The organism is Streptomyces sp. NPDC018031 (assembly GCF_044327625.1).
Lineage (GTDB): Bacteria > Actinomycetota > Actinomycetes > Streptomycetales > Streptomycetaceae > Streptomyces.
In genome coordinates, this window is sequence record NZ_JBIRFT010000009.1 from 181,853 (window position 1) to 264,087 (window position 82,235).

At 73.9% G+C, this 82,235-nt stretch carries 77 protein-coding genes and 2 pseudogenes; 37 read left to right on the forward strand and 42 right to left on the reverse strand.

The genetic code is table 11. From position 1 onward, the window contains the following. The first annotated feature begins 350 nt into the window (after nucleotides 1-350). Nucleotides 351-863: a GNAT family N-acetyltransferase gene (locus ACH4B3_RS21415; protein WP_398464879.1), complete on the forward strand. Its 513-nt coding sequence runs from the start codon at nucleotides 351-353 to the stop codon at nucleotides 861-863. Between the two features lie 33 nt (nucleotides 864-896). Here ACH4B3_RS21415 and ACH4B3_RS21420 read toward each other — a convergent pair whose 3' ends face one another. Beyond that, nucleotides 897-2,066 (reverse strand): CapA family protein, encoded by a 1,170-nt coding sequence (locus ACH4B3_RS21420; RefSeq protein ID WP_398464881.1) that lies wholly within the window; start codon nucleotides 2,064-2,066, stop codon nucleotides 897-899. Between the two features lie 239 nt (nucleotides 2,067-2,305). Here ACH4B3_RS21420 and ACH4B3_RS21425 point away from each other — a divergent pair, with 239 nt between their 5' ends. From ACH4B3_RS21425 to ACH4B3_RS21445, 5 genes are all read left to right on the forward strand, one after another. Beyond that, entirely contained in the window at nucleotides 2,306-2,596 is a 291-nt protein-coding gene (locus ACH4B3_RS21425) for a hypothetical protein (RefSeq protein ID WP_398464883.1), read from the forward strand. 139 nt (nucleotides 2,597-2,735) lie between these two features. Then, on the forward strand, nucleotides 2,736-4,757 hold the full coding sequence (locus ACH4B3_RS21430) for an FAD-dependent oxidoreductase (protein ID WP_398464885.1): 2,022 nt from the start codon (nucleotides 2,736-2,738) through the stop codon (nucleotides 4,755-4,757). A 46-nt stretch (nucleotides 4,758-4,803) separates the two neighbouring features. Beyond that, complete coding sequence (locus tag ACH4B3_RS21435) at nucleotides 4,804-5,364, forward strand: PadR family transcriptional regulator (RefSeq protein WP_398464887.1); 561 nt, start codon at nucleotides 4,804-4,806, stop codon at nucleotides 5,362-5,364. Nucleotides 5,365-5,573: 209 nt separating this feature from the next. Then, on the forward strand, nucleotides 5,574-6,287 hold the full coding sequence (locus tag ACH4B3_RS21440; protein ID WP_398464889.1) for a polysaccharide deacetylase family protein: 714 nt from the start codon (nucleotides 5,574-5,576) through the stop codon (nucleotides 6,285-6,287). 136 nt (nucleotides 6,288-6,423) lie between these two features. Next, nucleotides 6,424-6,699, forward strand: coding sequence for a hypothetical protein (locus ACH4B3_RS21445; protein WP_398464891.1), 276 nt, complete (start codon nucleotides 6,424-6,426; stop codon nucleotides 6,697-6,699). A gap of 90 nt (nucleotides 6,700-6,789) precedes the next feature. On the opposite strand, the gene ACH4B3_RS21450 is transcribed toward ACH4B3_RS21445, so the two are convergent. Next, on the reverse strand, nucleotides 6,790-7,509 hold the full coding sequence (locus ACH4B3_RS21450; RefSeq protein ID WP_398464893.1) for a polysaccharide deacetylase family protein: 720 nt from the start codon (nucleotides 7,507-7,509) through the stop codon (nucleotides 6,790-6,792). Between the two features lie 285 nt (nucleotides 7,510-7,794). On the opposite strand from ACH4B3_RS21450, the gene ACH4B3_RS21455 reads away from it, so the two are divergent. Together ACH4B3_RS21455 and ACH4B3_RS21460 are read left to right on the forward strand one after the other, a co-directional pair. Continuing rightward, nucleotides 7,795-8,019: a hypothetical protein gene (locus ACH4B3_RS21455; RefSeq protein ID WP_398464895.1), complete on the forward strand. Its 225-nt coding sequence runs from the start codon at nucleotides 7,795-7,797 to the stop codon at nucleotides 8,017-8,019. Between the two features lie 167 nt (nucleotides 8,020-8,186). Then, nucleotides 8,187-8,357, forward strand: a complete 171-nt coding sequence (locus tag ACH4B3_RS21460; protein WP_398464896.1) for a hypothetical protein — start codon at nucleotides 8,187-8,189, stop codon at nucleotides 8,355-8,357. Here the strand turns inward: ACH4B3_RS21460 and ACH4B3_RS21465 are convergent. Further along, the gene (locus ACH4B3_RS21465; RefSeq protein WP_398464897.1) at nucleotides 8,354-8,752 is read right to left on the reverse strand and encodes a hypothetical protein; all 399 of its coding nucleotides are present in this window, start codon (nucleotides 8,750-8,752) and stop codon (nucleotides 8,354-8,356) included. The genes ACH4B3_RS21460 and ACH4B3_RS21465 overlap by 4 nt on opposite strands. Nucleotides 8,753-9,109: 357 nt before the next feature. Continuing rightward, nucleotides 9,110-9,649, reverse strand: coding sequence for a hypothetical protein (locus ACH4B3_RS21470; RefSeq protein WP_398464899.1), 540 nt, complete (start codon nucleotides 9,647-9,649; stop codon nucleotides 9,110-9,112). Nucleotides 9,650-9,794: 145 nt separating this feature from the next. Between ACH4B3_RS21470 and ACH4B3_RS21475 the strand changes: the two are divergent. The 6 genes and pseudogenes from ACH4B3_RS21475 to ACH4B3_RS21500 all read left to right on the forward strand — a co-directional run. Further along, nucleotides 9,795-9,987, forward strand: a pseudogene (locus ACH4B3_RS21475) (IS5/IS1182 family transposase); the annotation flags it as partial. A gap of 608 nt (nucleotides 9,988-10,595) precedes the next feature. Further along, nucleotides 10,596-12,080, forward strand: coding sequence for an ATP-binding protein (locus tag ACH4B3_RS21480; protein ID WP_398464901.1), 1,485 nt, complete (start codon nucleotides 10,596-10,598; stop codon nucleotides 12,078-12,080). A gap of 40 nt (nucleotides 12,081-12,120) precedes the next feature. Then, nucleotides 12,121-12,507: a roadblock/LC7 domain-containing protein gene (locus ACH4B3_RS21485; protein WP_398465029.1), complete on the forward strand. Its 387-nt coding sequence runs from the start codon at nucleotides 12,121-12,123 to the stop codon at nucleotides 12,505-12,507. Then, nucleotides 12,504-12,884, forward strand: coding sequence for a DUF742 domain-containing protein (locus ACH4B3_RS21490; RefSeq protein ID WP_398464903.1), 381 nt, complete (start codon nucleotides 12,504-12,506; stop codon nucleotides 12,882-12,884). The genes ACH4B3_RS21485 and ACH4B3_RS21490 overlap by 4 nt, the downstream gene beginning before the upstream one ends. After that, entirely contained in the window at nucleotides 12,865-13,488 is a 624-nt protein-coding gene (locus tag ACH4B3_RS21495) for a GTP-binding protein (protein ID WP_398464905.1), read from the forward strand. Before ACH4B3_RS21490 ends, ACH4B3_RS21495 begins: the two co-directional genes overlap by 20 nt. Then, complete coding sequence (locus tag ACH4B3_RS21500; protein WP_398464907.1) at nucleotides 13,485-14,930, forward strand: cytochrome P450; 1,446 nt, start codon at nucleotides 13,485-13,487, stop codon at nucleotides 14,928-14,930. Before ACH4B3_RS21495 ends, ACH4B3_RS21500 begins: the two co-directional genes overlap by 4 nt. A 160-nt stretch (nucleotides 14,931-15,090) precedes the next feature. On the opposite strand, the gene ACH4B3_RS21505 is transcribed toward ACH4B3_RS21500, so the two are convergent. The 3 genes from ACH4B3_RS21505 to ACH4B3_RS21515 form a co-directional block, all read right to left on the reverse strand. Beyond that, complete coding sequence (locus ACH4B3_RS21505) at nucleotides 15,091-15,438, reverse strand: hypothetical protein (RefSeq protein WP_398464909.1); 348 nt, start codon at nucleotides 15,436-15,438, stop codon at nucleotides 15,091-15,093. A gap of 304 nt (nucleotides 15,439-15,742) precedes the next feature. Continuing rightward, nucleotides 15,743-16,060 carry a UBP-type zinc finger domain-containing protein gene (locus tag ACH4B3_RS21510; RefSeq protein WP_398464911.1) on the reverse strand — a complete coding sequence of 106 codons (318 nt, stop codon included), beginning with the start codon at nucleotides 16,058-16,060 and terminating at the stop codon, nucleotides 15,743-15,745. Between the two features lie 33 nt (nucleotides 16,061-16,093). Beyond that, nucleotides 16,094-17,539, reverse strand: coding sequence for a hypothetical protein (locus tag ACH4B3_RS21515; protein WP_398464913.1), 1,446 nt, complete (start codon nucleotides 17,537-17,539; stop codon nucleotides 16,094-16,096). Nucleotides 17,540-17,671: 132 nt separating this feature from the next. Between ACH4B3_RS21515 and ACH4B3_RS21520 the strand changes: the two genes are divergently transcribed. Both ACH4B3_RS21520 and ACH4B3_RS21525 read left to right on the forward strand, forming a co-directional pair. Continuing rightward, the gene (locus ACH4B3_RS21520) at nucleotides 17,672-18,268 is read left to right on the forward strand and encodes a TetR/AcrR family transcriptional regulator (protein WP_398464915.1); all 597 of its coding nucleotides are present in this window, start codon (nucleotides 17,672-17,674) and stop codon (nucleotides 18,266-18,268) included. A gap of 145 nt (nucleotides 18,269-18,413) precedes the next feature. Beyond that, on the forward strand, nucleotides 18,414-19,691 hold the full coding sequence (locus ACH4B3_RS21525; RefSeq protein WP_398464917.1) for an MFS transporter: 1,278 nt from the start codon (nucleotides 18,414-18,416) through the stop codon (nucleotides 19,689-19,691). Here ACH4B3_RS21525 and ACH4B3_RS21530 read toward each other — a convergent pair. Beyond that, nucleotides 19,666-20,829 carry a methyltransferase gene (locus tag ACH4B3_RS21530; RefSeq protein WP_398464919.1) on the reverse strand — a complete coding sequence of 388 codons (1,164 nt, stop codon included), beginning with the start codon at nucleotides 20,827-20,829 and terminating at the stop codon, nucleotides 19,666-19,668. The genes ACH4B3_RS21525 and ACH4B3_RS21530 overlap by 26 nt on opposite strands. A gap of 194 nt (nucleotides 20,830-21,023) precedes the next feature. Between ACH4B3_RS21530 and ACH4B3_RS21535 the strand changes: the two genes are divergently transcribed. Next, the gene (locus ACH4B3_RS21535; RefSeq protein ID WP_398464921.1) at nucleotides 21,024-21,791 is read left to right on the forward strand and encodes a polysaccharide deacetylase family protein; all 768 of its coding nucleotides are present in this window, start codon (nucleotides 21,024-21,026) and stop codon (nucleotides 21,789-21,791) included. A gap of 224 nt (nucleotides 21,792-22,015) precedes the next feature. Here the strand turns inward: ACH4B3_RS21535 and ACH4B3_RS21540 are convergent, their stop codons facing one another. The 7 genes from ACH4B3_RS21540 to ACH4B3_RS21570 all read right to left on the reverse strand — a co-directional run bounded on the left by ACH4B3_RS21540 (nucleotide 22,016) and on the right by ACH4B3_RS21570 (nucleotide 27,969). Next, entirely contained in the window at nucleotides 22,016-22,873 is an 858-nt protein-coding gene (locus ACH4B3_RS21540) for a GNAT family N-acetyltransferase (protein WP_398464923.1), read from the reverse strand. 154 nt (nucleotides 22,874-23,027) lie between these two features. Next, entirely contained in the window at nucleotides 23,028-23,558 is a 531-nt protein-coding gene (locus tag ACH4B3_RS21545; protein WP_398464925.1) for a TerD family protein, read from the reverse strand. Nucleotides 23,559-23,697: 139 nt separating this feature from the next. Further along, nucleotides 23,698-24,543, reverse strand: coding sequence for a TIGR03943 family putative permease subunit (locus ACH4B3_RS21550; protein WP_398464926.1), 846 nt, complete (start codon nucleotides 24,541-24,543; stop codon nucleotides 23,698-23,700). Continuing rightward, nucleotides 24,540-25,574, reverse strand: coding sequence for a permease (locus ACH4B3_RS21555; RefSeq protein ID WP_398465031.1), 1,035 nt, complete (start codon nucleotides 25,572-25,574; stop codon nucleotides 24,540-24,542). The genes ACH4B3_RS21550 and ACH4B3_RS21555 overlap by 4 nt, the downstream gene beginning before the upstream one ends. A 201-nt stretch (nucleotides 25,575-25,775) precedes the next feature. Next, nucleotides 25,776-26,399 (reverse strand): FMN reductase, encoded by a 624-nt coding sequence (locus ACH4B3_RS21560; protein ID WP_398464928.1) that lies wholly within the window; start codon nucleotides 26,397-26,399, stop codon nucleotides 25,776-25,778. 40 nt (nucleotides 26,400-26,439) lie between these two features. Then, complete coding sequence (locus tag ACH4B3_RS21565; RefSeq protein WP_398465033.1) at nucleotides 26,440-27,552, reverse strand: LLM class flavin-dependent oxidoreductase; 1,113 nt, start codon at nucleotides 27,550-27,552, stop codon at nucleotides 26,440-26,442. A gap of 171 nt (nucleotides 27,553-27,723) precedes the next feature. Further along, nucleotides 27,724-27,969, reverse strand: a complete 246-nt coding sequence (locus ACH4B3_RS21570; RefSeq protein WP_398464930.1) for a DUF6296 family protein — start codon at nucleotides 27,967-27,969, stop codon at nucleotides 27,724-27,726. 184 nt (nucleotides 27,970-28,153) lie between these two features. Between ACH4B3_RS21570 and polX the strand changes: the two genes are divergently transcribed. Both polX and ACH4B3_RS21580 read left to right on the forward strand, forming a co-directional pair. Continuing rightward, nucleotides 28,154-29,893, forward strand: coding sequence for a DNA polymerase/3'-5' exonuclease PolX (polX, locus tag ACH4B3_RS21575; protein WP_398464932.1), 1,740 nt, complete (start codon nucleotides 28,154-28,156; stop codon nucleotides 29,891-29,893). A 288-nt stretch (nucleotides 29,894-30,181) separates the two neighbouring features. Next, nucleotides 30,182-31,123, forward strand: coding sequence for an MBL fold metallo-hydrolase (locus tag ACH4B3_RS21580; protein ID WP_398464934.1), 942 nt, complete (start codon nucleotides 30,182-30,184; stop codon nucleotides 31,121-31,123). Between the two features lie 70 nt (nucleotides 31,124-31,193). Here the strand turns inward: ACH4B3_RS21580 and ACH4B3_RS21585 are convergent, their stop codons facing one another. The 3 genes from ACH4B3_RS21585 to ACH4B3_RS21595 all read right to left on the reverse strand — a co-directional run bounded on the left by ACH4B3_RS21585 (nucleotide 31,194) and on the right by ACH4B3_RS21595 (nucleotide 35,323). Then, nucleotides 31,194-33,536, reverse strand: coding sequence for a glycoside hydrolase family 65 protein (locus ACH4B3_RS21585; RefSeq protein WP_398464936.1), 2,343 nt, complete (start codon nucleotides 33,534-33,536; stop codon nucleotides 31,194-31,196). A 9-nt stretch (nucleotides 33,537-33,545) separates the two neighbouring features. Beyond that, nucleotides 33,546-34,283, reverse strand: a complete 738-nt coding sequence (locus tag ACH4B3_RS21590; RefSeq protein WP_398464938.1) for a beta-phosphoglucomutase family hydrolase — start codon at nucleotides 34,281-34,283, stop codon at nucleotides 33,546-33,548. Between the two features lie 80 nt (nucleotides 34,284-34,363). Then, complete coding sequence (locus ACH4B3_RS21595) at nucleotides 34,364-35,323, reverse strand: pseudouridine synthase (RefSeq protein ID WP_398464940.1); 960 nt, start codon at nucleotides 35,321-35,323, stop codon at nucleotides 34,364-34,366. Nucleotides 35,324-35,750: 427 nt separating this feature from the next. Here ACH4B3_RS21595 and ACH4B3_RS21600 point away from each other — a divergent pair, with 427 nt between their 5' ends. Continuing rightward, nucleotides 35,751-37,787: an ATP-binding protein gene (locus tag ACH4B3_RS21600; protein ID WP_398464942.1), complete on the forward strand. Its 2,037-nt coding sequence runs from the start codon at nucleotides 35,751-35,753 to the stop codon at nucleotides 37,785-37,787. A gap of 108 nt (nucleotides 37,788-37,895) precedes the next feature. Here ACH4B3_RS21600 and ACH4B3_RS21605 read toward each other — a convergent pair whose 3' ends face one another. Next, nucleotides 37,896-38,441 (reverse strand): carboxymuconolactone decarboxylase family protein, encoded by a 546-nt coding sequence (locus tag ACH4B3_RS21605; RefSeq protein ID WP_398464944.1) that lies wholly within the window; start codon nucleotides 38,439-38,441, stop codon nucleotides 37,896-37,898. Nucleotides 38,442-38,574: 133 nt separating this feature from the next. Between ACH4B3_RS21605 and ACH4B3_RS21610 the strand changes: the two genes are divergently transcribed. After that, nucleotides 38,575-39,111: a MarR family winged helix-turn-helix transcriptional regulator gene (locus ACH4B3_RS21610; RefSeq protein WP_398464946.1), complete on the forward strand. Its 537-nt coding sequence runs from the start codon at nucleotides 38,575-38,577 to the stop codon at nucleotides 39,109-39,111. A gap of 91 nt (nucleotides 39,112-39,202) precedes the next feature. On the opposite strand, the gene ACH4B3_RS21615 is transcribed toward ACH4B3_RS21610, so the two are convergent. From ACH4B3_RS21615 to ACH4B3_RS21630, 4 genes are all read right to left on the reverse strand, one after another. Next, entirely contained in the window at nucleotides 39,203-39,424 is a 222-nt protein-coding gene (locus ACH4B3_RS21615) for a hypothetical protein (protein ID WP_398464948.1), read from the reverse strand. A 289-nt stretch (nucleotides 39,425-39,713) separates the two neighbouring features. Further along, the gene (locus ACH4B3_RS21620) at nucleotides 39,714-40,277 is read right to left on the reverse strand and encodes a hypothetical protein (RefSeq protein ID WP_398464950.1); all 564 of its coding nucleotides are present in this window, start codon (nucleotides 40,275-40,277) and stop codon (nucleotides 39,714-39,716) included. A 159-nt stretch (nucleotides 40,278-40,436) separates the two neighbouring features. After that, complete coding sequence (locus ACH4B3_RS21625) at nucleotides 40,437-41,069, reverse strand: response regulator (protein WP_398465035.1); 633 nt, start codon at nucleotides 41,067-41,069, stop codon at nucleotides 40,437-40,439. Nucleotides 41,070-41,074: 5 nt separating this feature from the next. Beyond that, nucleotides 41,075-42,256 carry a sensor histidine kinase gene (locus ACH4B3_RS21630; RefSeq protein ID WP_398464952.1) on the reverse strand — a complete coding sequence of 394 codons (1,182 nt, stop codon included), beginning with the start codon at nucleotides 42,254-42,256 and terminating at the stop codon, nucleotides 41,075-41,077. Between the two features lie 109 nt (nucleotides 42,257-42,365). Here ACH4B3_RS21630 and ACH4B3_RS21635 point away from each other — a divergent pair, with 109 nt between their 5' ends. From ACH4B3_RS21635 to ACH4B3_RS21650, 4 genes are all read left to right on the forward strand, one after another. Further along, nucleotides 42,366-43,133, forward strand: coding sequence for an ABC transporter ATP-binding protein (locus tag ACH4B3_RS21635; RefSeq protein ID WP_398464954.1), 768 nt, complete (start codon nucleotides 42,366-42,368; stop codon nucleotides 43,131-43,133). Continuing rightward, nucleotides 43,130-45,556 carry an FtsX-like permease family protein gene (locus ACH4B3_RS21640; protein WP_398464956.1) on the forward strand — a complete coding sequence of 809 codons (2,427 nt, stop codon included), beginning with the start codon at nucleotides 43,130-43,132 and terminating at the stop codon, nucleotides 45,554-45,556. The genes ACH4B3_RS21635 and ACH4B3_RS21640 overlap by 4 nt, the downstream gene beginning before the upstream one ends. Before the next feature lie 130 nt (nucleotides 45,557-45,686). Next, nucleotides 45,687-46,391 carry an ABC transporter ATP-binding protein gene (locus tag ACH4B3_RS21645; protein ID WP_398464958.1) on the forward strand — a complete coding sequence of 235 codons (705 nt, stop codon included), beginning with the start codon at nucleotides 45,687-45,689 and terminating at the stop codon, nucleotides 46,389-46,391. Continuing rightward, nucleotides 46,388-48,175, forward strand: a complete 1,788-nt coding sequence (locus tag ACH4B3_RS21650) for a DUF6297 family protein (RefSeq protein ID WP_398464960.1) — start codon at nucleotides 46,388-46,390, stop codon at nucleotides 48,173-48,175. The genes ACH4B3_RS21645 and ACH4B3_RS21650 overlap by 4 nt, the downstream gene beginning before the upstream one ends. 97 nt (nucleotides 48,176-48,272) lie before the next feature. Here the strand turns inward: ACH4B3_RS21650 and ACH4B3_RS21655 are convergent, their stop codons facing one another. The 5 genes from ACH4B3_RS21655 to ACH4B3_RS21675 all read right to left on the reverse strand — a co-directional run bounded on the left by ACH4B3_RS21655 (nucleotide 48,273) and on the right by ACH4B3_RS21675 (nucleotide 54,501). Continuing rightward, the gene (locus ACH4B3_RS21655; RefSeq protein ID WP_398464962.1) at nucleotides 48,273-49,610 is read right to left on the reverse strand and encodes a radical SAM protein; all 1,338 of its coding nucleotides are present in this window, start codon (nucleotides 49,608-49,610) and stop codon (nucleotides 48,273-48,275) included. Nucleotides 49,611-49,737: 127 nt separating this feature from the next. After that, nucleotides 49,738-50,730, reverse strand: a complete 993-nt coding sequence (ligD, locus tag ACH4B3_RS21660) for a non-homologous end-joining DNA ligase (RefSeq protein WP_398464964.1) — start codon at nucleotides 50,728-50,730, stop codon at nucleotides 49,738-49,740. 77 nt (nucleotides 50,731-50,807) lie between these two features. After that, nucleotides 50,808-52,925, reverse strand: coding sequence for a xanthine dehydrogenase family protein molybdopterin-binding subunit (locus ACH4B3_RS21665; protein WP_398464966.1), 2,118 nt, complete (start codon nucleotides 52,923-52,925; stop codon nucleotides 50,808-50,810). Next, on the reverse strand, nucleotides 52,922-53,932 hold the full coding sequence (locus ACH4B3_RS21670) for an FAD binding domain-containing protein (protein ID WP_398464968.1): 1,011 nt from the start codon (nucleotides 53,930-53,932) through the stop codon (nucleotides 52,922-52,924). Before ACH4B3_RS21670 ends, ACH4B3_RS21665 begins: the two co-directional genes overlap by 4 nt. Continuing rightward, nucleotides 53,929-54,501: a (2Fe-2S)-binding protein gene (locus tag ACH4B3_RS21675; RefSeq protein ID WP_398464970.1), complete on the reverse strand. Its 573-nt coding sequence runs from the start codon at nucleotides 54,499-54,501 to the stop codon at nucleotides 53,929-53,931. Before ACH4B3_RS21675 ends, ACH4B3_RS21670 begins: the two co-directional genes overlap by 4 nt. Before the next feature lie 271 nt (nucleotides 54,502-54,772). Here ACH4B3_RS21675 and ACH4B3_RS21680 point away from each other — a divergent pair, with 271 nt between their 5' ends. After that, a complete protein-coding gene (locus ACH4B3_RS21680) occupies nucleotides 54,773-55,216 on the forward strand; it encodes a DUF2267 domain-containing protein (RefSeq protein ID WP_398464971.1) in 444 nt (147 codons plus the stop codon). 149 nt (nucleotides 55,217-55,365) lie between these two features. On the opposite strand, the gene ACH4B3_RS21685 is transcribed toward ACH4B3_RS21680, so the two are convergent. Beyond that, nucleotides 55,366-55,635, reverse strand: coding sequence for a DUF4235 domain-containing protein (locus ACH4B3_RS21685; RefSeq protein WP_398464973.1), 270 nt, complete (start codon nucleotides 55,633-55,635; stop codon nucleotides 55,366-55,368). A gap of 218 nt (nucleotides 55,636-55,853) precedes the next feature. Between ACH4B3_RS21685 and ACH4B3_RS21690 the strand changes: the two genes are divergently transcribed. Beyond that, entirely contained in the window at nucleotides 55,854-56,336 is a 483-nt protein-coding gene (locus ACH4B3_RS21690; RefSeq protein WP_398464975.1) for a YidB family protein, read from the forward strand. Nucleotides 56,337-56,391: 55 nt separating this feature from the next. Here ACH4B3_RS21690 and ACH4B3_RS21695 read toward each other — a convergent pair whose 3' ends face one another. Continuing rightward, nucleotides 56,392-57,573 carry a trans-sulfuration enzyme family protein gene (locus ACH4B3_RS21695; protein ID WP_398464977.1) on the reverse strand — a complete coding sequence of 394 codons (1,182 nt, stop codon included), beginning with the start codon at nucleotides 57,571-57,573 and terminating at the stop codon, nucleotides 56,392-56,394. Between the two features lie 59 nt (nucleotides 57,574-57,632). Between ACH4B3_RS21695 and ACH4B3_RS21700 the strand changes: the two genes are divergently transcribed. After that, nucleotides 57,633-58,106: an Lrp/AsnC family transcriptional regulator gene (locus tag ACH4B3_RS21700; RefSeq protein WP_398464979.1), complete on the forward strand. Its 474-nt coding sequence runs from the start codon at nucleotides 57,633-57,635 to the stop codon at nucleotides 58,104-58,106. Nucleotides 58,107-58,352: 246 nt separating this feature from the next. Here ACH4B3_RS21700 and ACH4B3_RS21705 read toward each other — a convergent pair whose 3' ends face one another. The 3 genes from ACH4B3_RS21705 to ACH4B3_RS21715 form a co-directional block, all read right to left on the reverse strand. Then, on the reverse strand, nucleotides 58,353-59,072 hold the full coding sequence (locus ACH4B3_RS21705) for a VOC family protein (protein WP_398464981.1): 720 nt from the start codon (nucleotides 59,070-59,072) through the stop codon (nucleotides 58,353-58,355). 621 nt (nucleotides 59,073-59,693) lie between these two features. Further along, a complete protein-coding gene (locus ACH4B3_RS21710; protein ID WP_398464983.1) occupies nucleotides 59,694-60,503 on the reverse strand; it encodes a SigB/SigF/SigG family RNA polymerase sigma factor in 810 nt (269 codons plus the stop codon). 309 nt (nucleotides 60,504-60,812) lie between these two features. Beyond that, nucleotides 60,813-61,373, reverse strand: coding sequence for a hemerythrin domain-containing protein (locus ACH4B3_RS21715; protein ID WP_398464985.1), 561 nt, complete (start codon nucleotides 61,371-61,373; stop codon nucleotides 60,813-60,815). A 133-nt stretch (nucleotides 61,374-61,506) separates the two neighbouring features. On the opposite strand from ACH4B3_RS21715, the gene ACH4B3_RS21720 reads away from it, so the two are divergent. Then, entirely contained in the window at nucleotides 61,507-61,881 is a 375-nt protein-coding gene (locus ACH4B3_RS21720) for a hypothetical protein (RefSeq protein WP_398464987.1), read from the forward strand. Between the two features lie 307 nt (nucleotides 61,882-62,188). On the opposite strand, the gene ACH4B3_RS21725 is transcribed toward ACH4B3_RS21720, so the two are convergent. The 5 genes from ACH4B3_RS21725 to ACH4B3_RS21745 form a co-directional block, all read right to left on the reverse strand. Next, a complete protein-coding gene (locus ACH4B3_RS21725; RefSeq protein WP_398464989.1) occupies nucleotides 62,189-63,169 on the reverse strand; it encodes an NAD-dependent epimerase/dehydratase family protein in 981 nt (326 codons plus the stop codon). 237 nt (nucleotides 63,170-63,406) lie between these two features. After that, nucleotides 63,407-63,838, reverse strand: coding sequence for a YchJ family protein (locus ACH4B3_RS21730; RefSeq protein ID WP_398464991.1), 432 nt, complete (start codon nucleotides 63,836-63,838; stop codon nucleotides 63,407-63,409). Nucleotides 63,839-63,969: 131 nt separating this feature from the next. Continuing rightward, a complete protein-coding gene (locus ACH4B3_RS21735) occupies nucleotides 63,970-64,446 on the reverse strand; it encodes an RNA-binding S4 domain-containing protein (protein WP_398464993.1) in 477 nt (158 codons plus the stop codon). Between the two features lie 42 nt (nucleotides 64,447-64,488). Continuing rightward, a complete protein-coding gene (locus tag ACH4B3_RS21740) occupies nucleotides 64,489-65,139 on the reverse strand; it encodes a response regulator (protein WP_398464995.1) in 651 nt (216 codons plus the stop codon). Continuing rightward, nucleotides 65,136-66,491 (reverse strand): sensor histidine kinase, encoded by a 1,356-nt coding sequence (locus ACH4B3_RS21745; protein WP_398465037.1) that lies wholly within the window; start codon nucleotides 66,489-66,491, stop codon nucleotides 65,136-65,138. The genes ACH4B3_RS21740 and ACH4B3_RS21745 overlap by 4 nt, the downstream gene beginning before the upstream one ends. Nucleotides 66,492-66,758: 267 nt before the next feature. Between ACH4B3_RS21745 and ACH4B3_RS21750 the strand changes: the two genes are divergently transcribed. The 4 genes from ACH4B3_RS21750 to ACH4B3_RS21765 all read left to right on the forward strand — a co-directional run bounded on the left by ACH4B3_RS21750 (nucleotide 66,759) and on the right by ACH4B3_RS21765 (nucleotide 70,991). Further along, on the forward strand, nucleotides 66,759-67,313 hold the full coding sequence (locus ACH4B3_RS21750; RefSeq protein WP_398464997.1) for a heme-binding protein: 555 nt from the start codon (nucleotides 66,759-66,761) through the stop codon (nucleotides 67,311-67,313). Between the two features lie 84 nt (nucleotides 67,314-67,397). Further along, nucleotides 67,398-68,132, forward strand: a complete 735-nt coding sequence (locus tag ACH4B3_RS21755) for a Mut7-C RNAse domain-containing protein (protein WP_398464999.1) — start codon at nucleotides 67,398-67,400, stop codon at nucleotides 68,130-68,132. Between the two features lie 205 nt (nucleotides 68,133-68,337). Next, nucleotides 68,338-69,783 carry an NADP-dependent phosphogluconate dehydrogenase gene (gene gndA / locus ACH4B3_RS21760; RefSeq protein WP_398465001.1) on the forward strand — a complete coding sequence of 482 codons (1,446 nt, stop codon included), beginning with the start codon at nucleotides 68,338-68,340 and terminating at the stop codon, nucleotides 69,781-69,783. A gap of 404 nt (nucleotides 69,784-70,187) precedes the next feature. Then, entirely contained in the window at nucleotides 70,188-70,991 is an 804-nt protein-coding gene (locus tag ACH4B3_RS21765) for a DUF4157 domain-containing protein (protein ID WP_398465003.1), read from the forward strand. Nucleotides 70,992-71,102: 111 nt separating this feature from the next. On the opposite strand, the gene ACH4B3_RS21770 is transcribed toward ACH4B3_RS21765, so the two are convergent. Beyond that, entirely contained in the window at nucleotides 71,103-72,515 is a 1,413-nt protein-coding gene (locus ACH4B3_RS21770; protein ID WP_398465005.1) for a hypothetical protein, read from the reverse strand. A 209-nt stretch (nucleotides 72,516-72,724) separates the two neighbouring features. Here ACH4B3_RS21770 and ACH4B3_RS21775 point away from each other — a divergent pair, with 209 nt between their 5' ends. The 4 genes from ACH4B3_RS21775 (at nucleotide 72,725) to ACH4B3_RS21790 (ending at nucleotide 79,287) form a co-directional block, all read left to right on the forward strand. After that, nucleotides 72,725-73,363 (forward strand): LuxR C-terminal-related transcriptional regulator, encoded by a 639-nt coding sequence (locus ACH4B3_RS21775; protein WP_398465007.1) that lies wholly within the window; start codon nucleotides 72,725-72,727, stop codon nucleotides 73,361-73,363. A gap of 458 nt (nucleotides 73,364-73,821) precedes the next feature. Then, the gene (locus ACH4B3_RS21780; RefSeq protein ID WP_398465009.1) at nucleotides 73,822-76,269 is read left to right on the forward strand and encodes a VWA domain-containing protein; all 2,448 of its coding nucleotides are present in this window, start codon (nucleotides 73,822-73,824) and stop codon (nucleotides 76,267-76,269) included. A 100-nt stretch (nucleotides 76,270-76,369) separates the two neighbouring features. Beyond that, on the forward strand, nucleotides 76,370-77,161 hold the full coding sequence (locus tag ACH4B3_RS21785; protein ID WP_398465011.1) for a DUF4255 domain-containing protein: 792 nt from the start codon (nucleotides 76,370-76,372) through the stop codon (nucleotides 77,159-77,161). Then, entirely contained in the window at nucleotides 77,158-79,287 is a 2,130-nt protein-coding gene (locus tag ACH4B3_RS21790; protein ID WP_398465013.1) for an ATP-binding protein, read from the forward strand. Before ACH4B3_RS21785 ends, ACH4B3_RS21790 begins: the two co-directional genes overlap by 4 nt. 260 nt (nucleotides 79,288-79,547) lie before the next feature. Here the strand turns inward: ACH4B3_RS21790 and ACH4B3_RS21795 are convergent, their stop codons facing one another. The 3 genes and pseudogenes from ACH4B3_RS21795 to ACH4B3_RS21805 form a co-directional block, all read right to left on the reverse strand. Beyond that, nucleotides 79,548-80,516, reverse strand: a complete 969-nt coding sequence (locus ACH4B3_RS21795) for a TY-Chap domain-containing protein (RefSeq protein ID WP_398465015.1) — start codon at nucleotides 80,514-80,516, stop codon at nucleotides 79,548-79,550. Nucleotides 80,517-80,519: 3 nt separating this feature from the next. Next, on the reverse strand, nucleotides 80,520-80,981 hold the full coding sequence (locus ACH4B3_RS21800; protein WP_398465017.1) for a DUF6301 family protein: 462 nt from the start codon (nucleotides 80,979-80,981) through the stop codon (nucleotides 80,520-80,522). 15 nt (nucleotides 80,982-80,996) lie between these two features. Next, a pseudogene (locus ACH4B3_RS21805) lies at nucleotides 80,997-82,235 on the reverse strand (HPC2 multi-domain protein); the annotation flags it as partial.

Genomic DNA, 82,235 nt, shown 5'->3' on the forward strand with positions numbered 1-82,235 from the left:
CCGCGTGGGTGGGGGGGGTGTGCACGGACTGGGGCCCGGCCGCCGGGGGTGGGGTGTGTCATCCGGCGGGGTCTTGGGGGGGGGGGGGGGTGCCCGGCCGCCGGAACCCCGGCGTCCGGACACCGCCGCCCACCCGCCCCGCCCGGTTTCCGCCGGCTCCCGTGCCCGTCCGTACCCGTGCCCGTCTGTTCCTGTTCCCGCCTGTCCCCGTGCCGCCCGTGCCCGTCCGTCCCCCGCCTCCGGGCCCGCCCCCGCTTGTTCCGCCCGAGCACTCCCCATCGCAGCGTTGCGCCGCGCCCCACCGCGACTCAGCCGTCCCGATCCGCACCGCGAGACCACGAGGAGCCGCCATGGTGCCCACCCTGCGCACCGACCGACTGGAGTTCGTCCCCTACCGGGCCGAGGACGAGGACGCCTTCGTCGCGCTGCTCCGGGACGAGGAGGTCTGCCGCTGGATGGGGCAGGACCAGGTCCCCGAGCCCGACCTGCGCGAACTCTTCCGGGCCATCCTCACCGACGTGTACCCCAAGCGGCTGTTCGACGTGTGGGGCGTGTGGTGCGACGGGACGTACGTCGGCCACGCGGAGGTGAAGAAGACCGGCAACGTCGACGGCCATGAGCTGGTCACCGCGCTCGCCCCGGCGTACTGGGGCCGGGGGCTGGGCACCGAAGTGGCCCACGGCCTGCTGCGGTACGCCTCGGACACCCTGGGGCTGACCGAGGTCTACGGCATGGTCGGCGCGGGGAACACCGCCAGCCTGGCCCTGTGCCGCCGGCTGGGCTTCCGGCACCTGCGCGACGTGGTCGGCGACGACGGCGCGGTGACGCGGATGATGGTGCTGCCCATCGCCGGCGACGTCTGAGCCGCGCCCCGCGCCGGCGGCCGCCGCGGTCCGTCACCGTCCCATGGTGAGCCCGTCCCGGCCGGCGCCCCGCTCCAGGACCGTCTCCCGGATGGCGGCCAGTGCCCTGGTGTAGCGGGGGTTCGCGGGCTCCTTCCGCAGCGCCCGGGGCAGGTTCACCACCCGGATCGGGTCGTTGTCGACCAGGTGCGGTATGAACTCCGCCTTCGACACCGTCCAGGACCCGCCCGGCCGGCCGGGCGGGGCGAAGGTGAAGCGGGCGGCCGAGCTGAGCTGGCCGCGCGGATCGGTCATCACTCCGGCCAGCTGGTCTCCCATGCCGTAGACCACCCAGACGCCGTTGACCTTCTCGTACGCCTGCGGGACGTGTGCGTGGGTGCCGATGACGAGGTCGATGTCGCGCCGTCCGCCGGTGGTGGAAGCGGTGATCTCCCGGGCGACCGTGCGCTGCAGCTCGTCCGGGGCCTCCTGCCATTCGGTGCCCCAGTGCAGGCTCACCACGACCACGTCGGCCCCGGCGCGGCGGGCGGCCCGGGCGTCCGCGACGATCCGCTCCGGGTCGATGAGGTTGACCATCCAGGGCTTCCCCTCGGGTACCGGTATGCCGTTGGTCCCGTAGGTGTAGGCGAGCTGCGCGACCTTGGCGCCGCCGGCGGTGAGGAGCGTGCGCTCACGGCTCTCGGCGGCGGAGCGCGCGGACCCGGTGTGCCGCAGCCCGGCGCGGTCCATGGCGCCGAGGGTGCGGTCCACCCCTTCGGTCCCGGCGTCCAGGGTGTGGTTGGAGGCGGTGGAGCACGAGTCGTAGCCGATGTCCCGCGCCGCCCGGGCGATCTGCGGGGGGCTCTTGAAGGTGGGGTATCCGGTGAACGGACCTCCGTCGGGCCCGTAGACCGTCTCCATGTGGCATATCGCCACGTCGGCGGACGAGACCAGGTCCCGGTCCGCGTCCAGCATGGGGCCGAAGTCGTAGCCGTCGCCGCCGGCGTCGGCACGCGCCTGGCGTATCACCGAGGCGTGGATCAGCAGGTCCCCGGTGGCCAGCAGGGTGAACGGGGCGCGCGCGGGGGCCGACGCCCGGGCGGCGGGGGTGGTGGATCCGTCCCGGTCCCGGGGCTTGTCGGATATGCCGCTGCCGCAGCCGGTGACCAGGGCGAGCAGCGCGGCGGCGGTGAACGCCGCCCGCCGGTGTGCGTGAGGAGACATGAGTTTTCGCCATATCCGTAGGTGAAATGAGTGGATAGTCGTATTTATGTGCGTGCGGCGGGGTGTCTCCGCGGGGCGGGCCCGACCTTCACCGGATCGGCGCAGCCCGGCCGGGGCCGGGGGAGGGGGTGCCCGGGCGGCGTCCGGCCGGGCGCGAGCGGGCGCCGCGGGCCGCGCGGCGGGCGAGTCCCGGCGGTCCGGCCTACCCTGGGCGTAGAGCGGTGCCGAGGAGGTGCGCCATGGGCCCCAGCCGCCACTTCCACGCCGATCAGCACGGTCACTCGATCACCGTCACGGTCCGCGGCGGTGGCCGGACCGCCGAGATCGAGGTGCTGGTGGACGGCAAGGAGGTCTGCCTGGAGCGCACCCGCGGCCGGGGGACCGTCGCGCTGGAGGCGGAGCTGCCCGAGGACCCGCCCCGCTCGTTCCGGGTGTTCGTGCACCGGCCCCGGCTGGGTTCCGGGGTCCTCCGGTGTGCGCTGGAGCTGGACTCCACCGAGATCCCGATGGCGGAACGCGCCGCGGTGTGAGGCGCGCCCCGGGGGTTCCGCGCTCCGCCGGTCCGGTCGCGCCGCGCCGCTCGCCGCCCTCGGTTTTGCAACTTGTTGCATAAGGGGCTGGGTGTGGGATACAACCGTGCGCAGTGACAGCGCACGAGGAGGCGTGACCATGAGTCCGTACCCGCACCTGATGAGCCCGCTCGACCTGGGATTCACCACGCTCCCCAACCGGGTCCTCATGGGGTCGATGCACATCGGGCTGGAGGAGGCCGAGCGCGGGTTCGAGCGGATGGCCGAGTTCTACGCCGCCCGCGCCCGCGGCGGTGTGGGCCTCATCGTCACCGGCGGCATCGCCCCCAACGAGGCCGGACGGCCCTGGGAACTCGGCGCCAAACTGACCACCGAGGCCGAGGCCGCGCAGCATGCCGAGGTCACCGAGGCGGTCCACCGGGAGGGCGGCCGGATCGCCATGCAGATCCTCCACTTCGGCCGCTACGCCTACCACCGGGACCTGGTGGCGCCCAGCGCCCTCCAGGCACCCATCAGCCCCCACCTGCCGCACGCCCTCACCGACGACGAGGTGGAGGCGACCATCGAGGACTTCGTCCGCGCGGCCGAGCTGGCCAGGTCGGCCGGTTACGACGGGGTCGAGATCATGGGCTCCGAGGGCTACCTGATCAACGAGTTCATCGCGACCCAGACCAACCGGCGCACCGACCGCTGGGGCGGCTCGTACGAGAACCGCATCCGCTTCCCGGTGGAGATCGTGCGGCGCACCCGGGAACGGGTCGGACCCGACTTCATCCTGATCTACCGGCTCTCCATGCTCGACCTGGTCCCCGGCGGGTCCTCGCTGGCGGAGGTGATCACCCTGGCCAAGGAGATCGAGGCGGCCGGTGCCACCATCATCAACACCGGGATCGGCTGGCACGAGGCCCGCATCCCCACCATCGCCACCTCGGTGCCGCGCGGCGCCTACACCTGGGTGACCAGGAAGGTGATGGGAGCGGTCACCATCCCGCTGGTCACCAGCAACCGCATCAACACCCCCGAGCTCGCCGAGCAGCTGCTCGCCTCGGGACACGCGGACATGGTCTCCATGGCGCGGCCGATGCTGGCCGACGCCGACTTCGTCGCCAAGGCCCGGGCGGGCCGCGCCGACGCCATCAACACCTGCATCGGCTGCAACCAGGCGTGCCTGGACCACACCTTCAGCGGACAGATCACCTCCTGCCTGGTCAACCCGCGGGCCTGCCACGAGACCGAACTCGTCCTCGGCCCCACCCGCGCCGCCAAGCGCGTCGCCGTCGTCGGAGCCGGACCGGCCGGGCTCGCCTGCGCCGTCTCGGCGGCCGAGCGCGGGCACACGGTGACCCTCTTCGACGCCGCGGACCGGATCGGCGGACAGCTCGACATCGCCCGCCGGATACCCGGCAAGGAGGAGTTCGCCGAAACCCTGCGGTACTTCCGCAGCCGGCTCGACGAGCACGGCGTCGACGTCCGGCTGAACACCCCGGTCACCGCGGCCGGGCTCGCCGACGGGCGCTACGACGAGATCGTGCTGGCCACCGGGGTCACCCCCAGGACCCCGCCGATCCCCGGCGTCGACCACCCCAGCGTGCTCAGCTACCTCGACGTGCTGCGGGACGGCGCGCCGGTGGGCGACCGGGTCGCGGTCGTCGGCGCCGGCGGCATCGGCTTCGACGTCGCCGAGTACCTGACCGACAGCGGCAGCGGCGCCGGCCAGGACGCCGAGGTGTTCCTCGGCCAGTGGGGCGTGGACACCGCCTACCGCGCCCCCGGCGGCCTCGGCGAACCCCGCCGCCCGCGATCGCCCCGCACCGTGCACCTGCTCCAGCGCAAGACCAGCAAGGTCGGCGCCGGACTCGGCCGGACCACCGGCTGGATCCACCGCACCGAGCTGCGGCACCGCGGCGTCACCATGGTGGCCGGCGTGCGCTACGACCGGATCGACGACGCCGGGCTCCACCTCACCGTCGACGGCGTCTCCTCGGTCCTGCCGGTGGACACCGTGGTGCTGTGCACCGGGCAGGAACCCCGCCGCGACCTGTACGAGGAGCTGCGCGCGGCGGGCCGCGACGCACACCTCATCGGCGGCGCCGACGTGGCGGCGGAACTCGACGCGAAGCGGGCCATCCGGCAGGGCACCGAACTGGCCGCCGCCCTGTGACCGCACCGCCCGCGACCGCCCCGCCGCGGCTCCCTAGGATGCGGGCATGTCCCTCCCGCACGCCATCCTCACCGCACTGCTCGAAAAACCGTCGTCAGGGCTGGAGCTGACCCGCAGGTTCGACAAGTCGATCGGCTACTTCTGGCCCGCGACGCACCAGCAGATCTACCGGGAGCTGGCCAAGCTGGAGGAGTCCGGCCTGATCCGGGCACTGCCCACCGCGCAGCCGGCCCGCGGGCAGAAGAAGGAGTACGAGGTGCTGCCCGCGGGCCGCCGGGAACTGGCCGCCTGGACGGCGGGCAGCCAGGACCCCCGGCCGATCCGGGACCCGCTGCTGCTCCGCACCCGGGCGGCGGCCGTGGTGGGCACCGCGGGCCTGGCCGCCGAGATGCGCCGCCACCTGGCGCTGCACCAGCGGCAGCTGGAGCTGTACCAGGACATCGAACGGCGCGGCTTCGGCCCGGAGCGCGACACCGACGAGGACCGGCTGCGCCACCTGGTGCTGCGGGCCGGCATCGGCATCGAGGCGCTCACCGTCCAGTGGCTCACCGAGGCGCTCGACGAGGTCGGCGAGATCGCCGCCCGGCAGGACCGCACCGAGGACTGACCACCGCGGACCGCCCGCCGAAGGCGGGCTCCCGGCCCCGGCCCGGGCCCGCCCCGGGGCCGGCCTCCCGCCGTGCAGCCGTCGCGCCGCCGCCCGACCGGTGACGACCGGGCACCCCGCCGGCCACGTGTCGCTACGGGCGGACGCGCGGCGCCGGGCGATGATGTCGGGTACCACGCGCCGTCGGGCCTGCCGGGAGAGGAGAGCCGGTGAAGTACCCCCTGCTGGTGACCGGTGCCGTGGCGGTGCTGGTGCTCGCCCGCACCGTGCCGCCGGCCGCGGCCTACCCCTCGAGCTCGTCCCGGCAGCGCTGCGGCAACACCACCAGCACGCGTGTGCTGCTCACCTTCGACGACTGGAACCCGGCCGACCCCGGCCTCGCCACCAGGACCGGCGACTACCTGAAGTCCCGCAACATCAGGGCCGCCTTCTTCCTCAACGGCGCCGACGTCCGCGGGCACCCGGACGTCCCCGCGAAGCTGCGCGCCCAGGGGCACTACGTGGGCAACCACGGCAGCACCCACAAGGACCTGACGAAGCTGACGGACGCCCAGGTGCGCGCCGAGATCTCCGGGGGCGTCAGGTCCAACGTGCTGCGTCCGCCGCACGGCGCGTGGGACGACCGGGTCCGGTCCCTCGCCGCCGGCATGGGGTACCGCCTGTGCACCTGGTCGGTGAGCACCCGGGACTGGGACAAGGGCAGCGGCCCGGACGGCCGGCGGTCGGCGGCGTCGATCCGCGCGATGTGGAAGAGCGCACCCGCCGCGTCCAAGAAGGCCGGCAACATCCTGGGCCACCTGTGGACCAACTACCCGTCCGCGGTGACCGGCCTGATCGCGGACGTACACGCCGAGGGCCGGCTGTTCTGCCGCAACCGCGGCGCGGTGCCGGCGAACTGGCCCGCCGGGCCCGCCTGCACCTGACCGCCCGGCGTTCGGCCACCCGGTGCGCTCCCGGGACACCCGGGCGCGGCGTGCGCCCCGAAGCGGCGACGGTCTGCGGTAATAGGACCGGGAGACCGGAGGCGTCTCCGTTCCCGGGCGACCCTGGAGGCGTGCGATGCGTCGTGTCCGAGCGTTTGTGGTGCCGGTGTTCGCCGCCGCGACGGTGGCTCTGGCATCGCCCCTCACGGCGGTGGCCGCCACCGGAACCCTGGTGCTGTCACACCAGAACCCCAGCGGCTGCTTCGACGGCGCGGTGTCGAGGGTCCAGAACAACACCGACCAACTCGCCTTCGTCTACGACTCGCAGGGCTGTGTGGGCGAACTGCTGGGCGTGCTCACCCCGGGGGAAAGCCGTGACTTCGACTTCGCCACGAGCGTCTTCGTCAGCTGACACGGGGCCCCGGTACGACCGAACGGCTCCGGTCCCGCGGACGAGGCGCTGCCGGAGCCGTCGGGGGAGTCCGCGGTCCGCAACCCCGGGCTAGGTGCAGTCGAGGACAGCAGGCCAGGCAGCGGGCACCGGGCCGCGGTTGCGGCAGAACCGCCTGCCTTCCGCATGCACGTCCCGTATCAGCCCGGGTACCGCCGCCGGGTAGTTCGTCCACAGGTGCCCGAGGATGTTGCCCGCCGCCTTGGCAGCGGGGGGTGCCGACTTCCAGTACCCCCGAATGGAAGCGGTGGACCTGAGGCTTCCGTCCACCTCGTCCCAGTCATGGGTGGACACGGTCCAGGTGCAGATGCGGTAGCCCATGGCGTCGGCGATGGCGCGGACCCGGTCGTCCCAGGAGCCGTACGGCGGCCGCAGCACGTTGGTCTCGAGACCGTCGGCCAGCTCGGCGCGCACCTGGGCGTCGGACAGCTTCGTCAGGTCCCGGTGGCCGGTGGCGTGGCTGCCGACGTAGTGGCCCTGGGCGCGCAGGGTGCGCACGATGTCGGGGTAGCGGGCCGCGTCCTTCCCGTTCAGGAAGTAGGCGGCGCGGATGTTCCGGGCCTCCAGGTAGGCCCCGGTGCGGGTGGCGATGTACGGGTCGGCGTCGTTCCAGTCGTCGAAGGTGAGCAGCACGCGCTGGTCGGTGGTGTTGCCGCAGCGTTGCCGGGAGTGGGTCGAGGGGTACGAGGATGCCGCCGGGGCCAGTACCACGCTGGTACCGACCAGGAGCGCGACGGCTCCGGCACCGGCGGCGATGGCGGGTCGCCTCATGGGTCACCTGTGTTCGGGCATGAAAAGTCCCCGCCCACGAGGGGCGGGGCGAGTGTCGGGATTCAGGGCAGGTTGCGCCCGCCGAAGAGATGATAAACGGACATATTGGATCATGAGGCGGGGGGTGTCACGGGGTTGCCGGCCCGTACCTCGGTACCGACCAGGATCACCACCCCGCCTCCCCCGGGCGGAGCAGTCCGAGGGGTCACCGGTCCCGGCCGGCGGCAAGAGTGGTGGCAGGACGGCCACCGGTCCGGTGGCCCGGAAGCAAGAGAGGGGACCACCGTGGCTGAGAATCTCGACGCCTTCCTCTACGCCGAGCACCAGGCGAGCGCTCAACCTGGTGAGGTGTACAACACGGAAGCCGCGCAGGGCCGGATGCGGAACGACACCGGGTATGACGCCGAGCTCTATGCGTCGCCCGATGCCTCCGGCGCTTCAATCCAGACGCTCGGCCCTGGCGAGTCCGCAGACCTCGGCCCTGTCGCGAGCGTCAGGTTCCTGGACTGACCGGGATCACCTGGGCACTGCCTTCCTGGGCGCGGTCGGGCCCCGGCGACGCGGATACACCGTGCCACGGCGCGCGGCCGCCGTGGACCTGCCGGTCCGCCGCGCCCGCAGGGCGGAAGACCGCCGGTCGCTCATGCGGAGGGAACGAAGCCGTCCAGAACACCATCGTGGAGACCCTGCGGGACGTGTTCCCCGACTCGGGAGCATCCGCCAGCCGGCTCGCCGAGTTCGTCACCTGTCGCGGCGCCGGCCTCTACCGGGCACTCGCCGCGCCCGTGAAGTCCGGCCAGATCCGCAACACCGGCGCCGACAAGCAACCCGGATACATGGCCGACTAGCGCGATTCGAGGCGGTCGACCATCTCCTCAGCGCTAGCCGGATAGCACAGCATTCTTGCAGCGCCGTCATCATCCTCGCGGCGGCCGCGATCCTGGAAGCACTCGGGGGAGATTCTCTCCCCGCCTCGGAAGATGACGAAATCGCCACCAGGAGAGCCATCGGTGCGGAGGTCAAGCAAGAACTTGCTGAGTCGCTCGCGGCCTGGTTCAGACTCCGGGAGCACTGACAGCCATCGGGCACTGTCCATTCTGTGCTTTCGCACCTCGGCTAGGACGGGACCGTCGATGACCACGCCCACTTTGGGGGAAGCGAAGCTTATGCATTTGCCATCATGATTCGTGAAGGTCGTCCCGGCATCCGCGTCCCTTGGACACTCCCCGTCCTCTTCGCTCACGACAGGAACGAAAACGAGCGGCGCAGGCCCCCCGAGCTTGTCTCGCAGAGAGCCCCCACCGTCACCGGTGCTGCCCCCCGAGGTGCTGCACGCCGCCGCCAGCAGCGTCCCCCCTACGACCAACGCCGTCCATGATCTGCCCCGCACTCCCGCGCCCCCCGACTCCGCCCCGGTTGTCCACCGGACACTTCCCCGTCGGGGGCCTGCCCAACCAGCGCCCAAAGGGCGCTGCGGGCCCGGGACTCGAACGCGAGACCCGATGCCAACGCAAGATCGAAAAGTTCAGAGGGGGGCCGACCGGGGGCAGTGAGTGCCGCGTACCCCTGTTGCACCGCAGATCAAGCGGCCGTGGCGCGCTTATCCTCGGAGGGTGACCCAGTCCTGCGTAGTGGGGTCCCACACCCAGCGCACGATTCCTGCACTGGTGAGCGCCTTACCTCTCCAGCTTTCTCCCTCCCAGTAGACCCAACCTGCCGTGAAGCGATCGACAGGTGGATCAGCCTTACAGAGGGCAAACAAATGCAACAGACCTTCAGCCGGCAGGTCTTCCGGAATGGACAGCCGCCATCCGTACTCTGTGCTGAGGCTGACAAGCCTCGGCTGATCGGTTCCGGAAACATCCTGATCATCGCCCCCTTCCTCAGCGCTTCGGCGCAGGAAGAGGCGCACCGCGGCACGAGTGCGCTCATCCAGCCCTTCAGCCAGCCGGTTCCCGAAATGGCTGGCGACCGCTTGCAGAAAAGGAGCCACTGCCAGCCCCGCCGCAACGCTCCATACGAAGTCAACACTGGCTACCGACTCCGTAGAGCCTTCGTAGGCACCGATCCCATCATCGACTCGTTCTTGTGATGACAACTGCTCGTCGGACACTGCCGCCCCCTTCGTCCATTCGAGCATGCCAGCATTGGACCCGGTCATGGGCTGGGTTCGCTGGCAAAGCCGCCGCCAGCGCGAGAGCCGGATCCGGCGCCTGAGGTGTGCTGGACGTCCCAACTTCGCCGATACTCCGTACCCAGGCGAGGCGGCGGGCACCGCCAAGGGCATACCGCCGATCCGCTCCCGCCGTGGACGCCGGCGACGAGCCAGGAAAGCTCCACGCCGACAAGGGCTATGACTGCTCCCACGTGCGGCGATGGTTACGCAAGCGCGGCATCACCCACCGCATCGCCCGCAAGGGGATCGAGACCTCCCAGCGACTGGGCCGACGCCGCTGGACCATCGAACGCACCATGAGCCGCTCGCGCGACCAGAACGTCTCCGCCGCGAACGATCAAGGACTGGTTGATCAGGAAAGACCAACCGTGAGGCATGCGAAGGCGGCTGGCTCGGCGGGGCTCGGTCGACGCCTGGGCGTCACCTCCTCGAGTGGGGCGCCCTCAGGGTCCATCTAAGGCACATGAGGGCACATGGGGGGCGCATGGGGATGAGCCTGGCCGAGCAGTGACGAGTGGCGACGAGACGTCGTTTTCCCTGGTCGGGCGCCGTACGGTTTCATATGGCCTGGTAGTAAATACCCGATGTGAAATTCGTACATGAGTACATGCCGGTGATATATGCGCTTCAGCCGCAATATGCCAGGGACCTAGCTATGCTCCCTGTTGCGCAGCGCGTTGCGCCGACTACGGGCAGTTGTCCTCGCCGGTGCCGCGCCGCCGACCGTGCACGGACCCGGGCGACCTGGGGCCCTGGGTGCCGTGCGCGGAACACCGTCGTGCCAGCACCGCGGCGATGAGCCGGCGAGCGCGATCCGGTGGCGGCCACCGCCTCCACCGTGACCGCCCCACCGGTACCGGCCCGCACCCGGGCCGCCCCCATACCTTCCATGCGCGCATTGAGGTTGTCGATGGTTCATGTCGGTACGCCCCCCGGAGGCCGCAGGCCCCTTGCCCTCCCCTGGCTGCTGCCGCCCGCCGTGGTCGCGGTGTGCGTCGCGGTGGCCGTGGCGCTGAGCCCCGACGGCGCCCGCGCCCCGGTCGCCTGGTGCGGTGCGGCGGCGACGCTGGCGGTGGCCATCGCCTCCGGGGAGGCGATACGCCGCGGCCGCACGATCACCGCGCTCCGCGCCCGCCGGGCCGAACAGGACGCCGCCTTCCGGCACCGACTGGCCGACCAGCAGACCGAGATGGTGCGGCTGGCCAAGGAACTGCTGCCCACCGCGGTGGAACGGCTGCAGCGCGGCGAACTCGCCGAGGAGGTGCTGCGGGACCTGGAGTGCGAGATCCGGCTCGACGCCGACTTCGAAGCCGCGCACCACGAGGTGCTGCGCGCGGTGGTCCGGACGGTGGAGGCCGAGGAGGCCCTGCGGGACGCCGCCCAGCGCGCCTTCGTCAACATCGCCAGAAGGGTGCAGGCCCTGGTCCACCAGCAGGCCATGGACCTGCGGGACATGGAGGACAAGCACGGCAACAACCCCGACGTCTTCACCGACCTGCTCCACATCGACCACGGGACGGCGCTGATCGGACGGCTGGCGGACAGCATCGCCGTCCTCGGCGGAGCCCGGCCCGGCCGGCAGTGGCAGAAGGAGGTGCCGCTCTACAACGTGCTGCGCGGTGCCATGTCCCGGATCATCGACTACCGCCGGGTCGACCTCCACTCGGTGGCCGACGTGGCCATCGTGGGGCCCGCGGTCGAGCCGGTGATCCACGCCGTCGCCGAACTCCTGGACAACGCCACCCGCTACTCGCCGCCGCAGACCCGGGTCCACCTCACCGCCACCGAGGTGCAGACCGGCGTCGCGATCGAGATCGAGGACGCCGGGGTCGGCCTCACCGACGAGGCCGCCAAGCGCACCGACCGCCTGCTCGCCCGGGGCTCGGGCGGGCTGGACCTCGACGACCTCGGTGAGGCCCCGCGGCTCGGACTGGCCGTGGTGGGACGCCTGGCCGGCGCCTACGACTTCAAGGTCTCGCTGCGCCGCTCCGCCTACGGCGGCGTCCGCGCGGTGCTGGTGGTCGCCCAGGACCTCACCGCGCCGACCCCGGCCCCCGGCGGGATGGTGGCACGCGCCGCCACCCTGCCCCCGCCCAAGCTCCGGGTGCGCCCGCTGGCCACCCCGCCCGCGGCGCCGCCCGACGAGGGCCCGGCCCCGGTGCCCGGCGACGGCGGCCTTCCGCAGCGCCGTCGGCGCTTCCCCGCCCCGCCTCCCGGCCGGCGGCGGCCGGCTGCCCCCGCGGCCCCGGTGGCTCCCGTGGCCCCGCCCGCGCCTGCCCCGGTGGCCGACCGGGAGCCGCCGCCCGGCATGTGGCTGTCCGCCTTCCTCCCCGGCGACGCCTCCGGCCGGACGCCGGCCCACGGCTCCGGTCACCCGGACCACGACGACTCCTGACACAAGGATGGGTACGTACGTGACACACCAGCGGTTCAACATGGACTGGATGCTCAAGGACCTGGCCACGAGCGTCCCGGAGACCCGGCATGTGGTGGTGCTGTCCTCGGACGGCTTGTGCATCGCCCAGCACGGCGTCGACCCGGACGCCGGCGACCGCCTCGCCGCGGCCTGCGCCGGACTGCAGAGCCTGTCGGTCGCCGTCGCCTCCGAACTCCCGCACGGTGACGGCCGCATGCGGCTCGTCGTCATCGAGATGGACGGCGGCTTCTTCTACCTGATGGCGGCCGGCGCCGGGGCCTACCTCGCGGTGCTCGCCGACGCCGGGGTGGACGCCGGACTGATGGGACAGCGCATGCGCGACCTGGTCGCCCGGATAGGAGGGCACCTCACCAGCCCGCCGCGCACCAACGAGCCGGTCAGGTGACCGGCACATCCCGGCGCGGCGGGCGGTCCCCGTGGGAGGAGGGCGGCCCGGAACGGCTCTACGTGGTCACCGAGGGCCGGAGTCCGGGGGGTGCCGCCGAGCGCCCGGACCTGGATCTCGTCACCTTGATCGTGGCCCGGAGGATGCCCGCCGCGGACAGCCGGCCGGAACACGGCGCGATCATCCAGATGTGCGACTACCCGCTCTCCGTCGCCGAGATCTCCGCCTATCTCCATCTGCCCGTCAGCACGGTGACGGTGATCCTCGGCGACCTGCTGACCGGCGGCCACATCGAGGCCCGGTCGCCGCTCCCGGCGGCCGTACTGCCCGACATCGACGTCCTGGAGGCGGTGATGCATGGACTCCAGAATCTCTGAACCGGTGGCCGGTCCGCGCAGTGAGGACGTCCTGCCCGCCACCGCGACCTCGGCCGTCAAGATCGTCATCGTCGGCGGCTTCGGGGTCGGCAAGACCACCATGGTCGGCTCGGTCAGCGAGATCAGGCCGCTGACCACCGAGGAGACGATGACCCAGGCGGCCGTCGGAGTCGACGACGTCGCCGGTGTGGAACGCAAGACCACCACCACCGTCGCCATGGACTTCGGCCGGATCAGCCTCAACCGGCAGCTGATCCTCTACCTGTTCGGCACCCCGGGCCAGGAGCGCTTCTGGTTCCTGTGGAACGGGCTCTTCGACGGCGCGCTCGGCGCGGTGGTACTGGTCGACACCCGGCGGCTGGAGGTCAGCTTCGACGTGATCGGCCACCTCGAGGACCGCGGGGTGCCGTTCGTCGTCGCCGTCAACGGCTTCCCCGACTCGCCCGTCCACCCGGCGTCCGAACTGCGGGCCGCCCTGGACCTCCCCGGCCACGTCCCGGTCTTCGACTGCGACGCCCGCGACCGGACCTCCTGCCGCGACGCCCTGATGACGCTCATGCGCTACCTCCACACCCTTGCCACCGCGACCCCGGAGCCCCAGTGACGACCCAGCCGTTCGACCCCGTCCGCCCAGACCACCGGTCGGTCCCGCCGCCCGGCTGCCCCGCGCACCAGGGCGCCGGGACGGGCGGCGCGACGCGGATCTTCGGGCCCGGCTACGAGGCCGACCCGATGCGGGTCTTCGAGGAACTCCGCGCCGAACACGGTGCGGTGGCCCCGGTCCTGCTCACCGGTGACCTGCCGGGCTGGCTGGTCCTGGGCTACCGGGAGATCCTGGAAGTGGCGCGCACCCCCACCCGCTTCTCGCACGACTCCCGGCACTGGAACCAGCTCCGGGAGGGCAAGGTCCCGGCGGACAACCCGCTGCTGCCGGTGATCGGCTGGCGGCCGGACCGGATGACCGCCGACGGGGCGGAACACCGGCGGCTGCGCGACGCGGTCACCGAGAGCATGGACCGCTTCGACCGGCGGGGGGTGCGCCGCCACGTCACCCGCTTCACCCACCGGCTGGTCGACGAGTTCGCCGCCGAGGGAAGCGCGGACCTGCTGAGCCGGTTCTCCCAGCAACTCCCCATGATCGTGCTGACCCGGCTGCTCGGCATGCCCGAGGCCTACGGGCCGCGCCTGGTACAGGCCGCCACCGAGCTGGTGAAGGCGTCCGACCAGGCCATCGCCGCCAACGAGTACATCAAGGAGCAGCTCAGCCGGCTGGTGGAGCGCAAGCACCACTCTCCCGGGGACGACCTGGCGTCCTGGCTCATCGAGCACCCGGCCGGGCTGAGCGACGAGGAGATCCTCAACCTGCTGTGGCTGGTCCTCCTCGCGGCCAACGAGAACACGACCAGCCTGATCGCCAGCACCCTGCGGATGGTGCTCACCGACCCGCGGTTCCGGGCCTCCCTCGCCGGTGGCCAGATGACCCTCCCGGACGCCGTGGAGCAGGTGCTCTGGGACGATCCGCCGACCATCGTGATCCCCGCCCGCTGGGCCACCGCGGACACCGAACTGGCGGGCCGTCCGATCAAGGCCGGCGACATGCTGCTGCTCGGCGTCGCCGCGGGGAACATCGACCCGGCGATCCGGCCCGACCTCAACGCCCCCATGCACGGCAACCGCTCCCACCTGTCGTTCAGCGGGGGCCCGCACGAGTGCCCCGGGCGGGAGGTGGCGCGCGCCATCGCGGACACTGCCATCGACACCCTGCTGCTGCGCCTGCCCGACCTCCGGCTCGCGGTGCCGGAGACCGACCTGACCTGGCGGGCCACGACCTGGACCCGTCATCTGGTCGCGCTGCCGGTGCGGTTCGAGCCGCGCCCGCCGCTCGGCGAGAACCTCCCGGACCCCGACGCGCCGGCCGCCGCGCGGCGGCCGCTGCCGGAACCGCTGCCCGCTCCGCCCGCCACCGCGCCGGCGCCGCCGGCCGGCCGGCCCGGGCCCCGGCGCTCGTGGTGGAGCGCCCTGAAGGGATGGTTCCGGGGGGACTGACCCGCCCGGCCCCCGCGCGCTCCGGCCCCGCGCACGGCAGGGCCGGAGCGCGCGGGCGACAGGAGGGTTCGGCGTGCCCGCGCGCCCCGGCCGGTCCGGTGCGCGATCCCGCGGTGGCGGATCCGGCCGCGGCGCTCGGATCCGCCGGGGCCGGCGTCGGCTACTGGATCAGCCCCGGCGTGGAGACGCTGGCGAGCCCCACCTGGGGCACCATCGTGGACAGCGGGAGGCCGCCGAGCAGGTCGCCCGGCTGCTGCCGGCCGCCGGAGCCGCCCGTGGTGCCCTGCAACATGGGCAGCGTCCCGGTCCCGGCCGGCTGCGGGGCCGGCGCCCCGGCCGACTGCGGCATCGGCGCGGTCTGCTGCAACGCGCCGACGACCGGGGCGACGACCCCTTCGCCGTCGATGTGCGTGCCGGCTCCGAGCGCGGCGGCGGAGCCGGACCCGGCGACGACCGCGGCGGCGCCGAGGGTGAAGGTGCCGAGCGCCTTGATGGTTCCCTGCTTCATATGAATTTCGTCCTTGGTCGCGGGAGTCGAGCGGCCTCGCAAAGTATCCGCGCCAAGAATTCGGTGCAAACCATGACAGTGCTCCGATAATGCGCCTGGCCGTGAGCCCCGTGGCCGTGGGGAGCGGCCGGCCGGAGGCCATTCCCGCTGCTCGGCGCGGGTCCGGCCCGCCCGGTGTACGACCGCGCCGGGAGGTCCCCGCGGGCGGCGCCGGCCGCCGGGGTCAATTCCCGGTGCGCGAGGTTCACCTCAGGGGCGGAATGGGCGGTTCATCGCACCGACGCCGTTCGCCCCGCCCCGGCGATCAGGCCGGGCGGGGCGGGAAGGACCCGGCCACCTCGAAGAGCAGCTGGTCGTCATAGCACCACCACCAGCCCTCGCCGGGCTCGTAGGACCGGACGAGGGGGTGCCCGGTGCTCTGGTGGTGCGCGGTCGCGTGCTTGTTGTCGGAGGAGTCGCAGCAGCCGATGTTGCCGCAGGTCTGGCACATCCGCAGATGCACCCAGCTGTCGCCCGCCGCGACGCACGCCGGGCAGCTGTCGGCACTGCTCGGCTCGACCGCCCGCACCTGGTCCAGATGGCCGCACACCGCCTGCCGCTCGGGGTCCTCGCCGACCGCCATGACGCCTCCCGGAGAGGCGGCCGGCGCATCGTGTCAGCCCGGCCGCCGGATGGCTGTTCCTCCGCTGTCCTCCGTGCTCACCTCCACCGTCGCACGTCCCGGGGGCGTGTCAAACGCGGCGGCCGGGCGGGGTGCGGCCCCGGGAGTGGCGGCCCCGGCGCCGCACCCCGGCGGCCCCGCGGATGCCGCCGGGCGGACCGCCGCTCCGGGCCCGGTCGCCAGACCGGACGCGGCCAGCAGCGCCAACGACCACAGCACCGCCGACAGGGCCGCCAGCAGCCATCCCGCGGCCTGGGGCGTCGGACGGTCCCAGAGTCCCAGCGCCACCGCGGTGAGCAGCACCGCGGCCTGGGCGAGTCCACCGCGGTGGGCCGCGGCCCACATCCCGTACCGTCCGGCGGACAGGCCCCGGCCCGCCGCCCGTTCGGCGACGGCGTCGGCGGCCCGGTCCACTGCCGCCCGCGCCGCGCGGGGCACCCGGCCCGGGCCGGTCAGCCCGGCACCGGCCGCGGTGGCGGCGCCCACCACGATCACCGTGCCGAAGGTGTCCCACAGTGCGCGCAGCGAGGTGTCCAGCGCGGCCGCCACGGCCGACGGGGACAGCACGTTCTCCGGGACCCGGCCGAGCGCCTGCCCGCGGGCGGCGAGCAGCCCGGCGCAGCAGAGGAGGCAGCAGAGCACCACCCCCAGCGCGGCGGCCGCCACCGCGTGGCGTCCCCGGGCACGCCACAGGCCCAGGGTGCCGAGCGCCACGGTCAGCACCGGCAGCCAGTCGGCGCCGACGGCGAGCAGCCGGGCCCCGGCCTCGATCCGGCCGAGCCGGTCCGGCCGGACCAGGACGATCCGCCGGTCGATCGCGGGGACGTCCGCCGCCTGCGGCAGTCCGGCCTGGGCCAGCTCCCGCCGCAGCAGTTCCAGAAGTCTGCCGATGTCCAGGGTGACCGCGCCGCCCGTCACCTCCACCGCGCCGGTTCCCTCGCCGGCGAGCACCCGGAGGAGGGTGCGGTGCGCGGTCCGGTTGGCTTCCGTCCAGGTCTTCGCGAACTGCTCGCTGTGCACCACATGGCGCACCACCCGGAGCACCGACTCGTCGAAGGCGGCGCCGAACCGGGGAGCCAGCGACCGGACGGCGTCGGCGGTGCGCGGCGGCAGGCCCTGGTCCCGCAGCCACCGGGCGAGATCGGCGGCGACCTCGCGGTTGCCGGCCCGGGCGGCCAGTGCCTGGGCGACCCGGCGCACCACGGCGTCCTGCACCGTCCGGTCGCGGGCGATGGGGGCGACGGTCTCCACGTAGCGGTCGGTGTCCTGGGCGAGCCGGCCCGCCCAGCACACGACCACCGAGACCGGTACCAGCGCGCAGCCGATCCCCAGCAGCACCGCGCAGACGGCGCCGCGCACCCTCGCCGCCGGGGCACGGGACCGCGGGGCCGGCCGTCCGTGCGGCCAGGGCCCGACGCGGTTGCCTCGGGGGCGGCTCATGGCAACATCCCCGCCCATTCCGGGCGGTGCCGCACCTTCGGAGGCTCATCCGGGTGACCGGGACCGCGGGCCGTCCGGCGCCGCCGGGCAAGGTATTGCATCGATCGTTCCAGAAACTGCTACGGTTCTCCCATGGCCCGACCGAGGACTTTCGACGAGGAACGGGCCCTGGACGCGGCGATGCGCGCCTTCTGGGCGAACGGCTACGAGGCCACCTCGACCCAGGACCTGTGCGACGCCACCGGCCTGGGGCGCAGCAGCATCTACAACACCTTCAGCAGCAAGCACGACCTGTTCACCCGGGCCCTGGCACGCTACATCGACATGATGACCACCCCGCAGGTGGAACTGCTCCAGGACGAGGGGAGGCCGGCCCTGGAGCGCGTCCGCACGCTCTTCGCCAACGTGATCGACGTCGAGTTCGAGGTCCGCGGCGACGGCCCCAGCTTCGGCTGCCTGACCGTCAACACCACGGTGGAGCTGGCCGGGCGGGATCCGCGGGCCGCCGAGATGCTCCAGTGCGATCTGACGCGCCGGCTGGTCGCGCTGCGGGTCGCGCTGGAGTCCGGGCAGCGCTCCGGTGAGATCGCCTCCACCCGGGACGCCGACGCGCTGGCCCGTTTCGTCAACGCCGTCATCGGTGGCATGCGGGTGGCCGCCCAGGGGGGTGCCGACCGGGCCGCCCTGGAGTCCATCGCCGCGACGGCGGTGGACGCGCTGACCCGCTGATCCGCCGCCGGGCCGGAGGTCCGTACGGACGCCGGTCTGCCTGCCCGTCGAGGGTGCCGCCGTGCCGCCGCCCGTCCGCGGCGCGGGATGCGTCCGCCTGCCCAAATTTTGTACTGATCTATCCAAAACAGAGGGAGTACCTGCTGTGCCACGGGCTGTGTACGTGCTCGCCGTGGGCATCTTCGCCATGGTGACCAGCGAGTTCGCCGTCGCCGGGCTGATGCCCCAGATGGCCGGGGGACTGGGTGTCTCCATCTCGCAGATCGGCTACCTGATCACCGCTTTCGCCGTCGCCATGGCGTTCGGCGGGCCGTTCCTCACGGTGGCCCTGCTCCGAGCGCGGCAGAAGACGGCACTGATGGTGCTGTTCGCCGTCTTCCTGGCCGGGAACGTGCTCGCCGCCACCGCCACCGACTACCCGGTGATCCTGGTCGCCCGGGTCGTCACCGGCATCGCGTCGCAGGCGTTCTTCGGCGTGGCCCTCACCCTCTGCGTCCAGCTGACGCGGCCGGAGGTGCGCGGCCGGGCCATCGCGGCCGCCATGAACGGACTCATGCTCGGCACCCTGCTCGGACTGCCGCTGGCCACCTTCGTCGGGGAGCACCTCGGCTGGCGCGCCGCGTTCTGGGCGGTCTCGGTCCTGACCGTGATCGCCGCCGCCTGCACCCTCGTCGGGGTGCCGCGCCCGGAGCGGGCCGAGGCCGGACGGGACTTCCGGGCGGAGCTGGCCGCCTTCCGCAACCCCCGGCTGTGGCTGGCGCTGTCCACCAGCACCTTCGTCATCGGCGCGACCTTCGCGGCCTTCAGCTACTTCAACCCGATCCTCACCGAGGTCACCGGCTTCGCCGACGGCACCGTTCCGCTGCTCCTCGTCGCCTACGGCGCCGCCACCGTGGTCGGCAACCATGTGGTCGGCCGGCTCGCCGACCGGCACACCGTCCCGGTCCTGTGGTACGGGCTGCTGCTCAACGCCGTCTTCCTCGCCGGGTTCGCCCTGGTGGCCGACCTCGCGGTGCCGGCGGTGGCGTGCCTGCTGGGCGTCGGCCTGGTGGGGGTGACCATGAACCCGGCCATGGTGACGCGGGTGCAGCGGACCGGCAACGCCCGGCCGCTGGTGAACACCGTGCACTCCTCGTTCATCACGCTCGGCGTCATCATCGGGTCCGCGGTCGGCGGACTGGCCATCGACACCTGGGGCCTGCGGGCCCCGCTGTGGCTCGGTGCCGCGCTGGCCCTGGCCGGTCTGGGCACCCTGGTACCCGAACTGCGCCACCGCGCGGCGCCGGCTCCCGCGGCACCGGACGGTCCGGGGGCGCCGGCCGCGGCATCGGACGATCCCGGCGCCCCGGCCCCTGCATCGGACGGCCCGGGCGCCCCGGCTCCGGAAGCCCGCGCGGTCAGCGCTTCACAGCCCGCAGAATGACGAACTTCGGGTCACTCGCGACCACCTCGCAGCCGCCGAAGAGCCGGCGCAGCTGCACGTGGTACCCCAGATGCCGGTTCCCGACCACCCACAGTTCGCCGCCGGAGCGCAGCGCCCGCCGGGAGTCGCGGAACATGCGGTGGGCGGTGGCGGCGGTGGTCGCCTGATGGGAGTGGAAGGGCGGATTGTTGAGCACCAGGTCGACCGACCCGGCAGCGGCCCCCGACAGTCCGTCCGCCACCAGGAACTCCGCGGCCCGTTCCGGGCCCAGGTTCGCCCGGAAGGTGGCCTCGGCCGACGCCACCGCGGCGAACGACTCGTCGATGAACGTCACCTCCGCCCGGGGGTCGGCGAGCGCGGCCGCCATGCCCACCACGCCGTTGCCGCAGCCGAGGTCGACGACGCGCCGCGCGCCGTGGCGGCGCGGCAGATGGCGGAGGAAGAACCTGGTGCCGATGTCGAGCCGCTCCGCGCAGAAGATGCCCGCGTGGTTGGTGACCGTCAGCCCGGCGACCTCGCCGGTGTCCTCGGGCAGGCTGTAGCGGTGCGGCCACGGGCTCGGCGACGGCGACCGCCCGGGATCCGGGGTGCAGAAGATGAGCCGGGCCTTCCGCACCGCCAGCGAGGTGCGGGTGGGGCCGAGGATCCGCTCGAACAGCTTCAGGGTCGAGGTGTGGATCTCGGTCACCATGCCGGTGCCCACCACCACGGTCCCCGGGTGCACGGCCGGCGCGAGCCGGCGCAGCTGGTCCTCCAGCAGCGCCAGGCTCTTGGGCACGCGGACCAGCAGTACGTCGATCCGCTCCGGCGGCGCGTCCAGCACCGAGCGCAGCCGCACGGGGGCCTCGGCCGCCCCGCCGATGCCGTTGCGCAGCAGATTGGCGCGGGTCGCCTGCTGGGCGAGGAAGGAGTCGGTGATCTGCACCGGGCGGTGCCCGGCGAGGGCCACCGCCAGCGCTCCCCACCGGTCGCCGACCACGACCACGGTGCCCGACAGGTCGGTGGGCTCCGCGCCGGTGCCCTTCAGGTGCTCCAGCAGGTAGGTGTCGGAGGCGTCCCAGGCGCGGAGCCGGTCGCGGGGGTCCTCGGGGAAGCGGGCGAGCTCGAAGGCGCCCCATGACGTCGTGAAACGGTTCATCGTGCCCTCAGGCTAACCGAGTCCCCGGGTGGCGCCGGCGGCCGCCGGCACCACCGGCCGCCGGGACTGAACCGGAACGCCCGGAGTTCCGTCTAGCCCGGTGCGAAGCCTCGCGTCGAACGGCAGGCCCACGCCCCTTGGGGCGGTGTTCGCCTGCCGTTCACTCATGTCGGCAGTGGAAAGAGAGACGGGCCATGCGGAGGAAGAAGTCGGCGATACGGGGGGCCGCCGTCGCGGCCGCGGCGGCGGCGCTGGCGTTGGCACTGGGCGGTTGCACGTCGGTCGACACCACCTCACCGAAGACCGCGAGGGCCCAGGAGGGCGCCGAGGCCGACGGGAAGTTCGGGCCGGTCGACTGCCGCGAGGCGAAGTGCGTGGCCCTGACCTTCGACGCCGGCCCCGGCAAGGACACCCCGCGCCTGCTGGACATCCTCAAGGAGAAGAAGGTGCACGCGACCTTCTTCCTGCTCGGCAAGAACCACGTGGCGCGCTACCCGGACGTGGTGCGGCGGATCGCCGACGAGGGGCACGAGGTGGCCAACCACACCTGGTCGCACCCGCGCCTGACCGACAAGGACGAGTCGGAGATACGCGAGGAGCTGGGCCGCACCCAGGACGCGATAGAGAAGATCACCGGCCGCCGGCCCACCCTGATGCGGCCGCCCCAGGGCCGTACCGACGACGAGGTCGCCAAGGTCAGCCGGGAACTGGGCCTGGCCCAGGTGCTGTGGAGCGTCACCGCCAAGGACTACCAGACCACCGACTCCGACCTGATCAAGAGCCGGGTGCTGGACCAGGTCGACACCGACGGCATCATCCTCCTCCACGACATCTACCGGGGGACGGTGCCCGCCGTGCCGGGCATCATCGACGAGCTGAAGAAGCGGGGCTACACCTTCGTCACCGTTCCCCAGCTGCTGGCCCCCGGCGTCGCCGAACCCGGCGAGGTCTACCGGCCCTGAACCGCTCCGCCCGGAAGCCGGACCGGGACCCCGGTCCGGGACGCCGGTCCGGCCGACCCGGGCGGCGCCCGCCCCGCCGCGGCCCCCGCGCCCGCCCGGCGCGCGGACGCGGGCCGGCGCCCCGGACCGGCCCGGCGTCCCGCGCGCGGGGAGCGGCCCCCGCGCCCGGCGGGGCCGGGCCTACCGCCGGGTCGCGCTCGGGGCGTCCCCCGACGACGCCTTCCTCATCCCTCGCCACCGGACGCGGGCGGCGGACCGGCCGCCCCGCCGGCCGTCGGTACCGGGCGGTCGGTGTCCTGCGGCCGCCCGGGCAGGTACTGGTACGGGGTGGTGGTGGTCAGCGCCACGAACCCCAGGCGCCGCAGGATCGGCCGGCTCATGTCGGAGGCGTCGACCTGCAGATAGCGGTAGCCGCGGGCGGCCGCCGTGCGGGCCCGGTGGGCGACCAGCGCCCGGTAGATCCCCCGCCCCCGCCAGGCGGGCACGGTGCCGCCGCCCCAGAGGCCGGCGAAGGCGGTGCCGGGGTACAGCTCCATGCGCGCCGCGCACACCGGTACCCCGTCCGCCGACGCCACCACGGCGGAGACCGTCTCGGGTTGTCCGGCCAGCTGGTCGAGCAGCCGCTGCCGCAGCGCGGAGGCATCGGTGCCGAACGCCTCCTCCTGGACCCGGGCCAGCAGGTCGGCGCCCGCGGCGTCGGTCACCGGCCGGACCTCGACGCCGTCCGGCAGGGCGGCGTCGAGGGGCAGCTCGCTGATCTCGGCGACCATGAGGGTCTCGGTGGGTTCGGCGACGAACCCGGCCCGGCGCAGCCGGTCGGCAAGGTCCGCGGGCTGGTCGTACCCGTAGAGCTTCCACTCGAACTCGCGCCGGAGCGCGGTGAAGTGCCGTATCTGGTCGGCCACCGCGGCGTCCGCGGTCCGGCCGTCCAGGCCGGACCACACGACACCGTTCCAGCCGTGCTCGGGCGCCACCTGGCGTACCACGCGGCCGACCCGCTCGACGCGGGCGCCGGGGCCGTCCGGCACCGCCTCCCGCCGCAACTGCCGGTCGAAGAGCGCCAGTACCTCGTCATGATCCATCGGCACACCCCAGCATCACCGCGGTGCCCGGGCAAGCGCTTTTCGGGGCCGCCGGCACCGCACGGGCGGCGCGGGGCGGGGCGGCCGCGGGCGGGATGGCGCGGGGCGGCCGCGGTGCCCGCCGGACACCGCGGCCCCCAGCCGGCCGGGGGCCTCAGCCGACGGCCGACCCCATCTCGCGGGCGAACGTCTCCGGGTCGGCGTCGGAGCCGCGCAGCGCGGGCCGGAACTCCCAGCCCCCGCCGGCCCCCCGGGTGAACTCGGCGACGGTCGCCGCGGTGGACCCCGCCACCTCGGAGAAGTCCTGCCGGAGCAGCTCCACGTACCCGTCGAGGATCCGGATGCCGGTGCCGGTGATGTCGCCGAAGGTCCGGCGGCCGGCCCGCTGCTGGATGGCCACCCCCACCACGACCCGTGCGCAGCTGTCGGCCATCCGGTCGAGTTCCAGGGTCATGACCTCGTCGGAGCCGAAGCCCTGCCCGGTCTGGCTGTCCCGGTGCAGGGTGATGGTGCCGTCCGGCGAACGGCTGCCGAAGTGGACCAGGTGGACGGGCTGCCCGTGCGGGTCGTCGGTGGTGTAGGTGCCGGCGATGATGTCGAGGTCGTTGTCCGGTTCACCGGAAGGGCTGGGATCCCACTTCAGTGCGACCTCGACCTTCTCGGGCCCTTTGTTGAGGCTGCTCACCGGGCTTCCCCTCCTTGGAAAACGGCTGATGCGTCGGGTGCGGAACCCCGGCCATCGTAGTGCGCGCGGCCGGGACCGAGGCAGGAGCGGACCTGGTGGCCCACTCCGGTGCGGCCCGGTGGCCCGTGCCGACGGAGCGTCAGCCCGGGGTGTCCCGGTAGGGGTTGGCCGGCTCGGGGATCTCGCGGAACCCGCGCACGTCGAGTGCGGCGGCGGCCGACTCCTTCCCCGGCGCGCCCAGCGGATGCCAGGTCCCGGTGACGGAGAGCCAGGTCCCGGACCGCGGTGGCGTCGCCCCGCCGTACATCTTCACCTTCACCGCCTGGGCGTCGGCCGCGCAGCAACCGACCAGCAGCCGCGTCAGGTACCAGGTGCCGCGGTCCTCGCCCGGGGTGACGAAGCCGGTCAGCCGGACCGTACGGCCCTCCAGACTCCGGTCGGTGTCCCATACCGCCCGAGTGGAGAAGTCCACCAGGGTCAGGCCGACCGGTGTGCCCGGGGGCAGCGGATCGAAGCGGGCCCGCTCCTCGACGGTGACCGTCGGCTGCCGTTCGGCGGTGTACGAGGCGAGCGCGGGCGGCGCCGCGAACATCAGGCCGATGACCGGCAGGAACAGCAGCCAGGCGACGCGCGGCCCGCCGCTGTGGTCGTGCCCGTGCCCGTGCCCGTCACCGTCGCCGGGCTCGTGGCGGTGTCCGGTCTCCGGTCCCGGCACGTCCGCGGGGGCGGTCGCCGGCGACCGGTGCGGGCCGCCGCCGTCCGGCGAGCCGGGCCCGGCCGGTTCCGGCTCGCGCCGGTGCGGGAAGGGGAAACCGTCCCGCCAGGCACCCACCATGCCCAGGGCGATCAGCAGGAAGCCGGTGAGGATCAGCGGGAACCGCAGCCCCTCCTTCACGTACCGCAGGTAGTCGTCGCTGAACAGCGAGATGCGCAGGACGGCCGCGCCGGCCATGTCCAGCAGCAGGATCTGGAGTTGGCGCTTCACAGGACGCACCATCCGACCAGGACGCTGCAGCCCACGGCGACCACGGCGGTCGCGGTGGAGAAGCGGATCGCGAAGGCTCCGCCGAAGGTGCCCGACTGCAGGGCGACGAGTTTGAGGTCGACCATCGGGCCCACCACCATGAAGGCGAGCCGCGCGGTCGGTGAGAAGCCGGTCAGGGACGCGGCGACGAAGGCGTCGGCCTCCGAACAGACCGCGAGGACGATCGCGAGCGCCGCCAGGAACAGCACGGACAGCCACGGCGATCCGGCGAAGGTGTCCAGCACCGTGCGGGGCAGCGCGACGTTGAAGGTGGCCGCCGCGATCGCGCCGAGCACCAGGAACCCGCCGGCGTGCAGGAAGTCGTGCTGGAAGCCCAGCCGGAACTCCTCCCAGCGGCTGTGGCCCGGCTGGTGGCCGGTGGCCCGGGGACGCAGCCGCAGCCACTCGGGGCGGCCGAAGGCGAGCCACAGCCAGCCCATGACCATCGCCACCGCCAGCGAGGCCAGCAGCCGGGCCAGGACCATCTCGGGGGAGCCGGGGAAGGCCACCGCGGTGGCGGTCAGCACGATGGGGTTGACCGCGGGTGCCGACAGCAGGAAGGTCAGCGCGGCGGCGGCCGGGACGCCCCGCCGCATCAGGCTCCCCGCGACGGGCACCGAGGCGCACTCGCAGCCGGGCAGTACCACGCCGGCCGCGCCGGCCACCGGGACGGCGAGGGCGGGGTTCTTCGGCAGTGCCCTGGCGAAGACGTGCGCGGGCACGAAGGCGTTGATGGCCGCCGACAGGATCGTGCCCAGCAGCAGGAAGGGCAGCGCCTGCAGGGCGATGGCCACGCAGACGGTCCGCCAGGCCTGGAGCGCGGGGGAGTCCAGCCAGCGGCCGCCGCCCAGCACCACGGCCCCCGCCACCACGAGGGCAGCGAAGGCCACCCGCCCCAGGCGGGCGGGCAACGGCGGCGGCACCGGTGCGGCACGCTCCGGCCCGCCGCGCGCCGCGGGCCGGCCGGCCGGCGGACCGGCCTGTTCTTCCATGGTGGGCACTGCGACGTCTCCGTGGGGCTCGACCGACCGGAGCGCTAACGATAATCATTTCGCAGCGGATCGGTACAGCCCCGAAGCGCGTCCGGCGGGCGCCGCGGCGGTGCGCTCGCGCCGGGGGCCGGTGCGGGGGCGCGTGCCGCCGGCGCCCGCGGCACGTCGGCGTCCCGCGGGCGCCGGACCGGCCGGCGCCGCTCAGACCGGGCGCAGCGCGGCGAGTTGCCGCTCGAACGGGACCACGCTCTCGGTGGGCCCGGCCGTGCCCGGACGGTCCGGCAGCAGCCCGGCGAGTTCCCGCGCGGCGCGCTCGACCCGGTCCGCGAGGCCGTCGGAGGGCCCGGTCCCGCCGCCGCCCCAGTCCTCGGTCGCCGCGTAGACGGCGGTGGGCGCGGTCAGCGCCCGCAGGTAGGAGAAGAGCGGCCGCATGGCGTGCTCCAGGACCAGCGAGTGGCGCGCGGTGCCGCCGGTCGCGCCGATCAGCACCGGCTTGCCGGTCAGCTCGGTGTTGCCGATCGCGTCGAAGAACGACTTGAACAGTCCGCTGTAGGAGCCGGAGAACACCGGCGTCACCGCGATGAGGCCGTCCGCGCCGCGCACCGCGTCGAGCGCGGCGCGCAGGGCGGTGCCGGGGAAGCCGGTCACCATGTGGTGGGCGAGGTCGGTGGCCAGGTCGCGCAGTTCGACCACGGTCACCTCGGCGGGCCGTCCGTCGGCCGCCAGTTGCCGGCGGGTGGCTTCGGTGAGGCGGTCCGCCAGCAGGCGGGTGGAGGACGGCAGGCCGAGACCGGCCGAGACCACGACGAGCTTCAGGGGCTGCACGGGTGGGTCTCCCTTCGGGAAGTGCGGTGCGGGGGCGGGGTCAGTCGCGGGCGCCGGCCGGCTCCCCGGCGGCGACGGGCGCGTCGCGGCGAGCCACCAGCGCCCGGTGGGTGGGGCCGTCCGGCACCTGCGCGGGCCGGCCGGCGGCGAACTCCCGGCGCAGCACGGGGACGACCTCCTCGCCCAGGATGTCGAGCTGTTCCAGGACGGTCTTCAGCGGCAGTCCCGCGTGGTCCATCAGGAACAGCTGGCGCTGGTAGTCGCCGAAGGACTCCCGGAAGGTCAGGGTCTTGTCGATGACCTCCTGCGGGCTGCCCACCGTCAGGGGGGTCTGCTCGGTGAACTCCTCCAGCGACGGGCCGTGGCCGTAGACCGGGGCGTTGTCGAAGTAGGGCCGGAACTCGCGCACCGCGTCCTGCGAGTTCCTCCGCATGAACACCTGCCCGCCGAGTCCGACGACGGCCTGCTCGGGGGTGCCGTGCCCGTAGTGGGCGAAGCGCTCCCGGTACAGCCCGACCAGGCGGACGAAGTGCTCCTTGGGCCAGAAGATGTTGTTGGCGAAGAACCCGTCCCCGTAGTAGGCGGCCTGCTCGGCGATCTCCGGGCTGCGGATGGAGCCGTGCCAGACGAACGGCGGGACGCCGTCCAGCGGGCGCGGGGTGGCGGTGAAGCCCTGGAGCGGGGTGCGGAACCGGCCCTCCCAGTCCACCACGTCCTCGCGCCACAGCCGGTGCAGCAGTGCGTAGTTCTCCACCGCCAGCGGGATGCCCTGGCGGATGTCCTTGCCGAACCACGGGTACACCGGTCCGGTGTTGCCGCGCCCCAGCATCAGGTCGACGCGCCCGTCGGCCAGGTGCTGCAGCATCGCGTAGTCCTCGGCGATCTTCACCGGGTCGTTGGTGGTGATCAGGGTCGTGGCGGTGGACAGGATGATCCGCTCGGTGCGTGCCGCGATCCACCCGAGCATGGTCGTCGGCGACGACGGGACGAACGGCCGGTTGTGGTGCTCGCCGGTCGCGAAGACGTCCAGGCCCACCTCTTCGGCCTTGCGGGCGATGGTGGTCATCGCCCTGATCCGCTCGTGCTCGGACGGGGTCGTCCCGTTGGTCGGGTCGGTGGTGACGTCGCCCACGGTGAAGACGCCGAACTGCATCGTGCTCACCCGCTCCCTTGTAGTTAATGATTCAACTAACCCTGGGAACGAGCTGCCGCCCGGGTCTATTCCGCCGTCGTCGCGGACCGGAGAACCGCAGGTCAACGGGGTGGCGGAGGGCAGGGCAGGGAGCGGCGCGGCCCGTCGCGGGGCCCGGTCGCGCAGGCCCGGTCAGGCGTCGTCCACCGGCCGCGCGCGGACCGGCGCGGTGTGCGTCTGGTGACCGCCGCTGGCCACCATCCGCACCTCCCCGCGGTCACTGATCTCCGCCTGCACGATGCCCGTTTCGTCCGCGTACACCGGATGCCCACCGGGCCCACTGCGCTCGGTGCGACGGACGACCACCACGTCGCGGTCCCCCGAGGACGGCTGCTCCGTCTGCGCGAAGACCAGCTCGTAGCTGTCGTGTCTGTCCATCCCGCGCCTCCTGCCGGTCTCCGCCCCGCGCCCGGCCGGGCGCGGGCAGGCGGCCGCTCGCACCTGCTCCGCGGACGGTCCGCCGTGCCCCCTCCGTTCCTGCATGGTCGATCAGCCGGGCGCCGCGCGCACCCCGCGGGGGGCGCCAGGTGTCGTTCGGCCGACGCGGGGCACTGGGAGGGACATGGCCAGGCCCAACGAGGACGTCGCCCAGCTGCTCCAGGAGTACGCCGACCTCCTCGCCATCACCGGGGGCGACGCCTTCAAGGCACGCGCCTACGAGAAGGCCGCCCGGGCGATCGGCGGCTATCCGGCCGACATCGCGAAACTCGACGTCAAGGGGCTGCTGGAGATCCCCGGCGTGGGCAGGTCGATCGCCGACAAGGTCGCCGCCTACCTGAGCACCGGCCATGTCCCCCCGCTGATCGAGGAGGCCCGGGCCGCGATCCCGGCCGGCGTCCGGGAGCTGATGGCCATCCCCAGCCTCGGCCCCAAGAAGGCCCTGCTGCTCCACCAGGAACTGGGCGTCTCCTCGGTGGACGAGCTGCTCGACGCCATCCACCGGGAGCGGCTGCGCGACCTGCGCGGCTTCGGGGAGAAGACCGAGGAGAACATCCTGCACAGCATCGCCCTGATGCAGAAGGCCGGCGGGCGCATCCTGCTGAGCGCGGCCATGGACGCCGCCGACCGCGTCGTGGCCGACCTCTCCCGGGTGCCCGGATGCCGGGGCTGCACCTACGCCGGATCGCTGCGCCGGATGAGCGAGACGATCGGCGACATCGACGTCCTGGTCGCCGCCGAGGACTCCGCCCCCTTCATGGCGGCGTTCCGCGACCTCCCGTACACCGCCGAGGTCATCGCCCACGGCCGCAAGAAGACCTCGATCCGCACCACCAAAGGGCTCCAGATCGACCTGCGGGTGCTGCCTCCCGACTCCTGGGGGGCCGGTCTGCAGTACTTCACCGGGTCCAAGGCGCACAACATCCGCACCCGCGAGATCGCGGTGCGCCACAAGCTGAAGCTCTCCGAGTACGGGCTGTTCCACGCCAGGAGCGGCAAGAAGATCACCTCCGAGACCGAGGAGGAGATCTACGCCCGCCTCGGCCTGCCGTGGATCCCGCCGCCGCTGCGCGAGGACCGGGGCGAGATCGCCGCCGGGCTCCGCGACGAGCTGCCCGACCTGGTCGCCGAGGCCGACATCCGGGGCGATCTGCACACCCACACCGACCTCACCGACGGGCTGGCGCCGCTGGCCGACATGGTCGCCGCCGCAGCCGCCCGCGGCTACTCCTACTACGCCGTCACCGACCACGCCCCGGACCTGGTCATGCAGCGCATGACCGACGAGAAGATCCTGGCCCAGCGGGAACGGGTACGGGCCCTGGACGGCGGCCACGGCCGGATGCGGCTGCTGCACGGCACCGAACTCAACATCGGACCGGACGGCGAGGTCGACTGGCCCGCGGAGTTCCTCGCCGGCTTCGACCTGTGCGTCGCCTCCGTCCACTCGCACTTCAAGCAGAGCCGGCAGGCCCTGACCCGGCGGCTGATCCGCGCCTGCGAGAACCCGTACGTGGCGATCATCGGCCACCCCACCACCCGGCGGATCGGCAGACGGGCCGGTATCGACGCCGACTTCGACGCGGTCTTCGAGGCGTGCGCCCGGACCGGCACCGCGCTGGAGATCAACGGCCACCCGGACCGGCTCGACCTGTGCGACGAGGACATCCTGCGGGCCAAGCGGTACGGGGTGAAGTTCGCCATCGACAGCGACGCGCACGCCACCCCCCACCTGGCACACATGCGGTTCGGCGTCGGCACCGCCCAGCGCGGCTGGCTCACCAAGGACGACGTCATCAACGCCTGGCCGCTGCAGCGGCTGCGGCGCTTCCTGCGCGAGGGCCGGGAGCGCGCCGCCCGCTGACCACCCCCGCAGCGCCCGGTGCCACCCGCCGGGCCACCGCGGCCCCCCATCCGCCCACCCCTCCCGTCACGCCCCCCGGCGCCCCCAATGCCCCACTGCCCGATGCCCCGACGCCGCACGGCCGTCCGGCTCGGACCCCGGCAGAGCCCGGCGCGGAGGGTCGGCGCGGGCCACCTCGGCGAACCGCCCACCCGGCGGCCGGCGATCCAGCAGGATGAACCCGCGGGCCCGGCCCGCGAGCCGCCGTCCCACCCCGATCGCCGCCGAACCGCCGAGGAGTCGCCCCCGATGAGCAGCAGTGTCCACGACATCACCACCCCCGCCCCGCCCCGGGTCGAGGAGGTCGGCGAGGACATCTACGCCTACATCCAGCCGAACGGCACCTGGTGGGTCAACAACACCGGGTTCCTCGTCGGCAAACGAGGAGTGACCAGCATCGACGCCTGCTCCACCGAACGGCGCACCCGGGCCTACCTGGACGCCATCAGGGCGGTGACCCCCCGGCCGGTGCGCACCCTGATCAACACCCACCACCACGGCGACCACACCTTCGGCAACTACCTGTTCGACGGCGCCACCGTGGTGGGACACGAAGGCGTGCGGGACGGCATCCGCGCCTGGGGCCCACCGCGCCCCACCCCGTTCTGGACCGACGTCGAATGGGGCGACATCCAGCTGGAGCCGCCGTTCCTCACCTACACCGACGCCGTCACCCTCTGGGTGGACGACCTGCGGTGCGAGGTCCGGCACGTGGGCACCGCCGCGCACACCACCAACGACTCCATCGTCTGGGTGCCCGAGCGCCGCCTGCTCTTCGCAGGCGACCTGCTGTTCAACGGTGGTACGCCGTTCCTGCTGCAGGGCTCGGTCGCCGGCGCCGTCTCGGTGCTGGAGGAGGTCCTCGCCCCGCTCGGCGCCGAGACCATCGTGGCCGGCCACGGCCCGGTCGGCGGCCCCCGGCTGATCGACGACGTACTGGGATACCTGCGGTTCGTGCAGGAGACCGCGCGGCGCGGGCACGCCGCCGGGCTCACCCCGCTGGAGACGGCCCGCGAGACCGACCTCGGCAATTACGCCGGACTGGCCGACAGCGAGCGGATCGTGGGCAATCTGCACCGCGCCTACGCGGAGATCGAGGGCGCGGCGCCCGGCGCGCCGATCGACGCCGCGGCGGCCCTCGGCGACATGGTCGAGTACAACGGAGGCCGTCCGCTGACCTGCCACGCCTGACCGGCCCGGCCGGGCCGCCCGGCGCACCCGGGCCGGTCAGGCGCGGGTGCGCCGGTCAGGCGCGCCCGGGTCAGCGGTGCGCCGGGCGGCGCCCCGGCGGCTGCTGCGGCTCCGGCAGCACGGGCGGATCAGGCACCGGCCGCTGCTGCGGACCCTTGGTGGAGACGGTCAGCGGGTGCCCGTAGTGCCGGATCCGCAGCGGCTCGCCGCCCAGCAGGGTGTAGGTGGCCACCGAGTCGGTGATCTCCACCCGCAGGCAGCGGCCCACCACCTGCACCGTGAACGCCAGCCTGCTCAGCTTCTCCGGCAGCTTGGGCGCGAAGTCGAAGGTGCCGTCCCGGTGCCGCATCCCGCCGAACCCGGCGACCAGCCCGAGCCAGGTACCGGCGAGGGAGGCGATGTGCAGCCCGTCGCGGGTGTTGTTCTGCAGGTCCTTGAGGTCCATCAGCGCCGCCTCGCCGACGTAGTCGTAGGCCAGCCGCAGATGGCCCACCTCGGCGGCGATGACGGCCTGGCAGCACGCGGACAGCGAGGAGTCCCGGACCGTCAGCGCCTCGTAGTAGGCGAAGTTGCGGGCCTTCTGCTGGGGATCGAAGGCGTCACCGCGGGTGAACATCGCCAGCACCAGGTCCGCCTGCTTGATCACCTGCTTCCGGTACAGGTCGAAGTAGGGGAAGTTGAGCAGCAGCGGGTAGTGCTCCGGCCGGGTGCCCGCGAAGTCCCACACCTGGTGGCTGGTGAAGCCGCGGCTCTGCTCGTGCACCCCCAGCCCCTCGTCGTAGTGGATCGTCATCGCCTCGGCGGCGTCCCGCCAGGCGGCCGCCTCCTCGTCGTCCACGCCGAGCTGAGCCGCCTCCTCCGGATGGCGTTCGACCAGGTCGGCGGCGTCCCGCAGGTTCGCCTGGGCCATCAGGTTGGTGTAGGCGTTGTCGTCGGCCAGCGCGCTGTACTCGTCCGGGCCGGTCACCCCGTCGATGTGGAAGCGGCCGTGGTGGTCGTGGTGGCCCACCGAGCGCCACAGCCGCGCCGTCTCCACCAGCAGCTCCACGCCGGTGCGCCGGGCGAACTCCTCGTCCCCGGTGGCCGAGATGTACCGCATCGCGGCACTGGCGATCGCGGCGTTCACATGGAACGCGGCGGTACCCGCAGGCCAGTAGCCGGAGCACTCCGCGCCGTCGATGGTCCGCCAGGGGAACGCCGCGCCCCGCAGGCCCAGCTGCTCGGCGCGCTCCCGGGCGGCCGGCAGCGTCGCCTGCCGCCAGCGCAGCGCCTCGGCCACCGATTCCGGCGCGGTGTACGTCAGCAGCGGCAGCACGAACATCTCGGTGTCCCAGAAGGAGTGCCCGTCGTACCCGGAGCCGGTCAGCCCCTTGGCCGGGATGGCGCGCTCCTCACTGCGCGCCCCGGCCTGCAGCACGTGGAACAGCGCGAAGCGCACCGCCTGCTGGATCTCCGCGTCGCCGTCCACCTCCACGTCGGCGCGGCTCCAGAAGTCCTCCAGGAAGCCCCGCTGCTGATCGAGCAGCCCCTGCCAGCCGGTGCTGCGCGCCCCCGCCAGCGCGGCGTCCACCTGGTCGCGCACCGCGGGCAGCGAACGCACCGCCGACCAGCCGTAGGCCACCAGCTTCTCCAGCCGCAGCGCCTCACCCGGCCGCAGCACGGTGGTGGCGGTCAGCCGGCCCAGGTCGTCGCTGCTCTCGGTCGCGATGCGCACCGTCCCGGGCGCGCTGACCACGTGGTCGGCGGCGGTGGCGATGCGCAGACCGCTGCGCCGGGTGTGGTGCACCAGCCGCAGCCGGCTGTCCTCGGCCGCGTGGTCCTCCGGCTCCAGCGGCGACTCCAGGGCGGCGGCGACCCGGGGGTCCCCGCCCAGCGGCGGCAGCTGCTCGTTGGCCACCAGCTCGGACTGGACGACCAGCCGCACCTCGGAGTCCACCGCCTCCACCTCGTAGGCGATCCCGGCCACCGCCCGCTGGGTGAAGGAGACCAGCCGGGTGGAGCGCACCCGGACCGTGCTCCCCGCGGGCGAGGTCCACTCGCAGCTGCGGTACAGCACCCCGGCGCGCAGATCCAGCACCCGCTCGTGGTGGTGCAGCGTGCCGTAGCGCAGGTCGAACGGCTCGTCGTCCACCAGCAGCCGGATCACCTTGCCGTTGCTGACGTCGATCACCGTCTGGCCGGACTCCGGGTACCCGTAACCGGCCTCGGCGTACGGCAGCGGACGCAGCTCGTGCACCCCGTTGAGGTACGAGCCGGGCAGGCCGTGCGGCTCACCCTCGTCGAGGTTGCCGCGCCAGCCGACATGGCCGTTGGAGAGCGCGAACAGGGACTCGCTCTGCGGCAGCACGTCCAGATGCAGGGTGGTCTCCCGCAGGCACCAGGGTTCGACGGCGTAGGCGTCGTGGCTGATCATGCACGCTCCTCACAGCAGCTCGGCGAGATCCCGGACGACGACGTCGGCGCCGTGCCGCCGCAGCGCCTCGGCCTGCCCGGTCCGGTCGACGCCCACCACGCAGCCGAAGTGCCCCGCCCGGCCGGCGTCCATCCCGGCCAGCGCGTCCTCGAACACCGCCGCCCGGTCGGGACTCACCCCCAGCTCCCGGGCGGCCTCCAGGAAGGTGTCCGGGCGGGGCTTGCCGGGCAGCCCCCGCTCGCGGGCGACCACCCCGTCCACCCTGACCTCCAGGTACTCCTCCAGCCCCGCCGCGGCCACCACGTCCCGGCAGTTGGCGCTGGAGGACACCACCGCGGTGCGCAGCCCGGCCGCCCGGACGGCCTGGAGGAACCGGACCGAGCCGGGGTACGCCCGCACCCCGTCCTGGCGGATCCGGCGCAGCAGCAGCTCGTTCTTGCGGTTGCCCAGCCCGTGCACCGTCTCCCGGTCCGGCGGGTCGTCGGCCGACCCCTCGGGCAGCGTCACGTCCCGGGAGGCGAGGAAGGTGCGCACCCCGTCGGCGCGGGGCCGGCCGTCCACGTACTCGTCGTAGTCCTTCACCGGGTCGAACGGGCGGAAGTCCGGGCCGTCCCGCCGCCGGAGGAAGTCGTCGAAGGTCTCCCGCCAGGCGGCGGCGTGCACCACGGCGGTACTGGTGAGGACCCCGTCCAGATCGAACAGACAGGCGGTGACAGTGGGGGGAAGCTTCGGCTCCGGCGTGGTCATGCGTCGCTTGTCCCCGGACGTCCGGGGATGCATTCCTGGTGCCGGCGGAACTCGTCCGGCTGGCCCGCCGGAGGGCCCGGTCAGCCGCCGGCGGGCCCGGGCCCGGCCGACCACGCCGGGTGGTCGGCCCAGGCACCCAGGGTGCGGCGGCTGACGAAGCGGCGGTGCTCTCCGGTGACCGGGTCGGTGAACTCCAGCGTCCGCGCGAGCAGCTGCAGGGGCCGGCCGAAGTCGTCCGGGGGCGGGTCGGTGACGACCGGGTAGACCGGGTCGCCCAGGATCGGGATGCCCAGTCCGCTCATGTGCAGCCGCAGCTGGTGGGTGCGGCCGGTGACGGGAACCAGCCGGTAGCGGCCCAGGCCGTCCCGGTGTTCGATCAGTGCGATCCGGCTGTCGCTGTTGGGCGGGCCGGGCACCTCGCGCGCCGCGATCACGCCGCGCTCCTTCACGATCCGGTTGCGCACCCGGGCCGGCAGCCCCAGCCCGGGGACGTACGGTGCGATCGCCTCGTACTCCTTGCGGACCTGCCGCTCCTGGAAGAGGGACTGGTACGCCCCGCGGTGCTCCGGCCGGACCACGAACATCACCACGCCCGCGGTCAGCCGGTCCAGCCGGTGCGCCGGGCTGAGCGTGGGCAGCCGCAGGTCGCGACGGAGCCGCACCAGCGCGGTTTCGGTCACATGCCGACCGCGGGGGGTGGTCGAAAGGAAGTGCGGTTTGTCCACCACCAGCACGGTCTCGTCCTGGTACAGCACCTCGACCGCGAAGGGGACCGGGACCTCGGTGGCGAGCGGCCGGTAGAACCAGAGGTACCCGCCCGGCGCGAACGGCGCGTCCGGCGCGAGCGGACCGTCGGTGCCGACGATGCCGCCCCCGGCCAGCATGGCGTCGATCCGGGGCGCGCCGAGCGCCGGCAGCCGCTCGACCAGGTGGTCGCGGACCGTCGCCCACCGGCCGTCGTCGGGCAGCCGCAGCCGGACCGGGTCGATCCCGGCCCGCTGGGGCAGGGGGGCGGGGGGTGCCTTGGGTTTCCGTCGCATCTCGCCGTCCACCCTAAGCGGTGCGGCCGCGGCGCCCCCGGTGTCCCCGGCGCTCCCGGCCGGTGCCGGTGCCGGGGCCCGCCCGCGCGCCGCCGCCCGCCCGCGCCCCGCGCGCCGGCGGTCTGCCCGGCGCCGCGCGCCGACCGTCGCGAACCGGCCGGGGCGAGGTGGCCGAGGTGCGGCGCACCGGCTCCGCCGCGGACGTCCCCGCCGGCCGCCCCGCGGCGCGCCCCCGCCGCCGTGCCGGACCCGCGCCCCCGCCGCCCGAGGGGCCCCGGGCCGGGAACCGCCGGCACCCGCCGCCCCGCCGCCCGGCCGGCGGGCCCGCTCGCCCGGCCGGCGGCGCGCGGGGTCTGGCTTCCGTGCGCCGTGGCCTGATCCCGCCATACCCGGGTCCTGAGACCCGATGGTGCGGCACACTGTCTCCGTGGTAGGGCACATTCCCGAAGAGACGACCAGTTTCGTGGGACGGACGGCCGAACTCGTCCGGCTGGAACAGGCGTTGACGCACCATCGACTGGTCACCCTGACGGGCACCGGCGGTGTGGGCAAGACCAGGCTGGCGCTCCGGGCCGCCAGGCGGATCGCCGCCCGGTACCCGGACGGGGTGTGGTGGGCGGACCTGGCCCCGCTGGACGGCGACCGGCTGCTCCTGGCCACCGTCTCGGACGCCGTCGACCTGTCCGACCACTCCCCGCGGATGCCCGTCGAAGCGCTGTGCGAGTGGCTGGCCGGCAAGCGCCTGCTGCTGGTGCTGGACTCCTGCGAGTACCTGATCGACGCGTGCCGGTCGCTGGTCGGCGAGCTGCTGGCCGCCGCGCCCGGGCTGACCGTGCTGGCCACCGGGCGGCAGCCGCTGCGGCTGGCCGCCGAGCGGCAGATCGAGGTCGGACCGATGACGGCCGACGGGCCCGACGCGCTCGCCCTGTTCACCGAGCGGGCCGCGGCCCTGGCCCCCGGGTACCCGTTCACCGGGCCGGCCGCCGCGGCCGCCGCCCGCATCTGCCGCCGGCTGGAGGGCATCCCGCTGGCCCTGGAGCTCGCCGCCGCCCAGGTCGGCCACTCCACCGTCGAGGAGGTGTCCCGGCGGCTGACCTCGCGCTTCGACGTGCTGGTGCACTCCGAGCGGGTCTGGCCGGAACGCCACCGGACGATGCGCACCGCCATCGGCTGGAGCCACGAGCTGTGCGCCCCCGCGGAACGGCTGCTGTGGGCCCGGCTCACCGTCTTCCGCAGCGCCTTCGACCCGGCGTCGGCCCGGTCGGTGTGCGCGGGCGGGCCGCTGGACGCCGACGGGATCGGCCCCGCGCTGGAGGGCCTGGTCACCAAGTCGGTGCTGAGCCGGGACGGCGACCGCTACCGCATGCTCGACACCATCCGCGAGTACGGCCGGCTGTGGCTGGCCGCGCTGGGCGAGGAGGACGCGGTCGCGGACCGGCACGCCGAGCACTTCCTCGACCTCGCCCGGCAGGCGGACGCCGGTTGGCTGAGCCCGGACCAGCTCGCCTGGTACCGCAGGGTCGGCGAGGCGCACACCGACCTGTGCACCGCCCTCGACCGGCTGCTCACCACCGCCCCGCGCCGCGCCCTGGAACTCGCCGCCGTGGTCGGCTTCTTCTGGAGCTGCTGCGGCCGGCTGCGGGAGGCGCGCAGCTATCTGGAGCACGCCCTCGCGGAGTACCCGGTCCCGGGCCCGGAGCGCGCCCGGGCGCTGTGGGCGCTGGGCGTGACGGTCTCGCTGCAGGGCGAGTACGACACCGCGCACCGGCTCAGTGAGGAGTGCGAGGTGGTCGCGCGGCAGGACGGCGACCGGGAGATGATCCTCGCCGCCGCCTACCTCGCCGGGCTGCTCGCGCTGCTGACCGGCCGTCCGGTCGACGCCCGGCTGGTGACCGACCAGGTGCTGACCGAACTGCCCGGCGGGCCCTTCGACTCCGCCTCCCGGCTGCGCTGCCACCTGGTCGCCGTCTTCGCCCTCACCGCGCTCGGCAAGCCGGCCGAGGCCCGTGCGGAGGCGGAACGGCTGCGCGCGGGCTGCGTGGCGCGCGGCGAGTGCTGGACCCGGGCGTACATCGACCACCAGCTCGCGCTGATCGCGCTGTCCACCGGCCGCCCCTGGGACGCGGCCGACCACGCCCGGGCCATGCTCATCGGCAAGCGGGAGATGCGGGACAGCTTCGGGATCGCGCTGGGTCTGGACGTGCTGGCCGCCGCCCTCGCCGCGCAGGGCGACGGGGAGCGCGCGGCGCTGGTGTACGGGATCGGGCTGGCGCACTGGGCCACCGTCGGGCACCCGCAGCGCGGCACTCCGCAACTGCGAGCGGTGCGGGAGGAGTTGGAGCGGTCGGCGCGGGCGACGGCCGGGGACCGCGCGTACGAGAGCGCCTTCCTGCGCGGCGCGACCGGGGACACCGAGGTGGCTCTGGCCGAGGCGCTGCGGCCGGGGCCGGCGGTCGGTCACTGACGCGGAGACCGGAGCCGCCCGGCGGCCCGGGGGCGGGGCGCGGGCCGGCCCCGGGCACCCCGGGCGCGGACCGCCGGCGCGCCGGCGGAGCGGCGGCACCGGCGCTCCTCACGCATGGCACTTCAGCTGCTCGTCCAAGGGTGCCCGGGTCAGCCGGTTGGCCAGGGTGGACAGGGTGTAGGTGCCGATGCCCAGCACCACCTCCAGGGCCTGCTGCGGGGTGTGGCCCCGGTCCAGGAAGGCGTGCAGTTCCTCGTCCGGCACCGCGCCCGCGGTCGCCAGCACCCGCAGGGTGAACTGCCGTACGGCCTCCAGCCGTTCGTCCGGCAGGGCGCGCCGCTCGCGCAGGGCGGAGACCAGTTCCGGATCGGCGTCGAGTGCGCGGAGCTTGGCGGTGTGCATCGCCACGCAGATGTGGCACTCGTTGCCGGTCGCCATGGTGAGGATCACCACCTCGCGGGCCAGCGGGTCCAGCGTGGTGTCCTCGAATGTCGCACTGAGGGTGAGGAAGCCCTTCAGCAGGTGCGGGGAGGTGGCGAGGCGTGCCACCGCCGCGGGCAGGTATCCCATGCGGCGGGCGGTCGCCTCCATCGTGCTCCGGGCGGCGGGCGGCGCGGAGTCGGGGGTGTGGTCGGCGAAGACGGGGGAATGCATGGCGGGGCTCCCGGTGGGGTGGGGTGGTGGGTCGTCCGGGCATGCGGGCGTCGCGGCACCGCGGCCGCGGCCCTGGCCGGTAGAATGGACAACGTGGTTGTCGAAAAAGTAAACCAGGTTGTCGGGTTTCGCAATGGCTGACGCTGACGCATCGCGTCCCGGGACCGGCCGGGACCGAGCCCGGCCGGGCGCCGCTTCGGATCCCGGCGCGGACGCCCCCGGGTTCGAGCTGCCCCTGCTGCTGTTCGGCGGATTCCGCGCGCTGATCGATCGGCTGCACGCCGAACTGGCCCGCCAGGGGCACCCCGGGCTGCGGCCCGCCCATGGCTTCGCCATGCAGGCCATCGGTGCCGGCGGGGCCACCGCCAGCGAACTGGGGCGGCGGCTCGGGGTCTCCAAGCAGGCGGCGGGCAAGACCGCCGACCGGCTACTGGCGCTGGGCTACGCGGAACGGGCCGCCGACCCGGCCGACGCGCGCCGCAAGGTCCTCCGGCTCACCCCGCACGGCATCGACGCGCTGAGACGTTCGGCCGAGGTCTTCGAGGAGTTGCGGGCCGAGTGGGCCCGGACCCTCGGCGCCGAGCGGCTCCGCGAGCTGGAGTCGGACCTGCGGACCATGGCCCCGGTGACCGGGCTGCGGGTCGACGTGGCCGGGTGGTTCGGGCCATGACCGCCCCGGCATCCCGCCGTCCGTCCGCACGCCCCGGGGGCCGCTCGCCGACCAGACCGGCGCCACCCGCCCGTCACTTCGTCCTCGGCCCTCACTCGCCGGGACGGCCGTGATGCCCGAGCAGGCCGAGAGCCGTCAGCACATTGACGGAGAGTGTCATCCAGCCGATGAACGCGCCGCCGCCGTACAGCACCGCACCGGCCACCGGGGCCCCGGCCTCATGCGCGAGTACCCCCGCCACCACTGCCACCAGCAGCGACGACACGAACGAGAGGAGCGCGAGAAGCACCTGAACGGGGGAAGTCAGCCTCACCAGTCGATCCCTTCACGAAGGTGGTCGACCAGTCGGCGGGCAGCCTCAGCTCGACCACCGCTTGCGATGGCCTGCTGAGGCTCCGCGACGATTGGAGACTCATGGTGCTCACTGCTTGTCGAGATCGGAGCACTGTCCCCCATCGGACACGTCGCCAGTGCTCTGTGGCTCTCGCGTGAGCACCACGGAGCCTAGCGGGGGGCGTCGGATATCGCCACCGCCCGAGGGGGGAAGGGCGAGCGGGCAGAGACCGCTTGACGGGCGGTCGCGCACCCACCGGGCAGAAGACCTAGGCCTCACACAGCGGCAGGTTCCCGGTGGTCACGGAGCAGGTGTCGAAGCCCGCGTTCCCCTCGACCAGGCCGAAGTTGTCCCGCACGGTGATGTTGTCGTCGCCGTCGCCGCCCCTCACGTGGCCCTGCGCGCCGCCGTTCGGGCCGGTGTTGGTATTGACCTGGATGGTGTCGTTGCCGGCACCGCCCTGCACCAGGCCGCGGTTGGTGGGCAGGAAGATGTCGTCCACACCGCCTTCGCCGTTGACGACGCCGTGGTTGTTGTCGGTGACCCGGATGGTGTCGTCGCCGCCGAGCCCGTGGATGACGTCCCCCGGATCCAGCACGTCACAGGCGATGTCGTCGCCGCCGGCCGTGCCGACGATCTCCGGGCCCGGCTGACGCACGCCGTTGACGAAGCAGTTCACGGCGGCCGACGTCCGCGCCGAGGGCCGGCCCTCCGCGAGGACCGGCGCCGCGGCCAGCGCCGCGGGAAGCGCCAGAGCCGCGGGAAGCGCCAGAGCCGTCAGCACGGCCCCGAGACGGCCCGCGCGGATGAGGGATTTCACGGAGCTGGACATGATGACCTCCTCGTGTCGCCGCCAGCGTCCGCCCAGGCGCACCCCGCGGGAAGACGTCCGGCCGGCACACCACCCGGATGGCGGCGTCCGGCCGCAGAACCGGTCGCACCGGGCCGGAGCGGCGGCCGCGGGGCGCCTGACCAGCCCCGGAGCGGGCGCTCAGGCACCCAGATAGGCCAGCACCGCCCGCACCCGGCGGTGGTCGTCCGGCGCGGGCGGCAGATCCAGCTTCTGCAGGATGCTCGCGATGTGCTTGGCCACCGCCGCCTCCGTCACCACCAGCGCACGGGCCACCGCCGCGTTGGAGCGGCCCTCGGCCATCAGCCCCAGCACCTCCCGCTCCCGGGGCGTCAGCCGGCCGAGCGGATCGCGGCGCCGGGCCAGCAACTGCCGCACCACCTCCGGATCCACCACCATGCCGCCGTCCGCCACCCGGCCCACCGAGGTCATGAACTCGGCCACGTCCCCGACCCGGTCCTTCAGCAGATACCCGGTGCCCGCGCCGCCCCGCCCCGCGAGCAGCTCCTCGGCGAAGGTCTGCTCGATGTACTGGCTGAGCACCACCACCGCCTGTGCCGGCCGCAGCCGCTGCAGTTCACGTACCGCGCGCAGCCCCTCGTCGGTGAACCCCGGCGGCATCCGCACATCGGCGATCACCACGTCGGGCCGGTGCCGCACCGCGGCGGCCACCAGCGACGGACCGTCACCCACCGCCGCCGGGACCGTGTGCCCGAAGCGCTCCAGCAGGCCGACCAGCCCCTCCCGCAGCAGCACCGCGTCCTCGGCGATCACCACACTCAGCCGTCGCACGGAATCTCCACTCGCAGCAGGGTCGGCCCGCCGGCCGGGCTGGACAGCAGCATTCTGCCGTTCACCGCCGCGATCCGGTCGGCCAGCCCGGTCAGCCCCGAACCGGCCGCCGGATCCGCGCCCCCGCGCCCGTCGTCCGACACCTCCACCACCAGCACCGCGTCGCGCAGCCGCCCCACCACCCGGCCCGACCGCGCCCCGCTGTGCCGGGCCGTGTTGGCCAGCGCCTCGCACACCGCGAAGTACGCGGCCACCTCGACCGCCCCGGGCAGCCGGTGCGGCAGGTCCACGTCCGGCTCCACCGGCACCGGCGACCGCCCCGCCACGTCCCGCACCGCCGCGGCCAGCCCCCGCTCGGTGAGCACCTGCGGATGGATCCCGTGGATCACCTCCCGCAGCTCCGCCAGCGCCTCCTTCGCCATCCGGTGCGCCGCGGCGACCTCCCGGGCCGCCGGCGACCCGGCCGGCAGGTCCAGGCCGGCCAGCCCCAGTTTCATGGTGAGGGCGACCAGCCGCGCCTGCGCCCCGTCGTGCAGATCCCGCTCGATGCGCCGCCGCTCGGCGTCGAACGCGTCCACCAGCCGGGCCCGCGACCGCCGCACCTCCCGCAACTCCCGTTCGCCCGGCGCCAGTACGGCCAGCGCCACCGCCGACCGCGCACCGGCCCAGGCGGCGATCGGGTACGCCGCCACCGGGAGCAGCAGCAGTCCGGCCAGCGGTCCGCCGACCACCGCCCAGGGCTCGGCCCCCGGCTGCCACGGCCCCGACATCAGCACCCCAGGGACCCCCAGCGCGACCAGCACCACCCCCAGATCCAGCCAGCCCAGCGCCAGGACCGACAGCGCCCCGTACCCCATCGCGCGCCAGCCGGCCGGCTCCCGCAGGCCGGACCGCGCCGGCCTGGCCTCCGGCATGGTCCACCGCAGCCGCCGGTGCTCGACCGCCCCCGCGAGCGCGGTGACACAGGCGAGCAGCAGCAGCCCGCACACCATCGCCGCGACCGGGCCGAGCCGCGGCCAGGCGGCCACCAGACCGGCCCCCGCCAGCCCGGCCGCCACCCCGGGCACACCGCCCGCCAGCAGATAGGCCAGTGACCGCCACGGCCAGGAGGAACGCAGGAAGCGCAGCGGGCGGGCGGCCAGCGCCTCCGCAGCGGTACGAGGAAGCATCCGCCGAACGTATCCGCCCACCGGGCCGGGAACAGTAGTGCCAGGTGGAGTATGCGGACTAGCGCTGCCGCCCATGTGCCGCGCGCCGCCCGCCGGTTGACTGCACGCCATGCCCACAGCAACCCCGGCACCGGCGGCGGACCACGCCCACCCGGTGCGACTGCACGCCGTCAGCAAGCGGTACGGGAGCGGAGAGCGCGCCGTGACCGCACTGGACCACATCACCCTCGACTTCGCCGCCGCCACCATGACCGCCGTCATGGGCCCCTCCGGCTCCGGCAAGTCCACCCTGCTGCACTGCGCCGCCGGCATCGACCGCCCCACCGAGGGACGCGTCGTCATCGCCGGCACCTCGACCGCGAACCTCGACGAGACCGCCCTGACCCTGCTCCGCCGCGAGCACGTCGGCTTCGTCTTCCAATCCCTGAACCTGGTCACCGCCCTCACCGCGGAACAGAACGTCGCCCTGCCGCTGCGGCTGGCCGGACGCCGCCCCGAACCCGGCGCCGTCCGCGCCGCGCTGGCCGCGGTCGGCCTCGCCGACCGGGCCGGCCACCGCCCCGGCGGGCTCTCCGGCGGCCAGCAGCAGCGCGTGGCCATCGCCCGCGCCCTGATCACCCGGCCCGCCGTGCTCTTCGCCGACGAACCCACCGGCGCCCTGGACAGCGCCGCTTCCCGTACCGTGCTGACCCTGCTGCGCGAACTGGTCGACGAGCACCGGCAGACCGTGGTCATGGTGACGCACGACCCGGCGGCCGCCGCCTGGGCGGACCGGGTGCTGGTCCTCGCCGACGGCCGGATCGCCGACGAGATCACCGGCCGCACCCCGGCCGCCGTCATCGCCGCCCGCACGACCGCCCCGGAGGGGCCGGCATGATCGCCCTCGCCACCGTGAAGGAGCGCCGCACCGCGCTCGCCGGCTCCTTCCTCTCCCTGTGCCTGGGCGTCGCCATCCTCACCATGAGCGCCCTGATCCTCTTCTCCGACGGGGTCGGAGTGCCCGCCCGGTACGCCGGGGCCCCGGTCGTCGTGCAGAGCACCCAGGGCCGCGACCAACCCGGCGGGTTCCAGGAGCGGGCCCCGTGGTCATCGGCCCGCACCGCCGAACTCACCCGTCGCCTCGCCGCCGTCCCCGGGGTGCGCCGGGCCGTGCCCGACCGGTCCTTCTACGCCCAGGCCGTGGTCGGCACTGCCCCCGTCGACCGCCAGGCGAAGGGTGAACGGCAGGGCCACGGCTGGTCCAGCGCCGCCCTCGGCCCGTACCGGCTCACCGCGGGCCGGCCGCCGCGCGCCCCCGGCGAGGTCGCCCTCGACCGCGCCCTGGGCCCCCGCCCCGGCGACCGCGTCACCCTGCTCACCGCGCGCGGCCCGGCCCCCTTCACCGTCTCCGGCACCGTGGACGGCCCCGGCTACTACCTCACCGACGCGCGGGCCGCGGAACTCTCCGGTGGCGTCCGGACCATCGGTCTGCTCACCGAACGCGGCGCCGACCACGCGGCGGTGGCGGCGGCCGCCGCCCGCGCCACCGACGGCACCGGCCGGGCGCTCACCGGCGGTGAACGGCGCAAGCTGGCGCCCGCCCAGGACGCCAGAACCCGCTGGATCGGCGGGCAGGTGCTCACCGCCATGGCGGTGCTCTCCGCCTTCGTCACGCTCTTCGTGGTCGCCTCCACCTTCGCCTTCACCGTCAGCCGGCGCCGCCGCGAGCTGGGCCTGCTGCGCGCCGTCGGCGCCACCCCCGGGCAGGTGCGCCGCATGCTGCTGGCCGAGGCGCTCGTGGTCGGGGCGGCCGGCGCCGGCGCCGGGGTACCGCTGGGCGCGGTACTGGCACCCGCGCTCGCCGGACTACTGGCGGACACCGGCTTCCTGCCGGCGGGCTTCGTGGTCGACCCGCGGCCGTGGGTACTGGCCGCGGCCTTCGCCACCGGGCTCGGCGCGGCGGTCGCCGCCGTCCGCTCCGCCTCCCGGCGCGCCGCGCGGACCGGCCCGCTGGACGCCCTGCGGGAGGCCGAGGCCGACGACCGCCCGATGAGCCGCGCCCGCCTGCTCACCGGGTGCGCCTTCACCGCCCTGGGCGGCGCCGCCTGCCTGGCCGCGGTCTTCGCCGACCCCGCCGACCTGGTGACCCTCGCCCTGGCCACCGCGGTCGGGCTGATCACCGGGGTGACGCTGCTGGTACCCGGCATCCTGCCGCCGGTGGTCCGGGCCGCCACCCGCCCGCTGACCCGGTGGGGCGGCGCCACCGGCACGCTGGTCCGGGAAACCATGCTGACCGCCGTCCGGCGCACCGCGTCCACCACCGCCCCCGTCCTGGCCACCATCGCCTTCGTGGTCCTGATCACCGGGAACACCCAGACCTCGGCACACAGCCACACCGCCCGGGACACCGCCTCGGTGCGCGCCGAGGCCGCCGTGATCGCCGACGGCACCCCCGGCCTGTCGGACGCCGCCGCCGACGCGGTCGACGGTTCCCCCGTGCTGCCGACGACCGTGCACGGGGGCCGGGACCGGGTCGCGATCGAGGGCGCCGGGGTCGAACCGGAGTCGTTCACCGCCGTCCACCACCGGCTGGAGGTGGTCTCCGGGTCCCTGTCCGCGCTGCGCGCCGCGGACACCATGGCCGTGTCCCGGTCCGTGCTGACCACCCTGGACGGCACCGTGGGCGGCACCGTCGACCTCACCTTCGAGGACGGCCGGACCGCCCGGCTGCGCGTCGTGGCCGTCCTCACCGACGCCTCGGCCCCCTACGGTGTGCTGCTCACCCGCGCCGCCGTCCGCGCCCACGACCCGTCCGCGCTCACCGAGGTCGTGCACCGCACCGGTGCCGCGCCCGCCGACCTGCCGGCCGCCCTCGGCGCCCGGGAGATCAGCGTCGCGTCCCACGCGGGCCGCGCCGACGCCGAGGAGGACCGCCTGGTGTGGGTGTTCACCCTGCTGCTGGTCGGCCTGTCCGCCGGGTACACCGGTGTCGCCGTCGGCAACACCCTGCTGATGGCCACCGCCGACCGGGTGCCCGACTTCCGGGTACTGCGGCTGTCCGGCGCGACGGACCGTCAGGTGCTGTGGACCGTCGCCGGGGAGACCACGATCGTGGTGGCCCTGGGCACGGCCCTCGGCGGGCTCGTCGCCCTGCCCTCGCTGCTGGGCATCCGGGCCGGCCTCAGCGCGAGCCTCGGGGTCCCGGTCGACCTCGTCGTCCCGTGGACACCCGTCCTCGCCGCGGTCGCCGGCACCTTCGCGCTCGCGCTGGCCGCGAGCCTGCTGCCGGCCCGGGCCGCCCTCCGCCGCGCCCTGGCGTGACGACCGCCGCCACCGGTGGAAACCCGGGCGGCGGTGCTGGTTAGGGTCGTTCCGGGAAGATCCCGGAACGACCGACCGGGTTCGACCGACGACAGCCCGACCGACCAGGACGACCAGGGGGTTTCGGAGAATGACGGTGGAGCCGGGCGGGGGCGCCCTGCTGCGTCTGCGGGGAGTCAGCCGCAGCTACGGTGAGCGGCAGGCGCTGCACCCCCTCGACCTCGATGTGCACCGCGGCAACTGCACCGCGCTGTTCGGCCACAACGGGTCGGGCAAGTCCACCCTGCTGCGGATCGCCGCCGGCCGGGACACCCCGACCGGCGGCGAGGCGCTGTTCGCCGGGCGCCCGATCAGCGAGGACGACCCCGCGGTGCGGGCCTCGGTCGCCGTGGTCGGCGACATGGCCGCGTGCTACCCCGACCTGACCGTCCGGGAGCACCTGGAACTCGTCGCCGTCGCGCACGCGGTGGCCGACCCGGACGACTGGATCGACCACGTGCTGGCCGACCGCAGACTGACCGACCACGCCGACGCGCTGCCGCTGTCGCTGTCCTCCGGGCAGTTGCAGTCGCTGCTGCTGGCCGCCGCCCTGGTCCGGCCTCGGGACCTGCTCGTCCTCGACGAACCGGAACAGCGGCTGGACCCCGACGCGCGCCGGCGGCTGGCCGAACTGCTGCTCGCCGAGAAGGCGGACGGTGTCGCCGTGCTCCTCGCCACCCACCAGGCGGAACTCGCCGAGGCGGTGGCGGACCGGATGGTCGCCCTCGAGGAGGGCCGGGTGATCGCCGACGGCACCCCGGCCGAGGTACTGGCGCAGCTGGGCCGGCGCGCATGACGGAGGAGACCGGCCCGATACGGACGACACCCGAAGCCGCCCTGGGCCACCCGCCCGGCGGCGCCCGGCACCACGAGCCCGGCCCGGCGACCTCCGCGCACCGCACGGCGGTCGCGGACCCGGCGGACACCGCGGACCCGCCGGGGGAGTGGCACCCGGAGGACGACGACCGCACCGCCGAGACCCTGCGCCGGCTGCGCGACAAGCGCCGCGCCCACCGGCGCCGCCGCGGCCGCGACCTCGCTGTCCTCGGCTACACCGTGGTCCTCGCCCTGATCGGCTACGGCGCCGGCTACAGCCACCTGGTCCTGCGGAAACTGAGCCTGGGCGCCGAACACGGGAGTCTGGGCGCCGACATCCGGCACGCACTGCCGCCCGCCTTCGCGCTGCTGACCCTGGCCCTGGCGCTGCTCGCGGCCCGGGACGCGCTGTGGCGCGGCCCGGTGGTGGTCTCCGCGCCCACCGTCGGCTGGCTGCTCGCCCAGCCGGTGCGCCGCGAGGCCGTGCTCCGCCCCCGGCTGTGGCGCTCGGCCGCGGTCGCGGTGCTCGCCGGGCTGCTCGGGGCCGCCGTGTCCGCCGTCGTCCTGCACGTCACCGACCTGGCGCCGTTCGGCCGGGGGCTGCTCTCGCTGCTGCCCGCCGCCGTGTGCCTGCCGCTGCTGGCGACCGTCCTGGCCCTGGTGGTGCAACACCACCCCCGGTCGGCCGACCGGGTGCGCGGGCTCACCTTCCGGGCCGGTGTCCTGCTCCTGATGCCGGCCGGGTGGACCGTGCTCGCGGCCACCGGGCACCGCAGCGCGGCACTGGAGACCGCGGTTCTCTGGTCCGGCCCCTGGGGCTGGGCCGCACAGCCCGTCCTGGCGGCCACCGGCGGGAACGCCCCGGGGTGGCCGGTCGCCGCCCTCGCCCTGACGGCGGTGACGGCCGTCGCGCTGGTGCCCGCCCACCGCGGTGCGGCGCTGGTGTCCAACGCGCAGCTGCGCCGCCGGGCCGCCACGGTCTCCGCGGTGCGCAACGGCGTGGCGACCCTGGAGCTGCGTACCGCGCGGCTGGCGGTGACCGAGGCGTCCGGCGCCGGCACCCTCCGCCGGCCGCGGATCCGGCCGCCCCGCCACCCGCGGTTCGCCGTGCCGTGGCGCGACGCGGTCGCCCTGCTCCGGTCGCCCGGACGGCTCGGCACCGCGGCCACCGCGGTGGCGGGCGCCGCCGCGCTGGGCGGCGCGGCGGCCCGGACCGGTGACGGTCTGCGCACCCCGCTGCTGGTGGCGGCCCTGGCCCTGGGGTACGTCGCGGTGGCGGGGCTCGCCGAGCCGGCCCGGCTGGAGACCGACGACGTCCGGCGGTCGGCCTGGTCCCCGCGGCGGCTGCGCACCGTGATGCTGCACCACGCGGTGCTCCCGGCAGTGCTCGGGGCGCTGCTGGCGGTGCTCGCGGCGCTGCCCTACGCGCTGGCCGGCGCGCCGTGGGCGCTGCTGCTGATGCCGCTGTGCGCGCCGCCGTTCGCCGCCGCCGCGCTGGTCGGCGCCTGCCGCGGGCCGGCCCGTACCGACCTGCTGTTCGCCGGGGTGGCGACGCCCGCCGGTTCGCCCGGCCCGTTCCTCTTCGCCTTCTGGTACGCGGCCGGTCCGCTGCTGTCGGTCGGCGGCCTCACCCTGGTGCTCCGGGACGCGCCCGGCCACGGCGCCGGCGCCGTCCTCCCGGTGCTCCTGGTCGCGTCCGTGCTGACCGCGGGGCTGCTGGTGTTCGCCGCCCGCTGCGCGGACCGGCTGGTACGGCGCGGCTGACCGGCCGCGCCGTAGGGGACGTCCGCCGGGCACACCGGTGCGCCCCTTCCCCCGGCCGGGGGAAGGGGCGCCGGTTCCGTCCGGGTGCCGTGCCGGGTCAGCCCACCGGCGCGGCCGCCTCCGGGGCGTCCTCCGCCGCCGGCAGGCTGTCCATGAACGAACTCACCGAGAACACCGCCCGGCCCGGGCCCGCCGGACCGTAACCGGGGGGCGAGGTGAGCCCGTTCTCCTCCATGGTGGCGCGGTACGCCTCCAGGAGCCGCACGTGGTACTCCAGCGGCGCGCCCTGGGGGTTCGCCTTGCCCAGCGGAGTGGTGGGCTCCGGGCACCAGGTGGTGAAGCGCGGCGTGATGCCGCGTGACATGAAGAACCGCAGGCCCTCGACCGTGGAGTCGATCGCCTCGTCCACCGTGGTGAACCCGAACGGCTCGGCCATCTCCACGCCCGCCACGAAGTTGGGGATGACGTTGCGCGGCCCGAACACCTCGGCGGAGTCCAGGATGCGGCGGTGCCACTCGTCGCGGCCCACGTAGCGCTCCTTGCCCGGGCAGTAGCGCTCGAACAGGTACGGGTCCCACACCTCGTAGTTGGGGTGGTAGATCCGCACCCCGTAGTCGTGGAAGCGCTGCACGTCCGCCTTGGGCAGGGCCTGCGCGACCACCTTGCCGATCCAGCGGCCGGGGAACCGCTCCTCGATGGCCTTGGCGTACTGGCCGTAGAAGTCGGCCTCGTCCTTGCCGCCGATGTGCGAGGTGACCGCGCCGCCGGTGAGGGTGTAGGCGGTCGAGGCCCGGGCGGTGTCGTACCGGTCGATGATCTCCAGCGCCTCCAGGACCTCCTCGACCGGCTTCACCCCGGTGTACGGGCGGCCCGCCGCCTTGTGCTGGCGCCAGTTGTGGTTGATGTCGCAGTACTGGCACTCCTCCTTGGCGCCGAAGTACTGGCAGACCCGGAAGACCGTCAGGTAGACGAGGTAACCCCACTGGATGGTCGGCGCCACCTCCATCACCGACTTGCCGTTCGCCAGGGTGTGCCGGTAGTAGTCCGGCATCGGCGGGAGCCCCACGTCCGAGATCCGCGCGCCGTCCAGGTACAGGCCCAGCACGCCGTCGTCACCGGCGGCCACCCGGTACGGCGACCCCGGGTTGACCCGGACCGACACCACGGTGCGGCGCAGCCCGTACGGGCCGCCGGTCAGCACGATCTCCTCCGGCGGCCGGCGCAGCGCGGCGGCGCCCAGCTCGGGCAGGGTCCGGTGGTCGAAGGAGAAGATGAAGTACGACTTCGGCTTGACGTCCCCGCCCTCGTTGCCGCTGAGCGCGGACTCGTCGAAGGCGATGCCGCCCCGCAGCAAGTCCTCCTTGATCACGGCTTCCCGCGGCACGTGCGGGAACCGTTCCATCAGATCCTCGACCAACGCGGTACGGCTCTGCATGCGAGGCTCCTGCCCTCGGTCCACTCCTGCTGGAACCACTCTCACACGAGGCCCGGCGCGGCCGTGGGGCGGGGTGACCAAGAGGCACGCATCGTGGCAAAGAACACCCTTGCGGCCGGACGGGGCGTCAGTACGGGACGACGTCGGGCGGGCCGCGCAACCCCCGCCACACCGGCGCCCGCAGCCGCCCGCCGCGGGTCCACTCCAGGTACTCCACCTCGCCGCTCAGCTCGGGCCGCACCCAGCGGGGCGGATACCCGGTCCCGACCGCCCCGCCGTCGGCGAACGGGGGCGCGGCCACCTCCAGCGGCCGGAGCAGTCCGGCCAGCCGGCGGCTCTCCGCGTACGAGAAGCCGGTTCCCACCGAGCCGGCGAAGGCGAGGCCGCCGGCGGTCTCCACCCCCACCAGCAGCGAGCGGACGGCGGTGGTGCCGGGCGGCTTCGCGACCCAGCCGCCGATCCGCACGTCGAGGGTGCGCACATGCTTGGTCTTGATCCAGTCGCGGGTGCGCCGGCCGGGCTCGTAGGCCGAGCTGACGCGTTTGGCGACCACCCCCTCCAGCCCGTGCTCCCGGGTCCACGCCAGGGCGGCCGGCCCCTCGCCCGGCGGCCAGTAGGGGGGAACGGCCACCCGCGGCCCGGTGACCGGCAGCGCCTCCAGCAGCCGCCGCCGCTCGGCGTAGGGCAGTTCCAGGGTGGAGCGGCCCGCCAGGTGCAGGACGTCGAAGAGCATCAGGGTGACCGGGTGGGCGCGCACGGCGGCCCGGACCGCGGCCGGACGGGTCAGCCCCATCCGCTGCTGCATCCGCCCGAAGTCGGGCCGGCCGGCCTCGTCGAGGACGACGATCTCCCCGTCCAGCACGGCGGACAGGCCCGGCGGGCCGATCCCGGCGAGTTCCGGGTAGGCGGCGGTGACCAGCCGCCCGGTGCGGCTCACCAGCCGCACCCCGCCGTCGCCGGGTAGCTCCACCAGGGCTCGCGCCCCGTCCCACTTCACCTCGTACGCCCAGTCGGCCGTGCCGGTCCGGCCGGGCGGCGGCAGCGGTCCCGGGGTGGCCAGCATCGGCGCCAGCCGGGGCAGCCCCGGCTCGGCTGCGGGCTCGGGCGGACGAGGGGCCATGCTCCATCAAAACGCAGAACCGGCCGGTCCGCGACGAAGCCGGGACCGGCCGGGGGAGGACGCCGCCCGCGGTGCCCTCAGCCGCCGGCGGCCTGCCACTCACCGAGCCCGGGCAGCAGGTCCTCCGGACGGACCGGCAGGGTGCGGACCCGGACCCCGGTCGCGTGGTGCACGGCGTTGGCCACCGCCGCGGCGGTACCCACGATGCCGATCTCCCCGATGCCCTTGGCACCCATGGGGTTGAGCCGGGCGTCGTCCTCCGCGATCCAGTACGCCCGCACGTCCGGTACGTCGGCGTGCACGGCGACGTGGTACGCCGCCAGGTCGCGCTCGGCGTGGTCGCCGAAGCGCGGGTCCATGGTGCTGTGCTCCAGCAGCGCCATCGACAGCCCCATGGTCATCCCGCCGATCAACTGGGACCGCCCGGTGCGGGCGTTGAGCACCCGGCCGACCGCGAACACCCCCAGCAGCCGCCGCACCCGCGTCTCGCCGCTGTCCATGTCGACCGCGACCTCGGCGAACTGGGCGCCGAACGCCCGGCGGGCGAACTCCTCCGACATGGCCGCCACATCGTCGGTGGTGTCGACCCGCACCGACAGCCCGGACTCCGGCAGCGGCCCGGTGTGCTCGGCCAGCTCCCGGGCCAGCGCACGGCCCGCCTTGTGCACCGCCCAGCCCCAGGACGCGGTGCCGGAGGAGCCGCCGGCCAGCGGAGCCCGCGGCAGATCGCTGTTCCCGATCTCGACGGCCACCCGGTCCACCGGCACCGACAGCGCGTCGGCGGCGATCTGCGCCAGCACCGTACGGGCGCCGGTGCCGATGTCCGTGGCGTTGATCCGCACCCGGTAGTGGCCCGAGGCCTCGGCCGACGCCTCCGCCCGGGCCGGGCCCACCTCCGCCGGGTAGCCGGACGCGGCCATCCCGGTGCCGATCAGCCAACGGCCCTCGGGCCGGCTGCCCGGCCGCGGGTCGCGCTCCGCCCAGCCGAACCGGCGGGACCCCTCGCGCAGGCACTCGGCCAGCCCGCGACTGCTGAACGGGCGCCCGGAGTCCGGCTCGGTCGGGGTGTCGTTGCGCAGCCGCAGCTCGACCGGGTCCAGGGCGCAGGCGATGGCCAGTTCGTCCATGGCGGACTCCAGCGCGAACATGCCCGAACACTCGCCCGGGGCCCGGAGCCAGGAGGGGGTCGGCACGTCGAGCCGGGTGAGCCGGTGGGTGGTGGTGCTGTTCGCCCCCGCGTACATCGTCCGGGCCGGGGTGCCGGCCTGCTCGGTGAACTCCTTGATCCGCGAGCTGTAGGTGAACACCTCGTGGCACAGCGCCTGGATGCGGCCGTCGGTGTCCGCCCCCAGCCGCACCCGCTGTTCGGTCGCGGCCCGGTGGCCCACCACGGCGGCCAGCTGCGGACGCGGCAGCGCGATCTTGACCGGATGTCCGGTGTGGCGCGCCGCCATCGCGGCGAGCACCACGTGCGGCCGTGGGGTGCCCTTCGAGCCGAAACCGCCGCCGACGTGCTCGGAGACCACCGTGACCTGCTCCTCGGCGAGACCGAACAGCGCCGCCAGGGTCTGCCGGACCTTCGTCGCCCCCTGGCTGGAGTCGTATGCCCGCAGCCGGTCGCCGATCCACACCGCCGTGGCGGCGTGCGGCTCCATCGGATGGTTGTGCAGCGCCGGAATGCGGTAGACGGCGTCGGTCCTCACCGGCGCGGCGGCGTACGCGGCGTCGAAGTCGCCGCGCACCCGGTCGGCGGGGAAGTTCCCGTTCACCGTCTCCGGCGCGTACAGGCCCGGATGGGTGGCGCTCGGTTCCACGTCGTGCGGTTCGGGCGCGTACTCCACCCGGACCGCGGCGGCCGCCGCCCGCGCCGCCTCCCAGGAGTCCGCCACCGCCAGGGCGACGTACTGGCCGCGGTGGGCGACCAGCGGCGACTGCAGCACCAGCAGGGTCGCGTCGTCCGCGTCACCCAGCCGCGGGGCGTTCTCATGGGTGAGGACCGCCAGCGCCCCCGGTTCGGCGAGGGCCGCCGCACAGTCGATGCCGGTGATGCTGCCCCTGGCCACCGTCGCCGGCACCGGCCACGCGTACGCGCAGCCGTCGACCGGGTGCTCGGCCGCGTACCGGGCGGTGCCGGTGACCTTCTCGCGCCCCTCCAGCCGGGCCACCGGCGCGCCGAGTCCGCCGGGCGAGGTCATCGGCCCGCCCCGCGCGGTGCGCTGCCGGCCGCGGCGAGCCCGGCCAGCGTGCGTACCGCCACATGACGCAGCATGGGGATCTTGAACGCGTTGTCGCGCAGCGGCTCGGCGGGGGCGAGCTCGGCGTCGAGCGCGGCCGCGAACGCCTGCTCCCCGGCCGGCTCGCCGAGCAGCCGCTGCTCGGCGAGCCGGGCGCGCCAGGGTTTGGGCGCCACCCCGCCGAAGGCCAGCCGCACCCGCTGGACCCGGCCCTCGGACACCTCCAGCGCCGCGGCGACCGAGACCAGCGCGAAGGAGTAGGAGGCACGGTCCCGGACCTTCCGGTACGCGGAGCGGCGGGCCTCCGGCACCTCGCCCAGCTCGACGTGGGTGATCAGGTCGCCGTGCTCCAGCACGGTCTCCCGGTCCGGCCGGTCACCGGGCAGCCGGTACAGCCGGTCGACCGGCACCGTCCGTGCCCCGGCCGCGCCCAGCACGTGCACCTCGGCGTCGAGCGCGGCGAGCGCGACGGCCATGTCCGACGGATGGGTGGCCACGCAGTGCTCGGAGGCGCCGAGCACCGCCAGATCGCGGTGCACCCCCTCCCGGGCCGGGCAGCCCGAGCCGGGGAGGCGCTTGTTGCACGGCTTGCCGACGTCCTGGAAGTACAGGCAGCGGGTGCGCTGGAGCAGGTTGCCGCCGATGGTCGCCGCGTTGCGCAACTGGGCGGAGGCGCCGGACAGCAGTGCCTGGGACAGCATCGGATAGCGGTCGCGCACCGCGGGGTCGGCGGCCAGGTCGCTGTTGCGCACGCCCGCGCCGATGAGCAGTCCGCGGGCGGCGGTCGGCTCCACCGAGCCGTGCGGCAGCCGGCTCACGTCCACGAGCAGTTCGGGGCGTTCCACGCCGAGCTTCATCAGGTCGACGAGGTTGGTGCCCCCGGCCAGGTAGCGGGCGCTTCCCCGGGGGCCGAGGGCGGCGACCGCCGCCCGCGCGTCGGCGGGCCGCTCGTACCGGAAGGACCTCACCGGGTCGCTCCCGGCTGCCCGGCGAACGCGGCGGCCGGCCCCGAGGCGGCGGCGTCGACCACCGCGCGCAGGATGTTGGGGTAGGCGCCGCACCGGCAGATGTTCCCGCTCAGCCGTTCCCTGATCTCCGGCTCCCCGGGCGGCACCGGTTCCCCCAGCGGGTGCTCCGGCGCGGTGACCGCGCTCGGCCGGCCCGCCGCCATGTCGGCCAGGGCTCCCACGGCCGAGCAGATCTGCCCGGGGGTGCAGTACCCGCACTGGAAGGCGTCCCGCTCCCAGAACGCCTCCTGCACCGGGTGCAGCCGCTGCCCGTCGGAGAGCCCCTCGACGGTGGTGATCTCGGCATCGTGCCGGGCCACCGCCAGCAGCAGGCAGCTGTTCATCGGCACGCCGTCGACCAGCACCGTGCACGCCCCGCACTGCCCGTGGTCGCACCCCTTCTTGGCGCCGGTCAGGTCCAGCCGCTCACGCAGCACGTCGAGCACGGTGGCCCGGTTGTCGACCTCCAGCCCCCGGGCGGCGCCGTTCACGTGCAGGGTGATCCGAGAGGTGTGCCGCACCGTGTCCATCCGTACCTCCTCGCCCCCGGCGCTCGCCGGGCCGGACGGGCAGTCCGCTCCCGCCGTGTGCCGCCGAGCGGAGCCGGCCGGACACGGACATCTCTTCGGTAACCGGAAGCACCATCTCCGAAACGGTGCCGATGGGCTGTCACCCGGCAGGCGGCGGGGCCCCGCCGGGCGCGGCCGCCCGGTGGGGCGCGGCACGCCGAGGTTGGTGCGGACCGGCGCGGGAACCCGTGGGCCCAGGGACCCGGCCCGGCGACCCGAGGCGGTGTGGCACATGCACTACGAAGAACTGGTACGGCAGGTCCAGGCCCGGGCCGCGCTGCCCGATCGGCAGGCCGCCGAGCGGGCCGTCCGGGCGACGCTGGAAACCCTCGCCGAACGGGTCCCGGACGGGGTGGCCGACCACCTGGCGGCGCAGCTGCCGCCGGAGGTGGCGGAACACCTCAGACGGGTCGCCGCCGCCCACGAGGGCTCGCCCGAGGAGCGCGCCTGGCGCCACGAACACGGCGAGCGCTTCGACCTGACCGGTTTCGCGGGACGGGTGGCGTGGCGGGTGGGGACCACCGAGGACCGGGCGATCGGCGAGGCGGTGGCGGTGTTCGAGGTGCTCGACGCGGCGGTCAGCCCGGAGCTGATGGACCGCCTGTACACGTTGCTGCCCCAGGACATCCGCGCCCTGCTGCCCGAGGCGAGGGCGTTCCTGGACCAGGAGGGGTGAGGGGCCGGCCCGGCGCGACGGCCGGGGCGCTGCGACTGCCGTACCCGGGTCCGGCGGTCCGGTGCCCTCGGGCACGCCGGGCGATGCGGACCGTGCCCGGGCGACGCGGACTCCCGGGCACCCGGGGCCCGGTGGGACAGTGGGCCGGCTCAGCCGGGCCAGGTGCCGGTGACCCGGCGGAAGCCCGCCGCACCGCCGCGGTTCACCACCGCCTTGACCATGGCGAAGATGGCGCCCTGCAGGGCCGCCGCGGGCAGCACCTCCCGCCAGGTCCGCTCCTCGTCGGTGGCCTGCGGGGCGTCCTCCTCGCGGCCGACCACCTTCCACACCTGCTTGAAGACGGCCCCCGCGACGATGCCGCCGAGCACTCCGAACAGCAGGCTGAGCATTTTGTAGAACAGCTTCCCCAACTTACCCATGGACCAGCACCGGCTCCCGTTCGGCAACGACCACGGGCCGCCTTCCCCCGGGCCCGTTCCCCACTGTCGGGGATGTCCCGGGTACCCGCTGTGCGCGCTTCACCCACCGGCACGCCGGCACATCCCGTCCCCGGAGGGCGCGGCTTGGGCTGTTCGGCGCAGAACCGGGGCCCGCGGAGGCCGCGGACCGGTCGGCCACCGAGCCGATCACGGCCGGTTTGGCTAGATTCGTTCCTGGAGGGGGTGAGCGGCCGGAGTTCCCCCGGCCGGGACATCCACCGAAAGGCGCGGCGATGGCGGGTAACGATCTGGGAAGTCTGCTCGGCGGTCTGCTCGGCGGTGGTCAGCGGGACGGATCGGGCACCATGCTCGCCGCGCTCCTGGGCACCGTGGGCGCGGGCGGCGGCGCGAACCCGCTCAACGGCCTGCTGGAGGAACTCCGCGACGGCGGCCTGGGGGAGCAGGCCGGTTCCTGGGTGGGCACCGGCGAGAACCGGCCCATCAGCGGCCCGGAACTCGCCCAGGCGCTGCCCTACCAGAACCTGGACCATGTCGCGCGGCAGGCGGGCGTCACCCCCGAGCAGGCCGCCGACCGGCTGGCCGCCGCGCTGCCGGAGGCGGTGGACAAGCTCACGCCCGGCGGCGAGGTGCCGCAGGGCGACCTGGAGGAGATCATCCTGCGGCGGCAGCCGGGCCGGTGACGGCCGGGGTGCCCGCGCGGCACCGCGCGGGCACCCCGCCCGGGGCGGGCCCGGATCAGCCGGAGTGGGCCCGGTCCACCGCGGCCCGCCGGCCGACCGGCGTACCCAGCGCCTGGTCGAGGTCGCGCCACAGGTCCTCGACGTCCTCCAGGCCCACCGACATCCGCAGCAGCCGGTCGACGACCCCGGCGGAGTGCCGGTCGCCCGCGTCCACGATGCGGTGGCTGATCGAGGCCGGGTGCTGGATGAGGGTGTCCACGCTGCCGAGGCTCACCGCGGGGGTGATCAGGCGGACTCCGGCGATCACCTCGTGCGGGTCGCCCTCCACCTCGAAGGCGACCATCGCACCACCGATCCGCGGGTAGTGCACCCGGGCGACCCGCGGGTCCGCGGCCAGCCGCGCGGCGAGTTCCGCGGCGGTCGCGGAGGCCGCCCTCACCCGGACCGGCAGGGTGGCCAGACCCCGCAGCAGCAGGTAGCCGGCGAGCGGATGCAGCACCCCGCCGGTGGCGAAGCGCACCTGGCGCAGCCGGCGCGCGAACTCCTCGTCGCAGGCGACGACCCCGCCGAGCACGTCGCCATGGCCGCCCAGGTACTTCGTCGCACTGTGCAGCACCAGCCGGGCACCCTGCTCGGCGGGGCGCTGCAGCACCGGAGTGGCGAAGGTGTTGTCCGCGAGCAGCGGCACCTCACCGCAGGAGTGCGCGACGGCCCGCAGATCGATCTCGGCCAGGGTCGGGTTCGCCGGGCTCTCCACCATCACCAGCCCGGTGTCCGGCCGGATCGCGTCGGCGATGCCGGCCGGATCCACCCAGGTCACCTCGTTGCCGAGGAGCCCGGCGGTGAGCAGGTGATCGCTGCACCCGTACAGCGGCCGCACCGCCACCACATGGCGCAGTCCCATGCCGATCCGCACCTGCAGACAGGCGGTGAGCGCCGCCATCCCGCTGGCGAAGGCGACCGCGCTCTCGGTGCCCTCCAGCCGGGCCAGCGCCGTCTCGAAGCGCTCGACCGTGGGGTTGCCCAGGCGGGCGTAGACCGGCGGGCCGTCGAGCTGCGCACCGGTGGCGGCGAACTCGTCCAGGCGGGCCGCCTCGGCGCGGCTGTCGTACGACGGGTAGGTGGTGGACAGGTCCAGGGGCGGCGCGTGCAGGCCGAGTTCCGCGAGGTCCTCACGGCCGGCGTGGACGGCCTCGGTGGCCAGTGAACGGGGTGTGTCAGCGGCTGTCGTGTCCATGGGTGAATGGTGAACAGCCGCCGGGGCCTGGCGGAAAATCTCCGTGCTATGTTCGGCCGGTGTCCGATTCGATACCTCTGGATCCGGTCGACCTGCACATTCTGCGGCTGTTGCAGAACGATGCCCGGATGACCTACCGCGACCTGGCGGCGGAGGTGGGTGTCGCGCCCTCCACCTGCCTGGACCGGGTGGCCCGGCTGCGCCGGGCCGGGGTGATCCTCGGTCACCAGCTGAGGATCGACCCGGAGAAGCTCGGCCGCGGCCTCCAGGCGCTGCTGCTGGTCCAGGTGCGCCCGCACCGCCGGGACCTGATCGGCCCGTTCGTGGAGCGGGTCCGGGCGCTGCCCGAGTCCCGGTCGCTGTTCCACCTCACCGGGCCGGACGACTACCTGGTCCACGTGGCGGTGACCGGTGCCGCCGACCTCCAGCGCCTGGTGCTCGACGAGTTCACCTCGCACCGCGAGGTGGCGCGGGTGGAGACCCGGCTGATCTTCCAGCAGTGGGACTGCGGGCCCATGATGCCGCCGGCCTGACCCGGCCTGACCCGGCCCGCCCGGGCGGCGGCCGGTGCGGTGCCGCGGGGCCGTCCCGGACGCCGGTCGCCGCCGGACCGTCCCGGCGGCAGATCACCGCCGGACCGTTCCGGACGCCGGTCGGACGCCGGTCGGACGCCGGGACCGCGGGACCGTGCCCGGAGCAGGTGACCGCCGGACCGTCCCGGACGCCGGTCGGACGCCGGTTCGCGGAGCCGCGGGCGGAGCCGGAGCTCACGGGCCGAGCTAGGGTGCGATCACGGTGAACAGGCCGCCGTCGGGGTCCCGCAGGGTGGCCTCCCGCCCCAGCGGCGAGTTCGACGGGTGCCGGGTCACCGAACCGCCTGCCGCGACCGCCGTGGCGGCGGCCGCGTCCACGTCGGGCACCCGGAAGTAGACGTGCCAGCGGGGGCGTACGTGCGGGTCGGGGGCCGACTCGACCGCGCCGCCGTTGATGACCGCGACCTCCCGGGTGCCGTCGCGCAGCACCACCTGGTCGCCCTTGTAGATCACGTCGCAGCCGCCTTCCCCCTCGGCGGCCCAGCGCAGCACCTCGGCGTAGAAGATGGTGGCGGCGAAGGTGTCCCGGGTGCGCAGCTCCAGCCAGGCGGGCGCGCTGTCGCGACCGACCGACCACTTGGCCCGGTGCCCCTCCCAGATGCCGAACACGGCTCCGTCGGGGTCCGCGGCCAGCGCGGCCCGGCCCCGGCCGAAGGCCAGCGGACCCACCGCCACCGTGGCGACGCGCTCCCGGATGCGGGCCGCGGCCGCGTCCGCGCTCTCCACCGCGAAGTACGGCGTCCAGGAGACCGCCACCCGGAAGGTGTGCGCGAACGCGCCGATACCGGCCACCGGGGAGCCGTCGGCGAGGGCCACCGAGAAGCCCTCCTCATGGGCCCCCGGACGGAAGGTCCAGCCGAGCACCGCGCCGTAGAAATCCTGCGCGGTGCGCAGATCGCGTGACATCAGACTGACCCAGCAGGGCGCGCCCGTCACAGCTTCTTCCGTTGAGGCCGACATGAGACTCGCCTTGCTCCTCTTCCGGTCCGACGCCACCACAGGTGCTCACCCCCGGTTACTCCGCCCCGGCCCCCCAGGGGCCCATGTGCCCGGTACGGGTTCCCGCCGGACCCGTCCCTCAATCCCGCGTGTCCACGCCCCGGTACACCGGCGTGGACCAGCCTGCCCGCGATCCGGTGCCACCGCCGGGCGCCGCGCCGGAGCGGCGCTATCGGTGTTTGCCACCAGGGGTTCCGGGTACCCCGGAAGCGCACGGCGACCGGCACGGGACGGTACGGGGGCCACGCCGAGGCGTATCGCGCCAGGCCGGACGGGGGTCGCGTCGCGGTCGTGGGGGCCGCGGGCACCACCGGACCGGATGCCCCGAACGGCGTTCCGCACCGGATCGGCGTGACGGGGCCCGGCGAATCCGGGGCGGGCCGCGGGGGTCACGTGGGTGAGCGGCGGCCCCGGCCGGCCGGCACGGATCTCGTCGGGCACCACCACCCCCGTCGGCGGGTAGCACCACCACCCCCGCCACCGGTTCGGGCGCGCCGCGCCCGCCGCGTCACCGGCCGTGGTCGGTCCTCACACCGCCGGGTCGGTCATCACCCGGTCCCGCAGTGCGGCACAGGTGCGGCTGAGGATGCGGGAGACGTGCATCTGGGAGATACCGAGTTCCTCGGCGATGCGGTTCTGCGACATGCCGCGGAAGAAGCGCAGGTAGAGGATCTGCCGCTCGCGTTCCGGCAGGCCGCGCAGCTGGGGCTTGAGGGCCTCGCGGTCCACCACGCGGTCATAGCCCGGTTCGTTGTCGCCGAGCGTCTCGGTGAGGGAGTACCCGTCCGCGGTGCCGGGCAGTTCGGCGTCGAGCGACAGGGGCGCGTAGCTGTTCATCGCCTCCATGCCGAGCCGTACCTCCTGATCGCTCAGGTGGGCGTGGGCGGCTATCTCCGCCACGCTCGGCCCGCGCTGGTCCAGCGAGTGGGACAGCTCGCGCTCGGCCACCCGGACGCGGTTGCGCAGCTCCTGGATCCGCCGGGGCACATGGGTCCCCCAGGTGTGGTCCCGGAAGTGGCGCTTGACCTCACCGACCACGGTCGGGACGGCGAAGCTGGCGAAGGTGTTGCCACGCCCCGGGTCGTAGCGGGCCACCGCCTTCACCAGGCCGAGGGCGGCTATCTGCCGCAGGTCCTCCAGCGACTCGCCGCGGTTGCGGAACTGCCGGGCCAGCCGGTCGGCCATCGGCATCCAGGCGCAGACCACCTCCTGCCGCAGCGCGTCCTTCTCCGGACCCTCGGGCAGCGAGGCGATGCAAGCGAACGCGTAATCGGTGTCGGGGGCGTCGTCGTGGGGGTGACGGGCCGACGGGCGCTTGGCCTGTGTTCGTACGCTCATCTCAGACAGCTCCAGGATCGGTGGTGAGCGGGGCACCACCGCGGGAGCGCGTACCGTGACCGATCGCGAGGTCACCTGGGATACGGGTCCTGTCCCGCGGAATGCCTCCGGTCCGAAGCAGACGTCCGGTCGGAATCAGCGACCGGGAAGGGCGGATTCCCGAGAATCCTCAGGAAGCGGCCACTTCTCCACGGTAGCCACGGTGCGGCGGCGGCGCATCCGCCCGGTGTCCCGGCGGCGGTGGGGGAGGGCACGGCAGAGCGGCCGGCGGGCGGTACGCGGTCCGCCCCCGTCCGGTCGCGGGACGGCTCAGCTGCCGCCGGGGCCGGACAGCACGCCGAGCGTGCGGTCCACCAGACCGGTGCCGGACACGAGCAGCACCCCGGCGGGGGGAGTGTTGGGGACCCCGGGGTGGGCGCGGGTCGGCGCGTAGTGCTTGGCGCGCCGCACCCGCGCCCCCAGGTTCTCCAGCACCTGGGCGGCGCAGGTCGCACGGAGCATCGGGAAGATCGCCGTCTCCACGCGTCCGGTGTGCGCGCTCACCTCGCGCCGGAGCCGGTGGATCAGCGGATCGAACCCGGGAGCACCGGCCTCCATGCCTTCCAGCTCCTTCAGGACGCCCAGCAGCCGCAGATGCTCGGCGGTCTCCTCGTGCGCGATGTCGGCGCCGTCCGGCAGATGCAGCCGCAGCGCGGGGTGGAGGAAGTTCCGCTCCGCCACCGAATGGCGTACCAGCTCGACGGTCAGTTCGTCGGTCAGGCGCTTGCGCGCGGGATCACCGGCGGGTGTCGCCGCGATCACGTCGAGCAGGGCGGTGGCCTCGGCGTGGTCGGTGACCAGCTCCGCTATGACATCGACGCACTGTTCCATCGGTCACTCCTGCCCGTGCCGCCGCGCGCGGCCACGACCTCGACGATCCGGACCACCCGGGTTCCCCGGCGGCCCGCCGTGTAACGCGGCGCCGCCCGGGTTTCACCCGCGCGCGGCGGGACACCCGGGAAGAATGAGCACCAAGCTGAGTTCGGCGCGCGTCGGGGTATGCGTCCGGAGCGACCGGGAGGACGCATACCGGGTGTTCGACGCCTTGCAGACCGTGTTCCCGGCGACCGAGGAGAGCGCCCGGCGGAAGGGCTCGGGGGCACCGCCGGACCCCGCCCACATGGTGTGGTCGATGGTCGTCGACACCACCGACCGGGAGGGCGTGACGTCGCAGCCGCCGCTCTCGGCTCCCGTGGAGGTCGACCTCTACGGCACCGACCCGCCGGTCCACCGGGTGTGCGAGGTCCTGGACAGCGCCTTCGGCATCCAGGACGAAAAGCACGTCTCGGGCGACCAGGAGATGGAGGTCCGGCTCCGCATCGGCCCCCCACGGCCATGACCCCGGCCCCCTCCGCCTCCGCCGCCCGGCCGCCCGGGGACGGCGGCCGACGTGGCGTTGCCCACCGTCGGAGGCGGAGGGGCAGCTTCCGCGGCCCCTGGCGCGTCCTTCTGGACAGGAGTCGGAAGGGAGGGCGCGTCGTGAACTGCACCCAGTGCGGAGCCCCGGTCATCCAGGGACCGAGCGGCGGATGGAGCTGCAACAACTGCGGCGCCGCGGGATGAGGGGCCGTCCCCGCCGTGCGGCGGGGACGGCCCCTCGAAGAGCACCGGTCCGGCGGCGGGATCCCGGCCCCGGCCGCCGCGCCCTACCCCAGCAGCGCCGCCTCGGCCTCCGGCGCCAGCCCCACCTCGGGCCGGTCGGGACGCTGCGGAGCCACCCCGCCCAGGTCGCCGAGCCACTTCCAGGTGTCCGCGACGGTCTCCGCGACCGGGCGGCACCGCAGCCCGGCGGCGAGCGCCCGGGAGACGTCCGCGCAGTGCATGGTGTCGTGCAGCTCGCCCGGCGGGAGCCAGATCGGCAGCTGGCTCCAGGGCTCCACCCCGGCCGCCGCGATGTGCTCCGGATCCAGCCAGCGCAGCTCCGCCCGGGAGCCGGTGACCCGGACGCACTCCTCCAGCAGCTCGCCCATGGTGGTGTGCCCCGCCCGGCTGACCACGTTGTACGCGCCCCCGAGACCCCGCTCGGCGGCGTCCAGCATCCAGCGGGCCAGATCCCGGGTGTCGATGTACTGGAGGGGCAGGTCCCGGGGGCCGGGCGCCGGCACCGTACCGCCCCGCGCGATCCGCGACAGCCACCACGGCAACCGGCCGATGTTCTCACCCGGCCCGATGATGAGCCCCGCCCGCGCCAGCAGCGCCCGGTCCCCGAACACCTCGGTGGCGGCCAGTTCCCCGCCCAGCTTGGCCTCGGGGTACGCGACCTCGCCGCCGGGCGCCGGCGGGTCCACCAGCGGCCCGTCCTCGTCCAGCCCGGCCGGGGCCGGGTAGCGGTACACCGACCGGCTGGAGACGTACACGTACCGGCCCACCCGGCCGTCCAGCGCCCGCGCCGCGTCGCGCACCGCCCCGGGGTCGCCGGACCAGGTGTCGACCACCACGTCCCACGAGCCCTCGGCGAGGGCCCGCAGCCCCGCCCCGGTGGTGCGGTCGCCGTGCAGCGCCGCGGCCCCGGCCGGCGGAGCGTGGCGTCCGCGGTGGAAGACGGTCACCTCCCAACCGCGCGCCAGCGCCTCCTCGGTGGCCGAACGGCCGACGAACTCCGTACCGCCGAGCATCAGTAGCCTCATGCCGGAGACTCTGCCGGGCGGGCCCGCCGCGGGGAACGGCTGCCTGCTCTCGGCGAATTCGCCCAGAGCGGAATCCCGGGGCGGCGGCAGCCGAACGGCAGGAGCGGAGGGCGCGGGGGAGCGGACCGGGGGCCGGAGATGCGCCGGTCCCGGCCGGTGATGTCCTGTCAGCCGTCAGCCGTCAGCCGTCAGCCGTCAGCCGTCAGCCGTCGCCGTCAGCCGACGATGCCGCTGCCGTCAGCCGTCGCTGACGACGCCGTCCACGTACACCCAAGCGCCCTCCCGACGGGTGAAGCGGCTGTTCTCGTGGAGCTCGCCGGGGCGGCCGTGCGCCGTGTAGTGGGCCCGGAACTCCACGGTGCCCTCGTTGCGGAAGGCACCGCCGTCGGTGCTGTCCAGGATCTCCAGCCGGCGCCACCGCAGGTCGGGGTCGAAGGCGATCGCGGGCGGCCGGGTGTCCGGGTGCCAGCTGCGCAGCAGATACGCCTCGTCCTGCACCGCGAACGCGCTGAACCGGGACCGCATCAGCTCTTCCGGGCCGGTCGCCGCCGCCTCACCGCGGTGCAGGCGGCCGCAGCACGCGGCGTAGTCGGCGGGCAGCCCGCAGGGGCAGCCGGCCTCCGGGGCACGGCGGTCGGTCGGGCGGGGCCTGCGGGTACGTCGGGACATGGCTCCATTGTGGCCCGAGCCGGTGCCGGACCCGCGGCCGGCCGCCGCCGGGCACCGGAAGCTCCCGGGCCACCGGCCGCCGGCGCGGTACCCGGCCCCCCCGCGGGGGGCCGGTCCGGGGCCCGGTCGGCTCAGCCGGTCCGGGGCCCGCCGTCCTCGCCGTCGTCCTCGTCCCGCGCCGGGCGGCGGAGCGCGGCCTCCAGGTCGTGCAGCGGCGCCACGCCGTGCAGCCGGTCCAGCTCGCGCAGCCGGGCCAGCTCCCGCCGGTCGCGCTTGGACGGGCGGCCCATGCCGGGATCCCGCACCGCCACCAGCACCCGCTCCTCACGCGGCGGGGGTGGCGGGCTGTTGTCCACGTAGCACTCCGCCGCGACCGGGGCCGCCACCCGCTTGCTGATGAGCCGGGAGACGACGACGATCCGCTCCCGCCCGGCGTGCCGCAGCCGCACCTCGTCGCCGGGGCGCACCGCGTGGGCGGGCTTCACCCGGTTGCCGTTGACCCTGACATGACCCGCCCGGCAGGCCGTCGAGGCCATCGAACGCGTTTTCATCAACCGCACGGACCAGATCCAGCTGTCCACCCGCACGGTCCCCTCGTCTGAAGACACGCCCCGAGTCTATGCCGGACACCGCGGGGCACCAGCGATTATTCAGGGCAGCAGCCGCTGTTCCTTGGCCACCGCGACCGCCCCCGCGCGGGTGTCCACCCCGAGCTTGTCGTAGATCCGGCCCAGGTGCGTCTTCACCGTGGCCTCGCTGATGAACAGGGCCCGGGCGATCTCACGGTTCCCCAGCCCCCGGGCCAGCTGCTCCAGGATGTCCAGCTCGCGGTCGGTGAGCGCCGGGCGCGGCCGGCGCAGCTGGGCCATCACCCGGCCGGCCACCGGCGGGGAGAGGGCGGTACGCCCCTCGGCGGCGTCGTGGATGGCGGAGAACAGCTCCTCGGGCCGCTCGGCCTTCAGCAGGTAGCCGGTCGCCCCGGCCTCGATGGCCCGGGTGATGTCGGCGTCGGTGTCGTAGGTGGTCAGCACCAGGACGTGCGGGGCAGGCGGCCCGCCGGCGGTGATCCGCCGGGTCGCCTCGATGCCGTTGATGCCGCTGCCCAGCTGCAGGTCCATCAGCACCACGTCCGGACGGAGCCGCTCGGCCAGCGCGATCGCCTCCTCGCCGGCGCCCGCCTCCGCCACGACCTCGATGCCGGGCGCGCTGCCGAGCAGCGCCCGCAGCCCGGCCCGTACCACCGCGTGGTCGTCGCAGAGCAGGATGCGCACCGGCGCCGGGCCGGGGTTCGCCGTGGTCATTCGGGGGACTCCGATCGGGGGGAAACGAGGGGGACGGCGGCGGAGAGGACGGTGCCCTCACCGACGGCGGATTCCACCGTCAGGGTGCCGCCGAGCTGCGCGAGCCGGGCGCGCATGGCCGGCAGCCCGTGCCCCCGGCCGCCGGGGTCCTCCCGGCCGGCCCCGGGGCCGCGGACGGCACCGGCCGCGGGGTGGAAGCCGCGTCCGTCGTCGGAGATGTCCAGCACCACCTGGTCGCCGAGACAGCTGAGCGTCAGCACGGCCGCGCCCGCGCCGGAGTGCTCCCGCACGTTCGCCAGCGCGCCCTGCGCGACGCGCAGCAGCGCCGACTGGACCCGGTCCGGCAGCGGGACGGGCGCGCCGTCGAGCCGGAACCGGACCGCCAGTCCGGCCCGGCGCTCCCGCGCCGCCAGCTCCGCGAGGGCCTCGTGGAGGGGTGCCCCGCCCGCGAGGTCCGCCGGGGCGAGATCGTGTACGAAACGGCGGGCCTCGGCGAGGCTGCGGGCCGCGATCTCGGTCGCCGTCCGCACATGGCCGCGGGCGGTGTCCGGATCGGACTCCCAGGTCCGGTCGGCGGCCTGCAGCAGCATCCGCTGGCTGGACAGCCCCTGGGCGAGGGTGTCGTGGATCTCCATCGACAACCGCTGCCGCTCGGCGAGGGTGCCCTCGCGCCGCTCGGTGGCGGCCAGCTCGCGGCGGGTGCGCAGCAGATCCGCGATCAGCGCCCGCTGCCGGGCCCCCTGCCGTTCCATGTGCAGGAAGACGGCGGTCGCGATGGCGGCGACCGCCGGCGGGGCCAGCAGCAGGTTCGGGTCGAAGCCGCCGGAGAGCCGGAGCTGGGCCACGACCACGAACACGGTCAGCAGGGCCACCAGCGGCAGCGCGGCCCGCACCGGCAGGGTGCGCAGACCGGTGTAGAAGAACGGCACGGCGCACCAGGCGAAGCTGGGGGCCAGCAGGACCAGGACCGCCCACACCGCCACGACCGCGCCCAGCCGGCCCAGCCGCAGCGGCGGCGGCCCGGGCGCGGCCCCCGCCGTGGCCGTCCCCGCCGTGCTCGTGCCCGCCCCCGCCGCCGTGCCGTCGGTCTCCGCCTGGCCCGTCCCCGACACCGTGCCGTCGGTCTCCGCCGTGCCCGTGCCCGACGCCTGCCCCGTCCCCGACGCCGTGCCCGCCCCCGACGCCGTCCGGGGTGCGCCGGCGGTGGCCCGGGCGGGCACCGAGCCCAGCAGGTACACCACCGCCAGCAGCACACTGAGCGCGATGATCCACGGGGTACGGGGCTCGCCGGGGTGCCGGATGAGGAACCGGGCCAGGGACGCCCCGAGCAGCAGCAGGAACGCCGAATGCATCACCGGCCCCAGCCAGCGGGCGTCCGGGTCCGCGGTGACGGGTTGGCTGCTGTGCACGTGACTCTCCTCGCCGGGGCTCTCCCCGCAGTACTAACCCGTGCGGGGAGCGGCCCGCATCAACCGATCGGTCGATGCCGTTGTCCCCCATCATGCCCGGGCCGCCGAGCCGCTGTGCCGACGCCGGCCGCCCCGGCCCGCGCCGAGGATGGTGACCGCGAGCCGGCCCCGCCGGCCCGACCATGCCCCACCCTCGACCGAGGAGCCGAGATGAAGAAGCTGTCCCCCCGTGCCCGTGTGCTGAGCGGGGCGGCCGCCGCCGCACTGGTCGGCACGGCCGTGTTCGGCGCCGTGTCCGCCACCGCCTCGCCGGCCGCCCAGCAGGCCGCCCCGGTCCGGGCCGACGTCCATGACAAGGACCTCACCCGCTCCACCCACCTGTCGGTCGACGCCGCCACCCGGGCGGCACAGGCCACCCTGGACGCGGCGGAGAAGGAGGGGCAGAAGGTGACCGTCGCCGTGGTCGACCGCAACGGGAACACCGTCGTCACGCTCCGTGGCGACGGTGCGGGTCCGCAGTCGTACGACTCGGCCGTCCGGAAGGCGTTCACCGCGGTCTCCTGGAACGCCCCCACCTCCGAACTGGTCAAGCGGCTCCAGCAGGCCCCCAACCTCAAGGACATCCCCGGCACGCTGTTCCTGCCGGGCGGCGCCCCGGTGACGGTGCACGGCGCCCCGGTCGCGGGCATCGGCGTGGCCGGCGCCCCCAGCGGCGACCTGGACGAGAAGTTCGCCCAGGCCGGGGTGGCCGCGCTCGGCCGCTGACCCGGCGCGGCGGCCCCGGACCGCACATCCGGCGCCGGCGGAAACCGCGGGCCGGGCCGCCCCGGCCGATGGCATGCTGACGGTGTGAACCGACCGCAGATCCACATCAGTTTCGCCCCTGAACTGCGCTCCCTGGCCGCGCCGGAGCGCCGTCAGGGGCGGACGGCCCTGATCACCGACGGCTCCTCCACCCTCGGGCACGTCATCGAATCGCTCGGCGTCCCGCTGACCGAGGTCGGTGGGGCGCGGGTGGACGGGCGCGAGGTACCGGTGTCCCATGTGCCCGGCGACGGGGAGGACGTGCGGGTGCGCGCCGTGGAACGGCCGCAGCAGGTGCCCGGGGTCCCGCTGCGCTTCCTCCTCGACGTACACCTGGGGACGCTCGCCCGGCGCCTGCGGCTGCTCGGAGTGGACGCGGCGTACGAGAGCGAGGACGTCGGCGACCCGGAACTCGCCGCCCGCTCGGCCGCACAGCGCCGGGTCCTCCTCTCCCGGGACCGCGGGCTGCTGAGGCGGCGCGAGATCTGGGCCGGCGGCTATGTCTACAGCGACCGTCCCGACGAGCAACTGCGCGACGTGCTGAGCCGCTTCGCGCCCCGACTCGCCCCCTGGACGCGCTGCACCGCCTGCAACGGCACCCTGACCGAGACCGACAAGGACGCCGTGGCGGAGCTGCTGGAACACGGCACCCGGCGCAGCTACGACGTCTTCGCGCAGTGCACCCGCTGCGAACGCGTCTACTGGCGCGGCGCCCACCACGCCCAGCTGGAGGCCATCGTCGAACGCGCCATGAGCGAGTTCGGCGGCGCCGCCGTCTGAGCGCGGCCGGCACCGCGCGCCACCCGCCCGCACCCCGCCCGCCGGGGTGCGGGCGGCGCCGTCCCACCCGGTGCCCGGCGGTGCCCCCGGGCACCGCACCACCCGCGACCGCACCCCGCCCCGCTGCGGTTGCGCCGCCGCCGATCGCTGGTTGCATGGCCAGGGTGAGCGGGGGGTACGGCGGCCGGCACAGGAGTTGGTGATCATGGACGGGCAGGCGGAGATCGGCGTCACCGGACTGGCGGTCATGGGGCGCAACCTGGCCCGCAACCTCGCCCGGCACGGGCACCCCGTCGCACTGCACAACCGCACCACCGAGCGCACCCGGCAACTGGTCGAGGAGTTCGGCGACGAGGGCAGGTTCCTGCCCACCGAGACCCCGGAGCAGTTCGTCGCCGCCCTGCGGCGCCCCCGGAAAATCATGATCATGGTCAAGGCGGGGGCCCCGACGGACGCGGTGATCGACGAGTTCGTCCCCCTTCTGGAGGAGGGTGACCTGCTGGTCGACGGGGGCAACGCCCATTTCCAGGACACCCGGCGTCGCGAGGCGGACCTGCGCGAACGCGGGCTGCACTTCGTCGGCTGCGGCATCTCCGGCGGCGAGGAGGGCGCGCTCAACGGGCCCAGCATCATGCCCGGCGGGTCCGCGGAGTCCTACCGCGAGCTCGGCCCGCTGCTGGAGGACATCGCCGCCCGGGTCGACGGGGAACCCTGCTGCACCCACATCGGCCCGGACGGCGCCGGCCACTTCGTGAAGATGGTGCACAACGGCATCGAGTACGCCGACATGCAGCTCATCGCCGAGGCGTACGACCTGCTGCGAAAGGTCGCCGGATATCCGCCGGCCCGGGTGGCCGAGACGTTCCGGGAGTGGAACCGCGGCAGGCTGGACTCCTACCTCATCGAGATCACCGCCGAGGTCCTGCGGCACACCGACGCCGCCACCGGCCGCCCGTTCGTCGACGTGGTCGCCGACCGTGCCCAGCAGAAGGGCACCGGCCGCTGGACCGTCCAGTCCGCCCTCGACCTGGGCGTGCCGGTCTCGGGCATCGCCGAGGCCGTCTTCGCCCGCTCCCTGTCCGGCCACACCGAGCTGCGCGAGGCGTCCCGCGACCTCCCCGGCCCGGCCCGCCCGGAACTCCACCCGGACGACGCCCACCGCTTCGCCGACCAGGTGGAACAGGCCCTCTACGCCTCGAAGATCGTGGCCTACGCCCAGGGCTGGGACCAGATCAGGGCGGGCAGCCGGGAGTACGGCTGGGACATCGATCCCGCGGCGGTGGCCGCCATCTGGCGCGGCGGCTGCATCATCCGGGCCCGCTTCCTGGACGGCATCCGCAAGGCCTACGGCGGCGCCGGCGGCTCGGACTCCCCGGCGACCCTGCTGGCCGACGCCTCCTTCCACTCCGCCCTCGCCGACGCCCAGCGCGCCTGGCGGCACGTGGTGGGGACCGCGGCCGAGCTGGGCGTACCGGTCCCCGGCTTCGGCGCCGCCCTGGCGTACTACGACGCGCTGCGCGCCGAGCGGCTCCCGGCCGCCCTGATCCGGGCGCAGCGGGACTTCTTCGGCGCCCACACCTACCAGCGGACCGACCGCGAGGGCACCTTCCACACGCTCTGGGGCGAGGACCGCAGCGAACGGCCGGCCTGACCCCGCCCGCCGCGCCCGCCGCCGCGCTCCCTCCGCCCGCCGCGCCTGCCGCGCCCGCCGCAGCCTTCCTCCGCCCGCCCGCCCGCCTGCCGCCCCGCCCCGCTTCCTCCGCCCGCCGTACCTGCCGCGTCCGCCGCGCCGCCACCACCCGGGCCGCTGCCGTGCCACCGCCCGGCCACCCCGCCGCCGCCCGGCGGCCGGTTCCCGCCCGTGCCGGGCGCCGCGCCGGGCCTTCCCGGACCCGGCCACTGCCCGAAGGGGCAGTCCACCGTGCCCTTCCCCGGCGAAGCCGGGACTGGACGAGGGCCGCACCGCCCGAGAGCCTGGACAAGCCTGGTATCGGAGCACGCGCCGGCCCGGGGCCCGGTCCGGGACCCCGACAGGAGGCCCGAGGAGAGCGGAAGATGCACGGACACGAACACGGCAGCGAACACGAACACGAGCACCGGCACGAGCACGACGAGGTGCACCAGCCGCTCAGGGAGACCGACGCACGGCCCACCGCGGAGCTTCCGCACCTGCTCAGGGCGGCGGCCGGCGGGCGTACCGACGTGGTCGGCAGGTCCGGACTGGGCACCTTGCAGCGGACCGTCGGCAACAGCGCCGTCGGCGCGCTGCTGCAGCGCGAAGCCGCCGAGGAGGAGCGCCCGGATGCCCCGCCGCGGTCCTCGGTGCACGAGGTGATCTCCTCGGGCGGCGGCCGGACCCTGGACGCCGACACCCGCACCGACATGGAGGCCCGGCTGGGCGCCGACTTCTCCGACGTGCAGGTGCACACCGGCTCGGCGGCGCACGACTCCGCCCGGGAAGTGGGCGCCCGCGCCTACACCGTGGGCAACAACGTCGTCTTCCAGCGCGACGCCTACGACCCGTCCTCGCACGAGGGGCGCACCACCCTGGCGCATGAACTCACCCATGTCATGCAGCAGCGCAGCGGCCCGGTGGAGGGCACCGAGGCACCGGGCGGCATCCGGGTGAGCGACCCGTCGGACCGCTTCGAGCAGGAAGCCAGCGCGAACGCCGAACGTGTGATGTCCCAGCCGGCTCCCGCCTCCGCTGCCGGGCCGGCCGCCGCCCCCGCCCCCGCGGCGGCCCCGGTACAGCGGCAGGAGGAGGGCGAGGACGAGCAGCCCGCGGACGTCCAGGGGGCGTTCGTGCAGCGGACCGCCGAGGGCGAGGAGCAGGAAGAGGAGGCCCCGCCGGCGTGACTGCGGAGGACGCCCGAACGCCGGGGGCCCGGTGGTCACGGACATCCCGTGACCACCGGGCCCCCGGCGTCGCTCCCGGCCGCTGCCGCCGCGGGCGGCGCGGCCACCCCGCTACTCGTCCTCGGGCTGCTCCACGGTGCGCATCGAGCCGCCCACGAAGAGCGATTCGGAGCACTGCGAGGGCGTCGGCGCCTTCACCGGCTTGCCCACCTCGCGGCAGCTCACCGAGATGGTGATCTCGCCGCCGGCGGGCACCTGGATGGGCGTCACGAAGTGGTAGTCGGAGTCCCGGAAGTTCTCCAGCGCCAGGTTGAGCAGCTGACCGTCCTGGCTGGACACGGTCAGGTTGCCCGCGTCGCCCTGGGGGTTCTGCACCACGATGTCGGTCAGCTCGAACACCTTGCCCTTCGCGACCTTCAGCACGGTCTCGGTCGTCGCCCCGCCGCCCACCGAGTCCGACACCTGCTGACGGGCGCTGGTCGGGGCGCCGGCGCCGCCCGGCGCCCCCTGCTGGCCGCCGCTGCTGCCGCCAGGCTTGGGCTTGTTGCCGCCGCTCGCCCCGCCACTGCCCCCGGAGGCGCCGCCGCTGTCGCCACCGCCGCCACTGCCGCCGCCGGTGCCGGAGGCGCCGCCGGACGGCTCTCCGGGCTTCTCCCCGCCGCCCCGCTGTCCCTCGCCGCCCTTGGTCTCGCCCTCGCCCTTGTTCTCCTCGCTGATCGCCGACTCGACGGCCTCCGGGGTGATCGCCTCCCGCGCCGCCGACCGCACGGTGGGCCGCAGCAGCGCGTACCAGAAGCCGGCCAGCAGCGCGAGCAGCAGTACGGCCGCCATCAGCGCCCGGGGCAGCCAGCGGGGCAGGATCGCCGTCTGCTCGTACGAACCGTCGACCACCACCGGCGCGTAGGGGATCTGGTCGGGCACCGGGGTGGCGGCCACCACCACCTGGAAGGTGTGGTTGACCGGCGTGCCGCGCCACATCCGGTGGACCGGGCGGATGTCCACGTCGGCGAACTTCGCCTGGCCCGGCGGGATGACCAGCTCCACGGGGTCGATCACCAGGCGGGTCCGCTCGGACCCCTCCTGCGCGGCGAGCATCACGGTGACCGGGGTGTTCCCCCGGCTGTCCACCGCCACCTTGTGCCTGCCCCGCCACGGACCGTGTGACGAGCGCGGCACCAGCTCGGCGGCGATCTCGGTGAACGGCAGGACGTCGATGGTGCGTTCCGGCACCACCGTTCCGCCGGCGTCACTGGTCGGGATCACCCGCAGCCCGAGCGGCGTCTCGCCCGGGGCGACGTCCGGGTCGCGCGGAGGCCGGAGGGTGAGCGTCGCCGTGCCCGACGCCCCCGGGTAGAGCGACAGACTCGCCGGCTCTACGGTGGTCCACGCGGCACACGGGCCGACCACCTCGAACCGGAACTCCTCCACCGTGCTGCCCGAGTTGAGCACCTGCACGGAGAGCTCCGCCTCGCCACCGGGTTCCACGGTGACGGAAGACTCATCCAGGCTCGCCGAAACACTCATGGCGCGCACCGTACGGTCCGGCCGGCTCACGGGGCAGCGGCCGCACAGGAACACTTTCGGGCAGACTCCCGTTCTCTCTGAGTCATCGTCAGCTGCACGGGTACCTGAATAGGTTGTGGCGCGATGCGTGTCTGCCGGGGGATGGTTCGGCACCGCGGTACGGCGACGCGTCATCGCCCGTCGCTGTAGTAGGGGGAGGGGAGAGCGACATGAACCAGGCGATCGCCGATCGCATCATGGTGGACCTGAGAGCGCAGGACCCCATTTCGCAAGCCGGAGTGGCCAGCCATCTGCGCACCCGGCCCGAGGTACGGCTCGTCGACCGGGAGGGACCCGACGCACCGCAGGTGGTGGTCGTGGTGGTCGACGCGGTGGACGACGGTGTGCTGGGCCTGCTGCGCCAGATCCGGCGCAGCTGCACCGCACGTGGCGTACTGGTCACCACGCACATCGACGAACAGCAGCTGGTCAGCGCGGCGGAGTGCGGTTTCGTGGGGATCGTCCGGCGCGCCGAGGCGACCCCGGAACGGCTGGTGCAGGTCATCGGCGCCGTCGCCAAGGGGGAGGGGCACGTTCCGGCCGACCTGCTGGGCAGCCTGCTGGAGCAGGTCGGCAAGCTGCAGGGGGAGGTGCTCGGACCGCGCGGGCTGAACTTCTCCGGCCTGGCGGCCCGTGAGGTCGAGGTGCTGCGGCTGGTGGCCGAGGGGTACGACACCGCCGACATCGCCCTGAAGCTCGCCTACTCCGAACGGACCATCAAGAACGTGCTGCACGCGGTGATGACCCGGCTCAACCTGCGCAACCGCTCGCACGCGGTGGCCTTCGCGCTGCGCCAGGGGCTCATCTGAGCCACCCGCCACCTCCGCCGCGCGCGGGGAGGTGGCGGCCGGTCGGACCACCGCCCGGACGTCGTCCACGGGACCTCCGTGGGCGGCGCCGAGCGTCTTCCCGGGCCCGGCCGGCAACCGCGGCCCACTCCGGCCGCCCCACTCACCGGTCGCGTCCGGACCACGGCCGCCCGGGCCGGCGGCCCGGCTCCGCGCCGGTCGCGGGCCGTGCCCGGCCCCCGGATGCCCCTTCGGACACCGCGCGGTACCCGAAGGGTTGGCTGCCGTGCTGATGCGGCCGCCCGGTCCGCGGGCGAGGGTGGGGCTCTGCGCACCGATCTCGAATGGAGTGTTCTGTGCGGGGGGTTGAGCGCTTTCGACCAGGCGGTCCGTCACGGGCCGTCAGCCGGGCCGGCGGAGATGCCGTCCGGCGGCCCGGGCCAAGGCACCGGGCCTTCCGGATCGGCGGTCTGACCGCGGTGCTGGTGCTCGTGATCAGCGTCGTGCCCGGGGCCGCGCTGCCGTCCCGGCCACCGGATCCCGAACCGGCGGTGAGCCCGGCCGAGGTGATCCAGGCACTTGACCCCGGAAGCTCCCACACGGTGCAGAAGACGGTACGGACGCCGGTCGTACCGGCCCGGCCGGACGTGGTGCTGCTGGTGGACGGAACCGGCAGCATGGACAGCAGCATCGAGAACGTCCAGAGCCAGCTCACCAAGATCACCGACGCGGTGACCCAGGAGCAGCCCGACGCCCGGTTCGCCGTCGCGACCTACGGCGACCAGGCCAACAACGAGGACGCCTACCAGGTGCTCCAGGGGCTGACCGGCGACATCGACGCGGTGAAGCGCGGCGTCGAGGCGCTCACGGCCGACCTCGGGAACTTCTCGCCGGCCGAGGACTGGATCAACGCACTCTGGCAGGTGGCGGTCAACGGCGAGGGCGGTACGGAGTTCCGCCCGGACGCCAGCCCGGTGGTGGTCCTGGTCGGCGACGCCTCCAGCCACGACCCCAGCATGGGCCACACCCTGACCGAGGCCACCGACGCGCTGCGGAACGTCGGCGCCCGGGTGATCGGCGTCGACATCGAGACCATCGTCGGCGACGGACTCAACGGCAACGGCGACAACGGCAACGGAAATCCCGGGGAGCCGACGCACGAGCCGAACCAGGCCACCCATGTAGTGAACGCCACCGGCGGGAAGCTGTTCTCCGGCATCGACCCCGACAAGGTGGCCGACACCATCGCTGAGGGCCTGCGCAACCTGCCCACCACGGTGAGCTACCGGACACTGGCCTGCCACCCGTCCCTGACCGTCACCCTGGAACCGGCGACCCGGACGGTGACCAGCGGGCAGTCCGCCACCTTCACCGAGACCATCACGGTCGCCGACGACGCCCCGCAGGGTGCCGAACTCCGCTGCGACCTGCAGTTCCTGGTGGACGGGAAGGTACCGGGCGGCCGGCTGCCGGATGTCGTCGACACCGAGGCGTACGAGATCCCCGGCCCCGGCTCCACCGGGGACGGCGAGGAAGCGGACGGCTCGTTCCAGGTCGGCACGCCCCCCGCGGGAGCCACCGGCGGACGCCACAGCGGCTCGGCCGTCGGCGGCGTGGGCGGTACCACCACCTCCGGTGGTACCGGTTCCGGCGGCACCGGGCCCTCCGCCGCCGGAACGACCGGCACCCCCGAAACACCCGGAACACCGGGTACCTCCGGCACCCCTGGCACTTCCGGAACCCCCGGCACCTCCGGCACCCCTGGTACGTCCGGTACTCCCGGTACGTCAGGGACCCCTGGTACCTCCGGTACTCCCGGCACCTCCGGGACCCCTGGTACCTCCGGTACTCCCGGCACCTCCGGGACCCCTGGTACCAGCAGCGGCCCCGGCGACCCCGGCGAACCACCAGGCGAGGGCGATCCGGTCCCCCCGTACCAGCAGCGCGTCATCATCTCCGTGAACGACGTCGAGGCCCCCGTGGTCGTCGTCGACGACCGCACCGTCGAGGCCACCGACGACGACGGAGCGGCGATCGACTTCGTCGCGGACGCCGAGGACGCGGTCGACGGGCGGCTGCCGGTCACCTGCGACCACGCCTCCGGCTCCTTCTTCCCGATCGGCATCACCAGGGTCACCTGCACCGCGACCGACAAGGCGGGCAACACCGGCCGGGACTCCGCCGACTTCAAGGTGCTGCCCAAGCCCAAGCCGCCCAAGCCGAAACCGCCGAAGCCGGAACCGCCCAAGCCGAAACCGCCCAACCAGCCCCACAACGAGGCGGACATCGCCGTGGACGTCACGGTGACCCCGATACGCAACTACACGGGACAGCGGAGCACCGCTCGCTTCACCGTCACCAACGCCGGCCCCAAGGCCGCCACGAACGTGGTCCTCACCATCGGCTGGCCCGAGTCCAAGGACCCCGGCAAACGCAGCCTCACCCCGCTGACCTCGTGCACCAGGGACGACCCCTGCACCCTCCAGCCCGGCGCACGCGTCGACCTGGTACAGGACGCCACCTACCGCCAGGCCGTCGACGGCGAGGTCACAGCGTCCGTCACCGGCTCGCCACGCGACCCGGAACCGGCGGACAACCAGGACTCGGTGCGCATCCGCGTCCTCCAGCCGAAACTCACCCTCACCCCGCAGGTCGGCCCGCCCGGCTCGGTGGCCATGGCCCGCGGCAAGGACTTCCCACCCGGCTCGGTGGTCGCCCTCACCTGGAGCCCGGGCATCACCGCGGCCCGGTCGACGGTGCGGGTGCGCCCCGACGGCACCTTCGACGCGCAGATGCTGATCCTGCGCAAGGACCGGCTCGGGCCACGCACCCTCCGGGCCGAGGTCAGCGGTGTGGACCCGCTGCGGAAACCGTTCCTGGTCGTCCAGCGCAACCTGGAGCCACCGGACTTCGCCGGGCGCAGCTGAACGCGGCGCGCCCCGGCCGGCGGACGGCGGACCCCCATCCCGCCGGCCGGCGACCGGGCCGGCGGCCGGCAGCGAGAACCGGAGAGCGGGAGACAGCACAGTGATCCACGAGGTCGACGAGGCCCTGCGCACCCTGTTCCGGGTCGAGGCGCTGGGGAGCAGCCAGATCGCGGTGGTCTTCGACGCGCCCACCCGGGACTGGGCGGCGACCGTCAACGCCCCCACCGTCAACCTGTACCTGTACGACATCCGGGAGGACATGCGGCGCAGGGAACGCGGCCTGCACAACGAGTACGACGAGCACGGCACCGTGATCGCCCGCCGCCGCCCGCCCCGCTACTTCAAACTGTCGTACCTGATCACCGCCTGGACCAAGCGCCCCGAGGACGAACACCGGCTGCTCTCCTCGCTGCTCTCCTGCCTGCTGCGCTACGAGGCGCTGCCCCCCGAACGCCTCACCGGCACGCTCGCCGAGATCGGTGTCGCCGTGCCGCTGACCGTGGCCCTCCCACCCCCGGAGGACCGCTCGTTCGCCGACGTGTGGAGCGCGCTCGGCGGCGAACTCAAACCGTCACTGGACCTCGTGGTCAGCGTCCCGGTCACCGACTCCCCGTCGTTCCCGGCCGGCCCGCCGGTCGGCGAGGAGGGCCTGCGGCTGGACGTCAACGGCATGCCGGCCGAACCGCCCGGTCAGGACGGAAGACGCTTCCAGACGGTGCCGGACGGTCGCCGCGTCCCGGTGTACGGCAGCCGCCCCGGCGCCCCGGCGGACGCGGCGGCGGCCCGCGCCGACCGCCCGCCCCGCCGCGCCGGCATCGCCTCCCGGATCGCGGAAGAGCCGGCCGACGGCCCCGGGACCCCCGCCGGCGACCCCCGGGAAGGGAACGGATGAGCACCGAGCCGCCGCTGGAGGAAGCGCCGGAGCCCGGCACGGCCGATGCCGGGGCGCCGGCCCGCGGTCCCGGCCGGCCGGCCGACCCGAGCCTGCGTCACCTCCTGGACCGCGCGGTGCTCGTCGAGGAACGCGTCCGGCGGGCCGTGGACGCCCGCCGGCAGACCGACCCGGCCCCCGACGACGCCTTCCGCGGCCTCTACCTCAGCGACGACGCGGTCCTCAGGCTCCTGGACCACGGCCGTACCATCGCCGCCCCGGACGTCGCGGAGGCCACGCTGCTGGCCGAAGCCGAGTCCCGCGCCGACGCGGCTCCGCCGTCCCGGCTGCGCGCCCTCACCCGCGACTTCGCCCTCACCGAACTCGACGTCGAGATCCTCCTCATCGCCCTGCTCCCGGACCTCGACGACCGCTTCGAGTCCTTCTACGGCTACCTCAACGACGACGTGACCCGCCGGCGCCCCTCCACCGGCCTCGCCCTGGGACTCTGCGGCTGCTCCGCCGCCGACGCGGCCGCGCGCACCCGTCTCCACCCCTTGGGTCCGCTCCGGGCGGGCGGCCTGCTGCTGGTCGAGGAGGCCGACCGGCCCTACCTCGCCCGGGCGCTCCGCGTACCCGACCGGGTCACCGCCCACCTGCTCGGCGACGACACCGCCGACCCGCGCATCACCGACCTCCTCACCCCCCGCACCGACGTCCCCGGAGTGGGCGACCCGGTACCGCTCGCCCGGGCACTCACCGGCGGCGTGCACCTCGCCTACCTCCGCGAGGACCAGGGCGGCGCCGGCCGCGCGTTCGCCGCGGCCGCCCTCACCCGGTCCGGCCACGGCGTCCTCGGCATCGACCTGGAACGGCTCGCGCACGACCCGGACCCCACCGAGGCGATCCGCGTGCTGGCCCGCGAAGCCCGGCTCACCCGGTCCGGCCTGGTCTGCGGGCCCGTCGACGCGCTCGTCCGGGAGAAGGCGGACGTGCTGCGCCTGGTCGCCGACCTGCCGCTGCCCGTCATCCTCACCGGCCGGGTCCCCTGGGACGCCAACTGGTCCACGCGGCCGCCGCTGCTGCTGCACGCGCCGCGGGTGGAACCCGCCGACCGGGCCGCCCTGTGGACCCACGCCTACGCCGAGCCGCTCCCGCCCGCCCTCGACATCACCCACGTCCTCTCCCCGTTCCTGCTCGCCCCCGACCAGATCACCCGCGCGGCCCGCAGCGCCGCCCAGTCGGCGCTGCTCGACGGCGAGGGCCTGCGGGCCGACCACGTACGGGCCGGCGCCCGCGCCCAGAACGCGGCCGGGCTGGACCGCCTCGCCCGCCGCATCGAACCCGCCGTCGGCTGGGACGACCTGGTCCTGCCCGCCGACCACCACGCCCAGCTCCGCGAACTCACCGCCCGCGCCCGCCACCGGGACCAGGTCCTGGGGGAGTGGGGCATGCGCCCCGGCGGCGGCCGCGGCCGAGGCGTCACCGCCCTGTTCGCCGGTGACTCCGGCACCGGCAAGACCATGTCCGCCGAAGTCATCGCGGCCGACCTCGGCCTGGACCTCTACACGGTCGACCTCGCGACCGTCATCGACAAGTACGTCGGCGAGACCGAAAAGAACCTCGAACGCATCTTCTCCGAGGCGGCCGGCATCAACGGAGTGCTGCTCTTCGACGAGGCCGACGCCATCTTCGGCAAGCGCTCCGAGGTCAAGGACGCGCACGACCGCTACGCCAACGTCGAGAGCGCGTACCTCCTCCAGCGCATGGAGTCCTTCGACGGCCTGGCCATCCTCGCCACCAACCTCCGCGCCAATCTCGACGACGCCTTCACCCGCCGCCTCGACCTCGTTATCGACTTCCCCGTCCCCGACCCGGAGCAGCGCCTCCTCCTCTGGGAACGCTGCCTGGGCCCCGCCCTGCCGCGCTCCGCCGGCCTCGACCTCGACTTCTGCGCCCAGTCCTTCGAACTGGCCGGCGGCAACATCCGCTCGGTCGCCGTCACCGCCGCCTACCTCGCGGCCGAGTCCGGCGCCCCCGTCTCCATGGCCGACCTCATCCACGCCGTCCAACGCGAATACCAGAAACTGGGCCGCCTGACCCTGGCGTCAGAGTTCGGGCCGTACATGGAGCTGCTGGCGGGATAGCCGAACGGCCTTACACGAGCGTAGAAATTCGCCTCACACGGACGTCGCCGCCTACATCGCGTCCACTGTGGGTCTCCGGTCTCCATGGACCGATCCCAACAGCGCCGTCCAGCGTGGAGGCCCGGTGCGCTGCCGCCTCACCTGGGCGGCCGTTCGGACGGACCTTGGATGAGTTCGTCGGCAAGGCTCGGAAGGCCCGTACCTCTGCCACAGCAGTGTCCGCAGCGCATGACACGCTGCGAGAGCGGCGTGGTGGCGGGTCATTCGGTGTCGGCATGCTCAACCATGTTCAGAGAGTCGATCACCAACCGGGCTTCAGTGCTCAACGCGGAGCCGTACCAATGGATATGCATGGGCTGCTCGACGTCGAATACACGCCGTGCGGCATCAGCGATCGTGTGGCCGGCTGATTCAAGTGCCTGCGGTTCCGCCGGTAGTCGTAGCTGAAACCACCAGTCGTCCCGTTGGGCCGCATGTCTCGCCTCCCCCTTGAGTGGGGGGTGAAAACCGAGGCCGGTCAGAGTTGCGCGATGTGCGTGAGACAGTGATTCAAACTCGTGTGATTCCGGTGGAGATACCGCGAGAATCCAAATGTCGCGCCCGTTCCGGTTCATCTCGAGTGACAGCGATTCGTCAATCATGAGCATGACGGAATCCAGGTCGGCAAGGGCTCCGAGAAGTCTACCCAGGCCGATGCCGAACGCTGACCACATCGCGTCATCGAGGTTCTTGATGTCTCCGTATGGGCGCGGCTGCTGTTTCAGGTTACTGCGATCAATGAATTCTCGATGCCACAGCGTCACGCTTACCTGACTGATGTCGCGCCCGACCTCCAGCTCGTAGGTCGCGCCCGTCCACCCTTGCCATGCCCCATGGCCGTAGTCCGGATTTCCCAGGAAAAGCGGAAGGCTCTCCGTGAGAATCTCAGCATATCTGTCGAGCTCAAGTTGCCCCGGGCGGTCGAGCTCATCGGCGGGCTGGCTGACGCCGAGGATCATATGAGTGATCTCGTCGGTTGAGTCTGATGCCTCGACGTACCCTTTCAGTCCGGGGTTTCTACGTGATGTCAGCCAATGCGAGGACCCGTCGGGCTCTGTCTTGTGTACGGTCCAGTCGATGTCCGAGAGAAGTTCTGCCAGTTCTCCGTGTTCCAAGCTGGATTCACATTCCCTCAGGCGAGCGCAAATATGAGCTACTTCCTGAGGGGGTAGACTCTTGAGCTGACTCAATCCTCAGCCTCCTTCCTGGATTCTTCTGGAGCTCCTGCTCTCGCTGGCCAGCTCCAGAGTGAAGTCGAGGTGGCGCAGCATCAGAATCTCGTCTCCTCTTACCCAGGCCGCGACCTTTCCTGGGCCCTTCTCTGGGGGACCGAAAATGCTCACCAAGGCGTCTTCGTGCCGAAGGTAGAGATCATCAAGAATCGCCAGGGAGGCGGAGTCACTTTCATCCATGAATTCGGTCAGACTGATTGAAATTTGAAGAACGAGTGACTCTTCCGGAATATTCGTGACAAAGCCCTCGACGCCGGGCAGTTCGGGAAACTCAATACTTACGGTAGGGCGGTCCAAGGGTTCGAGTGGTCTGAGATCGGCAGCCGCTAGAAGGTCTTGCAACTGGTCGATTCTCCATGACCATTCATGCGAGTCAAGACGCATGGCCAGGTTGGCAACCTGGTTCGACTTCAGGTGTTGCATGCTTTTCTCCCGCGTCTACGTATCCGGCGTCAGGTCGAACTGGCTCACGAGCACCTTTCTGCCGCCTGGCGCCTGGACGAGGTGATACTCGACAGGGACCTTCCCCTTGTCGATCAGGTCAAGCAGGCCCATCTTTTTGGCGTTCTCGCGGAATCCAGAATCGTTCTTGATCATCCACTGAAGATACTCGGGTGTGCCCTGCTGGTAACTGGTACCGCCAATGCTCTTGGTGCCGAGTTCGCTGCTTCCTCCCTTGGCTTCGCAGACCAGTAGCACTCTTGGCGGACCGGGTTTGTAGTAAACCATGTCCAATGTGCCCGGCGTGCCCTTCGGCCCTGCGCTGAGCAGCGATGCTCCCTTGGACTTCGCAAAGTCGTCTGCTGCCAGCACGCCGAGGTCCTCAGATTTACTGTTCAACTGATTTCCGAGGGTCTTGTACTGCCGGTTTGCGAGCTCAAACTTTTCGGCATCGGCTCGGGCTTGCGGGCCCTTGCGCTTGTGCTTGCTGAGGAATTTGTCGTCGACTTTATCGGGATCATCATAGCCGAACTTCGCTGCCAGAGATCGTCGGGTTATGTTCAGTGTGCTCCGCTTGTCCTTGAGATCTTTTCGTTCCTTCTCTACATCGTCCATCTTCTTGCCGGTGTCTTCGTCGGTGACTTTGTGTTCCTTCTCTGGACCCTTCTTCGCTGCTATGTAGTTCTCTCGGCGAGCCTTGGATCGTTCTATGAGCTTCTGGTACAGGTGCTTCGCTGTCTCGGGCTTGAGGGTGCCACCTTCGGTCCGCTTTATCAAGCTGTCCAGCTCGTCCTTCTCCGCGTCGTTGAAGGTGTCGTCTGCGCTGCGTGTTCTGTACCTGCGCATTTCTCCAAGAATGGCGCTCTCTCTGCGGGCCTCGAGAGTCTTTTTCGCCTTGGGGTTTATTTCTCCATGGACTTCCCAACGCTCGCCGTTTGCCACGGGTTTGAGGGAGGTGAGTCGGTAACGGATGCGTATGGCGGAAAGCAGGGGTGAGAGTACTGCTTTTGCGACGAAGCGATTACTGAAGCGACTGGTGGCTGCTACGGCAGCAGACATGGCCTTGTCAAGCCGTTGCTGCTTCCCTTGGGGACTGTCGTCACCACCGCGTATCTTTCCTTTGATCTTGGCCCAGAGTTTTTTGCCTTGTTTGGCGATGAGGTCGACGAGTTTGTCGATGGCGCGGTTGACGGGGCGGGCGGCGGCTTGGAAGACCTGGCGGACCTTGCCGGCGAG

Coding starts and splice junctions, on each gene's coding strand:
- ACH4B3_RS21750 (WP_398464997.1), top strand. CDS start 66,759: ATGAAGAAGCTGTCCCCCCGTGCCCGTGTGCTGAGCGGGGCGGCCGCC.
- ACH4B3_RS21430 (WP_398464885.1), top strand. CDS start 2,736: ATGAGTCCGTACCCGCACCTGATGAGCCCGCTCGACCTGGGATTCACC.
- ACH4B3_RS21655 (WP_398464962.1), bottom strand. CDS start 49,610: ATGCAGAGCCGTACCGCGTTGGTCGAGGATCTGATGGAACGGTTCCCG.
- ACH4B3_RS21715 (WP_398464985.1), bottom strand. CDS start 61,373: ATGGAACAGTGCGTCGATGTCATAGCGGAGCTGGTCACCGACCACGCC.
- ACH4B3_RS21495 (WP_398464905.1), top strand. CDS start 12,865: ATGGACTCCAGAATCTCTGAACCGGTGGCCGGTCCGCGCAGTGAGGAC.
- ACH4B3_RS21710 (WP_398464983.1), bottom strand. CDS start 60,503: ATGAGCGTACGAACACAGGCCAAGCGCCCGTCGGCCCGTCACCCCCAC.
- ACH4B3_RS21595 (WP_398464940.1), bottom strand. CDS start 35,323: ATGCGACGGAAACCCAAGGCACCCCCCGCCCCCCTGCCCCAGCGGGCC.
- ACH4B3_RS21800 (WP_398465017.1), bottom strand. CDS start 80,981: ATGCAACACCTGAAGTCGAACCAGGTTGCCAACCTGGCCATGCGTCTT.
- ACH4B3_RS21535 (WP_398464921.1), top strand. CDS start 21,024: ATGCGGAGGAAGAAGTCGGCGATACGGGGGGCCGCCGTCGCGGCCGCG.
- ACH4B3_RS21635 (WP_398464954.1), top strand. CDS start 42,366: ATGCCCACAGCAACCCCGGCACCGGCGGCGGACCACGCCCACCCGGTG.
- ACH4B3_RS21445 (WP_398464891.1), top strand. CDS start 6,424: ATGCGTCGTGTCCGAGCGTTTGTGGTGCCGGTGTTCGCCGCCGCGACG.
- ACH4B3_RS21645 (WP_398464958.1), top strand. CDS start 45,687: ATGACGGTGGAGCCGGGCGGGGGCGCCCTGCTGCGTCTGCGGGGAGTC.
- ACH4B3_RS21415 (WP_398464879.1), top strand. CDS start 351: ATGGTGCCCACCCTGCGCACCGACCGACTGGAGTTCGTCCCCTACCGG.
- ACH4B3_RS21730 (WP_398464991.1), bottom strand. CDS start 63,838: ATGTCCCGACGTACCCGCAGGCCCCGCCCGACCGACCGCCGTGCCCCG.
- ACH4B3_RS21680 (WP_398464971.1), top strand. CDS start 54,773: ATGCACTACGAAGAACTGGTACGGCAGGTCCAGGCCCGGGCCGCGCTG.
- ACH4B3_RS21695 (WP_398464977.1), bottom strand. CDS start 57,573: ATGGACACGACAGCCGCTGACACACCCCGTTCACTGGCCACCGAGGCC.
- ACH4B3_RS21580 (WP_398464934.1), top strand. CDS start 30,182: ATGAGCAGCAGTGTCCACGACATCACCACCCCCGCCCCGCCCCGGGTC.
- ACH4B3_RS21570 (WP_398464930.1), bottom strand. CDS start 27,969: ATGGACAGACACGACAGCTACGAGCTGGTCTTCGCGCAGACGGAGCAG.
- ACH4B3_RS21565 (WP_398465033.1), bottom strand. CDS start 27,552: ATGCAGTTCGGCGTCTTCACCGTGGGCGACGTCACCACCGACCCGACC.
- ACH4B3_RS21450 (WP_398464893.1), bottom strand. CDS start 7,509: ATGAGGCGACCCGCCATCGCCGCCGGTGCCGGAGCCGTCGCGCTCCTG.
- ACH4B3_RS21555 (WP_398465031.1), bottom strand. CDS start 25,574: ATGGAAGAACAGGCCGGTCCGCCGGCCGGCCGGCCCGCGGCGCGCGGC.
- ACH4B3_RS21470 (WP_398464899.1), bottom strand. CDS start 9,649: ATGCTCGAATGGACGAAGGGGGCGGCAGTGTCCGACGAGCAGTTGTCA.
- ACH4B3_RS21605 (WP_398464944.1), bottom strand. CDS start 38,441: ATGCATTCCCCCGTCTTCGCCGACCACACCCCCGACTCCGCGCCGCCC.
- ACH4B3_RS21745 (WP_398465037.1), bottom strand. CDS start 66,491: ATGCATTCGGCGTTCCTGCTGCTGCTCGGGGCGTCCCTGGCCCGGTTC.
- ACH4B3_RS21585 (WP_398464936.1), bottom strand. CDS start 33,536: ATGATCAGCCACGACGCCTACGCCGTCGAACCCTGGTGCCTGCGGGAG.
- gndA (WP_398465001.1), top strand. CDS start 68,338: ATGGACGGGCAGGCGGAGATCGGCGTCACCGGACTGGCGGTCATGGGG.
- ACH4B3_RS21505 (WP_398464909.1), bottom strand. CDS start 15,438: ATGAAGCAGGGAACCATCAAGGCGCTCGGCACCTTCACCCTCGGCGCC.
- ACH4B3_RS21480 (WP_398464901.1), top strand. CDS start 10,596: ATGGTTCATGTCGGTACGCCCCCCGGAGGCCGCAGGCCCCTTGCCCTC.
- ACH4B3_RS21720 (WP_398464987.1), top strand. CDS start 61,507: ATGAGCACCAAGCTGAGTTCGGCGCGCGTCGGGGTATGCGTCCGGAGC.
- ACH4B3_RS21515 (WP_398464913.1), bottom strand. CDS start 17,539: ATGAGCCGCCCCCGAGGCAACCGCGTCGGGCCCTGGCCGCACGGACGG.
- ACH4B3_RS21650 (WP_398464960.1), top strand. CDS start 46,388: ATGACGGAGGAGACCGGCCCGATACGGACGACACCCGAAGCCGCCCTG.
- ACH4B3_RS21770 (WP_398465005.1), bottom strand. CDS start 72,515: ATGAGTGTTTCGGCGAGCCTGGATGAGTCTTCCGTCACCGTGGAACCC.
- ACH4B3_RS21740 (WP_398464995.1), bottom strand. CDS start 65,139: ATGACCACGGCGAACCCCGGCCCGGCGCCGGTGCGCATCCTGCTCTGC.
- ACH4B3_RS21790 (WP_398465013.1), top strand. CDS start 77,158: ATGAGCACCGAGCCGCCGCTGGAGGAAGCGCCGGAGCCCGGCACGGCC.
- polX (WP_398464932.1), top strand. CDS start 28,154: ATGGCCAGGCCCAACGAGGACGTCGCCCAGCTGCTCCAGGAGTACGCC.
- ACH4B3_RS21705 (WP_398464981.1), bottom strand. CDS start 59,072: ATGTCACGCGATCTGCGCACCGCGCAGGATTTCTACGGCGCGGTGCTC.
- ACH4B3_RS21520 (WP_398464915.1), top strand. CDS start 17,672: ATGGCCCGACCGAGGACTTTCGACGAGGAACGGGCCCTGGACGCGGCG.
- ACH4B3_RS21675 (WP_398464970.1), bottom strand. CDS start 54,501: ATGGACACGGTGCGGCACACCTCTCGGATCACCCTGCACGTGAACGGC.
- ACH4B3_RS21435 (WP_398464887.1), top strand. CDS start 4,804: ATGTCCCTCCCGCACGCCATCCTCACCGCACTGCTCGAAAAACCGTCG.
- ACH4B3_RS21665 (WP_398464966.1), bottom strand. CDS start 52,925: ATGACCTCGCCCGGCGGACTCGGCGCGCCGGTGGCCCGGCTGGAGGGG.
- ACH4B3_RS21775 (WP_398465007.1), top strand. CDS start 72,725: ATGAACCAGGCGATCGCCGATCGCATCATGGTGGACCTGAGAGCGCAG.
- ACH4B3_RS21610 (WP_398464946.1), top strand. CDS start 38,575: ATGGCTGACGCTGACGCATCGCGTCCCGGGACCGGCCGGGACCGAGCC.
- ACH4B3_RS21590 (WP_398464938.1), bottom strand. CDS start 34,283: ATGACCACGCCGGAGCCGAAGCTTCCCCCCACTGTCACCGCCTGTCTG.
- ACH4B3_RS21685 (WP_398464973.1), bottom strand. CDS start 55,635: ATGGGTAAGTTGGGGAAGCTGTTCTACAAAATGCTCAGCCTGCTGTTC.
- ACH4B3_RS21725 (WP_398464989.1), bottom strand. CDS start 63,169: ATGAGGCTACTGATGCTCGGCGGTACGGAGTTCGTCGGCCGTTCGGCC.
- ACH4B3_RS21630 (WP_398464952.1), bottom strand. CDS start 42,256: ATGCTTCCTCGTACCGCTGCGGAGGCGCTGGCCGCCCGCCCGCTGCGC.
- ACH4B3_RS21420 (WP_398464881.1), bottom strand. CDS start 2,066: ATGTCTCCTCACGCACACCGGCGGGCGGCGTTCACCGCCGCCGCGCTG.
- ACH4B3_RS21620 (WP_398464950.1), bottom strand. CDS start 40,277: ATGTCCAGCTCCGTGAAATCCCTCATCCGCGCGGGCCGTCTCGGGGCC.
- ACH4B3_RS21640 (WP_398464956.1), top strand. CDS start 43,130: ATGATCGCCCTCGCCACCGTGAAGGAGCGCCGCACCGCGCTCGCCGGC.
- ACH4B3_RS21540 (WP_398464923.1), bottom strand. CDS start 22,873: ATGGATCATGACGAGGTACTGGCGCTCTTCGACCGGCAGTTGCGGCGG.
- ACH4B3_RS21425 (WP_398464883.1), top strand. CDS start 2,306: ATGGGCCCCAGCCGCCACTTCCACGCCGATCAGCACGGTCACTCGATC.
- ACH4B3_RS21510 (WP_398464911.1), bottom strand. CDS start 16,060: ATGGCGGTCGGCGAGGACCCCGAGCGGCAGGCGGTGTGCGGCCATCTG.
- ACH4B3_RS21485 (WP_398465029.1), top strand. CDS start 12,121: ATGGACTGGATGCTCAAGGACCTGGCCACGAGCGTCCCGGAGACCCGG.
- ACH4B3_RS21765 (WP_398465003.1), top strand. CDS start 70,188: ATGCACGGACACGAACACGGCAGCGAACACGAACACGAGCACCGGCAC.
- ACH4B3_RS21530 (WP_398464919.1), bottom strand. CDS start 20,829: ATGAACCGTTTCACGACGTCATGGGGCGCCTTCGAGCTCGCCCGCTTC.
- ligD (WP_398464964.1), bottom strand. CDS start 50,730: ATGGCCCCTCGTCCGCCCGAGCCCGCAGCCGAGCCGGGGCTGCCCCGG.